This is a genomic window from Microbulbifer thermotolerans (assembly GCF_900112305.1).
Taxonomy (GTDB): Bacteria; Pseudomonadota; Gammaproteobacteria; order Pseudomonadales; family Cellvibrionaceae; genus Microbulbifer; species Microbulbifer thermotolerans.
On the sequence record NZ_FOKT01000003.1, the window covers coordinates 1 to 114,413 of the forward strand.

At 56.6% G+C, this 114,413-nt stretch carries 116 protein-coding genes, 1 tRNA gene and 1 pseudogene (1 of these 118 running past the window's edge); 59 read left to right on the forward strand and 59 right to left on the reverse strand.

Annotated elements, in window-relative coordinates:
• Window positions 1-161: 161 nt before the first annotated feature.
• From BM155_RS04925 to BM155_RS04980, 14 genes and pseudogenes are all read right to left on the reverse strand, one after another.
• A complete protein-coding gene (locus BM155_RS04925) occupies window positions 162-881 on the reverse strand; it encodes a hypothetical protein (protein ID WP_217641433.1) in 720 nt (239 codons plus the stop codon).
• A 427-nt stretch (window positions 882-1,308) separates the two neighbouring features.
• Window positions 1,309-1,656 carry a hypothetical protein gene (locus BM155_RS16940; RefSeq protein WP_139223147.1) on the reverse strand — a complete coding sequence of 116 codons (348 nt, stop codon included), beginning with the start codon at window positions 1,654-1,656 and terminating at the stop codon, window positions 1,309-1,311.
• Between the two features lie 36 nt (window positions 1,657-1,692).
• Window positions 1,693-2,139 carry a hypothetical protein gene (locus BM155_RS04930; protein ID WP_074901454.1) on the reverse strand — a complete coding sequence of 149 codons (447 nt, stop codon included), beginning with the start codon at window positions 2,137-2,139 and terminating at the stop codon, window positions 1,693-1,695.
• Between the two features lie 89 nt (window positions 2,140-2,228).
• Window positions 2,229-2,321: pseudogene (locus tag BM155_RS17760) on the reverse strand (hypothetical protein); the annotation flags it as partial.
• Between the two features lie 184 nt (window positions 2,322-2,505).
• Entirely contained in the window at window positions 2,506-2,883 is a 378-nt protein-coding gene (locus BM155_RS04940) for a hypothetical protein (RefSeq protein ID WP_074901456.1), read from the reverse strand.
• 267 nt (window positions 2,884-3,150) lie between these two features.
• A complete protein-coding gene (locus BM155_RS16950) occupies window positions 3,151-3,429 on the reverse strand; it encodes a hypothetical protein (RefSeq protein ID WP_139223148.1) in 279 nt (92 codons plus the stop codon).
• A gap of 519 nt (window positions 3,430-3,948) precedes the next feature.
• Window positions 3,949-4,449 (reverse strand): DUF3592 domain-containing protein, encoded by a 501-nt coding sequence (locus BM155_RS04945; protein WP_074901459.1) that lies wholly within the window; start codon window positions 4,447-4,449, stop codon window positions 3,949-3,951.
• A 444-nt stretch (window positions 4,450-4,893) separates the two neighbouring features.
• Entirely contained in the window at window positions 4,894-5,205 is a 312-nt protein-coding gene (locus BM155_RS04950; protein ID WP_074901462.1) for a hypothetical protein, read from the reverse strand.
• Between the two features lie 94 nt (window positions 5,206-5,299).
• On the reverse strand, window positions 5,300-5,674 hold the full coding sequence (locus BM155_RS04955; protein ID WP_139223149.1) for a hypothetical protein: 375 nt from the start codon (window positions 5,672-5,674) through the stop codon (window positions 5,300-5,302).
• Window positions 5,675-5,765: 91 nt separating this feature from the next.
• Window positions 5,766-6,176: a hypothetical protein gene (locus BM155_RS04960; protein ID WP_139223150.1), complete on the reverse strand. Its 411-nt coding sequence runs from the start codon at window positions 6,174-6,176 to the stop codon at window positions 5,766-5,768.
• Window positions 6,177-6,727: 551 nt separating this feature from the next.
• Window positions 6,728-7,189, reverse strand: coding sequence for a hypothetical protein (locus tag BM155_RS16955; protein WP_139223151.1), 462 nt, complete (start codon window positions 7,187-7,189; stop codon window positions 6,728-6,730).
• A gap of 726 nt (window positions 7,190-7,915) precedes the next feature.
• Window positions 7,916-8,851 (reverse strand): alpha/beta hydrolase, encoded by a 936-nt coding sequence (locus BM155_RS04970; protein WP_074901470.1) that lies wholly within the window; start codon window positions 8,849-8,851, stop codon window positions 7,916-7,918.
• Window positions 8,838-10,037: an MFS transporter gene (locus BM155_RS04975; protein WP_074901472.1), complete on the reverse strand. Its 1,200-nt coding sequence runs from the start codon at window positions 10,035-10,037 to the stop codon at window positions 8,838-8,840. The genes BM155_RS04970 and BM155_RS04975 overlap by 14 nt, the downstream gene beginning before the upstream one ends.
• A 148-nt stretch (window positions 10,038-10,185) precedes the next feature.
• Entirely contained in the window at window positions 10,186-13,515 is a 3,330-nt protein-coding gene (locus tag BM155_RS04980; protein ID WP_074901475.1) for a hybrid sensor histidine kinase/response regulator, read from the reverse strand.
• 180 nt (window positions 13,516-13,695) lie between these two features.
• On the opposite strand from BM155_RS04980, the gene BM155_RS04985 reads away from it, so the two are divergent.
• The 4 genes from BM155_RS04985 to BM155_RS04995 all read left to right on the forward strand — a co-directional run bounded on the left by BM155_RS04985 (window position 13,696) and on the right by BM155_RS04995 (window position 17,988).
• Window positions 13,696-15,879: a TonB-dependent receptor gene (locus tag BM155_RS04985; protein ID WP_067156400.1), complete on the forward strand. Its 2,184-nt coding sequence runs from the start codon at window positions 13,696-13,698 to the stop codon at window positions 15,877-15,879.
• A gap of 266 nt (window positions 15,880-16,145) precedes the next feature.
• Window positions 16,146-16,322 carry a hypothetical protein gene (locus BM155_RS17280; protein ID WP_156481510.1) on the forward strand — a complete coding sequence of 59 codons (177 nt, stop codon included), beginning with the start codon at window positions 16,146-16,148 and terminating at the stop codon, window positions 16,320-16,322.
• 639 nt (window positions 16,323-16,961) lie between these two features.
• The gene (locus BM155_RS04990; protein WP_067156403.1) at window positions 16,962-17,435 is read left to right on the forward strand and encodes an META domain-containing protein; all 474 of its coding nucleotides are present in this window, start codon (window positions 16,962-16,964) and stop codon (window positions 17,433-17,435) included.
• Window positions 17,436-17,499: 64 nt separating this feature from the next.
• Window positions 17,500-17,988, forward strand: a complete 489-nt coding sequence (locus tag BM155_RS04995; protein ID WP_074901477.1) for an META domain-containing protein — start codon at window positions 17,500-17,502, stop codon at window positions 17,986-17,988.
• 352 nt (window positions 17,989-18,340) lie between these two features.
• Here BM155_RS04995 and smrA read toward each other — a convergent pair whose 3' ends face one another.
• From smrA to BM155_RS05025, 6 genes are all read right to left on the reverse strand, one after another.
• Window positions 18,341-18,928, reverse strand: coding sequence for a DNA endonuclease SmrA (gene smrA, locus BM155_RS05000; RefSeq protein ID WP_083421091.1), 588 nt, complete (start codon window positions 18,926-18,928; stop codon window positions 18,341-18,343).
• Window positions 18,929-18,952: 24 nt separating this feature from the next.
• The gene (locus tag BM155_RS05005; protein WP_082817564.1) at window positions 18,953-19,816 is read right to left on the reverse strand and encodes an SDR family oxidoreductase; all 864 of its coding nucleotides are present in this window, start codon (window positions 19,814-19,816) and stop codon (window positions 18,953-18,955) included.
• Complete coding sequence (locus BM155_RS05010; protein WP_067156414.1) at window positions 19,770-20,258, reverse strand: acyl-CoA thioesterase; 489 nt, start codon at window positions 20,256-20,258, stop codon at window positions 19,770-19,772. Before BM155_RS05010 ends, BM155_RS05005 begins: the two co-directional genes overlap by 47 nt.
• 450 nt (window positions 20,259-20,708) lie before the next feature.
• Window positions 20,709-21,209 carry a protein-export chaperone SecB gene (gene secB, locus BM155_RS05015; protein WP_067156417.1) on the reverse strand — a complete coding sequence of 167 codons (501 nt, stop codon included), beginning with the start codon at window positions 21,207-21,209 and terminating at the stop codon, window positions 20,709-20,711.
• Between the two features lie 141 nt (window positions 21,210-21,350).
• Window positions 21,351-21,602 carry a glutaredoxin 3 gene (gene grxC, locus BM155_RS05020; RefSeq protein WP_067156421.1) on the reverse strand — a complete coding sequence of 84 codons (252 nt, stop codon included), beginning with the start codon at window positions 21,600-21,602 and terminating at the stop codon, window positions 21,351-21,353.
• 17 nt (window positions 21,603-21,619) lie between these two features.
• Window positions 21,620-22,030, reverse strand: coding sequence for a rhodanese-like domain-containing protein (locus BM155_RS05025; RefSeq protein ID WP_074901480.1), 411 nt, complete (start codon window positions 22,028-22,030; stop codon window positions 21,620-21,622).
• A gap of 204 nt (window positions 22,031-22,234) precedes the next feature.
• Here BM155_RS05025 and gpmI point away from each other — a divergent pair, with 204 nt between their 5' ends.
• The 5 genes from gpmI (at window position 22,235) to BM155_RS05050 (ending at window position 27,174) form a co-directional block, all read left to right on the forward strand.
• Window positions 22,235-23,788, forward strand: a complete 1,554-nt coding sequence (gpmI, locus tag BM155_RS05030) for a 2,3-bisphosphoglycerate-independent phosphoglycerate mutase (RefSeq protein WP_067156429.1) — start codon at window positions 22,235-22,237, stop codon at window positions 23,786-23,788.
• Between the two features lie 2 nt (window positions 23,789-23,790).
• Window positions 23,791-24,993 carry a murein hydrolase activator EnvC family protein gene (locus tag BM155_RS05035; protein WP_082817634.1) on the forward strand — a complete coding sequence of 401 codons (1,203 nt, stop codon included), beginning with the start codon at window positions 23,791-23,793 and terminating at the stop codon, window positions 24,991-24,993.
• 67 nt (window positions 24,994-25,060) lie between these two features.
• On the forward strand, window positions 25,061-25,426 hold the full coding sequence (locus BM155_RS05040) for a DUF488 domain-containing protein (protein ID WP_074901482.1): 366 nt from the start codon (window positions 25,061-25,063) through the stop codon (window positions 25,424-25,426).
• Between the two features lie 122 nt (window positions 25,427-25,548).
• Window positions 25,549-26,898 carry a S41 family peptidase gene (locus BM155_RS05045; protein WP_067156431.1) on the forward strand — a complete coding sequence of 450 codons (1,350 nt, stop codon included), beginning with the start codon at window positions 25,549-25,551 and terminating at the stop codon, window positions 26,896-26,898.
• 45 nt (window positions 26,899-26,943) lie between these two features.
• On the forward strand, window positions 26,944-27,174 hold the full coding sequence (locus tag BM155_RS05050) for a DUF6316 family protein (RefSeq protein ID WP_067156433.1): 231 nt from the start codon (window positions 26,944-26,946) through the stop codon (window positions 27,172-27,174).
• A 16-nt stretch (window positions 27,175-27,190) separates the two neighbouring features.
• On the opposite strand, the gene hisF is transcribed toward BM155_RS05050, so the two are convergent.
• The 4 genes from hisF to hisB are packed head-to-tail and all read right to left on the reverse strand — an operon-like array spanning window position 27,191 to window position 29,963.
• Window positions 27,191-27,952 carry an imidazole glycerol phosphate synthase subunit HisF gene (gene hisF, locus BM155_RS05055; protein ID WP_067156436.1) on the reverse strand — a complete coding sequence of 254 codons (762 nt, stop codon included), beginning with the start codon at window positions 27,950-27,952 and terminating at the stop codon, window positions 27,191-27,193.
• Between the two features lies 1 nt (window position 27,953).
• On the reverse strand, window positions 27,954-28,685 hold the full coding sequence (gene hisA / locus BM155_RS05060) for a 1-(5-phosphoribosyl)-5-[(5-phosphoribosylamino)methylideneamino]imidazole-4-carboxamide isomerase (RefSeq protein WP_074901956.1): 732 nt from the start codon (window positions 28,683-28,685) through the stop codon (window positions 27,954-27,956).
• Between the two features lie 46 nt (window positions 28,686-28,731).
• Entirely contained in the window at window positions 28,732-29,376 is a 645-nt protein-coding gene (gene hisH / locus BM155_RS05065; RefSeq protein ID WP_067156439.1) for an imidazole glycerol phosphate synthase subunit HisH, read from the reverse strand.
• Entirely contained in the window at window positions 29,376-29,963 is a 588-nt protein-coding gene (gene hisB, locus BM155_RS05070) for an imidazoleglycerol-phosphate dehydratase HisB (RefSeq protein WP_074901484.1), read from the reverse strand. The genes hisH and hisB overlap by 1 nt, the downstream gene beginning before the upstream one ends.
• Before the next feature lie 128 nt (window positions 29,964-30,091).
• Between hisB and BM155_RS05075 the strand changes: the two genes are divergently transcribed.
• The 9 genes from BM155_RS05075 to BM155_RS05115 all read left to right on the forward strand — a co-directional run bounded on the left by BM155_RS05075 (window position 30,092) and on the right by BM155_RS05115 (window position 38,825).
• The gene (locus tag BM155_RS05075; protein WP_074901487.1) at window positions 30,092-30,382 is read left to right on the forward strand and encodes a hypothetical protein; all 291 of its coding nucleotides are present in this window, start codon (window positions 30,092-30,094) and stop codon (window positions 30,380-30,382) included.
• 213 nt (window positions 30,383-30,595) lie between these two features.
• Window positions 30,596-32,707 carry a TonB-dependent receptor gene (locus BM155_RS05080; protein WP_074901489.1) on the forward strand — a complete coding sequence of 704 codons (2,112 nt, stop codon included), beginning with the start codon at window positions 30,596-30,598 and terminating at the stop codon, window positions 32,705-32,707.
• A gap of 188 nt (window positions 32,708-32,895) precedes the next feature.
• The gene (locus BM155_RS05085) at window positions 32,896-34,938 is read left to right on the forward strand and encodes an AsmA family protein (protein WP_074901491.1); all 2,043 of its coding nucleotides are present in this window, start codon (window positions 32,896-32,898) and stop codon (window positions 34,936-34,938) included.
• A 73-nt stretch (window positions 34,939-35,011) separates the two neighbouring features.
• Entirely contained in the window at window positions 35,012-36,118 is a 1,107-nt protein-coding gene (mutY, locus tag BM155_RS05090) for an A/G-specific adenine glycosylase (protein WP_074901493.1), read from the forward strand.
• A gap of 14 nt (window positions 36,119-36,132) precedes the next feature.
• On the forward strand, window positions 36,133-36,417 hold the full coding sequence (locus BM155_RS05095) for an oxidative damage protection protein (RefSeq protein WP_074901496.1): 285 nt from the start codon (window positions 36,133-36,135) through the stop codon (window positions 36,415-36,417).
• A 114-nt stretch (window positions 36,418-36,531) separates the two neighbouring features.
• Window positions 36,532-36,607 (forward strand) — tRNA-Phe (locus BM155_RS05100).
• A 156-nt stretch (window positions 36,608-36,763) separates the two neighbouring features.
• The gene (locus BM155_RS05105; protein ID WP_074901499.1) at window positions 36,764-36,970 is read left to right on the forward strand and encodes a hypothetical protein; all 207 of its coding nucleotides are present in this window, start codon (window positions 36,764-36,766) and stop codon (window positions 36,968-36,970) included.
• Between the two features lie 9 nt (window positions 36,971-36,979).
• Window positions 36,980-37,750, forward strand: a complete 771-nt coding sequence (locus BM155_RS05110; RefSeq protein WP_074901502.1) for a hypothetical protein — start codon at window positions 36,980-36,982, stop codon at window positions 37,748-37,750.
• A 166-nt stretch (window positions 37,751-37,916) separates the two neighbouring features.
• Window positions 37,917-38,825 (forward strand): tyrosine-type recombinase/integrase, encoded by a 909-nt coding sequence (locus BM155_RS05115; protein ID WP_074901504.1) that lies wholly within the window; start codon window positions 37,917-37,919, stop codon window positions 38,823-38,825.
• Window positions 38,826-39,323: 498 nt separating this feature from the next.
• On the opposite strand, the gene BM155_RS05120 is transcribed toward BM155_RS05115, so the two are convergent.
• Window positions 39,324-39,995 (reverse strand): hypothetical protein, encoded by a 672-nt coding sequence (locus BM155_RS05120; protein WP_074901507.1) that lies wholly within the window; start codon window positions 39,993-39,995, stop codon window positions 39,324-39,326.
• A gap of 522 nt (window positions 39,996-40,517) precedes the next feature.
• Here BM155_RS05120 and BM155_RS17520 point away from each other — a divergent pair.
• Together BM155_RS17520 and BM155_RS17525 are read left to right on the forward strand one after the other, a co-directional pair.
• Window positions 40,518-40,904: a transposase gene (locus tag BM155_RS17520; RefSeq protein WP_074901509.1), complete on the forward strand. Its 387-nt coding sequence runs from the start codon at window positions 40,518-40,520 to the stop codon at window positions 40,902-40,904.
• Window positions 40,840-41,127 carry a hypothetical protein gene (locus tag BM155_RS17525; RefSeq protein WP_254773123.1) on the forward strand — a complete coding sequence of 96 codons (288 nt, stop codon included), beginning with the start codon at window positions 40,840-40,842 and terminating at the stop codon, window positions 41,125-41,127. The genes BM155_RS17520 and BM155_RS17525 overlap by 65 nt, the downstream gene beginning before the upstream one ends.
• 431 nt (window positions 41,128-41,558) lie before the next feature.
• On the opposite strand, the gene tnpA is transcribed toward BM155_RS17525, so the two are convergent.
• Window positions 41,559-41,684, reverse strand: a complete 126-nt coding sequence (gene tnpA, locus BM155_RS17685; protein ID WP_302848365.1) for an IS66 family insertion sequence element accessory protein TnpA — start codon at window positions 41,682-41,684, stop codon at window positions 41,559-41,561.
• On the opposite strand from tnpA, the gene BM155_RS16960 reads away from it, so the two are divergent.
• The 3 genes from BM155_RS16960 to BM155_RS17770 all read left to right on the forward strand — a co-directional run bounded on the left by BM155_RS16960 (window position 41,678) and on the right by BM155_RS17770 (window position 43,375).
• Window positions 41,678-41,902, forward strand: a complete 225-nt coding sequence (locus tag BM155_RS16960; protein WP_139223152.1) for a hypothetical protein — start codon at window positions 41,678-41,680, stop codon at window positions 41,900-41,902. The genes tnpA and BM155_RS16960 overlap by 7 nt on opposite strands.
• Window positions 41,903-42,386: 484 nt before the next feature.
• Window positions 42,387-42,785 carry a hypothetical protein gene (locus tag BM155_RS17765; RefSeq protein ID WP_367888678.1) on the forward strand — a complete coding sequence of 133 codons (399 nt, stop codon included), beginning with the start codon at window positions 42,387-42,389 and terminating at the stop codon, window positions 42,783-42,785.
• The gene (locus BM155_RS17770) at window positions 42,785-43,375 is read left to right on the forward strand and encodes a hypothetical protein (protein ID WP_323054259.1); all 591 of its coding nucleotides are present in this window, start codon (window positions 42,785-42,787) and stop codon (window positions 43,373-43,375) included. Before BM155_RS17765 ends, BM155_RS17770 begins: the two co-directional genes overlap by 1 nt.
• 280 nt (window positions 43,376-43,655) lie before the next feature.
• On the opposite strand, the gene BM155_RS05140 is transcribed toward BM155_RS17770, so the two are convergent.
• From BM155_RS05140 to BM155_RS05175, 8 genes are all read right to left on the reverse strand, one after another.
• A complete protein-coding gene (locus tag BM155_RS05140) occupies window positions 43,656-43,964 on the reverse strand; it encodes a hypothetical protein (RefSeq protein ID WP_139223153.1) in 309 nt (102 codons plus the stop codon).
• A 73-nt stretch (window positions 43,965-44,037) separates the two neighbouring features.
• On the reverse strand, window positions 44,038-45,927 hold the full coding sequence (locus BM155_RS05145) for an RHS repeat domain-containing protein (RefSeq protein WP_496559458.1): 1,890 nt from the start codon (window positions 45,925-45,927) through the stop codon (window positions 44,038-44,040).
• A 193-nt stretch (window positions 45,928-46,120) separates the two neighbouring features.
• Entirely contained in the window at window positions 46,121-47,284 is a 1,164-nt protein-coding gene (locus BM155_RS05150; RefSeq protein ID WP_074901959.1) for a DUF3570 domain-containing protein, read from the reverse strand.
• Window positions 47,271-47,489 carry a DUF4266 domain-containing protein gene (locus BM155_RS05155; protein ID WP_067156470.1) on the reverse strand — a complete coding sequence of 73 codons (219 nt, stop codon included), beginning with the start codon at window positions 47,487-47,489 and terminating at the stop codon, window positions 47,271-47,273. Before BM155_RS05155 ends, BM155_RS05150 begins: the two co-directional genes overlap by 14 nt.
• Before the next feature lie 2 nt (window positions 47,490-47,491).
• The gene (locus BM155_RS05160; protein ID WP_067156473.1) at window positions 47,492-47,968 is read right to left on the reverse strand and encodes a TlpA disulfide reductase family protein; all 477 of its coding nucleotides are present in this window, start codon (window positions 47,966-47,968) and stop codon (window positions 47,492-47,494) included.
• A 30-nt stretch (window positions 47,969-47,998) separates the two neighbouring features.
• Window positions 47,999-48,649, reverse strand: coding sequence for an outer membrane beta-barrel domain-containing protein (locus tag BM155_RS05165; RefSeq protein ID WP_067156476.1), 651 nt, complete (start codon window positions 48,647-48,649; stop codon window positions 47,999-48,001).
• Window positions 48,619-49,392 (reverse strand): outer membrane beta-barrel protein, encoded by a 774-nt coding sequence (locus BM155_RS05170; RefSeq protein WP_074901522.1) that lies wholly within the window; start codon window positions 49,390-49,392, stop codon window positions 48,619-48,621. The genes BM155_RS05165 and BM155_RS05170 overlap by 31 nt, the downstream gene beginning before the upstream one ends.
• A 3-nt stretch (window positions 49,393-49,395) precedes the next feature.
• Entirely contained in the window at window positions 49,396-52,026 is a 2,631-nt protein-coding gene (locus tag BM155_RS05175; RefSeq protein ID WP_074901525.1) for an HzsA-related protein, read from the reverse strand.
• Window positions 52,027-52,244: 218 nt separating this feature from the next.
• Between BM155_RS05175 and BM155_RS05180 the strand changes: the two genes are divergently transcribed.
• The 13 genes from BM155_RS05180 to BM155_RS16965 all read left to right on the forward strand — a co-directional run bounded on the left by BM155_RS05180 (window position 52,245) and on the right by BM155_RS16965 (window position 68,078).
• Window positions 52,245-53,459: a hypothetical protein gene (locus BM155_RS05180; RefSeq protein WP_067156482.1), complete on the forward strand. Its 1,215-nt coding sequence runs from the start codon at window positions 52,245-52,247 to the stop codon at window positions 53,457-53,459.
• A gap of 3 nt (window positions 53,460-53,462) precedes the next feature.
• Window positions 53,463-55,976 carry a LamG domain-containing protein gene (locus tag BM155_RS05185; protein WP_074901962.1) on the forward strand — a complete coding sequence of 838 codons (2,514 nt, stop codon included), beginning with the start codon at window positions 53,463-53,465 and terminating at the stop codon, window positions 55,974-55,976.
• A gap of 102 nt (window positions 55,977-56,078) precedes the next feature.
• Window positions 56,079-57,638: a general secretion pathway protein GspF gene (locus tag BM155_RS05190; protein WP_067156488.1), complete on the forward strand. Its 1,560-nt coding sequence runs from the start codon at window positions 56,079-56,081 to the stop codon at window positions 57,636-57,638.
• Window positions 57,638-58,660: an FAD:protein FMN transferase gene (locus tag BM155_RS05195; RefSeq protein WP_067156491.1), complete on the forward strand. Its 1,023-nt coding sequence runs from the start codon at window positions 57,638-57,640 to the stop codon at window positions 58,658-58,660. Before BM155_RS05190 ends, BM155_RS05195 begins: the two co-directional genes overlap by 1 nt.
• Window positions 58,661-59,046: 386 nt before the next feature.
• A complete protein-coding gene (locus BM155_RS05200; RefSeq protein WP_074901527.1) occupies window positions 59,047-59,580 on the forward strand; it encodes an AraC family transcriptional regulator in 534 nt (177 codons plus the stop codon).
• A 6-nt stretch (window positions 59,581-59,586) separates the two neighbouring features.
• Window positions 59,587-61,485: a tetratricopeptide repeat protein gene (locus tag BM155_RS05205; RefSeq protein WP_074901530.1), complete on the forward strand. Its 1,899-nt coding sequence runs from the start codon at window positions 59,587-59,589 to the stop codon at window positions 61,483-61,485.
• Entirely contained in the window at window positions 61,478-64,312 is a 2,835-nt protein-coding gene (locus BM155_RS05210; RefSeq protein WP_067156500.1) for a tetratricopeptide repeat protein, read from the forward strand. Before BM155_RS05205 ends, BM155_RS05210 begins: the two co-directional genes overlap by 8 nt.
• A gap of 1 nt (window position 64,313) precedes the next feature.
• Window positions 64,314-64,940: a tetratricopeptide repeat protein gene (locus tag BM155_RS05215; RefSeq protein ID WP_067156503.1), complete on the forward strand. Its 627-nt coding sequence runs from the start codon at window positions 64,314-64,316 to the stop codon at window positions 64,938-64,940.
• The gene (locus BM155_RS05220) at window positions 64,940-65,215 is read left to right on the forward strand and encodes a hypothetical protein (protein ID WP_067156505.1); all 276 of its coding nucleotides are present in this window, start codon (window positions 64,940-64,942) and stop codon (window positions 65,213-65,215) included. Before BM155_RS05215 ends, BM155_RS05220 begins: the two co-directional genes overlap by 1 nt.
• Before the next feature lie 154 nt (window positions 65,216-65,369).
• Window positions 65,370-66,032 (forward strand): MotA/TolQ/ExbB proton channel family protein, encoded by a 663-nt coding sequence (locus BM155_RS05225; protein ID WP_067156508.1) that lies wholly within the window; start codon window positions 65,370-65,372, stop codon window positions 66,030-66,032.
• A gap of 19 nt (window positions 66,033-66,051) precedes the next feature.
• Window positions 66,052-66,576: an ExbD/TolR family protein gene (locus BM155_RS05230; protein WP_067158121.1), complete on the forward strand. Its 525-nt coding sequence runs from the start codon at window positions 66,052-66,054 to the stop codon at window positions 66,574-66,576.
• A gap of 1 nt (window position 66,577) precedes the next feature.
• The gene (locus tag BM155_RS05235; RefSeq protein ID WP_067156511.1) at window positions 66,578-67,102 is read left to right on the forward strand and encodes an ExbD/TolR family protein; all 525 of its coding nucleotides are present in this window, start codon (window positions 66,578-66,580) and stop codon (window positions 67,100-67,102) included.
• A 1-nt stretch (window position 67,103) separates the two neighbouring features.
• Window positions 67,104-68,078: an AgmX/PglI C-terminal domain-containing protein gene (locus tag BM155_RS16965; protein WP_074901536.1), complete on the forward strand. Its 975-nt coding sequence runs from the start codon at window positions 67,104-67,106 to the stop codon at window positions 68,076-68,078.
• Between the two features lie 48 nt (window positions 68,079-68,126).
• Here BM155_RS16965 and BM155_RS05245 read toward each other — a convergent pair whose 3' ends face one another.
• Together BM155_RS05245 and BM155_RS05250 are read right to left on the reverse strand one after the other, a co-directional pair.
• Window positions 68,127-68,510, reverse strand: a complete 384-nt coding sequence (locus BM155_RS05245; RefSeq protein ID WP_074901539.1) for a DUF2237 family protein — start codon at window positions 68,508-68,510, stop codon at window positions 68,127-68,129.
• A complete protein-coding gene (locus BM155_RS05250) occupies window positions 68,503-69,075 on the reverse strand; it encodes a DUF2939 domain-containing protein (RefSeq protein ID WP_074901541.1) in 573 nt (190 codons plus the stop codon). The genes BM155_RS05245 and BM155_RS05250 overlap by 8 nt, the downstream gene beginning before the upstream one ends.
• Window positions 69,076-69,257: 182 nt before the next feature.
• Between BM155_RS05250 and BM155_RS05255 the strand changes: the two genes are divergently transcribed.
• The 12 genes from BM155_RS05255 to BM155_RS05310 all read left to right on the forward strand — a co-directional run bounded on the left by BM155_RS05255 (window position 69,258) and on the right by BM155_RS05310 (window position 83,078).
• Window positions 69,258-70,001 carry a DUF2189 domain-containing protein gene (locus BM155_RS05255; RefSeq protein WP_074901966.1) on the forward strand — a complete coding sequence of 248 codons (744 nt, stop codon included), beginning with the start codon at window positions 69,258-69,260 and terminating at the stop codon, window positions 69,999-70,001.
• A gap of 24 nt (window positions 70,002-70,025) precedes the next feature.
• Window positions 70,026-70,718: an RDD family protein gene (locus tag BM155_RS05260; protein ID WP_067156526.1), complete on the forward strand. Its 693-nt coding sequence runs from the start codon at window positions 70,026-70,028 to the stop codon at window positions 70,716-70,718.
• Window positions 70,715-71,680, forward strand: a complete 966-nt coding sequence (locus tag BM155_RS05265) for a stage II sporulation protein M (RefSeq protein WP_067156529.1) — start codon at window positions 70,715-70,717, stop codon at window positions 71,678-71,680. The genes BM155_RS05260 and BM155_RS05265 overlap by 4 nt, the downstream gene beginning before the upstream one ends.
• A complete protein-coding gene (locus BM155_RS05270) occupies window positions 71,670-73,247 on the forward strand; it encodes a DUF4129 domain-containing protein (RefSeq protein ID WP_074901544.1) in 1,578 nt (525 codons plus the stop codon). The genes BM155_RS05265 and BM155_RS05270 overlap by 11 nt, the downstream gene beginning before the upstream one ends.
• Window positions 73,237-74,541, forward strand: coding sequence for a DUF4350 domain-containing protein (locus BM155_RS05275; RefSeq protein WP_067156535.1), 1,305 nt, complete (start codon window positions 73,237-73,239; stop codon window positions 74,539-74,541). Before BM155_RS05270 ends, BM155_RS05275 begins: the two co-directional genes overlap by 11 nt.
• Entirely contained in the window at window positions 74,538-75,551 is a 1,014-nt protein-coding gene (locus BM155_RS05280) for an AAA family ATPase (protein ID WP_067156537.1), read from the forward strand. Before BM155_RS05275 ends, BM155_RS05280 begins: the two co-directional genes overlap by 4 nt.
• Entirely contained in the window at window positions 75,548-76,954 is a 1,407-nt protein-coding gene (locus BM155_RS05285; protein ID WP_067156540.1) for a DUF58 domain-containing protein, read from the forward strand. The genes BM155_RS05280 and BM155_RS05285 overlap by 4 nt, the downstream gene beginning before the upstream one ends.
• Before the next feature lie 716 nt (window positions 76,955-77,670).
• On the forward strand, window positions 77,671-78,327 hold the full coding sequence (locus BM155_RS05290) for a 2OG-Fe(II) oxygenase (RefSeq protein WP_254773125.1): 657 nt from the start codon (window positions 77,671-77,673) through the stop codon (window positions 78,325-78,327).
• A gap of 486 nt (window positions 78,328-78,813) precedes the next feature.
• The gene (locus BM155_RS05295; protein ID WP_067156546.1) at window positions 78,814-79,263 is read left to right on the forward strand and encodes a hypothetical protein; all 450 of its coding nucleotides are present in this window, start codon (window positions 78,814-78,816) and stop codon (window positions 79,261-79,263) included.
• 101 nt (window positions 79,264-79,364) lie between these two features.
• Window positions 79,365-80,396, forward strand: coding sequence for a transporter (locus BM155_RS05300; protein WP_074901547.1), 1,032 nt, complete (start codon window positions 79,365-79,367; stop codon window positions 80,394-80,396).
• A 34-nt stretch (window positions 80,397-80,430) separates the two neighbouring features.
• A complete protein-coding gene (locus tag BM155_RS05305; protein WP_074901549.1) occupies window positions 80,431-80,871 on the forward strand; it encodes a hypothetical protein in 441 nt (146 codons plus the stop codon).
• Window positions 80,872-80,951: 80 nt separating this feature from the next.
• The gene (locus tag BM155_RS05310) at window positions 80,952-83,078 is read left to right on the forward strand and encodes a TonB-dependent copper receptor (protein ID WP_074901551.1); all 2,127 of its coding nucleotides are present in this window, start codon (window positions 80,952-80,954) and stop codon (window positions 83,076-83,078) included.
• A gap of 57 nt (window positions 83,079-83,135) precedes the next feature.
• On the opposite strand, the gene BM155_RS05315 is transcribed toward BM155_RS05310, so the two are convergent.
• The 5 genes from BM155_RS05315 to cysK form a co-directional block, all read right to left on the reverse strand.
• On the reverse strand, window positions 83,136-83,702 hold the full coding sequence (locus tag BM155_RS05315; RefSeq protein WP_067156558.1) for an outer membrane protein: 567 nt from the start codon (window positions 83,700-83,702) through the stop codon (window positions 83,136-83,138).
• A 31-nt stretch (window positions 83,703-83,733) separates the two neighbouring features.
• Complete coding sequence (locus BM155_RS05320) at window positions 83,734-84,015, reverse strand: type II toxin-antitoxin system HicB family antitoxin (RefSeq protein ID WP_067156561.1); 282 nt, start codon at window positions 84,013-84,015, stop codon at window positions 83,734-83,736.
• A gap of 121 nt (window positions 84,016-84,136) precedes the next feature.
• Window positions 84,137-84,343, reverse strand: coding sequence for a hypothetical protein (locus BM155_RS05325; protein WP_074901562.1), 207 nt, complete (start codon window positions 84,341-84,343; stop codon window positions 84,137-84,139).
• 138 nt (window positions 84,344-84,481) lie between these two features.
• A complete protein-coding gene (cysQ, locus tag BM155_RS05330; protein WP_074901564.1) occupies window positions 84,482-85,330 on the reverse strand; it encodes a 3'(2'),5'-bisphosphate nucleotidase CysQ in 849 nt (282 codons plus the stop codon).
• Between the two features lie 120 nt (window positions 85,331-85,450).
• The gene (gene cysK, locus BM155_RS05335; protein ID WP_067156567.1) at window positions 85,451-86,368 is read right to left on the reverse strand and encodes a cysteine synthase A; all 918 of its coding nucleotides are present in this window, start codon (window positions 86,366-86,368) and stop codon (window positions 85,451-85,453) included.
• A 108-nt stretch (window positions 86,369-86,476) separates the two neighbouring features.
• On the opposite strand from cysK, the gene BM155_RS05340 reads away from it, so the two are divergent.
• The 9 genes from BM155_RS05340 to BM155_RS05380 all read left to right on the forward strand — a co-directional run bounded on the left by BM155_RS05340 (window position 86,477) and on the right by BM155_RS05380 (window position 95,110).
• Window positions 86,477-87,142, forward strand: a complete 666-nt coding sequence (locus BM155_RS05340) for a lysoplasmalogenase (RefSeq protein WP_074901566.1) — start codon at window positions 86,477-86,479, stop codon at window positions 87,140-87,142.
• Between the two features lie 62 nt (window positions 87,143-87,204).
• Window positions 87,205-87,873 (forward strand): GMP/IMP nucleotidase, encoded by a 669-nt coding sequence (gene yrfG / locus BM155_RS05345; protein ID WP_074901569.1) that lies wholly within the window; start codon window positions 87,205-87,207, stop codon window positions 87,871-87,873.
• A gap of 117 nt (window positions 87,874-87,990) precedes the next feature.
• Window positions 87,991-88,368, forward strand: a complete 378-nt coding sequence (locus BM155_RS05350; RefSeq protein ID WP_074901573.1) for an RNA-binding S4 domain-containing protein — start codon at window positions 87,991-87,993, stop codon at window positions 88,366-88,368.
• A gap of 58 nt (window positions 88,369-88,426) precedes the next feature.
• Window positions 88,427-89,920 carry a S1C family serine protease gene (locus BM155_RS05355; RefSeq protein ID WP_074901973.1) on the forward strand — a complete coding sequence of 498 codons (1,494 nt, stop codon included), beginning with the start codon at window positions 88,427-88,429 and terminating at the stop codon, window positions 89,918-89,920.
• On the forward strand, window positions 89,913-90,362 hold the full coding sequence (locus BM155_RS05360) for a DUF4124 domain-containing protein (RefSeq protein WP_074901576.1): 450 nt from the start codon (window positions 89,913-89,915) through the stop codon (window positions 90,360-90,362). Before BM155_RS05355 ends, BM155_RS05360 begins: the two co-directional genes overlap by 8 nt.
• 100 nt (window positions 90,363-90,462) lie before the next feature.
• Complete coding sequence (gene hslO / locus BM155_RS05365) at window positions 90,463-91,341, forward strand: Hsp33 family molecular chaperone HslO (RefSeq protein WP_067156580.1); 879 nt, start codon at window positions 90,463-90,465, stop codon at window positions 91,339-91,341.
• A 261-nt stretch (window positions 91,342-91,602) separates the two neighbouring features.
• The gene (locus BM155_RS05370; RefSeq protein ID WP_074901579.1) at window positions 91,603-93,150 is read left to right on the forward strand and encodes a phosphoenolpyruvate carboxykinase; all 1,548 of its coding nucleotides are present in this window, start codon (window positions 91,603-91,605) and stop codon (window positions 93,148-93,150) included.
• A 151-nt stretch (window positions 93,151-93,301) separates the two neighbouring features.
• Entirely contained in the window at window positions 93,302-93,970 is a 669-nt protein-coding gene (locus BM155_RS05375; RefSeq protein WP_067156585.1) for a D-Ala-D-Ala carboxypeptidase family metallohydrolase, read from the forward strand.
• 78 nt (window positions 93,971-94,048) lie between these two features.
• Window positions 94,049-95,110: an AI-2E family transporter gene (locus BM155_RS05380; protein WP_067156588.1), complete on the forward strand. Its 1,062-nt coding sequence runs from the start codon at window positions 94,049-94,051 to the stop codon at window positions 95,108-95,110.
• 10 nt (window positions 95,111-95,120) lie between these two features.
• Here the strand turns inward: BM155_RS05380 and BM155_RS05385 are convergent, their stop codons facing one another.
• Window positions 95,121-95,417, reverse strand: coding sequence for a hypothetical protein (locus tag BM155_RS05385; RefSeq protein ID WP_139223156.1), 297 nt, complete (start codon window positions 95,415-95,417; stop codon window positions 95,121-95,123).
• Between the two features lie 135 nt (window positions 95,418-95,552).
• On the opposite strand from BM155_RS05385, the gene BM155_RS05390 reads away from it, so the two are divergent.
• On the forward strand, window positions 95,553-96,071 hold the full coding sequence (locus BM155_RS05390) for a peroxiredoxin family protein (protein WP_254773126.1): 519 nt from the start codon (window positions 95,553-95,555) through the stop codon (window positions 96,069-96,071).
• 190 nt (window positions 96,072-96,261) lie between these two features.
• On the opposite strand, the gene BM155_RS05395 is transcribed toward BM155_RS05390, so the two are convergent.
• The 8 genes from BM155_RS05395 to glnA form a co-directional block, all read right to left on the reverse strand.
• On the reverse strand, window positions 96,262-97,173 hold the full coding sequence (locus BM155_RS05395; RefSeq protein WP_067156593.1) for a Csu type fimbrial protein: 912 nt from the start codon (window positions 97,171-97,173) through the stop codon (window positions 96,262-96,264).
• Window positions 97,173-99,605: a fimbria/pilus outer membrane usher protein gene (locus BM155_RS05400; protein ID WP_074901581.1), complete on the reverse strand. Its 2,433-nt coding sequence runs from the start codon at window positions 99,603-99,605 to the stop codon at window positions 97,173-97,175. Before BM155_RS05400 ends, BM155_RS05395 begins: the two co-directional genes overlap by 1 nt.
• Complete coding sequence (locus BM155_RS05405) at window positions 99,571-100,299, reverse strand: fimbrial biogenesis chaperone (protein WP_074901583.1); 729 nt, start codon at window positions 100,297-100,299, stop codon at window positions 99,571-99,573. Before BM155_RS05405 ends, BM155_RS05400 begins: the two co-directional genes overlap by 35 nt.
• Before the next feature lies 1 nt (window position 100,300).
• A complete protein-coding gene (locus BM155_RS05410; RefSeq protein WP_074901586.1) occupies window positions 100,301-100,786 on the reverse strand; it encodes a Csu type fimbrial protein in 486 nt (161 codons plus the stop codon).
• A 333-nt stretch (window positions 100,787-101,119) separates the two neighbouring features.
• Entirely contained in the window at window positions 101,120-102,529 is a 1,410-nt protein-coding gene (ntrC, locus tag BM155_RS05415) for a nitrogen regulation protein NR(I) (RefSeq protein WP_067156602.1), read from the reverse strand.
• Window positions 102,530-102,550: 21 nt separating this feature from the next.
• Window positions 102,551-103,612, reverse strand: a complete 1,062-nt coding sequence (gene glnL, locus BM155_RS05420; RefSeq protein ID WP_067156604.1) for a nitrogen regulation protein NR(II) — start codon at window positions 103,610-103,612, stop codon at window positions 102,551-102,553.
• 347 nt (window positions 103,613-103,959) lie between these two features.
• Window positions 103,960-104,616 (reverse strand): DUF4124 domain-containing protein, encoded by a 657-nt coding sequence (locus BM155_RS05430; protein ID WP_074901588.1) that lies wholly within the window; start codon window positions 104,614-104,616, stop codon window positions 103,960-103,962.
• 152 nt (window positions 104,617-104,768) lie between these two features.
• On the reverse strand, window positions 104,769-106,175 hold the full coding sequence (glnA, locus tag BM155_RS05435) for a glutamate--ammonia ligase (RefSeq protein ID WP_067156610.1): 1,407 nt from the start codon (window positions 106,173-106,175) through the stop codon (window positions 104,769-104,771).
• A gap of 308 nt (window positions 106,176-106,483) precedes the next feature.
• On the opposite strand from glnA, the gene thiI reads away from it, so the two are divergent.
• Window positions 106,484-107,956: a tRNA uracil 4-sulfurtransferase ThiI gene (thiI, locus tag BM155_RS05440; RefSeq protein ID WP_074901978.1), complete on the forward strand. Its 1,473-nt coding sequence runs from the start codon at window positions 106,484-106,486 to the stop codon at window positions 107,954-107,956.
• 118 nt (window positions 107,957-108,074) lie between these two features.
• Here thiI and nrtS read toward each other — a convergent pair whose 3' ends face one another.
• The 9 genes from nrtS to BM155_RS05485 all read right to left on the reverse strand — a co-directional run.
• Entirely contained in the window at window positions 108,075-108,404 is a 330-nt protein-coding gene (nrtS, locus tag BM155_RS05445) for a nitrate/nitrite transporter NrtS (protein WP_323054396.1), read from the reverse strand.
• Entirely contained in the window at window positions 108,401-108,853 is a 453-nt protein-coding gene (locus tag BM155_RS05450; protein ID WP_067156611.1) for a hypothetical protein, read from the reverse strand. Before BM155_RS05450 ends, nrtS begins: the two co-directional genes overlap by 4 nt.
• A 361-nt stretch (window positions 108,854-109,214) precedes the next feature.
• Window positions 109,215-109,967, reverse strand: a complete 753-nt coding sequence (locus BM155_RS05455) for a phosphate ABC transporter ATP-binding protein (RefSeq protein ID WP_083421094.1) — start codon at window positions 109,965-109,967, stop codon at window positions 109,215-109,217.
• Between the two features lie 74 nt (window positions 109,968-110,041).
• A complete protein-coding gene (pstA, locus tag BM155_RS05460; protein ID WP_254773127.1) occupies window positions 110,042-110,896 on the reverse strand; it encodes a phosphate ABC transporter permease PstA in 855 nt (284 codons plus the stop codon).
• The gene (gene pstC / locus BM155_RS05465) at window positions 110,868-111,764 is read right to left on the reverse strand and encodes a phosphate ABC transporter permease subunit PstC (protein ID WP_067156624.1); all 897 of its coding nucleotides are present in this window, start codon (window positions 111,762-111,764) and stop codon (window positions 110,868-110,870) included. Before pstC ends, pstA begins: the two co-directional genes overlap by 29 nt.
• Window positions 111,765-111,780: 16 nt before the next feature.
• The gene (locus BM155_RS05470; RefSeq protein ID WP_067156625.1) at window positions 111,781-112,590 is read right to left on the reverse strand and encodes a phosphate ABC transporter substrate-binding protein; all 810 of its coding nucleotides are present in this window, start codon (window positions 112,588-112,590) and stop codon (window positions 111,781-111,783) included.
• A gap of 158 nt (window positions 112,591-112,748) precedes the next feature.
• Window positions 112,749-113,789: a methyltransferase domain-containing protein gene (locus BM155_RS05475; protein ID WP_067156627.1), complete on the reverse strand. Its 1,041-nt coding sequence runs from the start codon at window positions 113,787-113,789 to the stop codon at window positions 112,749-112,751.
• Window positions 113,790-113,823: 34 nt separating this feature from the next.
• Window positions 113,824-114,255: a hypothetical protein gene (locus BM155_RS05480; RefSeq protein WP_074901593.1), complete on the reverse strand. Its 432-nt coding sequence runs from the start codon at window positions 114,253-114,255 to the stop codon at window positions 113,824-113,826.
• Window positions 114,256-114,276: 21 nt separating this feature from the next.
• Window positions 114,277-114,413: the end of a TIGR04282 family arsenosugar biosynthesis glycosyltransferase gene (locus BM155_RS05485; RefSeq protein WP_254773129.1), read on the reverse strand. 526 nt of this gene lie beyond the right edge of the window; only the last 137 of its 663 coding nucleotides appear in the window; the start codon falls outside the window, past its right edge — the gene reads right to left on this strand; it ends in the stop codon at window positions 114,277-114,279.

Sequence of the window (114,413 nt, forward strand, 5' to 3'; positions counted from 1 at the left end):
AACCTGACGCTGTCACAGCTGGCGATCCACTTCCCGGAACGCTTGGAGAAATACATCAGTCTATGAGGCTATTTGGCTGACACAGAATTTTGAACACCCTCTGGCATAAGGAATTGAGCAGGAGGCGCGCGTTTGGCGCGCCCAGGCTTAAATTTGTTATATTATTTTTTATTGTTAGCCCAATATTCTGCAGCTTCTCTTTCCTTTTCTTCCTCATACAGCTTCCTTGCTAGCGCTTTATCTTCTTCCGACATAAATTCTGGCTCAATAGAGCCACTATCAATACTTAGATATCTATTCTCATTGGCTATGCGAACAAACTCATCGGGAAGAATAAATAGAACATCATTCTCAAGCCTATAATGAATTCCACGATCCCTCAACAAAGCGAACACTTCATCCAAAAAGTCATCACATACTGGACCGCCGGTGAAAACGAAGGGGATCGATTTTTCATCTCCATCAATCGTAAAATTAACTCTTGAATTTTCAATATCACATTCAATATTTTCAGGATTAAACCTATTGCGGGAAATATTACTTATTTTTCTAATCAATTCAGAAAAACACTCCGGATCTAGAAACCCTTCAAACCAGTCCTCTATTATTCTTTCGGACTCGCGTAAAGAATGCTCAATAAAAATGTACCCACTCCAATAGTTACTCTCAACAGACTTGAAAATATAATTTCTACCATTTTCAATACTTTCATCGTCTGCAAGATCAAATTCTCTAAGTAAAACCTCTAAACCGTCACAAAGCTTTTTAACTTCTTCTCGATAAAAACTCTTCTGACCTTCCAAATCTCTTTCATAGAGCACTTTAATATATTCTTTATTACTTTTTAGTTGAGGCAATTCCATAATTATTACTAATCCCACGAACCATTTGTATATAACACCCATACAATATGAGCAAAAAGCCTTTTAATAGGCTGCATTTTAAGGCCACTGATGCCTGTTTCAGATTACTGCGCTCGTTAGTGCGTAAGTTCAACTGAAAAACAATAATTTGCCCGCTATGATAAATCTATCTCCTTTAAAACATTCAGACAGTATAAGATATCATAAGAATCAGATTTTTAAACAAATATTTTGCCTGACGAATATGGTAGCAGTATCACTCCTCTGATTTATTTTTGCTCATCTAATGGTAAAAAATAATTGTAATAGATCACTTGTAGATCTCTATTCTATGGATAGTCAATAGATTCTCCAGGAAAAATAACGCCTAGGATAAATGGCCGATCTTTGCAGAAGCTAATGTATTTACGGCGCAGCAACTTTGTTTAATTGTGTTGTTATCCATTTATACGACCACTTCTAAGATCTTATCGAATGCTATTTTCTTGATTACTTCACCATCAGCTAAATTAACACCTAAATCATGTAGCTTCTCAATTTTAGGGTCTTCTATTATGATTTCCTCTATCACTTCATATCCGATATTCACACGCAATATTTCTTTGTTTTTATTCTTACGTATAAGTGCAAATTCAGAAGTAGAAAACTTCCTTGGTTGATTTACCTCTGAATCATCAGATATCTCTATGTAATCGTATAAATATTGCCCATACAGACCAATTGAATAACGTTTTGTGGGTGTCCATGAATTTAGCGGACTGAATATGCGGCAGCTTTCCCACCAATTTTTCAATTAGTGAGTGTCCAATTTTGTTCCTCCGTTTTGTTATTACTCATATACAGCTCTGGTCAACACAAAACCAATCACATTACCCGCTCTAAAAAGAAAATATCCATTTTCTTCCACACCGTTATTTCCCGTGGTAAACGCCCTAATTTGATCCCCCTCAGAATATAGAGAAAGAATACAGCCCGCTTGTTTCACATAGGGTAGAGAATTAATTTCCTCTAATTTTTCAACATGAGCTTCCGCCACCATATCGTCTGGCAACCTGTAATCAAGAATTCTTCGTCTCGCTGCTACATCCATCTCAAGCAACTCCAGAACCACTTGTTTAACCTCTACAACATCATTGGATATGACATACGATTTTATATCCACATCATCCAACTTAATCGATTTTGACCAAAGACAATGCTCAACCTCGCTGCCAACAGCAAACGGAACAACTAGCGAAAAAACCAAACCAATAAATAAATTCTTTAGTATACACATATGCACGCCCTATCATCTCGCACCATTCCAATCCCGCAGGAAGCCCTGATAAGTATATATGTAAGCGGTAAATCTACCGTCCCTTGCCATTACTCTCCTGATGTGCAGGCAAGATTCCACGGCAGCAGCCGCTCTATCTCCTCCACACTCTGCGCCTTGGGCAGTTCTGTAAACACCTGCCTGAGATAGCGGTACTAATAGTAGTCTCATTCTTTTATTTGCTATCGGACGAAACAGGGGCCACCGATGCTATGCAAATTTTGTGCGAAGCTGGGAGCGCAGCGGCCCACAAAAAACGTGCATAGCATTGGGCTTCCTGAAAAGGTAGGCGGGGCCGGAGTATTCTGCTTGCGTTTGTTAGAGTAATCAGAGTTGAGTTTCACGAGCCATTTGCCGTAGTTGATCTAGGCGTTCTTGCAAATTAATCGAGCTAGCTGGTTTTTTATCGGTTTGCTTAAACGCATTTATAATTTTCGTAGCTTGAGCGTAGTACGGACTATCTGTTGCGGTGCTTGGGTATATTTCTCTATATTTTTTAACACGGCCTAAAAAGATCTCAGCTCGCTCTCTTTCTAGATCGGAAATTGGCTCCTTTAAAATACGGTTTAAATCTACTACAAAGTAGCCAATTCTTCGATCTAAGAATTTTATCAGGCCATCCTGTCCTTCATTTTTTAACACTTCAGAAGACTCTAGAATCGCAAAGCCAGGATTCAATGTATCGATCACAAGTCCATCAAGCATGGACTACGCATTCTCTATACATATTTCACCAAGCATCTGTAATTTTTCTTCACAAGAATCTTGGGCACTTAGATTCGTCGAAAATTGCAAAAATACGGCAAGTAAACAATAGGCTCTAATTTTCATGGATTACTCTAACTCCTGTATAAATGACGCCCAATTAGGACGTCCGATAGAGGCACATCGGGCCGGAACGAATTTAGTGTATTGGTGAGGCCCGAGCCAGCTTGCTGGAGGGCGGGCGTTGATTGTTCTGTTAGGTTTATCCTACTCATTCAATAAATACACTTTTGAGCCGATTGGAACCTTCGATTTTTCAATATCTCTGGGCAACAGAATTGGATTAAACTTTACAGGCGTTTGTACAGAACGGATTATTTCGATTCCGTTAATTTTGGTTTCCAGCTCAGACCCATCAGGGCGAACAATGACGATTTTTGATCCAACTAATACTGGGCATTCCGCATTACTTGAAACACCAGGAGCTAATACGCAACCTCTATTTGTCAGATTAAACACATCTTCAACTTCGAAAATATATTTCATCGCTTATTTAAAACATAATGCCGTCAGCAGGTGGAAGGTCCGAATCATACTTCCTGGCTTTATTAAGAATTTTATCTGCCATGCTTACCATTAACCAAACAATCATGTGACCATTCAAAATTTTTGACATTGAGAGCACTTACAATTCTTTTTTTACCGACTCCATTTCACTATCCGGTATAAAGTTGTCAGATAAGTATAATGTATCAATATTATTATATCTGCTAACTTTTGTGATTAATTCATCTATAGGATACGCCTGATAACACTTGGCACAAATATCTAGATGCGTTACTAGTGATGGGTCAACCTTTGATTCAGCCGCCAGCAATTCTTCTTTATCTCAAAGACTCAATCTTCCTTTTGTAAAATTCTCTGGTTTCATACTTACTCTTAATACTGCGATTAGCCACGGCTACGTCTGTGCACTTTATGCGCGCTAATGGGAGCTAAGCGACCGCACATAAAGTGTGCAAAGTTAGACGTCTGCCTGCAGCGCATTATTATATTTTTTGGGGTTTACTCAAACGTCCAATCCCCAAAGTTGGAATCATGCCCCATTACCTCAGCTATGAACCAACCATAACCGAATATAGAAGCAATATATAGCAATATAAGTATCGGAATAGCGATTGCAGAAAGCCTACTGAATGGCTCCACCTCAATAAATGCAACTTCAGGTGTTCGAGGTAAAACCTTGACATCAACGTGATCACCCACTTTGTATTTTTTGAGAAGCTCATGCTCCAAGTTATGATCCTTGAACAATTGAGGTGATCTTAGGAGGGGAGTGTCGGAACAATATCTCTGCCCTTCAAATTCATACTCAAATTTTATACTTGCCTCGTAAACACGCTGGCCTTCTATATTTGTAAAGTTTTCCAGTTTGGACTCGATGATTTTTCCACGCACTACAGGAAAAGACCTCCATTTACCTTGGATTCGCCGATATATGTAGGTTTGTCCCACTCCAATAAACGCTAAAATCAAAAAACCAACGTACTTTAAAATACCAAACATAATTTTTTACCTCCGAAACGTCACACCTTTGTAGCGGTCCAGCTCTAAGTGCTATTACGAATCGAATCGTGACGAATCCTGGAAACCCATCAAAAAGCTTTCAGCGCCAGCTATATTGCTACATTCTCTACCTCATAGAAAATACTGTTCATCCGCGGGCTTCTGCGAAGGACTGCTGCGTCACAACAAAACTGTTTGACCCAATTCCACACAGGGTGCAGGCTCTACTTACCCGAATAGCAAGCTATGGCAACAATAGTCTGAATATGCAGCAGTCTTCTCACCAAGTTTTTCAATTGGTGGTGTCCAATTTTGCAGAACTCTGACGGCTACAATGAGGAAGTTTTTGACGATTCTTAATGCAATGGTACGGGATAGCCAGGAGTGGGCGTATTAAATATTTTCGCTAGCGCTTGATCCACAGTCGTTTGTTATGTTTTTTCCTCACACGTACTCCCACATTAGGATTTCTTCTGCTTTACGCTTTTCGCTAGACTCACTTACAACGAACCCTTCTGCAAACATGTTTCCATAACCCAGAAATCTAGTATTCTTACATTGAACGATTACTAAAATTTCACCGTTTGGCAATTCATCTTTGTATGTGCAAATAGTTAACCTCTTACTTCCAATTTTAATATCTTCAACTGACTCAGGTGGCAGATTTTTTATCTCTTCCAAGTTGAAACTCATGAGCGATTTCGATCTAAGGATTACTTCTTCTGAAATAGCTTTATCAATTTCACTATTTTTCATGGCTTATACATAACGCCGCCAGCACAGGCCGAAGCACGCAGTGCGGAGGTCCAGCCCACGAAGTGGGCGATTGTGCCTGGCCTTGTTATGCATTTTACTCTGCGACCTCGATTAAACTGCTTACATTGCTCTCAACGTCTTTTTCAGTACCGAAACCATACTGCCAAACAGGAAATGGCGACATTAAAAGGGTAACCCAGCCCTGCATAGACGTGACTTTAACAGTGCCTAGCTCGTTGCTCTCTGCTGTAACAGTATAGGTATCTACACAGTGCGTTGGAATAATGCCTAGAGAAAGCACATAAAAGAGTGGCTCGAAACAATGAGCCCCTTCTGGCCATTCATTTTGTTTCTTGATAGAAATCTTTTCGCCTTCTGGCAATTTCTTCAATTCTCCTTCTGGAACAACTTTGTATGATGCGCAGCTCGACAGAAAGAGAGTTAAAATTATCGCAATATATCTATTCATAGTGCATAACGTTGCCAGCAAGGGCAGCCGAAGCGGAGCGTAGGCTGTCCAGCCCAGCCCCGAAGGGGGTGGGCGAGCTTGACTGGCCTGGTTAATTTTCGGGGCTGGCCGAGGAGTTCTTGCCCGCCTCAATGTATGTTTCTATGTAATATTCCGTTGTACTGTATGGATATGAGTTGACCATTAGATCAAGCACATCATAGAGCCTTGTACCTTTTATTGCCGCAGACTCTGTAGCGAGCACACTTTGAAGACTGTTGTATGTATCCATGTTCTGAACAATGAACTTTTCACCCCATTCATACATTTTTTCTTCTTCCCCCCGCCTCGCATATCCGAGAAGAAGAGCAATCATGTTTGCTTCATCTGCTGACCTTCCCGATGAAGCAAAAACTGCAGAAATTTCTACACCCCGCTTGAACCCCCGCTGCTCGCCAACATAGTAAGCAGCAACGACTAAAAAAATCACTACACCAGATCTAATAATACTCTTGTAAGGCATGGCTACTCTTAGAAAATTAACGCCCACAGCAGGGGCGACCGAAGCGAAGCGTAGGGCGTCCCGCGCAGGCCAGACGGGCCGGAGCATTCTGCCTGTGTTTGTTAAGTGAGCGGGCTTGTATCCTATTGAGTCCCCAACCACATGATAAACACAGCAAAAATAATCACTAAAGACTGCAGTACGGTACCCACCTTGACTAAAACACGCAGAGCAACGCCAGGAATCAATAAGCTTAAGGACCCTAGCAATGATAGTGAGGGGATGATCCTACCAATACTATGCGGCTCTTGGTAGATTGGATCCAGAGCAGTATTTAGGAACAGCCACATGGAAATCAGCGCAAGTATAAAACCAAGGCCAATTTCGACGTTCGATATCTGCTTTAAAGTATTTGAACTTTGCATCACAAGGTCACATAACGCCGCCAGCGGGGGAAGCTTACTTTGTGCACGATTTGCGCGAAAATGAGAGCACAGCAACCCGCGTAAAACGTGCATAAAGTAAGCTGTCCCGCGGAGGGCCGAAGGCCCGTAGCATACTGCCTGGCTTTGTTATGCGTGTCGAAGATGGTGGAGATCACGGAAGCCTACAAAGATTAAAAATAGGCTGAGCAAACCACCTACACTTGGAAATACAATCCTACCAGATAAAGATTGAAACTTACTCAATACAATAACGTTACCGATGCTTAGAGAAACCAATTTGTTGCCACCGTCAAATGCTTGGTAGTAGCTAATTGCAACCTCCGAGCCCTTCACTATGGCCTTAGAAACATCTTCACTCCAGAACCCCGAATAGCAGAATTGCTTACCGTCTACAGATACCAACAAAGTGTCGCTACCCTTACCTCCAGGCCTCAGCCGAACTCTCTCCACTACTCCACGAGTTGATTCTATATCTTCAGATAACGGAAAGTTTGCTAGTAAAAAAATACTCAATAATAGAAACACTCCGCCAACGAGAATTGCAGCCCATCCAATAAAAGTTGAAGGATTATCTAGTCGTTCAATCATTCTTACGCATAACATTTATATCATAGCCCCAAAGACCAATCCCCCCACGCCCCATATCCCAAAGCGCAATTAACCCCAGAATGCCCCGAACCCCTTGATACGTCAATCCTCAGCCATAATTGGCTCGATGGTGCCAATTATAAAAAACGGCCTTCACGACTCATATCCACATTCTCAACGCCCATTGTAACTACTTGATTTAGCTCGGCCTTTCTGCCATTTCTAACCGCACTTCATTAATATCGGCCCCGGCGAATGAAATCTCTTCCGCAGAATGGTCACGATCAGGTAATACCTCCTTCTTTCAACAAGCAGTTTCTAAACATAAGGTCCAAAAATGTGGAGTTTGATAAGACCACTAAGGAGGGATTCTTATCAGTAGTATTTACGCCGAAGCGGCCGTGGCTGTACTCGCTCAACAAAAATTCAGAATAAGTTGGCGGTGTTGCTGGCGTAAGTGCTGTCCTCGGGTAATGGAGGCAGAGCAGCTGTGGACTCTGGAATCAGGTTTTAGCAGTGCTTTTTGTAAGGAGGGCGAAAGAGAAAAGTGAATTCGATCTGTCACACGTTCAGCATTCTATTGCCATTAGTTTGCTGGCTGCCGAAAGGGATATCTGCAATATTCTGAATCGGTCGGGCTACAAGGCTGTGCGCCATATAATGATTTACACCCGGCATCGGAGCGCGGGGAGGCGAGCCCTCCGGCTAGCGAGGGCTCTTCGGCAGTTATTCAATACCCCGCACAAATTCCCCCACATTGCGGTAAAAGGTTTCACAGGCTTCCGGCACCAGAGATTCCAGATTCAAGAAGGCGTGAATCATATCGTCGAAGTGCAGTGATTCACAGGCGATGCCCGCCTTCTGCAATTTTTCAAGATACTGGTCTCCCTCGTCCCGCAGTGGACAGAACTCGGCGGTAATCACGAGGGTCTTCGGCAGGTTACCGGTAAATTCACCGTGCAGGGGAGAGGCATCGCGGCGGTTTTCCGCCCCTTGGAAATAATTGTCGAAGTACCAGCCAATTTTTTCTTTTTCCAGAAGATAACCGCTGCCGTTTTCGTCGATTGACGGTTTCTGCATGGTGTAGTCGAGGCTTGGGTAAATCAGTACCTGGGCGGCGATGTTGTGACACTGGTGTTGCAGCAGACGGCTGGCCGAGGCGCACAGGGCACCGCCACCGGAGTCGCCCATCAGAATCCAGCGGTTGTTGTGGGGGATGGATTTTTTCTCCAGAGCCGGGCCCAGGTTGTTTACAACGGAAAGCAGGTCCTGCAGCCCGGCCGGGTAGGGGTTTTCCGGCGCGAGGCGGTAATCGAGCGATACCAGGGGCCGCTGGCAGGACTCGGCGATACGGCGGCAAATGGGATCGTAGACGGTGACGCTGCCGGCCATATGGCCGCCGCCGTGGCTGTAGATAATGACCGGACCCGGCACGATATCTCGGGGCGAGTAGATACGCACCGGCACACGGTATTGCCCCCCGCAGACCAAAGTTTCACACACTGCCATCTCTGGGCCCGGCTCCACATAGGTGCGGGTCAGATTGGCGAGACTCTCCCGCGCGCTGATCGGCGTGGCCTCAAAGCCCGCCGCTTTCAGTTGTGCCACCTGTGCGTTGACGCCGGCGAGCCACTCCGCCAGTTTGGGATCAAGCTGTCGCATTTTCTGCTCCCTTTTCTCTCACCTCGTTTTTTTTGCCGCTCTCTGGCAGCAGGAAGGAAAACACAAACAGGGAAGCCGAACAGGCCACGGCAAAATAAGCCGCATATGCCGGCTCGCCCGTGCTATCTGCCAACAGGCCGGCGCCGTACATCAGCGCCGTCTCCACTCCGTAGGAGACAGACCAGAACATGCCAAAGGTCACGGTGATGCGCGCCGGCGTCATGCCAGGCAGCTCCTGCGGCAGTGTTACCAGCGCGGTCATCGGCAGGAACATAAAGAAACCCGCCAGGGCTGCGGCGGCGTAGGCGACGATGGGGTTGCGGCTCACCAGCATCAGGGCGGCAAAGAGCACCAGTGCCAGGCCTGAGTAGCGCAGTACCGGCAGGCGTAGGGGGTAACGCTTGGTCACCAGAATACCGGCAGCGGTCCCCACCATGCCGGCGAATATCATCACCGCCGACAGGTCTTTGCTGGCCACGGCAAAACCGTCGATCAAGGGAAACAAAGCAAAGACGGCGATATAGCAAAAGAGTACTCCGCAATAGGCCAGGGGCAGCCACCAGTTAAAGGGTTCACGCACCCCCTGCGCCAGGCCGTAGTTTTCTTCAGGCTGATCGCCGCCACCGGACAGGGGGAAGTTCTCCGCCGCCAGCCACCAGAGCAGCGCCAGCGCCACCACCATCACGCCGTAGAGGGCAATTACCGACTGCCAGCCGCCCATCCAGGCGGCCAGTGCCGCGGTTGTGAGCAGTGCGAGCAGGTTGCCGGTATTGAAGGCAGCGGCGTTGATGCCGTTGATCAACGGCCGCTCGCGGGTGGAAAAATAGTGCAGCACCACCGGGTTGAAATACACAATCGCCAGGGCGCCGCCGAGCCCCAGTGCCAGTCGCGACAGCAGCCAGCCGCCGTAACTGCCGGCGAGGGCACCCAGTCCGCCAGTGGCAATGAGCAACATCGCCAGCGCGAAGGCGCGCTTCGCGCCCAGACGCATCAGCAAGGCAGCTGCAACCAGGTTGCCGACAATTTTTGCCAGGGTGATGACATTGCTGCCCCAGGTGGCATTGGCGAAGCCCGCTTCGCCGAAGGATGCCTGTATCGCCGGTGTCAGCATGGCCCCGGAAACCCAGGAGGCGGCGAACAGGGCGTAGGCGGTAAACATCAGGCCTTCGAGCAGGTATTTTTTCATTTGCCGATTCTTTTTCTCGTTTTCTCTATCAGAGGTGGCATCGCGGTGCCCGGAGCACCGGAAAAAGCTTTATAAAACCGCAGGCAGGTGTATAGGTGTATTCAACAACCCCCAGGGAGGCTAGATTGCGCCGCGCGCGCCGGCACCGCTATACGACCTTGGTCGCAGGGCTTTCCGACAATAGCTTTTGCCGCGCAAGCAGCAGCGCGCGCAGTGCCGCCGGGCGCAGTGGTTTTTGCAAAAACTGCCAGCCCAGATCCCGGGCGCGGTTCTTAACCAGATCGGTGTTTTCCGCAGAGATAAGGACACAGGGCACAGGCCGCCCCCAGACTTCCATCAACTCCCCGGCAAGGGCGATACCGTCTATGCAGTCGTCCAGGTGAAAATCCATCAGCAGCAGGTCCGGGCACGCCAACCGCAGCGCCTGCTCGCGGTTGCGCGCACAGTGGACACTGCAGCCCCAGCCGCCGAGCAGCGCCTGCATGGCCTCGAGAATCGCGGGTTCATTGTCAACGCAGACCACTTGCAAGCGCAGCGCCGCTGGCGATTTCGGCAGTTGTGCCGGCACCGGGACCGCGCGCGCGGCCCGCCGCGCCGGTGGCAACAGTACGCGGAAGACACTGCCGCGGCCCGGTTTTGAGCCGAGACTGATGGGCGACTCCAGCACCCGGCACAGACGCTCCACCGTGGCCAGCCCCAGGCCGTAACCCTGTTCACGCTCCTCGCCGCCAGATACTTTCAACCGATAAAACTCGCGGAAAATATTTTTCTGCTGGGACACGTCTATGCCGCAGCCGGTATCCCAGATTTCCAGTGCAATACCGCCACCACGTCGGCGCGCCCCCACCAACACACCGCCGCGGCGGGTGTATTTGATCGCGTTGTCGAGGAGATTCTGCACCACCCGGCGCAGCATTTTTTCATCGCTCATTACCCAAAAACCGGACGGGCGGTAGCGCAGGCGGATATTGCGGCCATCGGCGGCGAGGCGAGACTGCTCGACCGCATCCGAAAGTACCCGATCCAGTTCGATGGGGCGGATATCGGGGTGAATATCGCCGGCATCCATGCGCGCTATCTGCAGCATATCGGTGATCAATTGCTCCGCCGAGGCCAGGGCGCTGTCGGCGCGGCGGAGCAGACCGCGACTTTCCCCGTCGAGACGACGCTCGCCGAGGGCGTCGAGGAAGAGGCGACTGGCGTTTAACGGCTGCACCAGATCGTGGCTGGCGGCGGCGAGAAAGCGGGTCTTGCCGCGGCTGGCGGCTTCCAGCTCGCGGTTCAATTTCTCCAGTTCGGCGGTGCGCTCAGCCACCTTCTGCTCGAGGGAATCTTTTACCTCAGTCAATTCCCCCAGGGCGCGCTGATAATCGGATACGTCGGTATAGGTGGTCACGAAACCGCCCCCGGGCAGGGGGTTGCCGCGAATTTCCAGCACAGTGCCGTCGGTGCGGTGGCGCTGTACCCGGTAAGCTGTACCGGCCCGAAGGTGCTCCACCCTTTTGCGCACGTGTTCCTCCACCGTACCGGGACCACACTCCCCACGGCTGGCGTTGTAACGCACCAGTTCCGCCACTGGCTGGCCGACATAAATCATCGACGGCGGATAGCGGAACAGTTCCACATAGCGCCGGTTCCAGGCCACCAAGTTCAAATTGGCATCCACCACCGAGATACCCTGGTCGATATTATCGATGCTGCTCTGCAACAGCCCGCGGCCAAAGCGGTAGATGGCCGAGGCCTGCTCCAGGTTCTGGGCGCTCCCCAGTTGGGACACCAAGCGACGGGCACTGGTGGAACCGACAATACCGGCGAGGATCTTTTCCACAGTGTCGCGGTAATCGCCGCCGTTTTCTCCTTCCAGCCCGGCAAAAGTCCGCTCCGCCGCATCGGCGCCGACAAAGCGCGCTAACAGTTCGCGCAACTGCACCTTGTCAACCGGCGCTTCTTTCGCCCCCTGGGCCATAGGCCTCCAGCGGTGCAGCCCCCCGGATGTCAACAGCAGAACCGCGCAATTCACCCCCAGGCCGAACACGCAAGTGACCGACAGCGGGCTCCACCCCAGCCCCAGCCAGCGCGCCAGTAGGTCTCCGCTCCCCAATCCAGCCGGCAGTGCCGACAGTGCCCAGACAGCGCTGCCCGCCACCAATCCCGCGATCACCCCCGCCGGGCGCAGGCGCGGCCAGCGCTTCGGCCAATAGACGGCGGCCACCATCGCGGGCGCCAACTGCACCACCAGCGCCAGCGACAGCAGGCCAAAGGTGCCGAGACGGACACTGGCGCCGATGGCTTCGCTCACCGCGAAGGCGGCGAGCATAATCAACGCAATGATGCCCCGCCGCACCCGGCGAAGATCCGAGCCCAAAGCGCCGCCGGCGGGGCGCCGGTGCAAGCGCTGCAGCCACAGGGGTACCACCACGGCATTGGAGATCATGGTGGACAGGGCGATGGTGGCGATAATCACCATACCCGAACCAGCGGAAAGACCGCCGATAAAGGCCAGCAGGGACAGCCACTCAGAACCACCGTGCAGGGGTATACCGAGGACAAAGCGCTCCGGGTTGTTGTAGGTGTCCGGCAGCCACAGCAAACCGCCGTAGCCCACTACCAGAATCGCCACCGCCAGAATTCCCAGGTAGATGGGAATCAGTTTGCGCACCGGGCCTATGTCTTCCTCGCTATCGCTCTCGACCATCAGCACATGGAACTGCCGCGGCAGGCAAAATATCGCCGCCATCCCCAATACCACCACGGCAAAAAACCCGGTGTCCGCCGGACGCGCTTCACTTAACCGCGCCACCTTGTCGCTCGCCAGTGCCGCCCGCGCCAGATCGGCAGCACCGTCAAAAGCACCGGTCACAACAAACCAGGCCACGGCGACGAATGCACCTATCTTCACCAGTGCCTCGAAAGCCACCGCCAGCAGCATGCCGTTGCGGTGCGCGCCGCTGTCGATATGGCGGGTGCCGAACAGCAATGCGAACAGACCGATGGTGGCACTGACAAAGGCCGTTACCGCGGAAGCGCTGATATCGCCGCTGTCGGCCAAAAACAAAAAACCGTCCGCAACCGCGCGCAACTGCAGCGCCAGATAGGGCAGTATCGCCACCACCGCGAGCAGCGCCACCGCCGCCGCCAACCACTGGGAGCCGGCGAACTGGGCACTGATGAAGTCTGCAATGGAAGTGGAACCCTGCTGCTTGGACAGGCGCACAAAGCGGATCAACAGGGGCGCACCGAAGATCAGTATCAGACTGGAGCCGACAAAGGTCGGCGGCAGCAGCCACCCCTCCTCCACCGCCTGGGCCGGAGTGCCGAAAAACATCCAGGCACTGGTATAGGTACCGGCCAGCGCTAGCAGAAAGGGTTTAATGGGGCGGATGCGCGAAGCCGCCAGCCGGTCCCCCCAAAAGGCAATGGCGAACAGCAGCAACAGATAGGCCAGGGCGACAACGGCCAGGGTGGTCAGGCTAAACAAGCGGGCACACCTTCGTTATTCTTGTCTGTACACAAACCATACCCCAGCGGCTGTTTTTTGTCCCCCATCCCCATCGTTCCCACCGTCATACCTTGGTCTAGCAGGCAAATGGACCCGGGGCCGATAGAGTGACAGCTCCGAGACTTATAACAACCATAAATTTGGTGATTGGAGAGAGTCATGAACAAAACGATAAAGAGCGCAGCAAAATTTCATCCCCTCGCCGCCGCCGTGATGCTCGCCTGCGGCGCGGGACTCGCCCACGCCGATGCCGGCCTCGAAGAAGTGACCGTAACCGCCCAGAAACGCGAACAGTCCCTGCAGGAAGTGCCAGTGGCAGTTACGGCCTTTAACGAAGATTCACTGATTGAAAACGGTGTCGCCGACCTGAGCGACATTCAGAAACTCACCCCCAACACCACACTGCAGGTCAGCCGCGGCACCAACTCCACACTGACCGCCTACATTCGCGGTATCGGTCAGCAGGATCCACTGTGGGGGTTTGAGCCGGGCGTGGGTATTTATGTCGATGATATCTATGTGGCCCGGCCCCAGGGGGCAGTGATGGATGTCTTCGATGTGGAACGCATTGAGGTTCTGCGCGGCCCGCAGGGTACCCTGTACGGAAAAAATACCATCGGCGGCGCGGTCAAATATGTGACCAAGCGGCTCACCGGTGATACGGAATTCCGCATCCGCGGCGCCATCGGCTCCTACAACCAACGCGACATTGTGCTCAGCGGCCAGACAGGCCTGACCGACACTGCCGCCATCGGTTTTGCTGTGGCCAGTTACCAGCGCGACGGCTATGGAGAAAACCTCCTGACCGGAGCCGACAACTACAACAAAGACATTCTCTCCGGACGCGTTTCTCTGGAACTCAACCCCACCGACACGCTTTGGATCCGACTCGCCGCGGATAGCACCAAAGACGATTCCAATGCTCGCTTCGGCTTCCTCATGGAGGACGCACCCACAGGCAGTGAAACATCGCCGGGCAGCGTCTACGACCATGAGTCGAATATGCCTTCCGACAACTCAGTAGAAACCAGCGGTGTTTCCCTGACCGCTGAGTGGCAGCTGTCCGAAAACCTGACCGTAAAATCCATTACCGCGAGCCGCTCCGGTGAGACTGAAACCAATATCGACTTCGACAGTATCAGCCGACCGGATTTCGATGTGCCGGCCTATTACGAAGACGACCAATTTACCCAGGAATTCCAGCTGAGCTGGAGCGGCGAAAAAAGCAACTTGGTTTCCGGTATTTACTATTACGAGGGAACCGCGAAGGGCAGTTTCGACGCGGTACTGGGCATGTACGGCATCACCCAAAACGTCAGCGGCTCGGTGGACACGGAAAGCATCGCTGTCTATGCCAACTATGAGCTGGCTCTGACTGATGCCTTAAATCTCACGCTCGGCGGCCGCTACACCGTCGATGAAAAATCCGCGGATGTGTTTAAAGGAAACTATCTTGGCCTCTACTCACCGGAGTTCGCCGACCGCTACGACGGAGAACCTGCAGTTGCAACCCCCTACGCGATACTGACCGACTACAGCAACAGCGATGAGTGGGGACAGTTTTCACCGAAAGTCGGCTTCAACTATCAGCTCGATGAAGACACCATGGTCTACGCCAGCTACAGCTCTGGCTTCAAAAGCGGTGGCTTCGATATGCGCGGCGATGCCAGCGTAATGCCGGAAACGGAAGACGGTTATGACCCGGAAACCGCGGACACCTATGAGCTAGGCGTAAAAGCGGAACTCTTTAACAACCGTATCCGTTTGAATGCCGCGGCTTTCCACACCAACTATGACGACATGCAGGTCACGGTACAAACCTTTTCTGAAGCAACTCAAAACTTTTCCAGTGCTGTGATCAACGCGGGTAAATCGGAAATCCAAGGTCTCGAACTGGAAATGATGGCCAGTATCACCGACCGCCTGACTTCCAATATCGTGCTCGGCTACACCGATACCGATTACCTGGAGGTGATCGATGGCGGTGTCGACGTCTCGGATCAATGGGGCGCATTCCAGTACAGCCCCGCGAAAACGGCGCTCGGTCAATTAAGCTACAACATCGACGCCTTCGAAGGCAGCTTGGTTCTGAACGGCTCTGTCTCCTATCGCAGCGAAATGCAGATTTACGCCGCCCCGAGTCAACTGGACGTAGGTTCCGTCACACTGTTCGATGCCGGAGTGACTTACTTCAGCGGCGACGACAAATGGCAGCTGAGCCTGCAGGGCAAAAACCTGACCGACGAGGAATACCGCAATGCAGGTTACACAGCCTTCGGCTGGATAACCGGCTACTACGGTGCGCCGCGCACCGTCGCGCTGACCGGCAGCTACAACTTCTAAACCGCACACGGTGCAAATGACGACCGGGGCCCGCGCCCCGGGGCACTCCTCACCCCGGCTCACCGAGCTGAACCTTGCCGCCGCGACTCCTCGGCGGCTTTTTTGTTTTCAGCACCACCGCCTTTGCTGCGGTGAGATCAGCACTATCTGTCGTTGCTTTGTACAAATTGGCGGCAAATAACACACTATGGCAGCAGTTTCCTCTAGGCTGGAAAGAGGCGTGGAATAATTGCGCGCCGTTCCAAAGAACCCATGAGGTACCTGCAGTGCAGAAGTTGTGTTGTATTCTGCTGGCAGTGGCCATGGCGACAGGAGTTGCCGGTTGTTCCACAACCGCGCCCAAGGGAGCCCCCAAAGCCCTGACCGTGAACGGCCAGAAATTCCACTGTATCGAACAGGAGCTGGACTCCAAGATTCTCGTGCGCTGCGTCCCGAGTCCCTAGGGAGCCTCTGATTCATTCATTTCCTGGTGGCAGAGGCTCTTCGGGGGCGGATGTGAAGCTCAGGTGACAGGACGGATATTTCGAAACCGTCGGATACAAGGTGGTATCTGGCGTAACTACAGGGAAGTACTCGTGCGTTTTCGAAATATCCATCCTATTGTCTGAGCGCCCCGGAACCTACCATTAATTCACTTCCTGACGTAAAAACGCTTTGGAGCCAGATGAGAAGCTCAGGTGATCGGCTGGCCATTTCGAAACCGTCGGATACAAGGATGTATCCGTCGGAGCTACAGGGAAGTACTCGTGCGTTTTCGAAATATCCATCCTATTGCCTGAGCGCCCCGGAACCTACCATTAATTCACTTCCTGACGTAAAAACGCTTTGGAGCCAGATGAGAAGCTCAGGTGATAGGCTGGCCATTTCGAAACCGTCGGATACAAGGATGTATCCGTCGGAGCTACAGGGAAGTACTCGTGCGTTTTCGAAATGGCCAGCCTATTACCTGAGCGCCCCGGAACCTACCGCAGTGTTCACGCGAATTAATCAGAGGTTCCTTAGGGGTAGATTGACGTGCCAATCCCCCTCTCTGCTCTGGCCAGCAACTAAGCTATTCAGAAGAGCCAGGGAGCGACGCAACGATGAGCAAGTTAGTACAGTTGTGGCTGCTGGGTGCGGCACTGGTGGTGAGCGGTTGCCTGGGTGTCGGCACCGAAGAGGCGCCGGTGGTGCAGTCGGCCGGCAACATCAATACCGTCTGCGGCAGCAAGTGGGAACTGAAGCGGCTCAGAATCAACGGAGAAGCGGTTCCGATCGACGATACCAAGCGCTTCACCTTCCTGTGCAGCCGCGACGGCAACGTCATGGGTAAAAGCGGTATCAACACCTATCGCGGCGCTCTGCAGATTACCGCCAATGGACAACTGCTCTGGGACACTTCCAGCTTCGCCTCGACAAAAATGGCTGGTCCGGAAGACCAAGTGCAACAGGAAAACAGTTACTTGCGCGCGCTGGCTGGCACCCGTCAATCCTTTACCAAAGCGGGCGGTAAACGCCTGATTTTGCGCGATCCCTCAGGGAATATCTATATAGAATATGTCAAGGTTGGGCCATGAACGCGGCCGCAGACTCGGCGGCTATTTTGGTGTTAAATAGCACAAAAATAACGAGAGCCACTCTATGCCGCACCTCCGCAACCTGTTTCCCCCGCTCTTGCCACTAGTACTGCTGCTGGCGCTTTCGGGCTGTGGACACCTGAGTGAAAGCGGGCCGGCTGAGCGCGCGGAGGAATTTTCGGCCTGCGAAAATCACTGGCTGCTGGAGAGTCTGTCGGTCAACGGGCGCAAACACCGCTCCCGCCTGCTGTGGCAGAAACTCTTGCGCGACCGCCCCTATTTCACTTGTGACAAACTCGGCTATGTCCGCGGCAGCACCGGCAGCAATCCCTACCTGGGGCGCTTTGCGTTATCCGACAGCGGGAAAATATCCTGGCTGCAGGCCCCGGTAATTTCACGCGTGAGTGACGTCCGTGACAGTGGCGACCTGGAAAAAGATTACCTCAAGGCACTGCCGCAGATCGACAGCCTCACGGTAGAGGGCGACACACTAATACTGCAGGGCCCAGCCATCCGCATGGAATTCACCCGAGTGGAAAACGGCATCCGCTGACCCCTGGAATTATCCGATTGAGTCACTCGCTGACGGTAGAGATACGGCGCTTGTGGAAATCAATCAGAGGCCTCTTACTGAGGCTCCCATTAGAAAAATGGCGGCCAGTTGGCCGCCAAAAAACAATCAAGAAGGGTTAAAATTCCGCTAAGCGGAGCGATGAGAGAAGACCAACGACACCTCGCATCTACTGCATGAACCTGCGCGAGGAAGACAAGCGTGTCGTTGTGATTGCATCGTAGCTATCTTCTGTGACAAACAGATGACACAGCCTTCCCAAACGCGACTCCGCGGCCCTTACCCGTACAGCAATCCGCACCCAAGGCCTTTTTTTTCCGGGAACCAGTGCGACTTAACGATTGCGCCGCTGGTGCTGTTCCAGGTTTTCCTGCCGCTTGCGCTCGCTTTTGCGCAAGAGCACATAGGTGGCGCCGAGGCCGCCGTGCTGCTTCTGCGCACTGTGGAAGGCCAGCACCTCATGGAGTTGTGGCAGCCAGGTGTTGACACAACTCTTTAGCAACGCGGGCTGCTTGCGGCCCTCGCCCTTGCCGTGAGTGATCAGGGCGCAGCGAATATCCGCCTCTACACAGTCGCGCACGAATTCCAGCACTGCGCGGCGCGCCATTTCCACTGTGTGGCGGTGCAGGTCCAGACGCGCGTCCACCGGGTACTTGCCCAGGCGCAGGTTGCGGTAGACACCGTGTTGCACACCATCTCGCTTGAATTCCAGCAGATCCCACGGCTGCACCGGTTCAACAAACTCTCCGGCAAGGGGATTCAGCTCCTGCGCCGTCTCCCGCTCCGCGGCTTCGCGGCGCGCGCGCTGATTGAGGTCCGCGTGCCGGCGGTCCTTTTTCAAAGCCACGCGACGCTCCTGCGCCAGGGGCTCAACACCGCCGAGCTGGCACAAGGCATCCTGAAAAAGATCGCTATCGTTCACGCTGGCTCTCCACTTCCCCCTCGATTAATCCAAGAACAAGTCCACGGCCAGCTGGTGCGCCCTGGCCGGATTGTGGGCGTAGTCGGTAAAGTCGCTGACACCGCGCTCGGCCAGCAGTACTTCGTCGATCAACTGGCGGCCGCTCAGCACATTGTCCTGGGTGATCAGAATTTCGTAGGCGGCATCGGCCATTACCGCCGGTTTCCGGCTCTGCTCGAACAATTTGCGGTTACCCACGGCAAACTCTATTGCCGCCGTAGCTATCAAGGTCCGCGGCCACAGCGTGGTGACGCTGATACCCGCCTCGCGCAGCTCTTCCGCGAGCCCCATGCTCAAAATGGTCATACCGAACTTCGAGAGCGCATAGGGTCCGTAAGGCCCCAGCCATTTCGCCTGTAAATTGACCGGCGGGGACAGGCTGAGTATGTGGGCGCAATCCGACGCTTTTAGGTAAGGTATCGCCAAGTGCGCAGTGAGGTACACGGCGCGACTGTTGATACTTTGCATCAGGTCGTAACGCTTGGGCTCAGTGGACTCGACATTGGTCAGGTTGATGGCACCGGCGTTGTTCACCACTGCATCGATACCGCCGAAGGTTTCCGCCGTCTGCGCCATCGCCTCCTCGACCCGCTGCTCATCGCGCACATCCACCTGCAGCGGCAGAGCCCGGCCCCCAACGGCCTCCACTTCGGCCGCCACCGAGTGAATGGTACCGGAAAGCTTCGGGTGCGGCTCGGCGGACTTGGCGGCAATTGCGATATTGGCGCCGTCGGCGGCACACTTGAGCGCTATGGCGCGCCCTATGCCTCGGCTGGCTCCGGTAACAAAAATGGTTCTGCCCTTAAGGGCGCCGGTATTCGGGGTCAGGCTGACAAATTCTTCGCTCACTTTCGGCCTCCGGGGCAATCACTGCCGGGCTGTAGACCTCCTTGAAAATGTCGGGCATGCGCCTGGGTTTGCCGCTGGACAGCTCAATGCACACCATCTGCCACTGGGCGCGCAGTATCAGCGCTTCATCTCCAGCGCGGAGCACCTGGAAACGGCGGGTCATATTGATGCGGCCATCCACCCTGGTCAGCCAGGTGCCGAACAGCAGTTCGTCGCCCTCCCTGGCTGCCAGTATATAGTCGTACTCCGCATGGCGAATGGCCATACCGCGATCCAGCCCCTGGTAATTTGTGACATCCAGCCCCAGCGCTGCACTGTGGGCCCAGCCAGCGCTTTCACACCAGCGCACATATTCGGCGTTATTGGCGTGGTGCAGGCCGTCCACATGCTCGGCACGTACGGTAACGCGCCACACAAACGGGTGCGGTAATTCCCAGTTCATCAAGAAATTGTGCCCTTCGGTTTAAAGCGATCCGCCCACAGTGGCGGCTTCCCCGCAGTTGCAAAGAATTTTCCAGTTACGGACGCCGCCCGAGCTTAGGGAAGCTCTGGCGAATTCGCAAACCTGCTGTAGCTGGTTTCGGCTCACCGGACTCTTTAGGCCGGAAGGCTAGGGAACCTCTGATTAAACCACTTTCTGGTGACAGAGGCTCTTCGCGGGCGAATGTGAAGCCCAGGTGATAGGACGGATATTTCGAAACCGTCGGATACAGGGAAGTATCCGTCGGAGCTACAGGGAAGTACTCGTGCGTTTTCGAAATATCCGTCCTATTGTCTGAGCGCCCCGGAAGCCACCATAGTGTTCACGCGAATTAATCAGAGGTTCCCTAGGCCCCAAAACGAGAAAAGGCCCCGACTGGGGCCTTTCCGCGCAATGGGTTCAGATCGTCGATCAGGCCTCGGCCTGCTCTTCCTTGGTGCCTTCCGCCTGCTTCTGAGCCTGCGCCATGGCCGCGGCAAAGAGCGCGTCGAAATTGATCGGCGGCAGCATCAGGGCGGGGAAGGAGCCCTTGGTCACCACGTTGTCCACAACTTCGCGGGCGTAGGGGAAGAGAATCTGCGGACAGGCGGTATTCAGTGCCTGTGCCAGCTGTTGTCCCTCCAGGCCGGAGATGAGGAACAGGCCCGCTTGTTTCACTTCCACCAGAAACGCGGTTTCCTCTTCCAATTTGACGGTGATGGTCAGAGTCAGCGCCACTTCGTACAGGTTTTCATCGACCTTGGCGGTCTGGGTATTCAGCTCCTGATTGACCTGCGGCTTCCACTGTTTTTTAAAGACCTCGGGCCCCAGAGGCGTCTCAAAGGAGAGATCTTTCAGATAGATGCGCTGCATCGCGAATTGTACTTTCGGGGCCTCTGAATTTGCCGCCGCGCCGTTGTGTTCTTCAGCCATGTTAGTGTCTGTCTCGATGTGAGTGGTTTATTGATGCCTTCCGTGAGAAAGACTCCCTCTAAGAGCCTTTCAGATGGGGCCGTTGAAGCATGTTTCAAGAGCGGGCGTGGAATTTAATTGTGACCCCGCCCACAACTTCGCTCAGAACAGCAGCTTATCCAGCTCCCCGCTGCGCGAGAGTGCGATCAAATCGTCGCATCCGCCCACGTGGCGCTCGCCGATCCAAATCTGCGGCACTGTGCGGCGCCCGGCCTTTTCCGCCATTTCGGCGCGCAGTTGCGGATTTCCGTCCACTGAAATTTCGCGGTACTTCACCCCCTTGCCATCCAATAAACGTTTGGCGGCGATACAGTAGGGGCAGAAACGGGTAGTGTAGATAACAACGTCTTGCATGGGCGAAAGCCTCTGAATTAAGCCTTGACCAGCGGCAGGTTCTGGCTGGCCCATTCGGTCATCCCGCCCTGCAGGCGCCGCACCTGGAATCCCCTCTGCTTCAGCAACCGGCCCACGGCGCCGGCGTGCTGGCCGAGCTTGTCCGCCACGATCAGCGGCTTGTCCTTGAACGGTGTGAGTTCAGCGATGCGCTCTGCCACCTCGCTGTGGGGGATGTGAATAGCATCGACGATGTGACCCGCGCTGTATTCATTGCGGTCGCGCACGTCCAACACCCGCGCGCCCTCGCTGTTAATCAAGCGGGTCACTTCGTGCACCGAGGCCGGAGTGCCCGCCTTGTAGCGCTCGTTCAACGCGAATGCGTAAAGCAAAACCACCAGCAGGCTGACCAGCAGCCACTGTTCGCTTATGAAGACAAAAAAGTCCACTTCGCCCCCAAAATCCTGCTTGTTCTTGTAAACGGCACCACCCGGCGCCCAACGCGGCGGGAGTATACACGATCCTGGCGAAATCTTAACCAGCGATTTTGCGCACAAATTCCCTACGGCGTGCCCGCCCGCGTGGTTGAAGGGCACACAAACAGGTTAAAATCAGCGTCCGCGTTCAATTCACCAGCAAAGGAATCATCCCGCATGGCCGCTGCGCATTCCCAATCCAAACGCCCTCTGGTACTGCTGATCCTGGACGGCTTCGGTCACAGCGACAAATCCGAGTACAACGCCATCCACGCCGCCAACTCACCGGTCTGGGACAAGATCTGGGCCTCCAGGCCCAAGACACTGATCCAGACCTCCGGCATGGCCGTGGGCCTGCCTGAAGGACAGATGGGTAATTCGGAAGTGGGACATATGACCCTGGGCGCCGGCCGGGTGGTCTACCAGAACTACACCCGCATCAACAAGGCCATAGAGGACGGCGACTTCTTCCGCAACCCGGCCTATACCGCCGCGGTGGACAAAGCCATCGCCAACAACGGCGCTGTGCATGTCATGGGGCTGCTGTCCGAGGGCGGAGTGCACAGCCACGAGGACCATATCATCGCGATGGTGACCCTGGCGGCGCAACGCGGTGCCGAAAAAATCTATGTGCACGCCTTTCTCGACGGCCGCGACACGCCACCGCGCAGTGCCGAACCATCCCTGGCGCGCCTCGCACAAGTCTGCGACTCACTGGGCAATGCGCGCATTGCCAGCCTCGCCGGGCGCTATTTCGCCATGGACCGTGACCAGCGCTGGGACAGAACCCAGGCTGTCTACGATCTGCTGACAGAGGGCAAGGCGGAACACCAGGCCGACGACGCCCTGGCGGGCCTGGCCGCCGCCTACGAGCGCGGCGAAAACGACGAATTTGTGGCACCGACACGGATCGGCGCCCCGGCCCCGATTGCGGACGGTGACGCCCTTATCTATATGAACTTCCGCCCGGACCGCGCCCGCCAGCTGACCCGCGCCTTCACCGAGAGCGATTTCGACGGCTTCGAGCGCACTTCCACACCCAAGCTGGCGGATTTTGTGATGACCACCGAGTACGCTGCGGATATCCACGCCAGCTGCGCCTTCCCGCCGGAAAACCTGGTCAACTCTTTCGGTGAATACTTGGCGGCGCAGGGCAAAACCCAACTGCGCATCGCGGAAACCGAGAAGTACGCCCACGTGACCTTCTTCTTCAGTGGCGGCCGCGAGGAGCCCTACCCCGGCGAGACCCGCGAACTGATCAATTCACCCAAGGTGGCCACCTACGACCTGCAGCCCGAAATGAGCGCTCCGGAAGTCACGGACAAACTGGTTGCGGCCATTGAAAGCGGCGCCTACGATGCCATCATCTGCAACTACGCCAACGGTGACATGGTCGGCCACACCGGTGTTTTCGAGGCCGCGGTAAAAGCGGTGGAAGCTCTGGATCAGTGCGTAGGGCGAGTAGTGGACGCGGCACTTACCGCCGGTGGCGAAGTGCTGATCACTGCCGACCACGGCAATGTCGAAGAAATGTATGACACCGCATCTGGCCAGGTCAGCACCCAACACTCGACGCTGCCGGTACCTTTCGTATACGTTGGTGAACGCAAGCTCAGCCTGCGCGACGGCGGCAGCCTTGCGGATGTGGCGCCGACCATGCTGGCGCTGATGGGCCTGCAACAGCCGGCTGAAATGACCGGCCAAAGCTTGGTGCAATTCGACGAGTCATGAACATGCTCACCATCACTTGCCATGGAACGAAGGCTCGCGGCGGAGTCAGCTCCGCCGCGCACCGCCTCGCGGGCGTGCTCGCGGGGCTCATCATCCCCATTCTGTTGCTGGCATCCCTGCCAGCGGCGGCACAGACGGATGACAAGCAGCAGGCGCGGCTTGCGGAAATCAAGCAACGTATCGAGTCGCTGCAGCGGGAACTCAGCCAAGTGCGCAACGAGCGCGATCAGCTGCTGAAAGAGCTGGAGAACAACGAAAAAAATATCTCCGAACTGCACCAGCGCATCGATAAGATCAAGCGCGATATGCAGAGCCGCGGAGAAAAACTGCGCGAGCTGCGGGAGGAGCAGCAACAGCTGGAAGAGTCGCGACGAAGTATGCAGCGGCGGGTCGAACAGGAGGTCGCCGCCGCTTACCGACTCGGCAGACAGGAGCAGATCAAGCTGCTCCTCAACCAGCAGAACCCACAGCACATCGCCCGTCACCTCCGCTACCACCAATACTTCCTTCAAGCTCGCAGCCAGGTTATCGACTCTTACCTCACCACCCTCAGCGCCCTGCAGACTGTCAGCAGCAGTATCCAGCGCGAGCGCGATACCCTGGACACGGAGAGGCGCAGGCTGCATGAGCAGAAGCAGCAGTTGCTCACCCGCCAGCGTGCGCGCAAATCCACGCTGGACAAACTGGCGGCGCAACTGGCGGACAAAAGTGGCGAGCTGCAGCAACTGCAGAGCGACAGGTCCCGCCTGCAAAAACTCGTGGATGAAGTGAGCCGCACCATCGCCGCGCTCATAAGTCCCGGGGATCAGCAGCCGTTTGCCAAACAGCGCGGGCGCATGCAGTGGCCGGTCAAAGGGCGCCGCGCCAACGCCTTCGGTGCCACGCGTGCCAGCGGTATCCGCTGGAAAGGCATCACCATCCGCGCCGCCGAAGGGGAGCCCGTGCACGCGATACACCGCGGTCGCGTGGTCTTCTCCGATTACCTCCGCGGCCAGGGCATGTTGCTGATCCTCGACCACGGTGACGGCTATATGAGCCTCTATGCTCACAACCAGTCTCTGACCCGCAGCCTCGGCGAGTGGGTCGAGCGCGGCGATGTCATCGCCCGGGTCGGCAACACCGGCGGACTGGAACACAGCGGTCTCTACTTTGAAATACGCCACCGCGGCATACCGCAGGATCCCACCATCTGGTGCCGCCGCTAGCGGCACTCTCCTCCCCTCCCCGCCCCCGTCAGCTACGCTGTTGGAGAGCCACTGCACTACTTACCCCGTGAAAGGTCCAACATCCATACACTGCAAACGCGCCTACGAACCACCGCAGCAGAGGGATGGCTGCCGCGTCCTGGTGGACCGTCTGTGGCCGCGCGGCCTGAAGCGGGAAGACCTACATCTGGACATGTGGTGTAAAGAACTGGCGCCGTCCGATGAACTGCGCCGCTGGTTCAATCACGACTCCCGCCTTTGGGCTGCTTTTTACCAGCGCTACCACAAAGAACTGCGCGGCAAGCAAGAGGAACTCCAGGCCCTCCTGGAAGCGGCTGACGGGCGTCCCCTGACATTGCTCTACGCCGCGCGGGACTCCGAGCACAACAACGCAGTGGCACTGGCAATGTTCCTGCGGAAAGTCATGGGTTAAAGCGCTGACAGTGACAGCGGCCTTCCACGTTGTGGCTTTGTCCGTCAACTTAAAAACCCGGCAGCGCCCGCGGTCTACACTTTTGCGAAGAACCGAAGAAATAACTTAGAGGTTTCAACGACATGTTCATCCCCAAGGCGCTAACCACGTTGATCGGCGCGGCAGCCCTCACCGCCCTGCCTCTGATGGGGCTCAGCGAAGGCAACACCACCGCAGCCCCCACCGCCGAGACAAGAACGCGCCTGCCGCTGGAGGACCTGCGTAACTTCGCCAAGGTCTTCGAACAGATCCGCCAGGGATATATAGAGGAAGTGGACGACAGCACCCTGCTGGAATACGCCATCAAAGGCATGCTGCAGGGATTGGACCCGCACTCTTCCTACCTGGACCGGCAATCTTTTGACGATTTACAGGCAAATACCACCGGGGAATTCGCGGGCCTGGGTATAGAGGTGGGTATAGAAAACGACTACATCACCGTTGTCACCCCCATGGACGATACCCCCGCCGCCCGCGCCGGCTTGAAAGCGGGCGACGTCATCTTGCGCCTGTCCGGCAAATCCATGAAGGGCGTCAGTCTGGAGGAAGCCGTAGAGCGCATGCGCGGCCCCAAGGGCAGTACTGTCACCCTCACCATCGCGCGCAAGGGCTATAAGGAACCCATCGACATCACCCTGAAACGCGATACCGTGCGGGTACGCAGCGTACGCAGCAGGCTGCTCGACGAAGGCTACGGCTACCTGCGTATCAGTCAGTTCCAGTTGGATACCGGCGACGATGTGGCGGAAGCCATCGTCAAACTTCAGAAAAAAGGCGAGCTCAAAGGCCTGATTCTGGACCTGCGCAACAATCCCGGCGGCGTGCTGCAGTCATCAGTGGAAGTGGCCGACGCCTTTCTTGAAGAGGGTCTGGTGGTCTACACAGAGGGCCGCACCGAATCCGCCAATCTCAGTTATTCCGCCAAACCCGGCGACCTGACCATGGGCGCCCCCATGGTGGTCCTAATCAATGAAGGCTCCGCCTCCGCCGCGGAAATTGTCGCCGGCGCTCTGCAAGATCACCGCCGCGCGGTGGTCATGGGCACTGAAAGCTTTGGCAAGGGCTCGGTACAGACAGTTATTCCGATCAACGACGAGCGGGCTATCAAGCTGACAACGGCGCTCTACTACACTCCCAACGGCCGCTCCATTCAGGCCCAGGGCATCACCCCCGACATCGTGGTCGATCGGGTCAAAGTCACCCGCCTGGAATCCTCACCGCGCACCACCGAGGCGGACCTGGCCGGCCACCTGGGCAATGGTAACGGCGGCAGAGAGCGCGGTGCCGCAGATCGCGAACAGGAGAAAGAAAATCGCGATGACTGGATGGGCCGCGACAATCAGATTTTCGAAGCCCTCAATGTACTCAAGGGCCTGAATCTGTACTCGCAGAGAGAAAAAGGGTTGCGCGAGCGGATCGCCCGCAGCGACTGACCCGGCGCAAGTCCGGAAAACTTCAGGGGATTTTGATTCATCGATATGCAGCGACATCGCGCTGGCGAGGAGCGCCGGCCCCTTCCCCCGCGCTCCGACCGCTTTTACAAACTGGGGGACGACTGGTACTTCCAGGTGCGCGGCGGCGCCTGTTTCGGACCCTACCCCTGCCGCGAAGAGGCCCGGCGCGCCGTTGAGCAGTTCTTCAAGCGGGAGAAAGACGGCAGCGGGCGCAAAATCGCCCTGATCCACCCATTGATCAACAGGCGGGCTTGAGCCTGTTCTCCTCCGGCTACAGCCGCATTTCTATACCGGCTTCCCGCATAAAAGCCTTGGCCTCGGCGATGCTGTATTCGCCAAAGTGAAAAATACTGGCCGCCAGCACCGCGTCAGCGCCACCTTGCAAAACTCCATCTGCCAAGTGCTGCAGATTGCCCACACCGCCGGAGGCGATGACCGGCACCGGCACCGCATCGGATACCGCCCGTGTCAGCGCCAGGTCGAAGCCATTTTTAGTGCCATCTCTATCCATACTGGTGAGCAGGATTTCGCCGGCGCCCAGCTCTGCCATCTTTTCGGCCCATGCTACGGCGTCGATTCCGGTGGGTTTGCGCCCGCCGTGGGTAAAGATCTCCCACTTGTTCTCACCCACCTGCTTGGCGTCAATCGCGACAACAATGCACTGGCTGCCGAAGCGCTCGGCGGCCTCGCGCACAAAATCGGGATTTTTCACCGCGGCGGAGTTGATCGCCGTCTTGTCCGCGCCGGCGTTTAACAGGTTGCGGATATCCTGCAGACTGCGCACTCCACCGCCGACGGTGAGCGGAATAAACACCTGCGAGGCCATCTTCTCCACTGTGTGCAGTGTGGTGTCGCGCCCCTCGTGGGTAGCGGTAATGTCCAGGAAGGTAATCTCGTCCGCGCCCGCTTCGTTGTAGCGAGCCGCAATTTCCACCGGGTCTCCGGCATCGCGGATATCGACGAAATTGACCCCCTTAACCACGCGGCCAGCGTCCACGTCCAGACAGGGGATAATACGTTTCGCGAGGCCCATACTATTTATTCCATTGATCGCAGAGCTGCTGCGCCTCGCGCAGATTCAATTTGTCCTCGTAGATGGCGCGCCCGGTGATAGCGCCGGCGATTTCGCCCGCTTTCAGCAACTGTTCGATATCCTCGATACTGCTGACACCGCCGGAGGCGATTATCGGAATCTGCACCGCGCGTGCCATTTCCAGCGTCGCCGGAATATTCACACCCTGCATCATGCCGTCGCGGGCGATATCGGTGTAGACAATCGCACTCACACCACAATCGGCGAACTGCTTGGCCAGTTCCGTGGCCTGCAGCTCGGACACTTCAGCCCAACCCTCGGTGGCCACCAGACCGTCCTTCGCATCCAGGCCGACGATAATATGGCCCTCGAACTCGCGGCAGGCCTCTTTCACCAGCTGGGGATTTTTGACCGCTGCGGTACCGATAATGGTCCAGGTGACACCCGCATCCAGGTACTTTTCGATGGTGTGCAGATCGCGAATGCCGCCGCCAATCTGCACTGGCAGATCGGGAAACTGTTTCACAATGGCGGTGACCGCTTCGTGGTTGACCGGGTTGCCAGCAAAGGCTCCGTTCAAATCCACCAGGTGCAGCCGCCTGGCCCCCTGCTCAACCCAGTGCCCGGCAGTGGCCAGAGGGTCGTCGGAAAATACAGTGGCATCGCTCATCTCGCCCTGTCGCAGGCGCACGCACTGGCCGTCTTTCAGATCTATGGCGGGTATAACAATCATGTTCGTTTCCAAGAAAGTGGTAGGTGCAGCAAGATGCTCCACCGGGTCAGACATGGCCGTTCCAGCCGACAAAATTTTTCAGCAGTTGCAGGCCGCTTCTGGCACTTTTTTCCGGGTGAAATTGGGTAGCGAAAATATTTTGTCGCGCAACCGCTGCCGCCAGAGAGACGCCGTACTCTGTTTGTCCGGCGATTTCGCCATTGCCATCAGCGGGCACATAGTAACTGTGGACAAAATAGAATCGGTCGCCGTCATCGATATCTCGCCACAGCGGGTGGGGACGCTTCTGCGCAACGCGATTCCAGCCCATATGGGGGACCTTCAGACGCTCGCCGTTTTCCTCCAGGCAGCTGCCGAAAAATTTTACTGGCTGCGGAAAAATATCCAGACAATCGACACCGCCATTCTCCTCCGAATGGTGCATCATGATCTGCATACCGACACAGATGCCCAATACGGGCAGGCCTGAGTCGATGGCATCCTTTAGCAACGGGGTAAACCCAGCGTCAGTAAATCCCGCCATGCAATCGCGAATGGCTCCCACGCCGGGGACCAGCAAGCGATCGGCGCCCTGCGCCTCTTCCGGTTTTCCGGCGAGCACCACTTCCTCATCCGGAGCGACTCTCTGCAAGGCGCTGGCAACCGAGTGCAGGTTACCCATACCGTAGTCGAGGACTGCGATCTTCTGCATCAGAGAACACCCTTGGTCGAAGGCGTGGTACCGGCCATGCGCGGGTCCAGCGCCAGCGCCATGCGCAGGGCGCGCCCGAAGGCCTTGAACACTGTCTCTACCTGATGGTGGGCATTGTGGCCGCGCAGGCAATCGATATGCAGGGTGACGAGGGCGTGGTTGACGAAGCCCTGGAAGAATTCATACACCAGCTCGGTATCGAAACTGCCAATCCGCTTCTGGGTAAATGGCACCTCCATGATCAACCCCGGGCGACCGGAGAAGTCCACCACCACCCGGGAAAGCGCCTCGTCCAGCGGCACATAGGCGTGGCCGTAACGGGTGATGCCCTTTTTGTCGCCCACCGCCTCGGCGATCGCCTTACCCAGAGTGATGCCGATATCCTCCACTGTGTGGTGGTCGTCAATATGGATATCGCCATCACAGGTAATATCCAGATCCATCATGCCGTGGCGGGCTATCTGATCGAGCATATGTTCGAGGAAGGGCACCCCGGTATCGAATTTGCCGCAGCCGTCACCATCCAAATTGACGGATACGGCGATTTTGGTTTCCAGAGTGTCGCGTTTGACGCAGGCCTTGCGCATGAATGGGGAACCCCTGTTTCTGGCGAGTAAGACGAAGGGGGCGAATTATAGGACGAATGCCCGCGCCTGTGGCCAATTGGTGACAGATGAAACTTGAATAGTAACAAAGAGCGCCTATTATTGGCGCCATGGTCAATCGCTCCCCCAACAATTCCCGCTTCTGGGCCTGCCTGTTGCTGCTGCTCGCACTGCTTGCGGCGCAGCCGCTGTGGGCGGAGCATATCCACCTGAAAAACGGCCAGGTGGAACTGTGCGACCTTTGCTTCAACCATATGCCGGCGGCCTTCGGCAGCGACTTTAAGCTCGACCAACCGGCCCCCGCCGTTCTCTACAACATCCAGTCCGCGCCGGTCCCGCGCGACTGCCAGCCCGAACGCCAGCGCGCCCGCGCGCCCCCCGCGCACCTGTCACTCCGTTAAACGGTATCGAGCGGGACACAAAAAACCGCAACCAGGGGATTTTCGGGATTCCGGCGAAATGCATTTCACCGGCATAGCCACGGATCGTCGATCCCCCTAAGTGCCGTGTCCGCTCGCCCTTTGCAGACCACAACCCCGATAAATGATTGAACGGCGGCAGCGGCCTGCGCGCAAGCGCAGGTCCGTCACCGCCTGTGACAGGAATAAAATTCGATGAACAAGACCAGCAAACTGGCCCTGGCAATCGCCGGCGCCCTGACCGTGCCCGCCGCTTACGCTGCCGAGACCCTGGAAGAAATCAGTGTCACCGTTTCACCGCTGGACAAGCCCGCCGACGCTGTTGCCGCGCCGGTAAGCGTGCTCTCCGGCAACGCCCTGCGAGAAGCCGCCTCCGCCACCCTGGGGCAGACTCTGGAGAACCAGCCCGGTGTGGCCAACGCCTCCTTCGGCAGCGGTGTGGGCCTGCCAGTGATCCGCGGACAGAGCGCCAACCGCGTCAAGGTACTCAGTGACAACCTGGATGTGTCAGACGCCTCCAACACCAGCTCTGACCACGCCATCGGCATCGAACCCCTGCTGGCCGACCGCATCGAAATACTGCGCGGTCCCGCCACGCTGCGCTACGGCAGCGGCGCCATCGGCGGCGTGGTAAATGTCATCGACAGCCGCATTCCGACGGAAGTGCCTGAGGAACTGGAGGGTGCGCTGGAAATGCGTCACAACAGCGGCAACAGTCAGGATGCCGGAGTCCTCCGCCTGTCCGGCGGCGCCGGTCAATTCGCCTGGTATCTGGACGGCGTGTACCGCGAAAACGACGATACGGAAATTCCCGGTCTCGCCATCATCCACCACGAAGAAGAACACGATCACGAAGAAGAACACGATCACGAAGAGGAAGAATTCAACACCGACGGCTACGTCGCCAACACCGATGCCCGCGCCGACAGCGAGAGCTTCGGTGTCTCCTGGATCACCGACAGCGGCTATATCGGCCTGTCGGTCAACCACTTGGATAACAACTACGGCATCCCTCTCGGCGCCCATGAGCACAGCCACGATGAGGAACACGAAGACGAAGAGCTCGCCGACGAGGAACACGAAGACCACGAGGAAACACCGGAAGCCGTGCGCATCGATCTGGTACAGACCCGCTACGACCTCAAGGGCGAACACCGCTTCGAGAGTAGCTACTGGGACAAATTGCTCGTGCGCCTCGGCTACAACGACTACGAACACACAGAGCTGGAAGCCCACGAAGATCACTTCCACGAGGGCACCCGCTTTACCAACAAGGCCTGGGAGGGCCGCGTAGAGCTGACCCACGACAACGGCGGTCAGTGGCGCGGCGCCTACGGCCTACAGTTATCCGACAAGGATTTTGAGGCCATTGGCGAGGAAGCATTTGTGCAGCCATCCCGTACCCGCAGCGCCGGGTTCTTCGTTATGAAAGAGCGCGAGTGGGACGGCTGGCACCTGGATCTGGGCGGCCGTCTGGAGCAGGTCAGCATCGACCCGGAAACCGGCGCCAAGGAAGACTACAGCCTTGTCAGTGCCAGTGCCGCACTGCAGTACTTCCTCTCCGAGCACCAGCATGTCAGCCTGGGGCTGACCCACGCCGAGCGCGCGCCGGTGGCCGAAGAGCTGTTCGCCGACGGCGCCCATGTGGCTGAAGCCCGCTACCTGATCGGCAACAGCGATCTGGACAAAGAAAACTCCATGAACCTCGAGCTGGGTTACCACCACCACAACCAGGACGCCAGCGGCTGGCATGCGGCGCGCGTTGAGGTGAACCTTTTCTACAACCGCGTCGGCGATTACATCTACGCCCAGAACACCGGACTCGAAGATGCGGAGAGCGAATACCCGATCTACGCTTACTTCAACCGCGACGCCGTCTTCTACGGCGCCGAGGCCTCGGTGAAAATCCCGCTGGCAAACGCCTTCTATCTGACCCTGTTCGGAGACACGGTGCACGCGCAATTCGACGACAGTGTGGCTGGAGAAAGCCGCGACGTACCGCTGATGCCGCCAGTGCGGGTCGGCCTCGCTGTCGGCGGCGATCACGGCCCCTGGAGCTGGGAGTGGCGTACAACCCAGGCCGCCGATCAGGACCGTGCCGGCGCCTACGAGGAGCCCACCGACGGTTATACGCGTATGGACCTCACCGCAAACTACAACCTGAAACTGGGTGACACCGACATGGTTCTGTTCGCCAGTGGCCGCAACCTGCTGGACGAAGAGATCCGCAACTCCACCTCCCTGCTGCGCGACTACGCTCCGGAAATGGGCCGCAGCATCGAAGCCGGCGTGCGGTTTATTTTCTAAACCGCACCTGCTTCAATTAACACACCTGAGACAAGAAAGGCCCCGCCCGCACCGGGCGGGGCCGAATCTCCTACAATACGCGAACAACCTCCACACGCGGGTAACTGCCGGGAATACCGGCCCGGTTCGGTGTCTCAGGTTCATCCGTCCCGGCAAGCCTCCCGCGAACAACAGGGATATTGCTCTCCATGGCCTGGATCAAGCGCACGCTTATCGCCCTTCTTATCGTCTTCCTGCTGCTCGCCGGCGCCGCCGCCTGGCTGTTAGCTGGCCTCGACGTCAACCGCTACAAGCCGCAACTGGAACAACTGGCGGCCAAGCAGGGGGTGGCCCTGAAGCTGGACGGCGATATCGGCTGGCAGCTGTGGCCGACCATTGCCCTAAAGCTGGAAGGCGTGCAGCTCGCCCCCCTGCCGCAACCGGACCAGCCCCTGCTGCGCGCGGAAAAAGTCGCCGTGGGCGTGGCCCTGATGCCCCTGTTGAAGAAGCGCATAGAAGCGCAGGAAATCCTGCTGACTAGCCCTCGCATTGATCTGGCGCTCGACGAGCAGGGCCGCGGCAACTGGGAACTGCTGACCGATGCCATGGAAGAAAAGCAAAAAGAAGAGGCCCAGCAACCGCCGCAACTGGACGTCGCAGAGGACAAAACGGGCAAGGATCTGAACCTGACACTGCAAAAGCTGCGCATCGAAGACGGTGTTATCACCTACAAAGACGCAGCCAGCGACACCGAGTACACCGTGGAACAGTTGCGCGTGTCCGTCGACAACCTCTCTCCCGGCGGCGAACCTGGACAGCTGGAGGCGGGTGCCAGTCTCCGTGGCAGTGGCCTCAAACAACCGCTGGAACTCGCGCTCTCCAGCACTCTGGCGCTGGATGAAGGGTTCAACGGCCTGCGCATGCAGCCGCTCACGCTGGCCCTCTCCAGCGGCGAGGCCAAGGCCCAGATCCACCTGCGCGGGCACCTGCGCCGCAGTGGCGCCGACCAGCCCTGGCAAATACAGATGAAGCTCAATGCCGACATCAATCCCCTGCGCCCCTGGCTGGCGGTCACCGGCACCGAGCTCGTCACCCAGAACAGTGCCGCCCTGCAGAAGCTCAGCCTGGAAACCAGCCTTGAAGGCACCGACAAGAAACTCGATCTGACCCCTTTACAGCTGCAGCTGGATAACACCACCTTCACCGGCAGTGCCCAGTTGCGCAACGCCGATATGCCCGGTGTCGATTTAACCCTGCGCGGCGGTACCCTGGTGCTGGATGACTACCTGCCACCCCCGGCGCCCGAAAGCGAACAGCCACAAACCGAAACCGCGGCGGCACCGGCTGCTCCGACACCGCTGCCGCTGACCGCAATGCGCGGCTTCAACGCCAACCTGGACTTGTCTCTGGAACAGCTGCAAGCGGTAGACCTGCAACTGGACAACCTCCAACTGCAACTCACGGTGGACAACGGTCTCTACCAGCTGCAAAAACTCTCCGCCGACCTCTACGGCGGCACGCTTTCCAGCAACGGCCAGTTCAACGCCCGCGGCCAATCCGCCGAAGCCGCCGTCAACGGCGGCCTGGCCGATGTGGAAATCGCCAAAGTACAAGAGGCCTTTTTCCCCGCCGACAAAGTGCAACTGTCCGGCCGCACCAGTGTCAGCTGGAACGCGCAAACCCGCGGCGCCGACACCCAACAGCTGCAAAAACAACTGCGCGCCTCTGTGCAACTGTCCAGCGACCAACTATCCGTGGCCCCCTTTAACCTGGAAAAAGGCATGTGCCAGCTGATCAGCTACGCGGAAAAAACCTCGCTGCCGGAACGGGACTGGCCCGAAAGCACCCGCCTACAGGACCTGCGCGCCGATATCACCATTGAGGGAGACAAGGCCAAAGTCCAGGAACTGCTCGCGGGCGTGGAAAATATCGCGATGACTGGCGACGGCGAGATAGACCTGGAAAAACAGGAATTCGACTTCGCCCTCGGCCTCGCCCTGGTGGGTGAACGCACCTCCGCCGACGGCTGCACCGTCAAAAACGACCGCTGGCGCAACCGCCCGCTGCCCCTGCGCTGCAAGGACAGCTTTGCCGACGCCGGCGCCGGCAGCTGCAAACCTGACAGCCGCCGCCTCGATGACCTGCTGCGCGAAGAGCTCAAATACAAAGCCGAAAAGAAATACGGCGAAAAAGTGGAAGAAAAAGTCGACGAACTCAAGGAAAAGCTCAAAGGCTGGTTCAAACGCGACTGATTCACAACCCCCGACCAACACACCGCTGAAAAAGGCCGCACCCGGCCTTTTTCAGGCCCCGCGAAGTGATTCAATGACACCACAGCAGTTCCAACACGCCGTACTCGCCTGGTACGACCGCCACGGCCGCAAAGACCTCCCCTGGCAACGGGACATCACCCCCTACCGCGTGTGGGTATCGGAAATCATGTTGCAGCAGACCCAGGTCAATGCCGTCATCCCCTACTACGAACGCTTTATGGCCAGCTTCCCCACCCTGGAGCATCTCGCCACAGCGCCCCTCGACGACGTTCTGGCCCACTGGAGCGGCCTCGGCTACTACGCCCGCGCACGCAACCTGCACAAGTGCGCGCAGACCCTGGTCAATGACTACGCCGGCGAATTCCCCCGAGATGTGAACGCTCTCGCCGAGCTGCCGGGCATCGGCCGCTCTACCGCCGGTGCCATTGCCAGTATCAGCATGGGGCTCAAGGCGCCAATCCTGGACGGCAACGTCAAACGGGTGCTGGCCCGCTTCCGCGCAATCGACGGCTGGCCCGGCCGCACCGCCGTCGCCAACCAACTCTGGCAACTGGCCGAGACCTACACCCCCGATCAACGCGGAAACCACTACACCCAAGCGATGATGGACCTGGGCGCAACCATCTGCACCAGAAGCAGGCCCCGCTGCGGTGAATGCCCCCTGGCGGAAAACTGCTCCGCCCACGCCCAGGGCAACCCCCAGAACTATCCGGGCAAAAAGCCGAGCCGGGATAAACCCGTGCGCAGCACCACCCTGCTGTTCCTCGAACACAATGGCGAAATCTACCTGGAACAGCGCCCGCCCAGCGGCATCTGGGGCGGCCTCTGGAGCCCGCCGCAACTGGATAAAAACGGCGACGCCGAAGCGAGCGCACAGCAATGGCTGGAAGCGCGAAATCTACGCCCCCAAGAAATACAGGCACTGCCGCCACTGCGCCACACCTTCACCCACTTCCACCTGGATATCACCCCCCTGTGGATTCAACTGGCAAAAGTCCCCCAGCTGGTGGCGGAGAGCGGCGGGGGCTGGTATAAACTGCGCCAACTCAACCGCCCCCGCGCGGCACAGGAACTGGGGCTGCCGGCGCCCGTCGTCAAGCTGGCCAAACAATTGCTGGCGCTGCAGGCACCACTACTGGCCCCCTGCACCGCCGACTGACCGAGGAAACGTCCATGTCCAGAACCGTATTCTGCCGCAAGTACCAACAGGAACTGGAAGGTCTGGATGCGCCCCCCTTCCCCGGCCCCAAGGGCCAGGACATCTTTGAAAACGTCTCCAAGAAAGCCTGGCAGGAATGGCTGGCGCACCAGACCATGCTCATCAACGAAAAACGCCTCAACATGATGGAACCCTCCACCCGCGCCTACCTGAGCGAACAGATGCAGAAATTCCTAAGTGGGGAAGGCTACGACGAAGCCGAGGGCTATGTGCCGCCCAGCGAGGGAGAAAGCGACTAAATTAGTAAGCACTTACACCGAGAAAACTATTTATCAATCAAAGGCTTGACTCTACCACCACGAGCAGGTTTAATACGCGCCTCGCGGCACCGGACACACCCGGAAAGCTGCAAAGCCCAGATAGCTCAGTTGGTAGAGCAGGGGATTGAAAATCCCCGTGTCGGTGGTTCGATTCCGCCTCTGGGCACCATACAAATCAAGGCCTGCAAGCAATTGCGGGCCTTTTTTATTTTTGCCATGTCACACTCATGTCACACCGCGCTTCAACAGGCGCCAACATATTGCATAACAGCCCCCCCACAGTGGAAAATCGGCTCCACAAGGATAAAATAAAAGGGTGGTAAAAATGGAAACTAAAAAGGTGACTATGCGTAAGCCTTCTGAGCGGGACATGAAACTGCTTGAGAAGTATTACGACGTTTATGGCGACGGAGTGTCTGCTCTGCGTCTCGAAAAGGCCTTGAGCTTCCCAAGATTCAAAATTGCCGTGCGAAAGCTGTACGATGCCAACTTGGTTGAGACATCCAAGACTCATAATAAGCGCAAAAAATAAGAACTAGAAATGTCCGGCAGTTCAGGCATCCTCATCATTGCGATAGCTGCCGCAGGCTATCTGTATTCCACGTATTGCTACGCCCTAAAATACCGGGTAAGTAGGGAATCGGGACACCGGCTTTATCTAACATCGGTAACAGTTGGCTTATTATTCGTAATTCCTGCTTGGCTGCTCTTACGAGTGACCGATGCAGTTTGCCAAAACACCAACCTGCCCTGTCTTCGCATTTCAGAGCTTGAGTACACAGTCTTCCTCTCTCTATGGACGATCGTATTTAGCTATTTGACGGCCTACATTTACAATCGGCGAGACCACGCCAAAACCAAGAACATTATCCGAGAGTGGCAGAAAAACGACTTTGACGCTTTGTATTTGCGAGCGCAACTGGAGTTCAAGCCTATAGCCATATCCCTGGATACAGGCAAAGTCTATGTAGGCATGCCCGTGTTATCGCAAGAGCCCAACGATCAAAATAGCCATATCACGATACTTCCCGTATATAGCGGCTACCGCAAAGAGAAGAACTTAAAGTTTGTCATCGCTACTCGTTACGACATGGTGGCAGAACTTGTAGAAACCGGGGTAGAGAGACAGGAAGATATTGAAGACTTCTACATGACGATACCGAGAGACCACATTGTTAGTGCCCACGTGTTTAATCACCGGTTATATCGACAAGTAGACTCGACATACACTCCGGAGAAATCCAACCACCTGAAAGATATAATGCGCCGTATTAGTGACACGAGCGACACTCCGTCAGGAACCCTATCCTAACACACTGATTTTTAAGAATTTTTATCCCGCCAACCTTTCTGCACAGGGATTATTAGTCCCTTGTTGTGATTTGCGGCCAATATATGTACCTTGCCGTTAGAGATTGAGCTTACCGGCAAGGAAGCAAATGGCATCCATAAGAGAAAGAAAGACCAGCTAAGGGGAAGTGCGCTATCAGGCACAAGTGCGCCTCAAAGGCTTTCCACCTCAAAACGCGACCTTCAACCGCAAGACCGATGCAAAGCGCTGGATTCAGCAGACCGAGGCTGCAATCAGGGAAGGCCGCCACTTTAAAACTACTGAATCCAAACGCCGCACTCTCGCAAAGTTAATCGATCGTTACTTACGAGACGTCTTGCCGACCAAGCCCAAAGGCATGAATGCACAGGGACGCCAGCTAACTTGGTGGAAAAAGGAACTCGGCTGCCGCTCACTTGCAGACGTCACCCCATCATTACTCGCTGAAACACGGGACAAACTACATCAAGGCCGCCAGCCCGCTACAGTAGTTCGCTACATGGCCGCCCTGTCTCACGCTTTTACAGTGGCTGTAAACGAGTGGGAATGGCTGGAAGACAATCCGATGAGGAAAGTTCGCAAGCCAAAGGAGCCGAGGGGAAGAGTCCGGTTCCTCGGCGATGATGAGCGGCATAGCCTCCTTAGTGCCTGCAAGGCTTCTGACTGCAAACAGCCATACCCCGTCGTAGTGCTGGCCCTGTCTACGGGAATGCGCCAATCGGAGATTATGGGCCTTAAGCGGAATGACATAGACCTAAAGCGAGGCTATATCACCTTACATGAAACAAAGAATGGTGAGCGCCGCGCCGTACCTCTAGTCGGCCATGCGAAGCAGTTAATCCAGCAGCTCGCCAAGGTTCGCCGACTCGATACTGATTTACTGTTTTTCAGTGAAGCCAAGCCTTCTGCCCCTATTTTTATTCGCTCGCCTTGGGGCAAGGCGCTAAGAGAAGCAGGGATAGAAGATTTCAAATTCCACGATTTGCGCCATACCGCAGCAAGTAGAACTAAACGTGACAATCAACCGCGCCTATATACTCTCGCTGACAACATCTAATTCCGCAGTAGTTGTCCTTAGTGTCGCTCACGCAGGCTCTGACAGCCCGACTATTTACCGGGGGCGCTCTGTAGGTGTCAATTGGTGGGGAACTCTGCGTGAATATGAGGCAGATATAAAGCAGGCGCTGAAAGAGGCATTGAAGCCGCTGAAGGCCGAGCTGCAACAGGTCTGTTCCACCCCCTTGCAGAGCTAACGCAACCTAAGAAGCATAAACCCGGTTTTAAGCCGGGTTTATGCAGGTATGCCTGTCATTTACCCGATACCAACCCCGCCATAGGTATCGCCACTTCTTTTTCCACGTCAAGACAGGCGCAAAATTTTTTCGACACCAGGAGGCATGAAGCCCGCAATGTTCGAAATATAACCGATGAGGTGTGGCGCCAGATAGAATTCTTGGTTTCAAGCATCCTTTGGCCCGATTTATGACCAGAAACAAAATCGAGCCTAAAAGATCTGTACTACTAATAAAAAATAGACTTACCGGATCACCATCTGCTACACAAAAAGGAAATTAATATTTACAATAAATTCCAAAAAATCAGTTATAATTTGAGCAGCCCAGGATCCCAGACTCTCATTAATCCAGTTTAGTACAAATCGATTAAACCCAACATATATAGATATAACCACTAGAGCCATATAAAAACTAAATGCTATCCAGCTAGAGCGCACCCATATTTGCCTTTTCTGTGCCGAAATATATTTATTTATCTGAATCCTGAATACAGTAATAACAGAATTGACAATAAAATAGACAGCAAAAAATATTATCATTCTGTACATACCATAAAGAATTTTATCATAAATATTAGGTATAAAATTTTCTGCCACTGCCGCAGCTAAAATTATTGTAGGTACAGCCGTAAAAGCCGACGCTTGCTGGCCAGGCTTATTGAAGAATGATACTAGATCACGGATAAATGGTGAGAGATAAAATATTGCACCAACAGTAAAGAAGGTCAGCCAAGTCAGTAACGAATCATGTTGTCCGGAATACCTGCTAAGTATATTTACAGACCACGAAATAAAAAATATCAGCATTACAAGTAAAAAAGGGACTCTCCAGTATTCCCTTTTGTCAATCCTATTTCCGGAAACCGAGTTATAAAATAATGCCGAAATAAAAACCGTAGCAATAAAGATAACTGCCAGATATACACTGATCATAGAGAAAGCCTCGTTGCGATATAAAACAGCTGATCGCTGTGAAGACATGAAAGAAATGATGACAAGCCGACGCAGTCAGACAAGGTAAACAGAAAGGTGGTTTAAGTCGATCGCCGGACACAAAATTGGCTAAAAAAACGCTCTAATTAAAAATAATTTTCATATACTACATAATTTAAACAGATAGTGTAAATGATTTTTGTATCTATCTTCGAAGACACCTATAGATGATCGGCTAAACTTTCAGAGACTGTAATTTAAATTGCGTAGCCGCTAGTGTACCGTATCCACCTGAAGGAAAGCTGAACAATCAAGATGTTTACAACAGCTTAAGGAGTAAATCACCGGGCTGGCTAAAGGCAGTCCAGGGCCAATCTGAACGCCCTTCCCCAGATCCATTCAAGATCAAATTCATGGACATGGACACCCACAAAACAAAAAGCTTTCAATGCCAGCCATATTGCAACATTCTCTACCTTATAGAAAATACTGTTTATCCATACATATGAATGGATAACCAAAATGGGGCACCCGCGCAAAACACTGATCTCTCTTAAATCCACGCCCTATTATCATTGCGTCTCCCGCTGCGTGCGTCGCGCTTTCCTGTGCGGCAAGGACGAGCGCACCGGGCGCTGTTTCGAACACCGGAGGCAGTGGATCGAAGATCGGTTATTGGAGCTGGCCGGGGTATTTGCATTGGATATCTGTGCTTATGCAGTCATGAGCAACCACTACCATGTGGTATTGCATATCAATGCCGCACAGGCTGAAGCCTGGACGCTGCGCGAGGTGGTGGATCGCTGGCATCAACTCTGTAAAGGTTCTCCTCTTTCCCAACGTTTTGCCCGCAACGAAGCCTTGCACGCTGCGGAAATGGCTCGACTGGAGTGGCCGTTGCTTTCGTGAAGACAAGCGCGGCGCTATCGACGAACAACTACCGCCAATTCTCGAGCGGCTGCAGATCGACCCACGACACTGGCTCTACCTGAACCGCAATTTCGAAAGTCGCTTCAAGTCTCTGGTTGGCGCTGCGCACTCGGTGCGCAATGCCTGCCAGCAGCTCGGCAAACGCTGGTCTCACGGTATCCGTGACTGCGAGCGCTACCTATCCCCGCCGATCACTTCCTAAAGTTTTTCCTTTCCTTGAAAAATAACATCGCGGGCTTCTGCGAAGGACTGCTGCGCCACAACAAAACTGTTTGGCGCAATTCCACACGGAACGTCAGTTCTACTTACTCGAATAGCAAGCTCTGGCAATAGTGGACTAAGAATGCGTCAGATTTCCCACCAATTTTTCAATTGGTGGGTGTCCAATTTTGTTGTGTCCAATTTTGTTGTGGTGCTTTGATGGCCGGATCACGATGTCATCTCCAGAGCCAGCAAGTCAGATAGCAGCGCTTTGCTGAGTGTTGAAACCCGAAGAGATATGCTGTTGGGCAATACAATTTCTGCAGGTGTAGACGCAACAGCCGTCCCGACAGGCTTAACGCGGACGAAGCGACCACTGGACTTTTCGGACTCTGATTCCGGAATCAGCCCGCGTTTTCGCAGCAGGTATACTCAGTTGTGGAAGCGCTTGGCATCCAGTTGGTGCTCGCGTGCATAGGCCGCCAGGGATATTCCGGAGGCTTTAGCGGTCTGGAAGTGTTCCAGCCAGTATTTTTGCTTTTTGGTGATTTTTGGCATTGCTGATCCTGCTTTTTGTGGGTTTGAAGGCAGGATGGCATTTGGGAGGCTGGGTGTTAAGGTGTGGAAGAATTACCGCTTACTTTTGTTTACGCTCGGTGATCAAGCCGCTGATTACCACCATCGAGCAAAGCCGCATTGTCAAAAGCATGGGGCAGTTGTCAGCGGCTGACCGGGAAAGCCTGGGTAAAGTGATTCAGACGATTTTGGGAAGCTGATAACGACAAAGCCCGCCGAAGCGGGCTTTGTCTTAACTTAGCTCTTTGAACAGAGCTGGATCAGTGGGATTTGGCCAATCAGCCCCTCCCAAAGTTACAGCCTCTAACTCCAATTCACTCTCACTAACTACTGTACACATAAACGAGCCCCCGTGAGGAAAGTCAGGGTGGCTAAAGTTATATTCCCACATTCGTATATCAGGCAATTCAGCTAACGGAGACTTCAACTTTATTGTCGAACAAAAGCCAACTCCGGTTGCTTCCCAGTCGATACTCTCCGCCTCCTTTATACGCTCTCTGACTGCTTCACTAAACTTGTCTTCACCGCGAAAAACAAGTCCAAGCGCAAGCGTCTCTTGCTGACTCAACATCATCAAATTCATGGACACCCACAAAACAAAAAGCTTTCAACGCCAGCCATATTGCAACATTCTCTGCCTCATAGAAAATACTGTTCATCCATACATATGAATGGATAATCAAAATGGGACTCCCGCGCAAATCCCTGATTTCTCTCGAAGCCACGCCCTATTATCATTGCGTCTCCCGCTGCGTGCGCCGCGCATTCCTATGTGGCCGGGATAAGCGCACCGGGCGCTGCTTCGAACACCGAAGGCAGTGGATCGAAGATCGGCTGTTGGAATTGGCCGAGGTATTTGCGCTGGATATCTGTGCTTATGCAGTAATGAGCAACCACTATCATGTGGTACTGCATATCAATGCTGCGCAGGCTGAAGCCTGGACGCTGCGTGAGGTGGTGGACCGCTGGCATCAACTCTGTAAAGGGTCTTCGCTATCCCAACGTTTTGCCCGCAACGAAGCCTTGAACGGTGCGGAACTTACGCGGTTGGAGGAGATGGCTGCGGAAGGCGAGCAAGGCTAATGGATATCAGCTGGTTTATGCGGATGCTCAATGAATCCATTGCCCGGCAAGCCAATCGGGAGGATGGCTGCACCGGTCGCTTTTGGGAAGGTAGATTCAAATCCCAAGCACTGCTCGACGAACGGGCCTTGGCGGCCTGTATGGCCTATGTGGACCTGAATCCAGTTCGGGCCAAGATGGCTGATACGCCCGAAACCTCAGACCACACTTCCATACAACGGCGTATATCAGCAGCTCGGGATGGCAAACAGCCACAAGAACTCTTCCCCTTCGCTGGTAACCCACGAGAACCGATGCCAATAGGACCGCCGTTTCAGTTACAGGGCTATCTGGAGCTGGTCGACTGGAGTGGCCGTTGCCTTCGTGAAGACAAGCGCGGCGCGATCGATGAACAACTGCCGCCGATTCTCGAACGGCTACAGATCGACCCGCGGTATTGGCTCTATCTGAACCGTAACTTCGAAAGCCGCTTCAAGTCTCTGGTTGGAGCTGCGCACTTGGTGCGCAGCGCCTGTGAGCAACTCGGAAAACGCTGGTCTCACGGTATCCGCGACTGCGCGCGCTATCTCTCCCCGCCGATCACTTCCTAAAATTTTGCCTTTCCTTGAAAAATACCATCGCAGGATTCTGCGAAGGACTGCTGCGCCACAACAAAACGGTTTGGCGCAATTTCACACGGAACGTCAGCGCTACTTACTCGAATAGCAAGCTATGGCAATAGCGGACTGAATATGCAGCAACTTTCCCACCAATTTTTCAATTGATGGGTGTCCAATTTTGTGGCACCCAATTTTTCAATTGGTGGGTGTCCAATTTTGTGTTCCTTTCCCACGATTTTTTCAATTGGTGGGTGTCCAATTTTGTTTCAGTTTACTGGTCAACCAGTCGATAATATTCTTCCTCCCAAAACGTTTTTGCAGCTTCATTTCTTTGTATATCCAAAGCCCCGTGATCAGCGAATATTGACATAGCTTCCACTGCGGGAGGATATCCAAGATAGGCTGATATAAATAGCCGGTGCAGAGATTGGCTTTTGTCTACCGCCACCCCCTTACCATATTCATATGCAACATACAGGATAAATTGTGCCTCTCCATTACGAATAAGCTCCGGACTCTCAAGGGTTTTTACTGCCTCAACGTATTTTTTTTCCTCTATTAATCTATTTGCCTTATCCATGATAGATTCTGTGCCCGCCTGCACTGGCAGGCAGGCGAGAAAAAGGAACAGAAAAAACGACAATGGGAAAAGCCTATTTAGGTCCATACTTCAAACCCTCCAAATATAAATCTTGTATTGCTTTTGAGGACTCGGGAATTGGCCGTCCGTTAAAATCCCGGATAAGTGAATCCCCGTATGGATTACCGTAAGAGTTCCGATAAAATTGATGCTCAAAAATTGTTGCCTGCTGCTCAATATTGTACGACTTAAACTCACCGCCAAGACTATAGTGATAATTTTCTTTGTAGCTTTTTCCATTCATGCTCAGCTTTGTCGCCGCCCATTTCAACGAGACACCATTTTGGTATTGCCAAACATGCGTCAACTCATGAATCAAGTGCCCCATCATCTTTAACTCTTCACTTGAAAAATCAGATCGGTAATTTTTACCTAGCCAAATAGTATTACTCGGTGTTACCGAAACCTTTTCCCCAGAGAATGGGAAGTTTCGATTTGTTAGGCGCACTTTAGTTAAATCTATTTCGTCACCGAAGACAGTTTTAGCTAGAGACATTTCTCCTTCGGTAAGCTTCCTTGTAATAGGCTCTGAACTTTCATTACCAACTGCTCTCGAAGTCTCCCCAAGCGCACCGCCAACACTCTGCCCATCCACCTCAAGATGCACCAACGACTCTACTGCCAGCTCAGAATCAAATCCTCCACCGTTCTCACTAGTTCCCTGGATAGTAATCTTATCCCAGATACTTTCCTCTTCTTTTTTACTCTCACCAAATGCACCGGGCACAGTACCTTCTGGAGTCGAAGCTCCACCGGTGCCAGTTTCGGCCCAAAAGCTTGCGCCACCCCATCCAGCACCATTACCCGTTCCACCTGGCCCACCATAGGTGATCCCTATCTCAAAAGACCCACCATTGTCACCAATATACTTATCCAAAAACTTATTAACATCATCAAAAAAGTCATCCAAACTGTAGTAACCTGTCGGATCCGTCAACGTCAAAGGATTTCCCTTCACATAGCTATAGCGATTATAGCCCTGGGTATCACCCACACCATCGATAAACGGATCCGCCTGTAGGAAACGGCCCAGCTCTGGGTCATATATGCGACCATTCATATGGATAACCCCCAGAGCATCCACCATTTCGTGGCCGGTAAAGCCCTTGGTTGTGGTATCCGTCAGACTTTCGAGTAGGCTGTAGTTATTTGCGACCAAATCGCTGATATCGATCGCCTGCCAATCAGCATCCCGGCGTTTACCCCAGGGGTCGAAGGCCATAGTCTCCAGAATATTGCCATTGGCATCCAGCACCACGTCGGTGGAGCCGATATGATCCTTCAGCAGATACTGCTCCGTAAAAGACTGCTGGTTGAAGTCTGCGTCCGTCGTATAGGTAAAGACGCCGCCGCCCGGAAGGTAACGCTTCCAGCGGTATTTTCCGTCTGAACTTCTATGAATACGTTCCACATTGCCAAGGTATAAGGTTGTAATCACCTCACCGTTAGCACGAGTATCTATCCGCTTATAGCGGGATCTGTCCGGCCCATAGAAAAAGGCAGTTTGATCGTTGCTGCCGGTATTCTTAATCAGCGACGGCTTATCGAAACTGGTATAGAAAAATTCTCTACCTGTACTGTCAGATGTGAGGTTGCCATTGTTGTCATCGTACTCATAAGAAACTGTACCAACTTTGGTCACCGCGTGGGGCTTAGCGCCCTGGTACAAATAGGATATGCCGTCCTTACTCTTGATATTGCCAATACTGTCGTACTGATACTGGGTATTGCTCGCATTGGGATTACAAGCCCCAGTACTGGTGGTGCCCGTATTTACCGCCAGCAGCCGGTTCAGGTTGTCATAGCAAAAGGACTCCTTTTTCGCGGTACGCAGATTATGTCTACTCGTGAGATTGCCAATGGTATCCCAGGTATAGGAAAGCTGCTGAACCGTACCGCCAATCGCTCTACTGGCTTGCTATGACAGCAGACGGCCAGTCGATCAATAACAACACCTCGGGATATGGTGATACGCCGCCTCGGCATCACTGAGACCAGAAAGACTTAGGCCCGAGCGCGGCGTAGTAGATGGACGGTGGGTTTCTTCTACATCGTCCGCGATGAGTCCCAGCACTCAGGACATGTCGCCGACTTCATCACAACCATACAGACCAGAAAAAGCGTATGACATTGGCCCCAAAACTGTAGGTCGGTTCTTCGCCCGGAGCTATGGCAGTGCCGCTGCCGTGTACGGTGACATCGCGGAAATTCTCGTAATCGAAGTATATGTAGTCCCAGTAGAGACTGAGCGTGTTCTTGCGGTTGAACAGAGACCAACGGTCCGGCAGTACATAGGAGACACCTACGCCAATTGAGGCATTGCTATAATCGCTCAGTTCTTTATCTCGGGCACGGAAGTTGGTGGCATTCAGATAAGGGAAAAGGTCGCTGTAGAAATCCGCCCCTGTCTGTTTATAAACGCGTGCCTTGCCTTCGAGTATCCACTGATCTTTTTCCTCCAGTGGATGGGTGTAGCGGAACTCGATATTGTCGGCAACGATGCCCCAGCTGTCGGCGTAGCGGCGGTATTCACCTTTAATCGCCGCTCGGTAAGGCAGGTAGTATTTGAAGCGGATTGCAGCCGCATCACTGTTGCGAGTTGACGGGTAGAGTTCCGGTTGGTAACTGAAGCCGCTACCGGAGGTTGGGTCCAAATAACGCACACTGCGGTAGGGGTTATTGAGGAAGCCCTCGTCAGATACAGTTTCCACACTCAACTCGGCGATGAGCTTCTGCGTTAGTATCTGGTTCCAGCTCAGAGCGTAACGGCGGTGCTCCGCCTCGGCGGCAAAGTTATCGTCGCCGTTGCGGTAAACATCGTCACTGCCGTAACTGACGCGCAGATCCAGTGTGCTGAGATCGCCGAAGAAAGCCTGGCTGACACCGAAGGAAAATGTATTCGCCTCGTAGTCGTTTTCGGAACTATTGGTGTAGGCGACACTGAGTGTGGTCTTATCCACCAGGTAGTCGGCACCGAGGGAATACTCATCGCGCTGTTCGGTATAACGGCTGGCGGTGGCTTGAACATCGATGGATGCGCCGGAAATCATGTCCACATAGTAGTTGGCAGACAGGGACAAGCTGTTGCCCACATTTTTGCGCACCAGGAGTGAAGGCCCGTCAATGGTAACGCCGCCACCACTGTAGGAATGATACATGATGTCGGCACGCTCTTCGGGCAGTACCGCTGCCCAGCCTGCCAAAGGGAAAAAACACAGCAGCGCGCCAGCGAAGTGGCGCAGTGTTTTAGTTACAGCCACAGCCGCCTCCACTTCCGCCTTCCGCGCCGCGGGCCGATTCACGGGCCTCGTACACGTGGTTCATGTATCGCGCCGCGACCGGGTCCCGCTCGAAGCCCATGATTGGATCGGCCAAATAATGGCGCTCGTAGGGCGCCACCCAGGGAGTTACCGAGCAGCCGCTAATCAGCAGTGCACTACAGAGCAGGATCAGTGCGCGAACCATGGTTACTCCCGGATCAGTTCCTTAATGATTTTTTTGTAGGCGGCCAAGTCACCGTCGCGGTAGCCGCGGTGTATATGGCGCACATTGCCGTCGCGATCGATAAACACCGAGCTGGGCATTGCGTCTATGCCGTACTTCTTGCTGACTTCACCGGCGCTGTCGAACAGGATGGGGAAATCCACCGGGATTTTCGCCAGCATTTTATTGGCATCGGCCCGGTCGGAATCCACATTCACGCCCCAAACCTGAAAACCGGCCGCTTCATAGCGGGCATGCAGCTCGTCCAAGAGCGGCATTTCCTGACGACAGGGGCCGCACCATGAGGCCCAGAAGTTCAGCATGATCACTTCCCCGCGCTGCTCTGCCAAACGCAGGTTTTTGCCTTTGTTGGAGGCGAGGGTAAAGTCAAACGAGGGCTCGGCGGCCAAAGCAAATTGAGAGGAGATAATCAGAGCCAAAGCAGCTAATAATCTAAGCATTGTTATCACCTTTTTATTGGTCGTATCAAGTCAGAAAAAAATAGAAAATCCGAGCTGCGCGGATAGGTTGTTGGTTGTCTGCAGCTCGCCGAAAATCTCGTGTTCAAAAACGTGATCGCGGAAGTCGAGACGCAGCGCCAACCAATCGCTCATCAGTACCCGCGCACCTACGCCGAAGTTGTAAGTAAAGTGCTCCTCATCAGCGAAGGAGGTATTACCCACGCCGCCGATCAAATAGAGGCTGCTATTGAGCGCCCAGTCGTCAAAAATAAAATACTCTCCCGGAAACAGGTTCCAGCCCAGGGACAGGTTGTAATAGCTGAGTGTACGCTGCTCTTCTGTCAAAAGCGGTGCCGAGCCGCTCAAACGTTCGAAACTGGACTCGCCCAATTCTGTTTCGCCATAAGCGGCCTCCATAAAGAGGTCTTCATTGATATGGTAGGCGAGGGCTGCACCGGTGAGGCTGTTAGAGCCGAAGTCCTCCACATTGATGATGCCGCCGAATGCGGACAACTCGATATTTTCAGTATCGAGTTTTGCCTCACGGATTTCACGACGCTCTAAGTCTGGTGAGATAATTTCACCGAGAACATCGTCGCCTTCCTGCGCTTTGGCACCGGCGGAAATGGACAGAGCGGCAGCCGCTGCGGCTACAAATATACGTCGAATCCGAGCTTCCACTCGACTATCTCCTGATTTTCGTCCCGCGATGTAAGCAGGTAGTGATTGGCATACTCCGCGCGCAAGGCAAAGCGGCGGAACAGATAGGCTTTCACCCCCAGCCCGGTCAGCATGGCGGTATCCTGGCGATCTTCTGTGGCAACAATAGTCGCGTTGGGGGAAGTGATGTTAACGCCAGCACCGAGCATAAAATAGGGGGACAATTTCCAGCGCGGGAATGGTTGGTGCAGTACCGCCACCTGATACGTCTGGCTGTCGGAGAAGTTGCCGACCGCCTGGGTTGCCCGCAGTTCGGCAGAGAGGTTGGCGGTAAAGCGGTAACCGAGATTGACCCCCATGGAGTCGGCACCGGCAAAGTCTCCGTAGGTAAAGCCCAGATGGAAATTCTGCGCGTTTACGTCGCGGAAATCCGGCAAGTGAACCCGCACCAGCTCCCCGTCCGCACCGTAAATTTCATCCAGGTCGGCAACGCGTACCCAACCGGTCTTGTTTCTGTGAAGGTAAACCTTGATCCAATCGGTCCGGCGTTTCAGCAGCCACATCTCCTGGCCGTACTCGGCCACGTGAAAAATGGGGTAGCCGCGCCCCGGTCCGGTGTAAATATTCACGTAGGGAGAACCGACAGTGACCCGCTCGGCGTCGTCCGGCACCCCCTCCGGCGGTGAAACCTCGGCCGCCGCCCTGTTGCCAATCAGCAATAGGGCGGCACACAACAAATAGATACAGAAACGAAAACTCACCATGAATCAATTTTCCGGTGCGGCAAAAGGATCGTTATAGTATTGCGCACCGATATCCAGCCACTCGGAGATCAGTTTCAGCTCCGCGGGGTCGAGATAATCGGCGTGGGCCGCGCCCGGTGCAAAAATATCAAAGAAACGGCTGTTACGGGCGGAGCCGCCCATCAGCCTATCAACCTCAACGGTAACCATAACCGGAATCGGATTGCCATCGCTATCCAAAACTAAATTTCCATCCTCGTCTGTTTCGAATACCGGGTTACCGTTGCCGTCAACTTCCTGCACCTGCCTTGGCAACAGGGCACCATCCACCAGATCCAACACCGGGCTATCGAACAGTAATTCCGAGTAGGAAGCCAGCCAGTCGGCATTGACGGAGGAAACCGCCGCGCTCAGATCCAACTGCCCGGCGGGGACCTGCAGCATACCGGCGGCATCGCGGGTGGAGTGGCAAGTCACACAGGTGCGGTCTTCAATCACCGCCCCACCCGCGTCGGTAATCTGACGCGCCCGTTCCCAGATCGGCTGAATATGCTCCGGGTAGTGGATGACGGTACGGCAGTGGCCGCCCCAATCGGTCAGGCATGTGAGGGGAATGGGCACCGGGGTCTCCAGATCCTGATAGGAAATCAGGGTGCTCGGGTCCTTGGCACGCACAGCGGGATCTGTCCACAGATCGCTGAAGTTGAGATCCCCCTCCAGTTGCGCTTCGCCGGAAATGCGCGCCAGCACTTGGGCCATGGTCTCGCCCATTTCCGCCAGTAGCGCAGGCTCAGTATTCGGGAAGGGCGCGGCGGAGGTGGAAGCACCCGGCCAGGCGGATTCCGGTTCCTTGTCTGGGCGGCCGTGGGGGACCTCACTGTCGGCGGTGTGGCAGCCGTTGCATTTGCGCACTTCACCAGCGCGCAGTTGCAGCCAGCTGCGGTGGCGGCCGCCGATACGGCGGCCGTCCGCATCCACAACGGAAATCGCCAGCGGCATATCCGCCGGCAGTTGCACCCGCACGGAGCCATCCGGCTGTATCGGCGTGTAGCCGAGGATTTCGCGCATACCAGTGGCGCGACTGCGACCAAAGGCAGAGCGGTCAAACTCCAGTGTATCGTCATCCGGAATACCCACCGCCTTGACCACACGCAAAAAGCGCGCGGGGCGCTCTTCGGCTGAGGTAATCGCCGGATCGGCCACATCGGCGATGCCGACAACATCCTCGCCGTCAAAATCATAGACGCTGCGGATATCGAGAATGCCGACACCGGCATCCACAAGGTCGCCGTCGATATCGATCCCCGGCACCGGCTCGGGAATATAGGCGGGCTCGGTGCGCGGTTCCAGAATCGCGCCCTCGGAAATCATTTCCCCCTCTTCCGCGACGACAATCGGCAGTTGGGTACCCTCGCTATAGTCGTAAATCCACAGCCCATAGAGCGGGTCCGCCGGTACCACTTCTTCCTGGCTCAGCCACTCCTCGGTGCAGGGGCGCGGCAGTTCCGTGTCCATCTCCAGTACCCGGCACTCGCTCCAGCTGACCAGCAGACGGCTGGTGCCGTCGTAAAAAGGCCATACGGAAGCGAAAAGGCCGTTTGCCGACAGGCCGCCGTGGGTGATGATTTCCTTCAGGGAAATGGAAGATTGCCCCACCAGCTCACCTTCTCCCTCTGGCTCGCTGAAGGCTTCTGTGTAGTTAACGCTGTCGATCGCCACCAGATCGCCGCCATAGCTGGTGCCTTCCGGCGCGCGCAGGGTGATCAACAGGCGCCCATCGGGCAATTCCCGAGGCCTGACAAAAGCTGCTTCGGTGCGCTCGCCCTCCTCGTTTTCACTACCGGTTTCCTGGCTGTGATAACCGTAGTGAAAGGCCAGGTCAGTGCCGTCTGGTTCGATGGTATAGAGACTGTGTCGATTGACACCGCCCATATTGTCCCAGCGGTTGAACAAGATACGACCGTCGTTCAGCACCGTTGGAAAAAGGTCGTGGCTCTGATTAAAGGAGATTTGCTGTATATCGCTGCCGTCTGCTTCCATCACGTGCAGCACAAACGCCTCGCTGTCGAGATCTTCCCGCAGGGAGGAAAACTGCGGCTTGTTGTCGTCCAGTAGCAAAGCGCGGGAGCGGCGCTGGCGGGTGGATGAGAAAACAATGCGGCCGTCGGGTAAAAATGCCGGTGCTACGTCCTGCCCTTCCTCCGCGACCAGATCCGATTCGATCACTCGTCTCAGTTCATCGGCTTCCCGGTCGTAGAGCCAGATATTCCAGGTAGGCTGCTCATCTTCATCGGCATCCTCAATTTCCGGTGCGCGCATCGCGAATACCAGGCGCTGGCCATCGGCGGAAATGTTCAGATCCTTGACGTCGTAGCTGCCATCGAATATCCCGGCGGTCAGCACCGTCTCCGGTGCACTCGGCGTCGCCCGGTCTTTCAGCACCAGTTCGGCGCCGGGGCTGAAGTCGGCTGGCGAGTAGATATCCTCTTCCACCAGCGCGCCCTCATCATCCTGGGGAAGCTGGCGACGCACAAAAACGATGGGGTAGTCGATCACAACCGGATCTTCGGCCTGTTCGCCACCGGAAGAATCCCCCCCTCCGCCACTGCAGGCGGCCAGCAACAGCAGAGCCGGCAGTGTACGCAAATGTTTCATCTCTGTTTCTACCCGCTATGATTAATTCCGGCACGGTGAATCGCCGGCACATGATAATCTCTGCGCATTACCTTTCCGCGCCGCGCCATTTTCTCAAGGCGTACACAAAAAGTTTGCCAACTGGGACGCACTTTTCGGAAGTGGGTCTGACAATAGACTGTTCACCTCTTAGTATTCAGTGCTCATACCTTATGTGGTCACACTAGATTAATAAATCGATGAATACTCAACCACTTCGACCGCACACAGCCCGGTCTCTTGTCACAGGTATCCTGTTCGGCGCCAGCCTGCTCAGCGCCGCCGCCAGCGCAGCACCCCAAGATCAGGCGCTGCAGGTTTACAGCCGCATTGCCGGCGTCAAGCCATCCGCGGAAACGCTCGTCGAACTGGCGGACGAGGATCTCGCCACCGTCGCCTACGCGGCGATGGAGGACGACGCCTTCTACAATGTCACCTTGAAAAATCTCGCCACTCCCTGGACCAACCGCGAACAGGATGTCTTTGCGCCTCTGAACGACTACACGGCGACGGTCATCGGCATGGTGCGCGATGATGTGGATTTCCGCGAGGTTCTCTACGGAGACATCCTCTACACCGGCAACGTATCCGGCCTGCCGCCCTACAGCAACAGTAACAACGACCATTACGAGGCACTGGAAAACGGGGGCTACTCGCTAAAGGACAATCTGGTGCGCAACACCCAGTCATCGGTTACCGGCCTGCCGGCCGAGGCCACCGCGGGCGTTATCACCAGCCGCGCCGCGGCAAAGTCTTTTTTTATCGCCGGCACAAACAGAGCCATGTTCCGCTTTACCCTGGTAAACCACCTGTGCCGCGACCTGGAACAGGTGCACGATACGTCGCGGCCATCGGACCGCATCCGCCAGGATGTGAGCCGCAGCCCCGGTGGTGACAGCCGGGTATTTCAGAACAACTGTATCGGCTGCCACAGCGGCATGGACCCAATGACTCAGGCTTTTGCCTACTACGATTTCACCTACGACGCGGATACCGATCCGGAAGGGGAAAACGGCCAACTGGATTACAACTCGGCTGGTGAAACGGACCCCATCACCGGCAGTCGTGTAAAGGCAAAAAACCATATCAACAGCGCCAACTTCCCCTACGGTTATATCGTGCCCGACGACCGCTGGGACAATTACTGGCGCGAGGGGCCAAATATGTACCTGGGCTGGAGCAGCTCTCTGCCCGGCGGCGGCTACGGAGCAAAATCCCTCGGCGAAGAGCTGGCCAACAGCCGCGCCTTTGCCGAGTGTCAGGTCACCAAAGTATTCCGTCAGGTGTGCCTGAGGGAACCGGAAGATGCAACCGACCGCACACTGATCGATACCGTTGCGGATGATTTCAGCAGCAACGGCTACAGCCTCAAACAAGTCTATGCGGATACCGCTGTTTACTGTGCGGGGGAATAAGTGATGGCTTTCAGAAAAACCTCCGGTAGTTACCGCGCTTTTTTTCGCGCTTCGTCCTCTCTGGGTATATTCCTCGCCGCCACAATACTCAGCGCCTGTAGCGGCGGCAGCGGCCAGGAAACCGAAGAACAACCCAACACCAATCCCGGCAGCGGCGGCGCCAGCTATTCCGGCCCGGCTCCGGAAACGGAAGATGTACAGCAGTATAAGTTTTACATCTGGGACAATCTGGCAGCGGACAACCGCTGCGGCGGCTGTCATATTGAGAATAACCAGAGCCCGCGCTTCGTGCGCGGCGACGATATCAATATCGCCTACAACGAAGGCCGTGAACTGATAAACCTGTCGCAACCGGCGGAGTCGCGCCTGGTGACGAAAGTTGCCAGTGGGCACAACTGCTGGCTGGCCAGTGCCAGCGCCTGTGCGGAGATTATCACCAACTATATCGAGGACTGGGCGCAGGCCAGTGGTAGTTTAAAAAATACCATACAGCTAACTGAGCCCGTGGAACGCACGGTAGGCGAGAGCAAAAGTTTTCCCGCAGACGGCGGCAACTTTTCCACCACCGTCTACCCTCTGCTGCGGAATTACTGTGCCAGCTGCCACAGTGAAGATGCCGGCACGGCGCAACAGCCCTATTTTGCCAGTGAAGACATCAACCAGGCCTACGAAGCGGCCAAGAGCCGCATGAACCTGGACAACCCGGCGGCATCCCGCTTCACCGTGCGCCTAGGAGAAGAGTTCCACAACTGCTGGAGCGACTGTGAAGACGATGCAGTTGAGATGACAGCGGCTATCCAGGCTTTCGCCGACGCCATACCACTGACCGCAGTGGACCCCGACTGGGTGATCAGTAAGGCACTGCTGATGACCGACGGCGTTGTTGCCAGCAGCGGTGGCCGCATTGAGAACAACGCAATCGCCCTCTACGAGTTTAAAACCGGTAGCGGCACCACCGCCTTCGACACCTCCGGTGTCAATCCCGCCATCGACCTGACCCTGACCGGTGATTACGAATGGTTGGATTCCTGGGGCGTTCAGCTCAAGGGCGGCAAGGCCCAGGGCGCCACTGCCACCAGCCGCAAGCTGTACGACACACTGACCGCCACCGGCGAATACACCATCGAGGCCTGGGTGGCCCCGGCGAATGTTTCCCAGGAGGGTCCGGCGCGCATCGTCAGCTACTCTGGCGGCAACGATATTCGCAATTTCACCCTCGGCCAGGTGGAATACAGCTACACCTTCCAAAACCGCAGTGACAGCACCGATGCAGACGGTATGCCGATGCTGGCTACGGAAGATGCGGCCCAGCGCGTGCAGGCAACCCTGCAACACGTGGTCGCCACCTACGACCCCATCGACGGCCGCAAACTGTATGTCAACGGCGAGTACACCGGAGACGCAGACCCAGCCGAAGCGGACCTCCTCAGCACCTGGGACGACACTTTCGCACTGGTTCTGGGCAGCGAGGTGTCCGGAGACAATGTGTGGGAAGGCTCGGTTCGCCTGCTGGCGATCCACTCCCGCGCTCTTTCCCCGGAGGATATCCTCACTAACTACGAAGTGGGCGTGGGCCAGAAATACCTGCTGCTGTTCAAGGTGGAGGAGCACACCGACATACCGAAAAGCTACGTGATGTTCACCGTGCAGCAGTTCGACAACTACGGCTACCTGTTCAGCGAACCCACCTTTATCAGCCTGGACGAAAACGCCGATCCCACCGGTATTGCCATCGAAGGCATGCGCATCGGCATCAACGGGCGCGAGGCGGAAGTGGGCCAGGTGTGGGCGAAGCTCTCCACAACGATCGACGACAGCTATGTGCCGGGCGCCGGGCAGAAACTGTCCCGACTCGGCACCATCGTCACCCTGGATAAAGGGCCCGACTACGACGAATTCTTCCTCACTTTCGAGCGCCTTGGCAGCGCGACCTTTAGCCGCGTGGAACCCACACCGACGCCGCCCGCCGAGCCGGCGGATCTGGACCCGCAACCCAGGATCGGTCTGCGCCGCTTTGAACAGATACACGCAACCCTGTCCAAAGCCACCGGGGTATCCAGAGCTCATCCCGATGTCCTCGACACCTGGGAGACCATCAAGCGCCAGCTGCCGGTGGAGAGCGATATCCGCGGTTTCCTGGCCGCGCAGCAGATGGGTATCACCCAGCTGGCGGTGAAATACTGCAGCGTGCTGGTGGATTCAAGCAGCCTGCGCAGCAGCTACTTCCCCGGCTTCGACTTCAGCGCGCCCATCGGCAGCGCCTTCGATACCGCCGCCAAGCGCGCGCAAATTATCGACCCATTGATCGAGCACCTGCTCGGCCACGAGATGACCTGGCCCGACGGAAACCACTCGCAGTTGGCGGTTGCACCGGACCTGACCGAAGTGGAAACCGAGCTGAATAACCTGATCGACAAGATGGAAAACTGCAGCGGTGACTGCGGCAACCGCACTGAAACCACGGTCAAGGCGGTGTGCGCCGCGGCCATGGGCAGTGCGATGACACTGATTCATTAATTGCGATCGGATACCGATCCCAAAGCAGAGAGGGCCTGTCACAACAGGCCCGCGCAATACCCAATCACCGCCACCGCGGATGCAAAAATCCGGACAGCAACTATGAGCAAGAAAAAACACTTTGATCTGGACCAGCCCCTGCGCCATCCTGACCACCGCCGACCGACAACCCGACGCGAATTTATCGCCCAGGGCTTTCGCGCCGGCTTTGCTACCGTACTCGGCGGTTCGGTTTTCAGCCTGTTCGCCAACCCACGGCAAGCGCAGGCTGCGCTTTCCGATGACCTTCAGGATATGCGCAACGTATGTGGCCTCGATGGCAACGGCGAGTCCAAAATACCCTTTATTTGCTTCGATCTAGCTGGCGGTGCCAATATCGCTGGCTCCAATGTGTTGGTAGGCAAACAGGGGGGGCAACTGGATTTCCTCAGTACCGCAGGCTACGTCAAGCAAGGGCTGCCCGGTGACATGGCGCCTTCGGTAAGCAACACTCTGATCAATACCGATCTGGGCCTCGCTTTCCACAGTGACAGCGCCATGCTGCGCGGTATCCTCGACAAAATCGCCGCCGGTACCGCCGCGGCCACCAACGGCGCCGTAATTCCAGCGCGCTCAGAAAACGACACCGGCAACAACCCCCACAACCCCATGTACGGCATCAACAAAGCCGGCGCCAACGGTGAACTGCTTGCCCTGATCGGCTCCAGCAGCAGTGAATCCGGCGGCAACTCCCAGGCACCGGCATCGATGATTGATCCACAGGTGCGCCCCACCAAAGTGGACCGCCCCTCCGATGCCACCGGTCTTGTGGACGTGGGGGACCTGGTCGGCCTGCTGAGCCAGGAAGATACGGTGGCGGTTATGGAGTCCATGTACCGCATCTCCGACTCCAAGCTCAAGCGGGTCAACACCCAGGTCACCGCCGATGCCACTATCAAAGAAATGGTGCGCTGCGGCTACCTGAAAAGCGCCGATATGGCCGACCGCTTCGGCAACCCCAATATTCTCAACCCGGAAGCAGACCCGGATATCGTTGGACCCGCGGGGATATTTACCAGTGCCGAGTTCAACAACGACCGAGAATTCCGCAAGACCGCTTCGGTCATGAAGCTGGTAATCGACGGTTACGCCGGCGCCGGCACTATCACCATGGGCGGCTACGACTACCACACCGGTGACCGCGCCACCGGCGAAATCCGCGACCTGCGCGCCGGCCGCTGTATCGGCGCCTGCCTGGAATATGCCGCGCGCAAATCAAAACCGTTAATGATCTACATCTTCAGCGACGGCTCGGTATCCTCCAACGGCATGATCGACGACTCCCCCGACGGCCGCGGCAAAGGTGTCTGGACCGGTGACAACCAGCAAACTGCGGCTTCATTCTTCCTGGTCTACAACCCAACAGGCCGACCGCAACTGCTCGGCGGTTCCGCCGACGAACAAGCGATTCACCAGCAACTCGGCTACATGCGTGCCTCCGGAGATGTAGAAACGGCGTCCAGCCCGGCGGCAAACAATGTTAACCTGCTGGTGGAGACGGTGGTGTTGAACTATATGGCGCTGCACGGTGAGCAAGGCAATTTTGCCAGTCTCTTCCCCAGCCACGGCCTCGGTAACGCCACCCTGATGGACGCCATGACCGCTTTTGAACCGATTGTTTAATGACCAGAGTTTTTCAATATTTATTGCTGTGCTGTGCCCTCTTGCCCTATGCGACGCCGTCGCTGGCGGAATGGCACTATGAAAAACAGGCCATTATGGGCACCGAGGTGTCGGTGCAGCTATGGCACGAAGACAGCCAACAGGCTGAGCAATTGATCGACCAGGTCATGGCGGAATTCCGCCGCCTGGACGACGAGCTGTCCCCTTTCAAACCTACAAGCGAGCTTTCGCGGGTCAACCGCGAAGCCGCTAAGGGACCGGTAAAAATCTCCGCGGAACTCACAGCGCTGATCGACAAATCCCTCTGGTACAGCGACCTCACCGGCGGCGCCTTTGATATCAGCTTTGCCACCCTTGGCAAACACTACGATTTCCGCAACAAACAACGGGCCGACGAGCAGCTGACCGAGTCACTGCTGGAAGCGCTGAACTACCGCCACCTGCACCTCGATAAAAACACGCACACTCTGCGATTTGGTCACGAAAAGACAAAAATCGATCTGGGGGGCATTGCCAAGGGCTACGCGGTGGACAGAGCCGTTGCCATTCTGAAAGCGGCCGGCGTCTGCTGTGCCAGCGTCAGCGCTGGTGGCGACTCGCGCATGATCGGCGACAAACGCGGCCGACCCTGGCTGGTGGGCATACGTCACCCCCGCGACAAAAGCAAGAATGCGGCGGTGATTCCCCTGACGGATACCGCCATTTCCACCTCCGGTGACTACGAACGCTATTTTATCGACGACAGCAACACCCGCGTGCACCACATATTCAACCCGGCCACCGGAAAACCCGCGGACACCACTGCCGGTAGCAGCGATAAGCTAATCAGTGTCAGTATTATCGGTCCGCGCGGTTTCGACACCGACCCCCTGTCCACCAGCGTCTTTGTACTGGGCAAAGAAAAAGGTCTGGCACTGATCGACCGGCTGCCGGGTTTCGAGGCAGTAGTCATCGACAGTAACAGGCGCCTCTACTTCAGCCGCGGCCTGGACAACCCGCAATCGGCCAACGCAAATCCATAACCCATTGTCATCATAAGAAAATTGCCAACCGGATCACGCCAGTTACATGATCCCCTGAGATAATTTACATCGTGCACTCCCGTATCAGGATTGGGCGCAACGGATTGGCTGCTGATACTCTCCTGCTGGCGTAGGGCCTGTCTCCCGGCCCTGATAACACAATGCGACAAGACAGGCCAAAAAGATGAAGTATTCAATCAGTGACAGCGACGCCGTCAACAGTGCCGAGAGCGCACCATACGCAAGAGGGCAAGACCCTTGCGCTGCAAAACAACCCGCGCTGGACCTGTAAAGTTATAGAGACTGGGCACCAACATAAAAACACAACGGATTTCCACGATAATTGCCTGCCAACAGGCCGTAAAACATTCTTGAGAAGACCGCACATGCGACGCTGTATCCAATTTCTGTTTTCTTGCCTCACTCTTTGCTCGGGTATTGCGGGCGCTCCAGTAGTCGCCGAGGAGGACACCTTTCCCGCCGATAAGCTGGAAGATCTCAAACAAAATGTGCTGAAACTGAACCGGGACCTGCTGATCCTCGAAGAAGACCTGCTCTACCCGGCACAGAGCCAAGTGGCCTTTTACGTTTCCGTCGACGTGGGAGAGTATTTCAAGCTGGATGCGGTCAAACTGCATATTGATAACAAACTCGTCGCCAGCCACTTGTACACCGACCACCAACGCAGTGCGCTGATCCGCGGCGGCATACAGCCCCTCTACAAAGGCAATCTGAAATCCGGCGACTACACCATCTCCGCCTTTTTTACCGGCATAGGCCCGCAAGGGCGCGAATACAAGCGCGCGGCCACGCTGGAACTGGAGAAAACGGATGAGCCGGCAGTGATAGAACTGCGCATCGCCGATGCCAGCGGCAAGCAGCAGCCGGAATTCGAACTGGTGCAGTGGCCGGCCCCCTGATTCACCATGCTGTACCGACCTCTCTCCCGCGTTTTTTCCCTGACAGCGGCCCTGCTCGCCGCTGCGGCCCCGCTCGCCGCCGAGGCGCCGAAAAAGTACTCGCAGGCGCAAGACATGGCCTACGGAGCCGTCCTCTACGAATATTTTCAGGGCAACTATTTCGACGCGCTCAGCACACTGCTGGTGGCCCGCGAGCGCGACGCCATCAAAGTGCACAGTGACAACGCCGCCTTAATCGAAGGCGGTATCAGCCTCGGCTTCGGCCTGCGCCAACGCGCGGCGACGCTGTTTGAGCAGCAGTTGCAAAACAGTGACGGCGACAGCGAGACCGATGCGCGCCTCCGCCGCGTGGCCTGGCAGAAGCTGGCGGAACTCAATTACCTGCAAGGCGATTGGCCGCTGGCCGCCGAGCAGTTGCAAAAATCCGGCGCCGCATCCGAGTCCGGGCTGGAATTGAATCTGGCCCTGCGGCGGGGCGATTTTGCCGCGGCGGAAGTAGCGCTAAAGGCGAAATCACTATCTCTCGAACAGCGGGTGCTGGGTAATATCAACCTGGCGGCGGCCCTGGCGAGGGAGGGACAACTGTCCGCCGCCGCGGCGCGCTACACCCAGGCAGCCAAATTGGCGCGGCGCGGTGACGACTCCGAGGAAATGCGCGTACTGGCCGACAAGGCGTACACCGGTGCCGGCTACGCCTATGCATTGCAAGAGCAACACAGCGAAGCGATGGAAGCCTTCCGCCAAGTGCGCCTGCAAACCCCCTGGGCCCGCCGGGCTTTGCTGGGACTGGGTTGGTCGGCCATCAACAGCGGGCAATACAAAGCCGCGGTCGACGCACTGCAATACCTGGTAGACAACCACGGCGACTCCGCAGCCGCGCGCGAGGCCATGGTGGCCCTGCCCTACAGCTACGAGCAGCTCCAGCGCCCGGGTAATGCCCTGGCCGCTTACCACAGCGCCGAGCAGCATTACCACGCGGTGCTGACCGAACTCGAGCAACTGCAAAACAGCATAGCGTCGACAGAGTTCGCCGCCGCAGACGGTGTCGCGCAGCGCTATGGCTGGCTACAGCTGGCGGAAGCGCCGCCGCTGGTACAAGACAACCGCCGCTACCTGCGCCCGATACTGCAAAGTGACAAGTTTCAATTGCGCCTGTCGGAACTGCGAGACCTGCGCCAGCTTTCACAGGTGATTGAAGCTTGGCAGGAAAAACTGCCGCATTTCGCACACCTGATCGACGCGCGTGCGCAGCGCCACCAGACCATTGTCGAGAACTACCACAGCGCCCAGTTCGACCAACAAATGCAAATCGCTGAACAGCAGTATCACCAGCTGGACGAGTTCCTGGGCCGCATCGAAAAAGACCGCGACGGCCTGGCCCTTCTGGCCGCGCAAGAGAGCGAAGACAGCGAAATGCTGTCACTGCTCAGGCGCGCCGAAGAAAATTACAAAGTATTGGAAAGGGCCGGTAGAGCGCGGGAAAGTCAGGGAAAAACGCTCGCCCGCGCGCGCGGCATCCTGCTCTGGCAGGCGAGTGAAGACTACCACCACAACCTGTGGCAACAGCGCAAACAGCTGCTCAAACTGGACGAACAACTGCACCAGGCGGAGCGCCAGCGCCGCAACACCGACCTCGTCGCCCGGCGCGCGCCCCAATTGAACCGACTGCATGCGCAGGTCTCCGAAGCGGGGCCACAGCTGAGCGCACAGCGCGCGGCTATCACCAGAGCCGCCGATCTGATTGAAGCCTCCATCCGCAAAGACGTGATCGCCGAACTGCAGCGGGAACGCTCCCAGGTTCAGCAGTACATGGCCCACAGCCGGTTGGCCATTGCGCGCCTGCAGGACGCGGCCATGCAGGCCGGGCCCGCGGCCGAGACACAGGAGGGCGGCGAAGATGAATAGATTGCGCTGGCGCGAAAAATTCGTGCGCAAAAAACTGCTGGCGCTGGCCGTCTGTTGCAGCGCCGCCTCCTGTAGCAACAACGCCGTGCAGACACTCGCTGACCTGCCGGGTGCCGAGTTGCCACCGGCGCAAAGCGTCGAAGTGCCGCAGGTGGATATCGCCGCGCTGCAACAGAGCTACCGCCAGGCCCTGGAGAGCAACCGCGACCCACAAACCCAGCGCCGCATCCGCCTGCGCCTGGCGGATCTGGAAATGGAGCGCCTGGAACAGCAACAGGCAGAAAACCCTGATGTTGCCGTTTCCTATAGCAGTGCAGTGCGCCACTACGAACAGCTGGCACAGGAAATGCCCGGCGACGACTATATCCTCTACCGGTTGGCACGGGCACGGGCACTGGATGGCCAACCGCAGGATTCGCTGCGCGCGCTGGAAAAAATCGCTGCAACAGCACCGGAATCGCCGTTTATCACTGAAGTACTGTTCCGCCGTGGCGAAGCCGCCTTCAACCGCCAGGATTACACCGCAGCCGCGCGGGATTTCCGCACACTGTTGGAGCGGGGCGACAGTCCCTTCGAAGACAATGCGCGCTACATGCTCGCCTGGTCCGAGTTCAAATCGGCAAATTACCGCACATCCACATACACCTTCCTGGAACTGCTGGACGTATTGCACCAGCGGGCGCCGTTTGAAGAACTTCCCCAGGGACAAAAGCGTCTCGCGGAAGACAGCCTGCGCGGACTCGCCCTCAACTTCAGCTACCAGGGCGGCGCCGAGGTCATCGAATCCTACAGCGGCGAAGGGGAGCCGCGCCCCTATCAGCACCATCTGTACCGCGCCCTGGGGGACTGGTACCGGGAAAAAGAAAGGTTCCGGGACAGCGCCGACACCTACCTGACCTACGTCGAACAGTATCCACAAAGCGCGGAGGCACCGGCGCTGCACCTGTCCGCGGTGGAGACACTGCAAAGCGCCGGTCTGGACGGCGAAGTGTTGCCGGCCAAGCGGGAATTTGTGCAGCGCTACGGCATCCGCAGCCAATACTGGCAATCGGCGGACGAAGCGCAAAGGGAAAAACTGCGCGGCTGGCTGCAGCCGTGGCTGGAAGAGCTGGCCAAATACGACCACGCCCGCGCCCAGGCTCTCACCGCCCAGGCGGAAAAAATCCCTGCGCGCAAGGCGCGGGAAAAACAGCAGCTTGAAGAAGACGCGCGCGGCGCTTACATGGCCGCGGCGGAGCTCTACCGCCAATACGCGGATACCTTTCCCGAAGACCCGAGCACACCGCCGCTGGTATTCCTGATGGCGGAGTGTCTGGAACAGGCCGGCGACTACGCCGGCGCCTGGCTCGCCTACAGCCAGGTGGCCTGGACCTACGGCGACAAAACCCACGGCGCCGAAGCCGGCTACGCCGCGATTCTCACTTCCGCCCAGGTACAACAGCAACTGGACGGCAATGAAGACCCGGAAGTGGTCAACTTGTGGCGCGACCGCAATATCGAATCCGGCCTCAAATTTGCCGACAGCTGGCCGCAAGATCCCCGCGCTCTGCCGGCGCTGCTGGTGGCCGCCGACAAACTGCTGCAACAGTCCCGCTATCAGGAAGCCATCGCCGCCGCGGGCAAAGCCGCCCAATGGCAGCCGCCGCCCAACGGCCAGCAGCAACTGAATATCGCCATGATTCTCGGCCACAGCCAGTTTGAACTCGGCAACTTTGCCGAGGCGGAACAAGCCTACAGCCGCGCCCTGCAACTGGCCGGAACAGATACCGCCATTCGCAATAACGCACAGGAACGGCTCCAGGCGGCGATATACCGCCAGGCGGAGTTGGCAATGGCCGAAGGACCCAGCGAAGAAGGGCTCGCGCACCTGCTGCGCATCCGCGACAGCGGCCGCACCGAGATCGCCGCAACCGCCCAGTACGATGCCATCAACCATCTCATTGAGCTGAAGCGGTGGCAGCAGGCCAGTGCCGAACTGGCGGACTTCCGCAAATACTACCCGGGACACCGGCTGACACCGACCCTGGCCGCCAAGGCCGTGGTCATCTTCCGCGCCTTGGAAATGCCCAGCGCCGCCGCTGGCGAGCTGCTGCAACTGGCGCAGAGCGATCCGGACGGCGCCGTGCGCCGCCAGTCGCTGTACATGGCCGCAGAAAGTTTCCAGGAGGCCGGTGATCAGCGCCAAGCTATCGATGCCTATCAGCGCTACATCAAGCAATGGCCGCAACCGGCGGAAGAGAATCTCGAGGCCCAATACCAGCTGGTGCAACTTTTCGCCGCGAGCGGACAAGCGCGCGAGCGCAACGCCTGGCTGCAAAATCTGGCCGGCAACAAAGTTGAGTCGCCGCGCGGTCGCTACCTGGCCGCCTACGCGCAGAGCGAACTGGCGGATCAAAGCTATCAATCCTTTGCCGCCATGCGGCTGCAACTGCCGCTGAAGAAAAGCCTCGCGGCCAAGAAACGCGCGATGGATACCACAGTCGCGGATTACCGCAAAGTGCTGCAATTCAATATCGCGGAGTTCACAACCCTCGCTAACTTCCGCCTGGCAGAAGTCTACCGCCAGCTGAGCCGCGATCTAATGGAGTCACAACGCCCGACCAATTTGAATGAATTGGAGTTGGAGCAGTATGAAATTCTGCTCGAGGAACAGGCCTACCCCTTTGAAGAAAAGGCAATCGAACTGCATGAGGCCAATATCCGCCGCACTGGTGAAGGCATCTATGACGACTGGGTAAAACGCAGTTTCGAATCCCTCGGCAACCTGCTGCCGGCACGCTACAAGAAACAGGAAACAACCCTCGCCTGGAGCGAGGCATTGCACTGACATGCAAATAAAAAAAGTGACAAAAAGAGGCATTAACTATCCGCTGCTCGCGGCGATAACAGTATTACTTGCCGCTTGTGCCTCCGGCCCGCAACAAACCGCGGAAATTTCCGCGGGCGGGCCCAGTGCCAACCCCTATCTGTCCCAGGCCCGAAAAGCGCCGGCGGCAGCGCGGGAAGGAATGGAAATTGCAAGGCGAGCTTACGAGGCCGGCGATATGGCGGCGGCGGAAACCCAGCTGATGCAAATTACCGAACGCTGGCCCGAGCTGTCCGGTCCCTGGCTCAATCTCGGCATAGTGCAGAGCCGCGCTGGCAACGCGGAGGCGGCGGAGGCCAGCTTGCGCCAGGCCATCAGCGTCAATGACCTGAATGTCTTTGCCTGGAATCAGCTGGCCGCGCTGCTGCGCGACGCTGGCCGCTTTGACGAAGCCTTGCAGTGTTATCAAGAAGCATTGGCGCGCTGGCCGGATTACAGCGATGCGCACCGCAACCTGGGCATACTGTTCGATCTCTATCTGCAGCAGCCGCAGAAGGCACTCGAACACTACCGCGCGGCTCAGGCGCTGCGCGAAGAACCGGACAAACAGCTGGCCGGCTGGATAGTGGATCTGGAGCGCAGACTGTGATGAAAAAAATATTTCCACTCTTGGCGGCACTACTGCACCTCAGCGCCCCGGCGGTGGCAGACGACGTGATAGAACTGGAATCCTCGGTGATCGGCAGCCAGGAACAGCCCAAGGTGCTGTACATCATTCCCTGGAAACAGGCCGACAGCCTGCAGCGGCTGGACAGCGTATTGCCGCAAACGGTGGGCTATGTCTTCAGCCACCAGGAGTATTCAGAGTTGCAGCGGGAAATGAAACTGCTGCAAAACGACCAGGAAAAACAAAAGAATCCGTAGGGTTGGCAAACTGCCGGTGGAAAATCGCTTTCGCGCTTTTTCCACATGTCCCCATCCACGCGGGCTGACACCCATCCCGGTACCGGCGGTGGGCGCACTGGGCTTTGCCCATCTTACAACACGAAAAACTGTCTAAATTTGCGGAGATTGCATTATGGAATTTACCCAGGCGCTGCTGCGCTTCTTTCAAAACGGCGGCCCCTTTATGTACCCGATCGCCCTGGTGCTGGTTATCGGCCTGGCGATGGTGGTGGAACGCTGGATCTTTTTAACCCACGCCAAGGCCGCCAACCGCCGCGCCTATATGCAACTGCTGCCGATGTTACAGAAACGCAATTACCAGGGGGTGCTGCAACTGGCCCGCGACAGCAAGGCAGCCATGGGCCGTATCGCCGCCGCCGGTATCGGTACCATGCAGTACGCAAAACGCGATGAAAATATCGCACTGGCGATCGAGGAGGGCATTCTCGAGGCGGTGCCGCGGCTGGAAAAGCGCACTAGCTACCTGGCTACCCTGGCCAATATTGCCACTCTGCTTGGACTGCTCGGCACCATCATGGGCCTGATCTCCGCCTTTACCGCGGTTGCCAACGCGGACCCCTCGGAAAAAGCCTCAATGCTGTCTTCGAGTATTTCCGTGGCCATGAACACCACCGCTTTCGGCCTTATCTCAGCAATTCCGCTGTTGCTCTTCTACTCCATGCTGCAAAACAAAACCAACGAAATTGTCGACAGCCTGCAAATGGCCGGCGTCAAATTTCTGAACCTGATCACTATGGGCCGCGGCGCGGCGGAACAGAAAGCGACCAAAAACTGACGGTAGCGCCATGCTCAAACTGAATATCCCCCGGCGCACGCACGGGGACACGGAGCTGGACATCACCTCCTTTATGAGCCTGATGATCATCCTGGTCCCGGTGCTGCTGCTCAACATGGTCTTCTCGCACATCTCGGTGCTGAAGCTGAACCTGCCCGGTCTCAGTGATGGAAGCGCGGCCAGTGCGGAGGAGAACCGGCAACTGGAGATGGTGCTGCGACAGTCCTATATCGACATCAACTATCCGGCCGGGATGCGGGTCAAGCGCATCCCCCATGTACAGGGCGAACCGGATTTCGCCATGGTGTCGACAGTACTGCAGGAAGTGAAACGGCAACTGCAGGAAAAATCCATCGATAAAAAAGACCTGGTGATCCTGTCCGAGAGAGGCACACCCTACAAAACGCTGGTACGCGCCATGGACACAGCGCGCAGTTACCGCGCAGTAGTGGCCGCCTCGGTGGTGGACGCGGAGCTATTCCCACAAATCTCTCTCGGCGACGCACCGCAGGAACAGACACTGCAGACAGCAGCGGGGCAATAGCATGAATCTGAATGTAGCCGCCAAACTGCAGGAGCGTAAGCAGCGGCAGCAAAAACAGCAGACAAAACTGAACCTGGTGTCTCTGATGGACATCTTTACCATCCTGGTGTTTTTTCTGCTGGTAAACTCCTCCGATGTGGAAGTATTGCAGAGTGACAAAACCATCAAACTGCCAGACTCCACATCGCAACAAAAACCGGAAGTCACCACAGTGGTGCGGGTCAACAACGAACAGCTGTTCGTCGGCGATCGACTGATCGCCAAGGTCTCGGAAATCGACACTGAGGCGGAAAATATCGAACCGCTGCTGAAGGAACTGAAGTACCTCGCCAACCGAGCCGGCGCACTGCCGGAAGACAAAAAAGAGGCGGGGCGACCGGTGACCATTATGGGCGATGAGCAGGTGCCCTACAGGCTGCTGAAACAAATTATGCAGACCTGTGCCGCAGCGGATTTCCGCGATATGGCCTTCGCGGTAAATCAGACTTCCCCGGACGCAGTTACGGAAGCGGGGGTCAGCGGCTGATATGGCAAATTTTATTTACGCACCCTGGCAAATTCAGGAGACGGTTCTGCCCTGGTCCTCTTCTGAGGAAGAAGACCGCCGCTTTACAAAATTTGTCCGCGGTGGGCTGATCGCCTTCGCCGTTCTCGGTATCGCGGTGGCTTTGATTCCGGTACCGGAACTCACCCGGGAGCAAGCGGAGCGGATTCCGCCACAGCTGGCCAAGGTAATTTTGGAAAAGAAAGAACTTCCAAAACCGAAGCCCAAGCCGAAACCGAAGCCAAAGCCAAAACCGGCGGAAAAGAAAAAACCGGAAAAAAAGCCGCCTGAACCAAAGAAGAAAAAGCCCGAGCCCAAGCCACAGGTGAAGGAAAAAGCGCCGGCGGCCAAGGTGAAACTGGCGCGCGAGAAGGCCGCCAATAGCGGTCTTCTGCAAATGCAGGATGATCTGCTGGCGATGCGCGAAAGTATTGATGTAGCCGAGGTCAACACCGGCCAGCTGGCCGCTGGTGCCGCGCGGGCAAAGACCGTTGACCGCAGTCTGATCAGCGATCGCTCCAAAACCACCAGTGGTGGCGTCAACACCGGCAATCTGAGCAGGGATACCGGTGGTATCGCCCTGGCCGCGCGTGAAACCACCAAAGTCAAAAGCGTTCAGGCCAGTGGCGCCGCACGGGAAGTCGCCAAGAAAGTGCAGCGGGAAAAAACCGCACGCGCGGAGGAATCCATCCGCAGTATTATGGAGGCTAACAAGGGCGCCATTTATGCGATCTATAACCGCGCTCTGCGCCGCGACCCAACGCTGCAAGGTAAAGTCACAGTACAGCTGGTGATTGAAGCCAACGGCACGGTGTCGGGAATCAAGCTGATCGGCAGTGACCTGAATGATCCGGATCTGGAACGCAAGTTGCTGGCGCGGATACGCCTGATCAACTTCGGCGCGGCCAATGTGGAGAGAACCACACTGAACTACTCCATCGACTTCCTGCCATCCTGATCGCTCACACAGCCGCGACCGGCCTCCGGCTGACAGCCCCGGTCGCGGCTAATTCAGATCGATTGCATAGCGGCGCAACAGTGTCATGGGCACAATTTCCAGCGCCCTGATATGTGTGCTCAGCAGATAGACCCGCGGTGCCATATTGTGTTTCTGTGCCTCCAACCAGCGGGCTGCGCACAGGCACCAGCGGTCTCCCGGATTCAACCCGGGGAACCCGAATTCCTCCAGCGGGGTACTGAGATCGTTACCGCGGGCGCGAGAAAACGCCAGAAACGCCTCTGTCACTTCTACGCAAACCGTATGGGAACCCAAATCCTCCTCGCAAGTGTTACAGCAGCCATCGCGGAAAAAACCCGTCACCGGGTCCAGGCCACACGGCAACAGGGGGTCCCCAAATACATTTACCGACTCTTGCATGACGCTATTCATTTTCTTTCTCCCCTCCCAGCAGGTGCAAGTCCACCAGTTGCCAGCGTAACCCGCGGCGCTCCAAAATCAGGCGCAGGCGCGCTGTGGTGTCGCCGCCATAGTCAGCACTTACCAAGTTGACACCAACAAAGCGCCAGCGCCTCAATTGCCAAGTGTTTTCCTCATTTTCTGGCACATCCACGACATCTCCCGATACGGACGAAGACATGCGGTACAGTTCGAGTTCGAACTCACGCAAATCCTTGCCGCCGCGCAACAGTTCGCCGATTCCCTCCGGTGTCACCAATTGCTGCAGCAGCGGGCTCACAAACAGATTGACACCGGCGGCCAAGAACTCGCGAAATTCCTCGGGCACATCGCCATTCACCGATTCACGCAATTTCCGCTGCAACCGCAGCCTCAGATTGTCACGCAAGGCGGGAAAGTCTATATAACGCTGCAACTGTTCTTCATTTTCATCACGTGCCGCCATTTCCAGCTGCTCGATAGCATAACGCGGCAAGGCAATATAGCCCGCAGCCAAAAGTGCAAATGAAACCAGAGCAATGGTTAACCATTTTTTCATCAAACTTTAATCTCTCGACTTACGTGCTATAGATCTCAGAATTTTATCCCCGGGCCGGATCATCGCCTAATTTTTTCCAATTCACCCTATGGCGCGGGATTGTCCGCCAGCGGTTGCTGTGCGATAGTCCCATGGCCGGGTTCTATACCCAATCCAACAAAGACAACAAAGGACATTTGGAGATGAGCGATATTTATAAAGCTCCAGAAGCACAATTAACCGAGGGGGGCGAAAGCGGCAGTTACGGTTCTCTGGAGAAAGGACTTGCCGGAGACTACTCCATTGCCATCGAAGATACTCTCAAAGAAGCCTGGAACCGTAGCAAAGGTAAAAAGCTTACCATCTGGCTGGCTCTTATCCTGTATTTCGTCTGCTATGTCGCGATCACCCTGGTGGCCAGTGTCATTACAGGCTACTCCGCTTTCAATTTCGGTGCTTCCGCTAACGGCGCCTTAACGTCTATGTTCCTATATCAGGTGATTGTCGCCCTGGCCACTGCACCCCTGATAGCAGGATTATGGATGGTCGGCATCAAAATAGCGCGCGAAGAGCAAACCTCAGCTACGGAAATATTTTCCCACTTCGACAAATTGCTGCCTCTGGCAATTGCCAATATCCTCATCTCAATATTCACTCTTGTGGGCTTTTTCCTGTTCGTCATCCCTGGTATCTACTTGTCTGTAGCCTATTTGCTCGCGATACCGCTGATTGCCGATAAAAACATGGGCCCCTGGCAGGCAATGGAGACTTCCCGCAAGGCCATTACCAAACACTGGTTCTCCTTCTTTGGCTTTCTGATTGTCTGCTTGCTGCTGTACTTTGCGGGCGCCCTGGCGTTGCTGATCGGTCTGATCTGGGCACTGCCCCTGATCGCCATCGCCATCGGTGTTGTCTACCGCAATATCTTCGGCGGACCCGAAGACTGATCGAGTTAGCCAGGGAGCGGTAGTTTGCTGGACACAACCTACAGTGTCGAAACGCCCGAGGGCGTTGATCTGCGTGCACAGGCCGCCGGGCCCGTGCCACGCATTCTCGCTTACGGCGTCGATATCTTTTACCGCAGCCTTATTCTGATCGCCCTAGCCATCGCACTGGCCTTTGCCGAAAATGCTGGCTTGGGCATTTGGCTGCTGTGCTCCTTCCTGCTGGAGTGGTTTTATCCGGTCTACTTCGAGGTGATGCACGGCGGCCAGACCCCAGGTAAAAAGGCCTTCGGCCTTGTGGTGGTCAACGATAACCTGACGCCGATTTCCTGGAGCGCCTCCCTGCTGCGCAATCTGCTGCGTTTTGCCGACTTTCTCCCCTTTGCCTATGCCGCGGGTGTCGTCAGCATGACACTTGGCCGGCACTTCCAGCGCCTCGGCGATCTCGCTGCGGGTACGCTGGTAGTCTACCGGCGGGAGAGCAAGGCCCCCCAAACCCTGCCCGATGTCACCCCGCTGCCGCCGCCCCGAGGTCTACAACTACAGGATCAACAGGCACTGATCAGTCTGATCGAGCGCAGCGGAGAGCTGAGCGAGGCCCGCCAGCGGGAGTTGGCTGAACTGCTGGAGCCGCTCACCGGCAAAAAAGAACGGGCGGCGCTCGACTATCTGCGCGCCGTGGGCACATGGCTGCTCGGCGGTCAGACGGGTGGAAAATGAAACAGAGGGATTTCGAACAACGCTACCGCGCAAGTTGGGAGCGGTTGGAAAAGTGGCTCAAAACCGGCGCAGACGGCGATACCACCCTGGACCTGCCCGTCGCCTACCGCAGTGTGTGCCAGCAGCTGGCGGTGGCCAAAGAGCGCCAGTACACCAACCAGCTGATCGAGCGGCTCAATCAGCTGGTGATGGCCGCCCACCACCGGCTCTACCGGCAGCAGACACTGCGGCGCAATACCTGGCTCCGGTATCTGCTGAGCGGCTTCCCCCAGGCAGTGCGCGCGCAAATCCGCACTGTTTGGCTGGCGGCGGCCCTTTTTGTATTACCGGCGTTGGTACTCGGTATCGGCAGTTATCACAATGATGCGCTCGTTTACGCGGTCCTGGACCCGATCCAGGTGCGGCAAATGGAAGCCATGTACGATCCCGGCAACCGCGTGCTGGGGCGCGAACGGGGCTCGGACTCGGATCTGATGATGTTCGGCTTCTACATCAAGAACAACATTGGCATTGCCTTTCGCACCTTTGCCGGCGGCCTGCTGTTGGGGCTCGGTTCTATTTTCTTCCTTGTCTACAACGGCATTTTTCTCGGTGCCATCTGCGGTCATATCACCCGCATCGGCTTTGTCTCCACCTTTTACCCCTTTGTGATTGGGCACGGCGCTTTTGAGCTGACCGCCATCGTACTGGCCGGTGCCGCCGGTCTGATGTTGGGGCAGGCACTGGTGGATCCGGGCCGCCACCGCCGCCTGGTGGCGCTGCGGCTGGCCGGCACTGAAGCGATGAAAATCATGTACGGTACCTTTTTGATGCTGGTCATCGCCGCCTTTATCGAGGCTTTCTGGTCCTCCAGCACGGAGATTGCGATCAGTGTAAAACTGGCCGTCGGCGCTCTTCTGTGGCTGCTGGTTTTCGCCTATTTCACTCTGGCTGGCAGAGAGGGGACACAGCGTGGAGCTTGAGCGCCTGGCAATACGCGCACGGCTGCGCTCTCCATGGGAGTCCATCGACCTGGGCATCGCCCTGGCGCGCCAGCACTGGTGGCCACTGTTTATTGTGTGGCTGCTGCCGGCATCCGTGGTGTTTGCCTGCAGTTTCTGGCTACTGCACGACTCCCCCAGCTGGGCCTTGTTATTGGTCTGGTGGCTGAAACCGGTCTACGACCGCTTGCCGCTCTTTATCGCCAGCCGCGCCCTGTTCGGTGAGCAGGTCTCCGTCAGTGGCGCGCTCAAGCAGTTCTTTTCCCTGAACCGCCGCGACTGGTTTGCCTGGCTTACCTGGCGCCGCCTCAGTGCCACCCGCTCGTACGATATGCCGGTGACCCTGCTCGAGCAGACCAGCGGCAGCGCCCGTGCCGCGCGTATCGGTGTGTTGCACCGCAAGCATTCCAACGCCGCCACCTGGCTGACCCTCACCGGGTTCCATCTGGAATTTTTTCTGTTTCTCGCCCTGCTGGCTTTTATGTACCTGTTGATTCCCGAGCAGGTACAGATCGACTGGCTGCCTATGCTCACAAACAGTGCACTGTGGCTGGAATGGGCTTCCAATGTACTCTATCTGCTGGTAATGGCCGCAGTGGCGCCTTTTTATGTCGTCAGCGGTTTCTGTCTCTACATCGGCCGGAGGATTGAGTTGGAGGCCTGGGACATAGAGATACAGTTCCGCAGTCTGCGCGACAGACATCTGCGCGCACAAAAGGACCGGCAGAAGCGCGCGGCCCACGCCACCACCGCCGCATCTCTGTTACTGCTCTGTGTTTTGAGCATATCCACGCTGCTGCCGGCGGAAGACGCCAGTGCCGAGGCAGCGCTCACACCGGAACAATCCCGCGAAACCATCGACCAGGTCCTCGCAGGCGAAGACTTCCACCAACAAGAGGAAGTGAGCGGCTGGCGATTGAAAGAACTCGACATGGATAGCGAGATCCCCGAGTGGCTGATCGACTTTGTGCAATGGCTGGAGAACCGCCAGTTAGCCAGTGATAAAGAACGGGAGGTCGATTGGGCCGCCCACATCGGCCTGCTGGCAGAGTTACTGCTTTGGGCGGCCTTTATAGGCCTGGTAGCCTATCTGCTGCTCCGTCATCGCGAACAGATTTTGCAAAGTCTGCGCTGGCAGCGAAAAAAACCTGAGACGCGGCTACGACCGGAAACCCTCTTTGGTCTAGACGTGCGCCAATCGAGCCTGCCCGATGATGTCTGCGCGGAAGTCCTGCGCCTGTGGCGAAGTGGTGATAAGCGCGGCGGCCTGGGGCTTTTATACCGCGCCACCCTGGCCCACCTGATCGAAAGCTATCAGTTTGAATTCGGCGACCACCTGACCGAAAGCGAGTGCGCGCAGCTGGTGCGCCAGCGGCAGGCGCACCCGCAGCCGGAGGCGCAGCGGCCGGTCAGCGCCGCTCTGTGCGAACTGGTGCAGCAACTGACCGTCGCCTGGCAGCAACTGGCTTACGCTCACCGGGCGCCGCAATTGGCGCAGGTGGAAACCCTGTGCAATCAGTGGCAGGAGGCTTTCGGCAATGAAGATTAGTCGCCTGCTGATCGGGCTTGTGCTGCTGCTGGCTGCGGCTTTGGCGGCCCTGTTTTTCCTCCTGTTTGAGCGCTATACGGAAAAGGCCGACCGCGGCTGGAGCGCGGCGGCCTGGCGCAATCCCTATCTGGCCGCGGAACAGTTCCTCGCCGCCGCCGGTGTGCGCCACCGCCGCGCGGACAATATCTCAGAGCTCGCCAGACTCGCGCCGGATGACACCCTTTTCCTGGCCAGCTCCACCCAGGTATACAACCCCCGCCGCGCCAGCGAACTGCTCGAGTGGGTGGCACGGGGCGGCCACGCCATCGTCATTGCCCATGCCCTCGACAGTACCGAACGCGACTGGCTGCTGGAAGAATTGGGCGTCACGCTGGAAGAGGGCCGGGAGAAATTCTTTATGGAACACCCTTTCCGCGACCTGCTCGGCGAGGATGTGGAAAAGTATGAGGGAAAAACTGCCAGTGAAATCCTGCGCGAGCACAACCGCAAGCTCAAGGATGGAAAGCGCGATACAGAGGCAGACGGAGAGGAAGAAACCCAAGAGGAACAAGCGCCGCGCAATCCGGAGGTAGACCCGGAAGACCTAGTTGAACTCACTGGCGACAACGGCAGTTACCAATTGCATTTCAACCCGAGCCAACTGCTCCACCACCCGGCACTCGAAGATGAAACGGTGGTCGACGGGCCGGTCTTCTGGGCGAAAATCCGCCGCGGTGACAGCGGCGTGCCCTTTATGCAATTCCAGCGCGGCGACGGCCGCATCACTTTATTGACGGATGGCGGCATCTGGCAAAACCGGCGTATCGGTCATTTCGATCACGCCTATTTCCTCGCGCTGCTGGCATCCAGCGGTGAATTTATCTTTCTGACCCAGCCGCACTTCGAATCTCTCTTCGTCCTCGCCCGCCGCTACGCAGGCGAATTTTTCCTCGCCGGAGGCCTGGCGCTGCTGGCGTGGCTGCTACTCCGCTCACGCCGCTTTGGGCCCCTGGCGGTCGAGCCGGAAAGGGCACGCCGTTCTCTGCTGGAACATATCTCCGCCTGTGGCCACTACTACTGGCGCGCCGATCGATGCGAAGGTCTGCTCGACGAACACCGCCGCGCCCTGCTGCGCCGCCTCGGTGCCGAAGGGGCCGGCCAGGCCACCCGGCGCCAGGTGTGCGAGCGACTTAGCGCCGAAACCGGCCTGGACGAAACCACCATTGCCGCCTGCCTGTGGGGCGATCCCCCCCGCAGCGAAGAGGCGTTTACCGAACGAATGCGCAACCTGCAGCAAATCGAGGCAGTCCTATGAGCGACACCACTTACCAACCCGAACAACAACATCCTCTGGCCGGGTCCGACAGCCCGGACTGGAAAACAGCATCGGCACAACTGACGCTGCTGCGCAGCGCCATCAACCGCTTGCTGATCGGACAGGAAGCCGTGGTGGACCAGGTGTTGATCGCACTGCTGGCCTCGGGCCACGTGCTGCTGGAGGGGGTGCCCGGCCTGGGCAAAACGCTGCTGGTACGCGCCCTCGCCAACTGTTTTGGCGGCAGTTTCCGGCGCATTCAATTCACCCCGGACCTAATGCCGGCGGACGTCACCGGTCACGCGATCTTCGATATGGCCAAGAGCCGTTTCGAGGTGCGGCGCGGCCCGGTGTTTACCAACCTGCTGCTGGCAGATGAAATCAACCGCGCCCCCGCCAAAACCCAGGCGGCACTACTGGAAGTGATGCAGGAGAAACAGGTCACCATCGACGGCGAAGCACTGCCGGTGCCCAAACCCTTTATGGTACTGGCCACCCAGAACCCGATTGAACAGGAGGGCACCTATCCCCTGCCGGAGGCAGAACTGGACCGCTTTCTGCTCAAGGTAGTGATCGACTTCCCCAGCCTGGACGCGGAGTTGAAACTGGCAGCCGCCGCCAGTGGCGGGCGTATCGAAAAACAACTGCAACAGCCGCCGGCGGGCCAGATGACTCTGGAACAACTACAGCAGCTGCAAGACACAATCCCGCAGATCGCCTTGGACCAGCAGGTGCTGGACTACGCCGTGCGGCTGGTGCGCGCCACCCGTGAGGCCTCCCAGCTGCGCCGCGCCGCCGGCCCCCGTGCCAGCATCGGCCTGCTGCAGGCCGCCCGCGCCCAGGCACTGCTTGCCGGGCGCGAATTCGTACTGCCCGACGACGTCAAGGCAATGGCAATTCCGGTGATGCGGCACAGGGTGGGCCTTTCCCCGGACATGGAAATCGACGGCGAGACCCCGGACTCCGTGCTGGCGCAGATTATCGATACCGTCGAGGCCCCGCGGCTATGAGCAAAGACACCGCGGCACTGACCGGTAGTGCCGCAGAAACGGTCGGGAACAGAACCGCCGGCACGCGCCCCAGCCGCCGTCTGGTGACGCTGTTGGGCTACTGGAGCCTGGCGGCGCTGGCAGTCACCGCCGCGCGCATCTGGTCTCCGCCAAGCGCAACCGCACTGGCCAACCTCTGGTGGTGCGCCGGCGCCCTGCTCTTCGGCGCCGCGCTGCTGGACTTTCTCACCGGTCGCCGCGTCGCAGGTCTGGAGGGCAGCCGGCGGCCACCCGGAAACCTGGCCCTGGGCGTGCCCAATCAGGTGCGCCTAACCCTGCGCAATCTAGGCCCGCGCCGCCTGTGCCTAAACGTCTGCGACGCACTCCCGGCCCAACTCCACACCGATGGCCTTCCGCGCCGCGCCCTGCTGGAACCGCAACAGGAAGTAACCATCGACTACCCACTGGTTCCCCACCGCCGCGGCCGCGCGGACTTCGGCTGTATCGAGGTATTGGCGGACTCCCCCTGGGGGCTGTGGCAGACAAAGGCGACGTTGGGCCGCCCCGAGTCGGTCAAGGTCTACCCAAATTTTCTTGGCATTTCCTCGTTGCAGGCACTGTCCACCGAGCAGAGCCTGCGCTTTCTCGGTCTGCACCAGCGTCAGCGGCGCGGCGAAGGGATGGATTTCCGCCAGCTGCGCGAATACCGGGAGGGCGACAGCCAGCGTCAGGTTGACTGGCGCGCCAGCGCGCGGCTGCGCAAGCTGGTAAGCCGCGAGTACCAGGATGAACGCGACCAGGAAATCGTCTACATGCTCGACTGTGGGCGCCGCATGCATGCCAAGGACGGGGAACTCAGCCATTTCGACCACGCGCTGAACGCGCTCTTACTGTCCGCCTATGTCGCCATCAAACAAGGGGACGCAGTGGGCCTGGAAGCCTTTGCCGCCGACAACACGAGCACCGGCGGCCGATTGCCGCCAGTGAAAGGCGAAGGGGGCATCAACCTGCTGCTAAATCACGTCTACGACTTGCATTCGGGCACCGCCAACCCGGATTACATCAGCAGCGCCGAGCAATTGCTGGCCGCACATCCGCGCCGCGCCCTGGTGATCCTGATCACCAACCTGCGCGATGAAGACAGCGATGAATTACTGGCTGCAGTGCGACTGCTGTCCCGCCGTCACCTGGTAATGGTGGCCAGCCTGCGCGAAACCGCGGTGGACGAATTACTGCGGCGGCCAGTGCGCACCTTTGGCGAAGCCGTAAACACCGCCGCTGCCCGGGACTTTTTACAGCGCCGCGTACAATTGCTGCAGCAACTGCGGGCGCGCAACGTGCTGGTTGTGGATTCTGAGCCACGCCATCTGCATATGGCCCTGGTGCAAACCTACTGGGAGCTGAAGCGCTGCGGCAGAATCTGAAAAAGCCTCGAATACTCTCCCATTACCGCGACTAAGGGACTTCTGAAGAATTTACACGAGCCCTTTTGTGGGCCTCGCGGCGCGCAAGTAATGACGGGCATTGCGCAAATGCCCGACTACACCCCAGTGGCCCGCCCCTATATCTTACGGCTTCGAAATGCCCGGCCACCGCCTCCGCTTTCCACCTAAGTCAAAAGGCCCCTTACCGTCACATACCGACTGCATCAGGGGCTTTCTTGAGAGTCCGCACTCGAATAATACGGATTGAGGGAAAATATGAAGATGTGCGGTGGGACGGGGAATGCATGGGGCTGACTTATCTGTCATTTCGTTTCAAATACCGGATGAAAGCGCAATCACCCCCCCATAGCTGCCAGTTAACCGAGGTTGCAGATAAGTGCCAAAATTTAATGGCATCCCCCATCCCCTGGGTTTTGATGCGCTTACCGCTATCGTACTTTTTTCGTATAGCAGGTGCTTAAGTTATCCAGAAGGCAACGGTCCATATCCCTTTTCAACTAAGTAAAAAAATGTCAAAAGGTCTTTGATAATTTCTCCCTCTGCTGTGCAATTACTGCAAGATTGTTTCGCAATAAAATAAGCCTTGCAAAAATTGCGAATTGAAAAGTCACCTGAACCGGCACAGATAAGCAGCGGCACACTGCCCTGTTGTTCTCTTATATGGTATAACCTCTTCCCGCTTTGCCCAGGGGGAAATGACCCAGTGGCCACCGATCAACGTCACCAAGTCTTATAAAAACATGCTCAATTTCACAGAAATCAAAGCAACAACGGTAAAAGCCGACCCATTCCCCTACTTGTACGTAAAAAATTCGGTTAGCGCCGATCACATTCAGTCGCTGATAGCCGATTTCCCACCGCTTGAGAAGGGTGGCAGCTTTAATATCGACGATGTGAGCACATCCGAGCGCTTCCGCCGCTTTATCGAGCTGTTCGACAGCGAGGACTTCCGCCGCATTATTTGTGACAAATTTGCGGTCGATGTGATGGATAAACCCATGCTTGCAACCCTGCGCGGTTTTTCCCGCGCCAAGGATGGCCGCATCCACACGGACTCCAAAACCAAACTGATTACGGTACTGGTCTACCTGAACGAAGACTGGCAGGCGGAGACCGGGCGACTGCGCATATTGCGCAGCGGTACCGATATGGACGATTTCGTGGAGGAACTGTTCCCGGGACCCGGTGCAATGGCCGCTTTCAAGGTGACCGATAATTGCTGGCACGGCTATCCCAGCTTCGAGGGCAAGCGTCAATCGATACAGATCAACTACCTTACCGACAGCGGTGCCAAAACCAAACATCGCTTCTTCCACCGGCTGAGTGCCAAAATGAAGTCCCTGCTGCGGTAACAAAACTTCGGTGCTAGGGAACCTCTGATTAATTCACTTTCTGGTGGCAGAGGTTCTTCGGGAGCGGATGAGAAGCTCAGGGGATAGGAAAGATATTTCGAAACCGTCGGATACAGGGATGTATCCGACGGAGCTACAGGGAAGTACTCGTGCGTTTTCGAAATGTCCGTCCTATTGCCTGAGCGCCCCGGAAGCCACCATAGTGTTCACGCGAATTAATCAGAGGTTCCTTAATCAGGGGGTCTCTAGATAAAACCTCGGTTGATGAGACCGGCATTTCCAGACCTCTGGAGACAAGATGTACCCAGCAGAACACATAGAGAAGTGCTCCAACCTTGTCGCAAGGTCCGTCCCATCGTCCGAGTGCCCGCCGTCCACTACCGCGCGCACGTACTTTGACCGGAGCTTTTCCCCATCACTTGCAAAGTGGCCGACGCGCTTTATCCTGGGCACTTCTTCCGGGCAGGCAATCCACCGATAACAGACATGGCACAGCGCAACCGACACAGACATCTGCTCGGCGCCCGACTGTCCCAGTGGCAGGCGGTGCTGTTGCTGTGCCTGTTCCTCTCAGTGCGCGGCCTGATGCCGGCCGGCTATATGCCCGCCCCCATGGCTACCGGCTCGCTCTTTGGGCTGTGTCACGGCGACAGCCGCAGTACCGCGCTACTGCAGTCGCTGGCCCGGCTGCATGCTCAACACGGCCACCACCCCCACAATGGCCATCAACACGATGCCCTGACGGCACATACCTTCGCCGACAACCACTGTAACTTTTCCACCGGTGCCAACTTGGCCACGGCACAGGCACTGGACCTCAGCGCGATTGCAACCGGTGCCCAGCCAGTACCGGGCGCCCGTTACACCCGTTTTCCGGTCAAGCTCGAACACCTGCTGCCGCCGCCGCGCGGCCCACCCGCTTCCCGTTCCGCCTAAAGCTCCCAGGAGTTTCTCGGCAAGCATGGCTTTGCCACAAAATGGATTGACAGCAACCGCCCCCATCGGGTGGCGGTCGCTGCTGCACGGGAAAAAAAACGATGAACGCATTTAAGAAAACGCTGCTCGCGGCCGCTGTCGGCTGCTGCACACCGCTCGCTAACGCGCATACGGAATCCCCTGTCTACCTGCCCGCAAGCCACGCCCCCGCTGGTGTGATGGCAGATCACCTGCACGCCGAGGGTGAGTGGATGTTTGGCTACCGGGTTATGCGCGAGGAATACAGTGATATCTACCACGGCTCGGATGAGGTCGGTGCCATGGAAGTCGCTATGGCCGGCTATTCGATGATGCCGACCAGCATGACCATGGAAATGCATATGCTCGACATCATGTACGCGGTGTCCGACGACCTGACACTGATGCTGATGCCTCAGTACATGACCATGGACATGGCCATGGAAATGGTCGGCAGTGGCCACGGCCATATGGACAGCATGCACGAAGGCGGCCACGATCACAGTGTTTCTGGCGTCGGCGACACCATCCTCGGCGGCCTTTTCCGCATCGCGGATACCCAGGGTTACCGGCTGCACGCGACTCTGGCGATAAGCGCTCCCACCGGTTCTGTGGAAGAAAAAAATGCCGACGGCACCTTCACCCACTACGGTATGCAACTGGGTACCGGTACCTGGGATCTGCTCCCGTCGCTCACCTATACGAGCCGCCTTGAGCGGCTGAGCTGGGGCGCTCAAGTATCTGCCCGCCTGCCGCTGGAAGACGAAAACGACTCCGGTTTCGCCTTTGGCGAGCGCTACGGCGCCACCGCCTGGAGCGCCTATCGGATCGCTGACTGGGCCAGTCTATCGGCGCGGCTTGAGTATGCGAAGGAAGGCGATATCAACGGCCACTACAACGGTCCCCACAACCACTCCAGCCCACCGGATCTGCAGGAAAACTACGGCGGAGAATTTGTTGACTGCGGCATTGGAGTCAACTTTGTCGCCCAGCGGGGTGCGCTGGCCGGTGTGCGCCTGGGACTCGAATGGGTCGGCAGCATTTCCGCCAACTACAACGGCTATCAGCTGGCGCGGGAGGATGGGCTCAATATGAGCCTGAGCTATGCCTTCTAAGACGCGTTAACCCAGAATCGATTCCGGTAAAACGTTGACACGGCGGAAGCGGCACAACAGCCCAGACCACCCGCTCCTGCCCCAGTGGCGGGCGGCGCTGCTGTTGTGCCTGTTTCTCGCCGTGCGCGGCCTGGTGCCGGCGGGTTTTATGCCCGCACCACTGGCCGCCGGTGCGCCCTACACACTCTGCCACGGCGACAGCCGCAGCACCCTGTTGCTCCATGCGCTGGCACATTGGCAACGGGACGATCACGGCGCCGGCCACCATCACGACGCGCTGACCGCGCAAACCTTTGCCGACAATCACTGCAGTTTTTCCGCGGGCGCCGCCCTCGCTGGAACGCCAGCGGTAGATATCCATTTTTTCACTGTCGGGGGTCTTGTACCGGCGCCACCAGTCCTGCAAGGCGCTGCCCGCTCTCGGGCCTACGCCCGTCCCCCTGCCCGCGCGCCACCCGTTCCCCCTTACACCTGACCCACAACCAACCAATAACGAATTTGCGTATGCGCAACAGCCGCGTGCGGCCTGCGTATACGCCCCTATGGGGAATCACGATGAATAACAATCGCAACATTTACGTGCCGCTGCGATCGGCACTCAGCGTCGCGGTGATTACCTACTGCGGCCATAGTGCGGGGGCCCTTGCCGACAGTGGGAAAAGCGACGCGAATCTCGAACAGATGGTGGTTACCGGTGTAAAGACGGAGCTGCCTCTGAGCCCGGTCACCGACCCGAAAAAACCCCGCCAACCGCTGCCCGCCAACGACGGCGCCGATTACTTGAAAACCATCGCCGGCTTCTCAGTAATCCGCAAAGGCGGCACCGACGGCGACCCAGTGCTGCGGGGTATGGCCGGCTCGCGCCTGAATATGGTGCTCGACGGCGATACGATCCTCGGCGGCTGCAGCAACCGCATGGACCCGCCCACCGCCTACATCTTTCCGGAGACACTCGACACCATCAAAGTGATCAAAGGCCCGCAGACAGTGAAATATGGTCCGGGCAATTCCGCTGGTGTTGTGCTGTTTGAACGGGACCGCGAGCGCCCCACAGAGGCCGGCTGGCACCTGTACACTAGCCTGCTGGCCGGCACGGCCGGCCGCGAGGACGGCACTGTCGACGCCAGCTACGCCTCGCCGGAGTTTTCTCTGCGCGGCACCGCCACACAGGCTTCCGCCGATAATTACGAGGACGGCGACGGTGTCGAAGTACACTCCCAGTACCAGCGTTGGAAAGGCCAGCTCACGGCCGCCTGGACACCGGATGCGGACACCCGCTTTGAACTCAACGCCAGCCGCAGCGACGGCGAAGCGGCCTATGCGGACCGCGGCGTCGACGGCGCGAAATTTGCGCGTGAAAGCTACGGCGCGAAATTCTCGCGGGAAAATATCAGCGAGCTGGTCCAGTCCATCGAATTCCACGCCTATTACAACTACGTCGACCATGTGATGGACAACTTCAGCCTGCGCGAGCCCAGCGGTATGATGGCGACACAGATGGCGATGAATCCCGACCGCAAGACCACCGGCGGCAAACTGGCGCTGGAACTGGCCCCAACGGAAGCCGTCCAGTGGAGTCTGGGGCTGGATGTCCGCGATGACCGCCACAGCAACCGCAGCACTATGCATCAACAGCTGATGGACTACCGGGACATGAAGCGCGAGGCCGATGCGGAATTTCAGCAAGTGGGCCTGTATTCCGAAATCAGTTGGGAAGTATTGCCCGGCCGACGCTGGATCACCGGAGTGCGGGTGGATGAATGGGAAGTACGGGATCTGCGCGACACAGTGAAGCTGTCGATGATGCAGTCCGTCGCCAACCCCACCGCTGGCGACAGCCGCAAGGAACAGTTGCACAGCGGATTTCTGCGCTACGAATTCGCCCTCGACAGCGCGCCGGCGGCGTCCGCCACTGTCTACGCCGGTCTCGGCTACAGCGAGCGCTTCCCCGATTACTGGGAAATATTCGCCAAGGAAACAGAGGACTCTATCAGTGCCCTGGGCATTGCGCCGGAAAAAACGACGCAGCTGGATATGGGCTACCTCTACAGCGGCGAACGGCTGTCCGCCAGTGTGTCCACCTTCGCCAATACCGTCGATGACTATCTGATGATCCAGACTGGTTATATGAAATCCGCCGTCTCCACGGACACAGGAATGAGCGGTATGGACGGCGCGAGTGCCATGCGCAGCACCAGTATCGTGCGCAATATCGACGCCCGTACCTGGGGCCTGGAAATGGAATTGAACTACCGCTTGCAGGATAACTTACGCACAGAGTTAACCGTGTCATCGGTGCGCGGCGCCAATGAAAGTGACGGCACCACCCTGGCACAGCTGCCACCATGGGAAGCACGCCTGGGGCTCTACTACGAGTTGCCGCGGTGGTCCGCCGGTGTTCTCTGGCGCAGTATCGCCAGCCAGGAGCGCGTGGACATCGGCAAGGGCAATATCGCCGGACAGGATTTCGGCCCCACAGACGCCGCCAATATCTTGTCCGTCAACGCCGGCTGGCGCCTCACTAATGAGCTGCTGCTGACCGCGGGCATCGACAACCTGCTCGATGAAACCTACGCGGAACACATCAGCCGCGCCGGTGCCACTATTCCCGGATTCGATCAGCTGACGCGGATCAACGAGCCGGGACGGACCCTGTGGTTGAAGGGAGTTTACAGCTTCTAGAAAAGCGCCGAATATTTCGCTTCCGGAATCCGGTCGCGGCCATTGCCGCGATCGGATTCAGAAGCGATAGCCGATATTCAGCGTCAGCGAACGCAAATGCCCCAGATCGAAGTCGTAGGATACCGGCTTGCCGACATCGTAATAGTTATACTCGATTGAGGTATCCAGCGAGTCGGTCCAGTTGTAGCGGTAACCGACACCAGCATTCCAATAGTTGTCGTCACCCCTTTCATCCACAAAAACGAACTCTCCCCCCCGCTTCACTTTGTCGACATCGAAGTCGCCGTAATTCCACCCCGCCATCCAGTAAAGGCATTGCACATCACAGTTGAAAGTGAAATCCACCTTAAAATTCAGCCCGTATTGATCGACGGAAACACTGCCATCGTCAAAATTCGAATAGCGTAATTCTACCTGCCAAACACCCACTGTCGGGGTAATACCAACACTGGCCTGAACAAAAGTGTCATCGTCGTGGTTAATCTGCTGTTGACCGCTGCCGGCGCCGAAATTGGTCACCACGCGGTACTCCCCTCTGCAGATTCCGACGAACGGGTTATTCCACATCTGGGCACTGACCGCGGAGGAATAGACCAGGGCAAAAACAAACAGAACTTTTTTCATAGCGACCTTCCTTGGACTTTGGTTGCCTACATCACGATTGTTTGTCGGAGGAATCCAGAGGAGGGGCGACGTCAATAATCGCCCAGATTCCGCCATCGAAAGCGGGGTTTTTGCGCAGCAATTCCAGATCTCCCGGCGCCGGCAGCGGATAGCCGTCGGCGAGCAGTTCCTCAATGCGCTCTACGATGGTCTCCGCCATTTTCTGCAGTGTGGCGTCCAACGTGTCGGCCTGGCAGTGGCAATGGGGCAGGTCCGGCGCTATGGCACCGAAACCGGCGTATTCGATATTGTGAACCACAACCGGATAACGCATAGAGCATGTCTCTTATGGAATTAACTCATCAAGCGTAGACAGGATTTATTTTTTATGGCGAGTTTGCGCGGGAAATTCACGCGCTAATGCACGTGCGCGCTTTTTTGTCGGGGTAAGGTCGTCAGCGGGGGATGCGGCCCAACAAAGCACGGCGGCAAAACAGCATTTCTTTGTAAGTCTGCCGCAGAGAGATATCCACGTCAGAACTGGAACCGCTCATCTCTTCCATCTGCCGTTGCAGCCAAGTGATTTCGATTTCCAGCTGCCGACGCAACCTGCGGATCTCGCTTTCACTCATATTGACGGGCGCACTGTGGACGTTGGACATGGCTTCAGCTCTAACACAAATCGCACGCAAAGCGCGGAGGAATTCAGGGTCCTGCGCGTGACTCCAGTTCGCGCGGACCCGGGCACCACACAATATGCGTACGCCAGTGTGGAAGGCCTCTGGCTAGAGCTTAGACGATCAGGCGTGATCTGTGAGCAATTCGCGCCAGCCGAAAGCCGGATCGCCGATGACATAAAAGAAGGGGTTCAACAGCGAATCCTTGGTGTTGTAGCGCAGCAGACGGAAATCTTCACTCACTACCCGGCCGCCGGCAGCCTCCACCACCGCTTGCGCCGCCGCCGTATCCCACTCGCAGGTGGGCGCCAGGCGGGGGTACAGATCGGCGGCGCCCTCGGCCACCAGACACAGCTTCAGAGAGCTGCCCATACTTTTGCAGGCCACCGGACCGAGGTGCGACTCGATGCGCTCCACCAGTTGCTCCACTTTGCCGGCGCCATGGCTGCGGCTGGCCACCAGTTCCACCGGCTCACCGGCCTCCAGGCGCGGCTTGAGAGCGCGCACACGGATCGTCTTTTCTCCCTCGGCGGTGCGTTTGAACGCAATAGTTTGTCCGCCAGCGGCATTGCCCCTGGCGCCGGCATAGGTGATACCCAATACCGGCACGTACACCACCCCCAGTACCGGCTCACCGTTTTCGATCAGGGCCACATTGACGGTGAACTCACCGTTGCGGCGGATAAATTCCTTGGTGCCGTCGAGCGGATCAACGATCCAATAGCGCTGCCAGCGGCTGCGCTCGGCGAAAGGGGGCATTTCCTGCTCCTCCGACAGGACGGGAACGCCGTCGATCAAATCCGCCAGCGCCGGTGCCAGCACTGCGTGCGCGGCCAGGTCGGCGGCGGTTACCGGCGAATCGTCCGCCTTGGTTTCCACGGCCAGCTCCGCACTGCTGTTGTAGACCTCGAGGATCGCCTCGCCCGCGCGGGCACATATCTCAATTACCCGCTCCAGTAATGTATTTTCCATTGATTTCCCCCTGATTGCAGCGCGGCATTATACGCGCCCACCGAAAACCGGCCACGGCGTCTACGCCGCGGGTGAGATGTGCGATCGCGGCATCTTATCCGCGACCGCCAGTCTGTCGCGCTAGGCTGAGAAGAGATCGTCGATGGAAAGGTAGCGCTCACCGGTGTCGTAGCTGAACACCAGTACTCGGCTGCCAGGCGCCAGCTCAGCCTCGCGCTTTTTCACCGCCGCCAGGGAAGCGCCGGAAGAAATGCCGACAAAAATGCCCTCCTTGAGCGCACATTGGCGGGCCATCTCAAAGCTCTCCACCTCATCGACCAAGATAGTGCCGTCGAGTATCCCGGTATTGAGCACCTCTGGCACAAAGCCGGCGCCGATGCCCTGCAGTCGGTGCAGCCCCTTCTCGCCGCCGCTGATCACCGGGGAGCTTTCCGGCTCTACAGCAAACACTTTCAACTGCGAAAACTGTTCCTTTAAAACTTCGGCACAACCGGTGATATGGCCGCCGGTACCCACGCCGGTGACCAGCCAATCCAACCCCTCCGGGAAGTCGGCGGCAATCTCCCGCGCCGTGGTTTCCCGGTGTACCTTTACGTTGGCCGGATTGCGGAACTGCTGCGGCATCCAGCTGTTTTCATGCTCTCGCAGCAGCTCTTCAGCCCTGGCGATGGCGCCGCCCATACCGCGCTCCTTGGGCGTGAGCACCAGCTCCGCACCCAGCGCCTTCATCACCTTGCGCCGCTCTACCGACATGGATTCCGGCATGGTCAGAATCAGCCGGTAGCCTTTCACCGCCGCTACCATCGCCAGGCCGATGCCGGTATTGCCGGAAGTGGGTTCAATAATCACACCACCGGGCTTCAGCTCGCCGCTGGCCTCTGCCGCCTCGATCATGGACAAGGCGATACGGTCCTTGATGCTGCTGCCGGGATTGAACCGCTCGACCTTCATCCACACCTCGATATCCGGGCGAAACAAGCGGTTGATCCGCACGTGCGGCGTATTGCCGATGGTTTCGAGAATATTGGCTGCCTTCATGGGTAACGCTCTCCTTTTGTAAACCGCCGGCGATCAATTGCGCCGCTGCGGACTTTGCCGAATACTCGGCCCAGCAAATCATAAAAGCATAAAAATCGCGAGAAAATCATGACCGCCACACCCAGCAATCTCTCAATCCGTGTCCCCACACACCTGCCGACCACCTTTATCGCCGCCGCGCTGACCTATTTGATCCTGGACGCTGCCGGCTTGCGCGGCCCCTGGATGGCTCTCTTGAAAACATTGCCCATCATCCTGTTGGCACTGATTGCGCGGCACAGGCTCAGCGGAAGTACGCGCGGCCTGACTCTGGCCGCCTTGGCGTTGTCGGCGCTCGGCGACCTGCTGCTGGCGCTGGATTTTCCCGGTCAGTTTGTCTACGGCCTCAGCGCCTTCCTACTGGCGCAGCTCGCCTACGCCTTCAACTTCCTGCGCGGGGCGGATTTCCGCTGCAGGCGCAGTGTCCTGCGCGGCGCACCGGTGTTGCTGGCGGCGTTCCTGCTGGCACAACTGCTGCTCCCAGCGGCGGGAGAGCTGGCACCGGCGGTGGCCGTCTATTTCCTGGCGATTGTCACCATGGCCCTCGGCGCAGCCGCGCACCGCGGAAACTCGACCTTGCTATTTGTCGGCGCGGTGACCTTTATGGCCTCCGACACCCTGATCGCGATTCACAAATTTGTGACCCCGCTGCCAATGGCGGGCACGGCTATCATGGTCACCTATTACAGCGCGCAGATGGCGCTGCTGTACGGTATAGGGCGCGCACGGGCATAATGGGCCTATTGATGTGACGGAGAACGGCCGCGATTCTCCCCGACTGCAAGGTACCCTCAGGCATGCTCGACTGGCGAGAGATAGACACGGTGCTGCTGGATATGGACGGCACCCTGCTCGATCTGCACTACGACAATCACTTCTGGCTGGACCACCTGCCCAAGCGCTACGCGGAGATCCACAGTCTGCCACTGGACAGGGCGCAGTGGCAGCTGCACGAGGAAATTGAAGCTCTGCGGGGCACCCTGGAGTGGTACTGCCTCGACTATTGGGAGCACAAACTCCAGCTCGATGTGACCGAAATGCTGCGGGAAACCGAGGACCGCATCGCCCTGCGCCCGCAAACGGAATCTTTTCTGGAGGGCCTGCAAAAGCTGAACAAAAATGTGTATTTGGTCACCAACTCTCACCCCCGCGGCCTGGAACACAAGCTGGAGATTTCCGGTATCGACCGCTGGCTCGATGGCGTCGTTTCTTCCCACGACCTGGGGCACGCCAAAGAGCACCCCGACTTCTGGGCGGCACTCAGTAAAACCATTGTATTCGACGCCGACCGCACTCTGTTTGTGGACGACAACGAGAGCGTACTCGCCGCGGCCCGCGACTACGGCATCGGGCAGCTGCTGTGCATCCGCCAGCCGGACAGCCGCGGTCCCCTGCGCGAAATCACCGATTTCCCAGCGATTCACCAGTTTGACGAAATCATGACAATCCAAGAAACCTCTGATTAACTCGCTTCGTGACAAAACGATATTTTGAAACCGGATGAGAAGCACAGGTAACGGGATGGACATACAGCGCAGGGGCCGCTAATACCGCTCCGGCGCAATATCCGCAGCGCATAGGAAATGGATAAAGTACGCATCGACAAGTGGCTCTGGGCCGCACGCTTTTTCAAAACCCGCAGCCTCGCCAAGCAGGCCATTGAGGGAGGCAAGGTGCACGCTGACGGCCAGCGTCTTAAACCCAGCAAAGAGATCACCCCCGGCATCACCCTGAGCATCCGCCAGGGCTGGGATCTGGTGGAGGTGGAAGTACTGGCGCTGTCCGACCAGCGCCGCGGTGCCGATATCGCCCGCACCCTCTACCGGGAAACCGAAGACAGTATCGCCAGACGGGAACAGGCCCGCGCCGAGCGCCAAGCCAGCAATGCCGGTATCCGCACAGAGCGCCCCAACAAGAAACAGCGTCGGCAGATTCACCGCTTTCTGCGCGAACATGACTGAATCCCCGCCGCGCCTGCTACACTGGCCCCACATTGATCGACAGGACAGCCGTAAAAAGATGAAAAAATTTTTCGCCTTCGCCACCTTCCTCTTACTGCTGTGCACCCAGTCTGCCGCCGCCGACAGCCGCGAACACGAGCGGCTCAAGCGCTCTATCGTCAAGATTTACACCACCGCCGCGGCGCCAGACTACTTCAACCCCTGGGCGCTGTTGAACGCCAAACAACTATCCGGCTCCGGCGCGGTGATCAAAGGTAAGCGAATACTTACAAATGCCCATGTGGTCGCCAACGGCAGCTTTATTCAGGTGCAGCGCCACGGAGACGCGCAAAAGTTCCGCGCCCAAGTGCAGTTCATATCCCACGATGCGGACCTGGCGCTACTCACAGTCGATGACAACAGCTTCTTCGAGGACACCCACCCGCTTACCCTGGGTGAACTGCCAGACCTGCAAGAGGAAGTTACGGTGTACGGCTACCCGATCGGCGGCAAATCCCTGTCGATCACCCGCGGCGTGCTCTCCCGTGTTGAACACCAATACTACGCCCACGCGGAAAGTTACCTGATGGCGGGGCAGATTGACGCCGCCATCAACCCCGGTAACAGTGGTGGCCCGGTGATTTCCAACGGCCGTATTGTCGGCGTGGCCATGCAAGCCAACCACGGCGCCGAGAACCTGGGTTACTTCGTCCCCCCGAGCGTTATCCGGCATGTACTGGAAGACGCCAAGGACGGCGTGCATCAGGGCTTCCCAGAGCTGGGCGCGGTAACCCAAAGCCTGGAGAGCCCGGCGATGAAAAAGGCCGCCGGCATCGGCGAAAACCAGGAGGGCGCACTGATCGTCAAGGTCTTCAGTGACACTCCCGCCGCCGACGTATTCAAGCCCGGCGACGTACTGCTGGAAGTGGACGGCTACCCGGTCGCCGCCGACCGCACGGTGGAATGGCGCGAGAATCAGCGCACCAACTACCACTACGTCGTCGACCAGTACCACGTCGGCGACAAGCTGCCGGTGCGCTTCGCCCGCGATGGCAAAGTGCACAGCGCCGAGATCACTCTGGCCGCGGCACCACCTTCCCGCTCCCTGGTAGTGCGGGAACAATTCGACCAGCGCCCGCGCTACTACATCTACGGTGGTGTGGTATTCGTGCCCCTGAACATGAACCTGATCAAGCGCTGGGGCAACAACTGGCACACCAAAGCGCCGATCGACTACCTCTACGCCCGCAACCAATGGAACAGTGAGGAGCGCCGCGAACTGGTGGTGGCTCTGAAAGTACTGCCCGCCGACGTCAACCTCGGCTACCACGACTGGAAGAACTGGATTATCGACTCAGTCAACGGCCACCGCATTTCCGACTTCGACGAATTTGCGCAGCTGATGGAAAACAACACCGAGCCCTTTGTAGAGTTGCGCGACCAATCCGGCTACCGGATGGTGTTGGACGCCTTGGCGGCACGCGAGCAGGAGCCGCTCATCCTGCAGACTTACCAGATACCGCACCGGCACTCCCAGGGCCTGTTCAGTACCCTGGCCAACAAGGATGAATAACCTGCATCTCACCTGGCTGCTCTCCGGCCTGCTGCTCGCGGGTCCGGCCGCACTCGCCAGTGAGATGTATCGGTGGGTGGACGAACAGGGCAAAGTACACTTTAGCGACAGGCCGCCGGTGGAAGCGAAGGCTGAAAACATCGAGCACAAGCTGCGCCCGATCAATACCGCCGACGCGCCCCAGCCGAAAGACACCGCCCGCCATGGCGGCGACGCCGACCCCGAGCAGGAGTACGAAAGCCGCCAGCAACAGCGGCAGTTGGCGCAGCAGCAGAAAATGCTCAACGCCTGCAATGCCGCGAAGAAAAAGCTGCGGATATTGCAGGGGCCAGTGGCGCTTATCGATGAAAACGGCAAGGAAATCAAAATAAGCGAGCGCGAACGCCAACAGATGGCCGCGCAGCTGCAAAGCGAGATCCGCGGCAAGTGCGGCCAGCTGTAAGGCGCGGCCGTCTGTTTTGCACTCCCGCCGCAACACGCGGCTACCATTTAGGAAAATCCGCCTCTAAAATCCCGCGGTTTTTCTATCGAGGCATTGATCCATGTCCGATCAGCTGGAACGCTTTATCTTTTCGGGGCACGACATTCGCGGACAAGTTGTGACCCTCACCGAGTCCTACCGCGCCGTGCTGGAAAACAATCAACTGCCGCCGCCGGTTGCCCGCGTACTGGGAGAATTTCTCGCCGCCGCCTGCCTGCTCTCCACCACCCTCAAGTTCGAGGGCCTTCTGAGCCTGCAGGCGCGGGGAAACGGCGATGTCCCCCTGATCCTCGCCGAGTGCACACACCATAGCGATCTGCGCGGCATAGCCCGGGTGGCCGAGGGCGCGCAAATAGACGACGGCGCCAGCCTGCGCCAACTGATGGGCTCCCAGGGCGCCCTGGCGATCACCATCGAACCGCAGGATGGCGAGCGCTATCAAGGCATAGTGCCGCTGGAAAAAGACACCCTGGCCGAATGCCTCGAGGATTATTTCGCCCAATCCGAGCAGCTGGCCACCCGCTTTTGGATCGAATCCAGCCCGCATACGGTGGGCGGCATCATGCTGCAGATACTGCCCGGCAACAACGCCGCCTCCGAGGCGGAAAACCGCGATGCCTGGGAAACGGCACAGCACCTGGCGGAGACAGTCACCGCCGAAGAGCTGCATTCCCTCCCGCACGATCAATTGTTGCACCGGCTGTTCCACGAGCTGCGACCCAGCTCCCTGGGAACTGCCAACATCCGTTTCAAATGCAGCTGTTCGAGGGAGCGCAGCGCGCGCGCGCTGATCGCATTGGGTCCGGAGGAAGTCTATACACTGCTGGAAGAACAGGGCGGCGAGATCACCGCCGACTGCCAGTTCTGCAATACCCGTTACCAGTTCGACCGGGAGCAGATAGAGACACTCTTCAACGCCCCGCCGCCGACATTGCACTGAACACTGCCCACACCCGCGCTTGGCAATGACGCAGACGAAAAATATTCATCTGATTTATTGCCAAGCAAATACAGATAAACGGGGGAAATTTGGAAGCGTAAAAATTTCTGAGACAACGCTGTCATTGAGCAAAGAATAGCCAGGTTTGCTACCGGGGCAAATTGAAGTTTGCCATAATGCGCGCCCGGATATCGTCTGGCCTCCGCATACCGCGGCGGCCCTATTATTTTTACTGATACAACTTTCACGGGTAATCGACGAATGGCACAGATCGACGACACTGCGCAGGTTTTCCGTAACCTGGCGCCGGCGCAATTGGTAGAACAGGCGCTGGCGCGCGGTGAGGGCAAGTTGTCCAACACCGGTGCGCTGGTCACCGAAACCGGCGCCCGCACCGGTCGCTCCCCGGCGGACCGCTTCCTGGTGGAAGAGCCCTCTACCGCCGACAGTATCGACTGGGGTAGCGTCAACCGCCCCTTCCCACAGGATAAGTTCGACGCCCTGTGGAACCGCGTTGAGGAGTTCCTCGCCAATTCCGACCGCTTCGTGCAGCAGCTGCACGTCGGCCAGGATGAAGACCACTACCTGCCGGTCGTCGTCACCACCCAGACCGCCTGGCACAACCTGTTCGCGCGCAATATGTTTATCCGCGCGGAAAAGTACAACCCCAAAGGCAAAGAGGAGTGGCGCATACTGCACGCCGCCAACTTCGTCTGTAACCCCGAGCGCGATGGCACCAACTCGGATGGCTGCGTAATCATTAATTTCAGCGCGCGCAAAGTGCTGCTGGCGGGTATGCGCTACGCGGGCGAGATGAAAAAAGCCATGTTCTCGGTACAGAACTTCCTGCTACCGGAAAAGGATGTCATGCCCATGCACTGCGCCGCCAACGTGGGTAAAGACGGCGACACTTGCCTCTTCTTCGGCCTGTCTGGAACCGGCAAGACCACCTTGTCCGCGGACCCGGAGCGCTATCTGATTGGCGACGACGAGCACGGCTGGGCCAAGGGTGCGGTATTCAATATCGAAGGCGGCTGCTACGCCAAGACCATCAATCTCAGCCGCAAGAACGAACCGGTGATCTGGGATGCTATCCGCTTCGGTGCCATCGTCGAGAATGTAGTCACCGACGAAACCGGTGTGCCCGACTACAGCGACACCAGCCTGACTGAGAACGGCCGCTGCTCCTATCCTCTGGAGCACGTGGAAATGCGCACACAGGAAAATCGCGCCGGCGAACCCAAGAATGTGATCTTCCTGACCTGCGACGTGTCCGGTGTGCTGCCGCCGGTGGCGATCCTGTCCAAAGAGGCCGCCGCCTATCACTTCCTGTCCGGCTACACCGCGCGCGTAGGCTCTACCGAACTGGGCGCCGAGGCGGGCATTCACCCCACCTTTTCCACCTGCTTCGGAGCGCCCTTTATGCCGCGCGCGCCCCGCGAGTACGCAGACCTGCTGATGAAGCGCATCGAGGACTTCGGCTCCAAGGTCTACCTGGTCAACACCGGCTGGACCGGCGGCTCCGGTGACGCGGGCAAACGCTTCCCCATCCCGGTAACCCGCGCGGTGGTTTCCGCCATCCAAAGCGGCGCCCTGGAAGGTGTGCAAACCGAGCATCTGGATATCCTCAACCTGGACATCCCGCTGGAAGTGCCGGGCGTGGACAAAGCCTATCTGAATCCGCGCGAAGCCTGGGCCGACAAAGCGGCCTACGACGAACAAGCCACCAAGCTGGCGCAACTCTTCGCCGAGAATATCGAGAAGTTCGAGGTCAGCGACGCGGTCAAGGCCGCTGGCCCCCGGACCTGATCGCGGGTTCATCACACCGCGCTGATACGGCCTCCAAAGCCCCCGCAGCACCCGTTGCGGGGGCTTTGATTTTTGCGACTATAGTGAATAAAGAGGCGCCGCGGCGCCCGCTGTATCACCGGGCCACGGCCCAGCAGTTGCAAAGGCAAGCATGTCCGGAGGCACTCCCCTTTCCAACCATTCGCCCCGCCCCCCGGGGCAGCCTGTTCACCGCTTGGTGGTGGTGGGAATAGCGCTGGCGCTGTTACTGGTGCTGGCCACCCTGTGGCTACATCTGTACCTGAAATCTCTGGAGAAGCCCTACGTCGAGTTCAAGGGTTACCGCATCGCCACCGCGGAGCGCTTCAACAGCTTCCTGCGCCAGGGCGATAACCGCGCGCGCTTTATGCGGCTGTCCGATTTTCTGCGCGAGCGCGGCGTCGGCGATGTGGTACCATCGTATAAGTTGGTGCGACAGGGGACCGACTGGCAGGATATCGGCGAACCCCCCTTTGCGATACCGCCGGCCGGACAGTGGCACAACATGGTGCGCACCCTGACGCTACTGCGCGACGAAGTGGAACCGGCAATTGGCCCGGTGGAAATCCTCTCCGCCTACCGCACCGAAAACTACAACCGCAAAGCCGGCGGTGCCACCGGCAGCAAACACCGCGAGTTTTGCGGGCTGGACGTGATTCCCAAATCCAATATCAGCCGCAAGGAATTGGTGGAGGAACTGCGCAGCCTGCACGCGCGCCTGGGGCCGGAGAGCAACTTCGGGCTCGGCATTTACCGCGGACTGCGCTTTCATATCGATACCTGCGGCTACCGGCGCTGGTAAAAAACATCCGCTTTTGCTTACATAGGCGCCTTCCAGGCGCTGCGCCTGCCGTATGACAAAAAGAAGAGGAAAAACCCGGTGCACGAAAAACTGGAAAGGCGCTCCTTTATACTGGCGCTGTTGCTGGTAACACTGGCCTTTACACTGCTATTAAAACCCTTCTTCACCCCCATTTTCTGGGCCTGCGCCATCGCGCTGATCTTTTTTCCTGTCTACCGCTATCTGATCGGACGCTTCCCCCGCTGGCCCAATCTGATGGCGCTGCTGACACTGCTGCTGTGCATCGTACTGGTAGTGATACCAGTTCTGGCGGTAGCCAGCTCTTTTATCAACCAGGCGGCGACTTTCTATCAAAAAATACAAAGCGGCCAGATAGACCTGTCGCAACAGATTGAGCAGGTGCGCAATGCCTTTCCCGGTATCAACGCCGCGCTCGAACGCACCGGCCTTGATCTGGAACAGGTCAAGCAGCGCCTGCTCGGCGGGCTGATGAATGCCGGCAGTTTTCTGGCCAAAAACGCCCTGGCCCTGGGGCAGAACACCTTGAATTTCTTTGTCATGCTCGGCCTGATGACCTACCTGACCTTTTTCCTGCTGCGCGACGGCGAAAAGTTGGTGGACCTGCTGATCCGCGCCCTGCCGCTCGGCGACGAGCGGGAGCATCTGCTGCTGGCCAAGTTCGCCGAAGTGACCCGGGCCACCATCAAAGGCAACCTGGTGGTCGCCGTTACTCAGGGCACGCTGGGTGGTCTTATTTTCTGGATACTCGGCCTACCTGCACCGCTGCTTTGGGGCGTGCTTATGACTCTGCTGTCACTGTTACCGGCAATCGGCGCAGCGCTGATCTGGTTCCCGGCGGCTATCTATCTCTATGCGATCGGGGATATCGTCAAGGCGTCGATATTGATGCTGTTCGGCTTTGTCGTCATCAGCCTGGTGGACAATCTACTGCGACCGATATTGGTAGGGCGCGACACCAAGCTGCCAGACTATATAGTGCTCTTTTCCACTGTCGGCGGCTTGATGATGTTCGGCATCAGCGGCTTCGCCATCGGACCGCTGCTAGCGGCACTGTTTATGGCGTTTTGGGAAATCTTTATGCGGGAGTTTGTCAGTACATCCGGCGGGGCCGCCACCTGATCTCGCGGTTTCAATTGGCTGAGCCGCGCTCCGTCTCAAAGCGCCGGCTCAGCTCAACCATCGGAGTCTGATCCACGATCAAAAATCCCTCGTAGCTTCGGTCCAAATCCACGATAAGCAAAATCACCAGGGAAAATGCCAGCGCCAAGGCCACCGCGCTCCCGAGAGACGACTCAACGCTCTTGTCCCGGCGCGCTGCGCGGCGACCAAAGAAGCGTCCAACAGCCAGCAACACCAATACCAGCAGCACCGAAAAGATATAAATCTGGGGAAGCGAAAAGGTTCCGAGGATATCTTCTGCGGGCATGCGAAAATCCGACACTGATTAGAAGGTGTGGCCGATACAAGACGCCGCCGCCAGGTGCCGCGCCATATAGCTTCCAGCCGCCACCCCGGTTAGCATAGCCCAGCCCTCACAAATAGCCCCAAAAGGAGCCACGCTGTGAAACGCTTGATCGCTTTTTTACTCGCTGCCACCGCCAGTCTGCCACTAATGGCCCTGGAAGTCGGCGACCCCGCACCCAACTTCTCCCTGCAGGCCTCCGATGGCAAAAACTATTCGCTAGCGGACTTCAAAGACAAAAAAGCGGTTGTCATCGCCTGGTACCCCAAGGCCTTTACCAAGGGTTGCACTATCGAGTGCAAATCCCTGGCTGAGAACGGGCACCTGATACGCAATTACAATGTCGCCTACTTTATGGCGAGCACCGATGAAGTGGAGGTAAACACCAAGTTTGCCACCGAACAGGACGCTGATTTTCCACTGCTCAGCGACCCCAAGGGCGAAACGGCCAAGGCCTATGGCGTACTGATGCCAGTTATGAATATAGCCCGCCGTGTCACTATCTATATCGGCAAGGACGGCCGTGTTCTCAAGATCGACAAGGAAATCCATCCAGCCACAAGTGCCGAAGATATTGCGCGAACACTGGGTGAACTTGGTATTGAACGAAGCAACTGATAAATCGCAATAAGCACCCAGCTTGCCCGCAGCCTTTGTCCCCGCGAGTCCCCCCTGTAACCTCGTCGGATACCTCCCTGTATCCGACGGTTTCAAAATATCCATCCCATCACCTGAGCTTCTCATCAGGGGGCAAGGTATCTTTATTGTCTGGGAGCGAATGAATCAGAGACCACTTTTTACGAGAGGATTAAAAAGTCACCGTGGCGGTAATCGTATCCTGATAGATACCGGGCGGTTTTGCTCCTTGCGCTGGCACTCTCCCATATACGGTGATCGATTGGGCTGCACCACTGCCCGTACCACTCACTACTGTGCCCACAGTGTCGCCCCAGACCTGGGTTCGCGCCGCATCCTGGTACAGTTGGTAGTCGATACTGTCCCCTCCCAACAGCATTCTGCGATTGTTGATATCGCCACTGCCACCGCCGTCAAGCGCCACACTATAGGCGCCATTCAATGTACAGGTCACTGAGAGGTTACTGCTGGCGTCCGTCTGCACAAGGTTGGTGACGGTGCCGAAATCGAGTGGGCTGGCCGAGATAGTGCAGTCGGGTTCAACTTGCAGTTGCGCAGTCATGCTTTCGGCTAGGTTGAAGGGAGTCAGCGAGCTGCAATTCGGTGCAAGTACCGCATAAGTGCCTTCACGCACTTCGATAGTATTAAACACCGATTGGTAGAAACCCGCTGCACTTCCGCCACCTGCAAATACCCGACCGTAAACGGTGGCGGTCATGGTCCCGCCAAACAGCACCGGAAAGTCCAGTTGTACCTGCTGCCCACTGGCTACTGTGCCCCACACCTGAGTGCGGGCGGCATCCCGGTACACATTAAACGGCACATCGAATGCACCGCTTGTCAGGCGGCGGTCTGCCAGCGAAACACCGCCGCTACCCACAGGTAAGCTGATACAGATCCGCCGTTGAAGTAAATCCAGCACAGGACACTGAACAGTGATATCTGCCGTTGCGTCTATCTGTGGGGTGGGCAGCCCGGTAACAGAACCGAAATTCAATGTCGGCGTCACGGTATAAGTACAGTCCTGCCCCCATGACACACCTGTCAGTAACATTGTGAATACCAGCAGAATCCGTTGCGCCATCACGGTAACTCCTCACAAATATCCGGCGACAGGCGCAGACGCGTAAGCGGTGCGCTCTGTCCGTCGCCTGGGTCAATGTGGTAATGGCAGATCAACCTGCCCTGCTGCACTTCAATGCGCGCGCCGCCGGAGATATCTTCCAGGTACAATTCCCCATCAAATCCCACCGGCAGAGTCTGGCCTTCACCGCCCGGAAGCAGGGTGGCGATACTGCCAGCGGCAATCGCGTCGCCGGACTGATCGAGCAGAGTGATAATTGCCGGTCGCAACTGCACGATTGGAAACACAATCAGCTGGCCCGCGTGATCGGCGGGCACAGCGAATTGCTCCAACTCAGCCACAGCGAGATTTGCTCCCAGCTGGTCTGGATTTATGCCAATACGGTTCCTCTGCCAGCCGCGCAGATCCGGTATCAGCAAATACCCCTCGTGGTCGGTGTAGCCGTAAAGACGGTTCTCGCTCAGAACGGGCACATCTCCGATTCCGGTGTACACCAGTGCAAAGGCGTCTTGAATACGTCGACTGGCGATTACCCGGCCATCCATAACGGCAAGACTGCCGCCCATCTCCAGGAAATATCCGCGCTTGCCACTGTCCCAGTCGATCCCCGCGCGTGCCTCGAAGTAGCGCCCGCGGGTTTCCAGCGCTGCCTGTCCATAGTCTCCGTCACTGTTGCCTCCCTGCAGCCACCACCCCCAGCCGCCCTCATAGGGGACTGTGTGCCGCAACATGGCTCTCGGCTGATTATTCCCGCCACTTTGGCGCTGCACACCGACGGATGCATAGGCCAGATGTTGCAGCGGTATGCTAAAGGTGACGCTGCCGCCAGAGCCATTTTCGTCGTCCTTGAACAGGGTGGCGGAAAACGACAGGCGCCGGCCAATATTCTGCGTCCAGCTGAGGCTGTGGCTACTGAAGATCTCTCGCGGCAGCAGTCTGTCGCGATGATCGCGCCAGCGCAGATAGCTATAAGCCAGACTGCCGCGCCCCGTCTGTAGCCAGAGGGTGGCCCGATCCTGTGCATTGAGCCAGCGCTCGATCAAAGTCCGGTCCGTATCCAGATCCGCCAGGTCCCGATAGCCGCGCGAGCGGCGCAAGCTCTGCAAATCAAAACCGAAAATGGGCCCAACCCACTGATAACCAAGGCTGTACTGATGCCCCGACTTATCGCGTTCGTTCCGGTTCTGCCCGTCACTGAAGGCGAGGGAGCCGGACAGCAGCCCCCAACGCCCCTCCGGCGACCAGACGCCACCGATACCAGCAAGCCTCAACTCCTCTGCCAATTCCCCATGCGCCTCGAAAGTGAAGGTATCAGTAATACCCTGCAGCCAGCTGGCACTGGCCACCGGGTGTTCACCGTAATCGTCCCAACCACCTTCGAAATTCGTGCGCAGTACACCTGCCTCGATACTGAAATCGCTTAACCCCCGCGCCAGGCGGCGGTGGTCCACATATAGGGGCACGCTGGTTTCAGTGGCGCGCCCCAGCGCGTCGGTTACTACCAGCGTGGCCATTCCTGCCCCGCCGATTCTTGGCAGAGCGTCGAGCACAAAGGGCCCACCATCCACATTCGCGCCGTATTGCAGAATATTATTTACATACAACTCCACAGTGGAGGGAAGGGAGGCACTGCCATCGAAACGGGGCACCGGCAGGGTGATCAGGTCCGGGCGCACCTCGAAGTTGCGCCGCCACTGTACACCGCCCATGCGAACCGGGCGGTTCCAGCTGTGGCCACCACTGATCAGATCACCTGCTGTCCAGGTCCACAATTGCTGCGGGTCACTGTAGGTCCAGAAACTATCCAGGCGGCGATAGCCGATGTTTTCATCGCCACTGCGGCTGACACCGGAAATTTTTACACTCCCGTAACGTCCAAACCAATTGAGAGAAGTACCAAGGGAGGCGTTGCTGCTGTCCTGCCACTCGCGGCCGTAAAAGTCATAACTGAACAGCAGCCCGTGATCGCGGCGCACTTCCACCGGTGGGGGTGGCTGATACCCCAAGTGCTGCGCCCGACGTAGATTGGGCGGCGCGTGCAATATCAGAGACTGGGTGGGAATGTCGTAGCGGTAGCTGAGCCCCGGCACCGAGTCCAGCGCTACCCATTGATCGGGGTCCTGCATCGGTAATTGCAGTCCGATTTCCCACAGGTCGCCCGCAATTACATAGAGCTTTTCCCTGCTCAGACGTGCATGCACAATCAGTCCGGTGGTTATTTCACCGTAGAAGGCCTCCAGGTACAGATCCTGTTCCAAGCGTGCGGAGTGCAGGAAATGCTCAGCACTGTTGGCAACCAACAGCGGACTATCGGAAAGGACGTCAGCTCTAACAGAGACGGTGACTACACTGATAAACAGGCTGACGTAAAGAAATTTTGCGAAGCGTCCACAAATATTATTGTTGAAGTGAAAGCTGGGTTGGCTGGCCATTTAAAATTGTTTCCAGTCGCACCTCTCTCATATTATTCGCGCTGGACACACCGGAGTTTTCCGGCAAGGCCCAGACCTTACGGCTACCGGGCAGCACGTAACCGAGTAGACCCGCACTCAACTGTACTTCCCACCCGGAACTATCGATCAGAAAACTGGCCCCCAATTGGGCCGCACGCCCACCCGAATTGATACATTCCAGCACCACGGCGTTATCACGCACAGCACAGGAGATCTTTGCTTCGGGCGCATCCTGCGCACGCACAAACAGGGGCAGCACATAGCGCATACGTACGCTTACCTGGTTTGGCGCAGCCCCCCCGTTCAGCGGTAGCTCATCTACCACCAGGCGAAAACTTTGGTCCGCGCCAGACGGTGATTCCCCCAGACGTACCAGGCGCACAATCTGCTCCATCCCCGGCATCAGCTCCACAATGGGCGGGCTGGCCACCACCGCATCACTTGCAGTGAGTTGGTCCTCACCATTTTCCTGGCTCCAGGCGAACACCCGCACCTGGGCCACCAGACGCTCGTCTCCGGTATTGGAAAGCCGCAGGCGCGAAGCCTTCTGACCAGCGCCGATCTGCAACAGTATCGGCCCCGCCTGCAGCTGCCCCTTGGCATGGGCGAAGTTGCAAAACAGCAGGGCGATCAGAAGCACCCGCGACAGCGGGATGCACTGCGCGAGACGCATATCAGAAGGTTGCCGTGGCGGTGATCGTCGAGTTGTAAGTTCCGGCCGGCTTGGGGTTCTGCCCCGGATCAGTCAGACCATAAACATCAAAGGCATCGGCACCACCGGTACTGGTGAAGTCGATAGTGAAGGTGCCGCCACTGCCGTCCCCCAGGATCTCCGTATTCGCCGCGTCGCGGTAGAGGTTGTAGTCGATCGTGTTGACACCATCATCCATCTGCCGGGTGGCAAAAGTACTGGCGCCGCCAGTTCCCGCGTCAAAAGATACGCTTACCGGTGCCAAGCCAGTACAGGTCACCGTGCCGGTGGTGGACGCAGATATAGAGGGAGTTAAATCATTGACCGTACCGAAATTCAGATCGTTGACAGAAATAGTACAACTGTTCTCAACCGTGATAGAGACGAGGAAGGTAGTATCCTCGGTGGCGGAGAATGCCGCAGCGGAGAGCAATAGTGCGGACAGGGAAAGCGCGAATCTTTTATACATAATCACCTCGGCCGATTTATGTTGCCGGAATGTTTTTATCCGCATAAATCTAGGCCAATACCGCGCATTCCCCAAACCAAAAGTCAATAAATGGCGTGCAAATTTCGTTATTGCAGCCAAGAACCTCCGATTAATTTTTTTCTTGGCGGCAAAACTAACTTTGAGGGCAGATGAGAAGCTCAGGTGATGGGATGGATACTTCTAAACCGTCGGATACAGGGAGGTATCCGACGGAGCTACAGGGAAGTACTTGTGCGTTTTCGAGATGTCCATCCCATTGCCTGAGCGCCCCGAAACCAACTACAGCGTTCCTAGGAATTGATCAAAGGCTCCCTAATCCTCGTCGCCATTCATACCCAGCTCCTTGAGCTTCCGCGTCAACGTATTGCGCCCCCAGCCCAACAGCTCCGCAGCGTCGCGCTTGCGTCCAGCGGTGTGCTTGAGGGCGATTTCTATCAGCGCGCGCTCAAAAGCGGGCACCGCCTCACTGAGGATTTCCCGACGACCATTGGCCAGTGCCTGATCGGCCCAGAGGCGCAAAGCTTTCTGCCAGTCCTGCGACGCATCACTATTCGCTGTCTGCTGATGTAGTTCCTGCGGTAAGTCTTCGATGTGCACTTCGCGGCCGGAAGCCATCACGGTAATCCAGCGGCAGGTATTTTCCAACTGGCGCACATTGCCGGGCCAGTCGAGGCTCGACAGATACTCTTCGGCTTCTTTTGTGAGAATTTTCGGCTCCACCCCCAAATCCTTGGCGGCGGCATTGAAAAAGTGGCGTACCAGCCTGGGAATATCCTCGCGGCGGTCTGCCAGGCGCGGGATATGGATGCGAATCACATTTAGGCGGTGGAACAAATCCTCGCGGAATTTATGCTCCTCCACCAGCTTTTCCAAATCCTGATGCGTTGCCGCGATAATACGTACATCCACTTTTACCGGGGTGTGGCCGCCGACGCGATAGAATTCCCCGTCCGCGAGTACACGCAGCAGGCGCGTCTGTGTCTCCGCCGGCATATCGCCGATTTCATCCAGGAACAGAGTGCCGCCATTGGCCTGCTCGAAACGACCAGCGCGGCTGGCACTGGCACCGGTGAAGGCGCCCTTCTCGTGGCCGAACAACTCCGACTCCATCAGATCTTTCGGAATCGCGGCCATATTCAGGGCGATAAAAGGTTTGTCTTTACGGGGGCTGTGATTGTGCAGCGCCTGTGCCACCAGCTCCTTGCCGGTGCCGGATTCACCGTTAATCAGCACGGTGATATTGGAGTGAGACAGGCGGCCTATGGCCCGGAATACCTCTTGCATCGCCGGTGCCTCGCCGATAATCTCCTTGCGGTTCGTACCATTTTCCACCGCTACGGGTTCAATCTGCTGCTCGCTGGCATGGGCGAGGGCGCGGCGGGTGACCGCCACCGCCTCATCCACGTCGAAAGGTTTGGGCAGGTATTCGAAAGCGCCACCCTGATAGGCGGCGACGGCACTGTCCAGATCTGAATGCGCCGTCATGATGATAATCGGCAGTGCGGGGCGTTCCGCCTGAAAGCGCTGCAACAATTTAAAGCCGTCGGACCCCGGCATACGGATATCGCTGATCACAACATCCGGCGAATCGCTGTAAAAATCATCCAGGGCGCGATCACCACTCTCGTAGCACTTGGTTTCTATTCCGGCACGACTCAGGGCACGCTCCAGTACCCAGCGGATTGACCGGTCGTCGTCAATGATCCAAACGCGATTGCTCATACTCACACTTCCGCTACTCAATTATTCGTTCATCAGGGGCAGAAAAATTTGAAAAACACTCTGCCCAGGGCGACTGTCGCACTGAATCAAGCCGCGGTGCTGATTGATGATGTTCTGTGAGATGGACAGGCCCAGTCCCGACCCCTCGGCACGCCCGGAAATCATCGGGTAGAAGATGCGCTCGCGGATATCCTCGGGAATGCCGGGGCCGTTGTCTTCGATTTCTATACGGCACACCAGAGGGCATTGGCGCCGGCCAATGGTGAACTGGCGCTGGATACGGGTGCGCAAAGTGATTTGTCCGGCGGCCAGCCCGATACTCTCGTCCAGTGCCTGCATTGCGTTGCGGGCGATATTGAGCAGGGCCTGGATCAGCTGTTCTCTATCGGCGGGGACATCCGGAATAGAGGGGTCATAGTCGCGGCGGATTTTCAGTTCGCCATCGCACTCGGCATCGATCAACTGTGCCACCCGTTCGAGTATCTCGTGCACGTTGGTGGGCGTAAGCCGCACCGGTACTCGTGGCCCCAGCAGGCGATCGACCAGATTCCGCAGGCGATCCGCCTCTTCAATAATAATCCTCGTGTACTCGGTCAGCTCCTCGTCCGCCAACTCGCGCTGCAGCAGTTGTGCTGCGCCGCGGATGCCACCGAGCGGATTCTTCACTTCATGTGCCATACCGCGCACCAAATTGCGGGTGGTCTCTTGGGCGCTGATCAGCGCATCCTCGCGGGCGATGCGCAACAAACGGTCCATGGGCTGCACTTCCAGCAACAGCCCGAGTTCCGGCACCGGACAAACTGTATAGTCTACGGTGCACGTCTCCAGATTGTGCAGCCGCCACACAGCGCGCCGTACCGTGTACTTCTCGCCGCTTTCGAGTGCATTGCGCATTGCCTCCTCGGCAGTTTGCGACTCCCAAACCACTTCCGCCAGGGGCACACCGCCGATCCGCGCACTGGAGGCCGCCAACAGATCCTCGGCAGCGGAATTCAGATAGCGCAGCTGCAGGTGGTCATCCAGCACCAGCACTGCGGAGTTGAGGCTGTCGAGGAGCTGGCGAAACTGGCGGTCGTTGAGCATGCGAGTCTTTCCGGTTAAATCGCTGCCGGCGGCGCCCCGGCATTTACCGCGCTTTGCCAGCGACCGGCGAAAACGCGTTGTTTTCAGTCAGTGCAAAAAGCACACCAAAATAGCGCACCAGACTACTGCTGGGGCCTTTCGGGCTATTAATACTGACCTTCGGAAGGGCGGTAACTGTCTCCGTAAGCCCGCTAACGGGCATCCGGGCGAGGTTGATGCAGTCGATCGGGAACATTAGCGCCACTGATGCACCATTATGGTGCTCTGTCTATAAAAACACCAGTGCGCTCCTTCGGCGGGCAGAAACAGAGAAGGGGCTCCGGCGGTGCCGGGGCCCGGGAAAGGAGTCAGTCGGCGCTGGGAGGCTTGGCCCGAGGCAGGCCGGGAGCCACCGGAGCCTTGGGGGCCTGAGACGCCTGGGCGGCGGGGTTGTCCGGCAGTACACCACCCGGGCGTTTGACATAGAGGGTAATGATCTGGGAGCGAGCCAGCTCGTTACCGGCCGCGTCAACGAGTACCGCCTGCACACTGTGGGTGCCGCGTTCCAGGGCGGAGATATCCAGGCTGGTGCCGGAGGAAGCTCCCGCCCAGGGCCGGCCGTCCACTACCGCGAAGAACTGGTAGTCACCGGACGGCACCGGGTCCATCGCCACTTCCAGAACAATGGAGCGCTGCCCCGGCGGAATAGTGGCGCCGTCCATGGGACTGACAATGGCGAAACGCACCGAGCCAGCATAGTCATCACCTCCCTGGTCCCGCGGCGAAAGCTTGCGCGTGGGCAGAGTGCGCGGCAGAGCGATAGGCTGGACGTTAGTGGGCGCCAACTCAACTTTTTCCGTCGGCTCACCGGGCAGTGGCTTGTCGCTGAAAACAACACTGCCATCCGGAGCCACCGTTTTGTAGATGGAACCACCGGACTGTGCATTATCAGTTTCATTGCCGCCGGCCAGGGAAATGAGAGGGCTGGCGAGCAGCAGGGTCAAAATCACTTTGCTGGGATTCATCGGTCCTTATTGCGGCCTTGCCGCTCCTTTTGGCTAGCAAATTCCAGTTGCAACAATACACCCAAGGCTAGCGTACCCGCTATCAAAAAAAAGCCCGCACCAGAGCGGCGCGGGCTTTTCGGAGGGGCGAGCCCCATTGGTTTACCGGTATTTTACACCGAGTAGTACATATCAAACTCGACCGGGTGAGTGGTCATCGCCAGGCGCTCCACCTCTTCCTTCTTGAGCTCGATGTAGGCGTCAATAGCGTCGTCGGTAAAGACGCCACCTTCGGTCAAGAAAGCGCGATCCTTATCCAGGGCATCCAGCGCCATTTCCAGGCTGGAAGCCACGGTCGGGAACTCAGCCACTTCTTCCGGCGGCAGGTCATACAGATCCTTGTCCGCAGCATCGCCGGGGTGAATCTTGTTCTTGATGCCGTCGAGACCGGCCATCAGCAGAGCGGCAAACGCCAGGTAAGGGTTCGCGGTGGGATCCGGGAAACGGGTCTCGATACGCTTGCCCTTGGGGCTGGTCACAAAGGGAATACGGATGGACGCGGAGCGGTTGCGTGCGGAGTAGGCCAGAATCACTGGCGCCTCGAAACCTGGCACCAGGCGCTTGTAAGAGTTGGTGGAGGCGTTACAGATAGCGTTCAAGGCGCGGGCGTGCTTGATAATACCGCCGATATAGTAGAGCGCGGTTTCGGACAGACCGGCGTAGGCATCACCGGCAAACTGGTTGACACCGTCTTTACTGAAAGACTGATGCACGTGCATACCGGAGCCGTTGTCACCCACCAGCGGTTTGGGCATAAAGGTAGCGGTCTTGCCGTAGGCGTGAGCCACATTGTGGACCGCGTACTTGAGGATTTGCACCTCGTCTGCCTTCTTAGTCAGAGTATTGGCGGCGACGCCGATCTCACATTGGCCAGCGGTGCCCACTTCGTGGTGGTGCACTTCCACCTGCAGGCCCATTTGCTCCATAGCGGAACACATGGCCGCGCGAATGTCGTGCAGGGAGTCCACCGGCGGAACCGGGAAGTAACCGCCTTTTACGCGCGGACGGTGACCGATATTGCCGTCGGCGAAGCTCTGACCGGAGGACCAGGCAGCCTCTTCGGAGTTGATCTTGTAGAAGGCGCCGCCCATTTCCGCGCCCCAGGTGATGTCGTCAAAGACAAAGAACTCGGGCTCCGGTCCGAACATGGCAGTGTCGCCGTAGCCGGTAGACTTGAGATATTCCTCGGCGCGCAACGCGATGGAGCGCGGGTCGCGCTCATAGCCCTGGCCGGTGATCGGATCGACGATGTTACAGCGCACGATAACAGTGGCTTCATCGGTGAACGGATCCAGGAAGGCTGTATCGTCCACCGGCATCAGAATCATGTCGGACTCGTTGATGCCTTTCCATCCGGCGATGGAAGAGCCATCAAACATCTTGCCCTCTTCGAAGAACTCGCCGTCAACTTCCGACGCCGGAATCGATACATGCTGTTCTTTGCCCTTGGTATCGGTGAAGCGCAGGTCTACCCACTTGGCTTCACTCTCTTTGATCAAACCGAGCGTTTTCGCTGACATTGCTGTCCTCCAGGTCTCAAAAAATGGAATGTGTCGCTGTAACCCTTCTGTGGCATTCAATAAAGCAAAGAGTGTGCCAAATTGGGGCGCCGGCCGTGCCCTGGGCACCACCAGCGTGTTCGCGCTCCATACAGGGCTAATCGCAGGCAGAATAGATGCAAAGTGGCCACCCGGCCACAGGTGTGTGCACCATAGTGGCACACATCATCGCGCAAGTGCACCAAATACGGGCACAAACAACTTTCCGGCGGCTGGTTTATAATGCCCGGCTCTTATCCAACCCCCAACGCGGTGCCCAACGAATCCCCATGCACTTTGTCGTCAAGTTCTTTCCCGAGATCACCATCAAGAGCAACCCGGTTCGCAAGCGGATGTCGAACCAACTCAAGGACAACCTGCAGCGTCTTCTCAAGTCACTGGATGAGCGCATCCAAGTGCGCAAAGACTGGGAGAAGATTGATGTCATCGTGCCCGACGAGCTGGCCCATTTGAGCGGGCGCATTGAGGAGACGCTCGCCCACACCCCGGGGATCGCCAACTTCTCGCGAGTGCAGCAATTCCCCTTGGGCACACTGCAAGATATTTATGAGAAGACGATGTCCGTCTGGGGCGACAAGCTCGCCGGCAAGACTTTCTGTGTGCGCGTCAAACGCACTGGTGATCACGATTTCAAATCCCTGGATGTAGAGCAGTATGTGGGCGGCGGCCTGAACCAGAACACCGACGCCGCCGGAGTTAAGTTGAAGAACCCGGACATCACCGTAAAGCTTGAAATACGTCACGACAAACTGAACGTGGTAGAAGAGCAGACACCGGGCCTGGGCGGCTTCCCCCTCGGTACCCAAGACCCGGTGTTGTCGCTGGTGTCCGGCGGCTTCGATTCCACAGTGGCCAGCTACCTCACGATGAAGCGCGGTATCCGCACGCATTTCCTTTTCTTCAATCTGGGGGGCCGCCAACATGAGTTAGGGGTCAAAGAAGTGGCCTTTTACCTCTGGAACAAATACGGTGCTTCCCACCGGGTGCGTTTTATCACCGTACCATTCGATGAAGTAGTGGCGGAGATTCTGGAAAACGTCGACGACTCTTATATGGGCGTGATCTTAAAGCGCATGATGCTGCGCGCCGGTTCCGCGATAGCCAAAGAGCTGGAAGTAGACGCACTGGTAACCGGCGAGGCCATAGCCCAGGTATCCAGCCAAACACTGAAAAACCTGTCGGTGATCGACAGTGTCACAGACACGATGGTACTGCGCCCGCTGATCACCAGCGATAAAACCGATATCATCAAACTGTCGCGGGAAATCGGCACCGAGGACTTTGCCGCAAATATGCCGGAGTACTGCGGTGTAATTTCGGTGAAGCCCACCACGCGGGCAAAAATAGAAAAGGTTCAGAAGGAAGAAGACCGCTTCGACTTCTCGGTTCTCGAACGCGCCATTAGCAGCCGCGTAATGCAGAACATCGATGAAGTGATGGAGGATGTGCGCGGCGAGATCCCCGCAGTTGAAATTGTCAGTGAGCCTCACGGTCAAGTGGTCATCGATATTCGCCATCCGGATGAGGAGGAGCTGGACCCACTGGAGTTGCCCGGAACCGATGTGGAGACCATCCCCTTCTACCGCCTGAGTAATGCTTTCAAGAAGCTAGATAAAAACCGCGACTACCTCCTTTACTGCAAACGCGGTGTTATGAGTAAACTGCACGCCTCCCATCTGCTCGACGAAGGCTACCGCAACGTCGGTGTCTTCCGGCCAGAGAAGCCGGACACCGATCAATAAAGCGGGCTACCGGAACCAACGGATACAGGGATGTATCCGATAGAGTGCCAGGGACGCTTCCTAAATACCTACCCCATTGCTTGAACGGTCCCGAGCCGACTACAGCTGGGTTTAGCCATTAATTTTCCGACTCGTTTCTGCTCATCCATTCGATTTGATTCCTTGCTGCACTGTAAGACGCCACACAGTATGGCACTACGAAGTTCAGTAAAACCTTCAACCAATCGATTTCCTGACCAGTAGTCAATGCGGGCCCCTGGTTGATCGCATTCAACAGAGCGCCCACTACTAACGATACACGAAACGCATTGCGAACAACGTGCTGCTGTATAAGAATTAACCCTATCCTGCTCAAAGCAAAGATCCCCATATGTATCAAGCGCATACAAATCCAGGCAAAGTTGATTCTGGGCGCTCTTGAGCCAGTCCGAATACGACCGCCGATCATCCAATATGGCGCAACAACAACTGCTTTGTGATCTCTCGTCTTTTTTGATCAGTTAAATCACTCTTGCTCAAATAGAGAACAGGTGTGTCCACCTGTTCAAGAGAACCGTATTGATCAGAATTTGAAACCCCAACTATCTGAGCGTTAATTCCTTTCTTATCCAACAGGTCGGCAATGGTTGTGGCTGCCACATCAAAAGGCAATAGAGCCGCGAAAATAATCGGCAACTTTGGATTGATGTCGAGAACACTGTCCACCACCTTCTCTACTGAAGCATCTATGCTGGAGACCACTGCTAAGGATATGAGTGCTGCGCCTGAGCGCTTGGCTTGCGCACCTATATCGGCAAAACAGTCCGGCTTCAATACACTATAATGACACTGCTCAAGTAGCGGCTTCATCTCCTGAACAATAAAAGGGTGGGGCCTGGCAAGTAGTACATTTTTCATCACTGCTTACTCCTGATCTTTGAAACGAACTTTTTCTCCTTAGTCGTTCAAGCTTCAGGGTTATTACAGGCACGATAGAAAATTAATCCAGCTTCTCACCGAAAACTCTAGGGAACCTCTGATTAAGTCGCTTCCTGACGGTAAAAATTCTTTGGAGCCAGATGAGAAGCTCAGGTGATAGGATGGCCATTTCGAAACCGTCGGATACAGGGATGTATCCGTCGGAGCTACAGGGAAGTACTCGTGCGTTTTCGAAATGGCCATCCTATTGCCTGAGCGCACCGGAACCTACCTTAGCGTTCACGCGAATTAATCGGAGGTTCCCTAGATCCAAAACTTACGCAAGTTGATATCCTGCCTATCAACCTCGCGCGCCGGACACATAAGCCGCAGTCAATGCATGGCGTGGTGCTTCAAACAAATGTCGACACAGGCCAAATTCGATCAGTTTCCCAACCCGCTCAGTCATCCAGAAAAAGCCTGCATAGTTGGCAACCCGACGGGCCTGCGCCAAGTTGTGCGTTACAATCACTACCGTGTAGCGCCCTCGCAAGCGCAAAATCAACTCCTCCACGATGCCGGATGAAATGGGATCAAGAGCGCTGCACGGCTCGTCCATCAACAGCACTTCTGGCTCTAGGACCAGCGCACGAGCGATACATAACCGCTGTTGCTGTCCACCGGAAAGCGCCAGAGCGGATGCGTCCAATCGATCCGATACTTCCTCCCAGAGCCCGACATCTTTGAGCACTTTTTCGATCTTCCTGTATCGCACTTGGCGGTCTCGAATACCGTGCTCTTTTAAAGGCAGTTCCAGGTTTCGCCGAATAGACAGGGGAAAAGGGTTGGGCCGCTGGAATATCATTCCTATACGGCGTCTGAGGCCCAGCGTATCCACCGAATCGCGCAACAGATCCTGACCATCAAATAAAATCTGCCCGGCAACGCGCGCATCGCTGTGGTCGGTAAGCCGATTCAAAGTGGAAAGGAAACTGGTCTTGCCGCACCCTGAGGGTCCGATCAATGCGGTGATACAACCCTTGTAAATATCCAGCGATACCTGGGACAAAACTGTCTTATCGCCGTAGCCAACCTCCAGGTCACGCACACGCATCAAGGGCTCGGGAGCACAACAGGGAGGCCTTTGTTCGATACATCCCAACGTATAGTGGTTCACTTCACTCAGGTTCACGATACAAACACCCTCCGTTTGAACCAGTCTTCCAGCAGGCTCTGCGCCAGCGTGTTGAGTAAGACAATCAGAACCACCAGTACCAACGCCGAAGCATAAGCCGCACTGTCGCCACCGGTGACATTCATGGACAAATCGTAAATATGTACTGCGAGAGCGCGCCCTGAATCCAGCGGCGACTCCGGCATACGATCGACATAGCCACTGGTGAACACCAATGCTGCCGTTTCTGCGGTGGCACGACCGATTCCCAGCACTAACCCGGCTCCTATCGCGGGACGCGCCGCCGGTAACAGGATATGCCAAATCGCAGCACTGCGGGCCATACCAAGCGCTAACGCCCCCCGGCGCCACTCGTCGTTTACCGCTCGCAACCCAGATTCACAGGTACGCACAAACACCGGCAAAATCATAAGTGCCAGAGTTAACCCGCCAGATAACAGAGAAAAGCCGAGACCGAGATAAATACTGAAAAATGCATTGCCAAAAAGCCCATATACGATCGAGGGAACCCCGGCCAAAATATCCAAAGTGACGCGCGCGATATCGGAAAACCGACGGCGTCCTGCGGCAAACTCTGACAACCAAACGGCAACGCCCAGCCCCAGTGGCAGTGCAGTAACCAGCGCAATAGAGAGTATCCACAAAGTGGAAACCAAAATGGGGGCGATACCACCGGATCGTCCGGAATCCTCAGGCTCAGTAAATAAAAAAGACCAGGAAAAGTGGGCAACTCCCTCAATCAATACATCGCCCAGCACCCACAACAACAAAGAAACCACCAAGGCGGCGCAACCTGACATAAGCCAACCGAACAGGCGATCAACCATATTGGCCGGCCTCGCGTCCATTGCGGGTAACTCTATAGCTGCCCCATGACAGCAACCACACCATAGCGGTCAACAGCAATCCGGACGCAAACAAGCTGGCTCGGTGGTCACCCATGGCATAGGACATTTCCAGGGCAATATTGGCAGTGAGAACACGCACTGGATCAAACAGCCCCGCAGGAAACTGAACCACATTTCCCGCAACCATAAGCACCGCCATGGTTTCCCCTAGAGCTCTTGCAGTAGCCAGCAATACACCTCCGAAAATATTGGAGCGGGCAGCCGGAAGCATGATATGGAGAATTTGTGTTTTCCGACGCATCCCTAAGGCTATACCGCCATGGAGCAATTCTCCGGACACACTGGCAAGGGCGGCGGCGCTGGTCAGAGCAATCGTAGGCAATACCATTAATGACAGCACTAGTATTGCCGCCAATAATGACGCCCCAGGAGGCTGCCAAAGGGCGATTAACGGAACTATCCGCGTTAACCCCCACAGTCCAAATACTACCGAGGGAACACCTGCCAGTAGGGTGAGCAGTAAACGGAAAGTTCTCGCCACTTTGGGATTCGCGTAAAACTGCAGATAAATTGCACTTGCCAAGCCCACAGGAAGCGCCACGATAAGAGCGCCCAAAGTTACAGCGAGCGATGCCAGTAACATCGGCGCCATGCCAAAGCGGTTTTCCTGTGGATACCACCCCTGATACTGTAGCCAATCGAACCAGCTTCCACTGTGCCAACGGCTGGAGAGAAAAGGCCAGGATTCCTTGATTAAAAATAAAACAATAAGAGTTAGCAGTAATGCAGCCCCGGCAGACAGCACAGCAAGCATCATACTCAGGCGGTGATCGGTGCGATTGACGATCCCCTTAGCGATCCAGCTCATCACCTATGGTTATCCATCAGGGTGCAACAAAAAATTGTGCTTCTATAATGTCCTTTACGGCATCTGATTGCGCAAAGGCTATAAATTCTTTAGCTAATCCAACAGGTGTATTTCTCACAACCAAATTCAACTGGCGAGAAAACTGATAACGACCTTTTGCCACATTCTCCGAGGTAGGGATTTCACCCTCCATAGAAATTAATTTGATAGGAGTTCCGTGGTTCTCTTCATATTCTGCAGTGCCGATGGATACATAGCCAATCGCACCGGCAATCGCCGACACACTTTTGATGCCCTGTTGATTATCTCCAATTACAACTTGTGCATTTATCTGACTATTTCTGAGGGAAAAATGTTGTAAAAATAATTCCAAAGTCGAACGTCCTTCCGCCTTATTGATTACAGTTATTGGCAAATTCGAACCACCGACTTCTTCCCAGTTGCGAATCTTTCCGGAGTAAATACCAACTATCTGATCACCAGTGAGGTTTCTTACCGGATTATTCTTATGCGTAATTATGCCGATACCGTCTCTGGCAATAAGGTATGCGGAAAGATCTTTTTCCGAGGCTTTCAACGCACGTGACACCATTCCGATGTCTGCCAGCCCAAGACGAACATCATTGATTCCTCTTGAGGAACCACCTGTCTGCACATTGATACGCACTCCTGGATGTTGAGATTCGAAGCGCTTAGCCACTTCCAAAATCAAAGGAGCAATAGTGCTTGACCCCGTTAAAGTGAGACGACCTCCACTGGCCTGGACAACTGAGGCACTGGCCAATACATACATTAATAACAACAACCTAATAAAAATTCTTAACATGCCAGTCTCATGAACATTTGTGGATTATTTATCGCAATAAACTCTGATTAAGGAGCAAGTAAAACTTCACATTTCATAAATTGGAAATAAAGTTTTCTGCATCACCATGGCCTTATAAGACGGCAGATAGACATAAGTCCATCCGCCGTCGCGAAAATTCAGCAGCAAGCCCCGCTTTGTGTAGCGAATACGTCAATATCAAAAGGGATATTAGAGCCACAGCCCTCAAATACACCAAAATGCCGGCTGAAGTCTCCGATGTATTGAAAATGTTCTGAAAACCGGGTATCGCGCAACATCCTCCAGGTATTTCCACACACAGGAAACACTCGCCCTGTCTCGATTACATGGTGTTTATCCAAAACAAACCTGTGTTCGCAGTTAGGGATAGAGCCCCGATATATCACTGCCTGGCCGTAATCTTCACAGGCGCTTTCCAGATCTTCCAGTTTGAACAGGCGATAAGTCGCGGAAAAGAACTGCAGGTTACCGGTTCTATGTGCCAGGTTATTGTCGGTGATTTCTAGACGTCGGTCTTCCAGCAAACGGGGATCTATAAAGCCAGCAGCCTGTGCCAGACGGAGAAAATCATTCCAATACAAGGCTCCGCCAAGACACTCTCCGTACAATACAGCATCCGTCCTCACTTCATCTGGAACTCTGCGGTCGGAGTAAACGTCGGAAAAATAGAATTCACCACCGGGTTTTAATAGGCGGTAGACACCGGACAGCACCGCAGCCTTATCCGGTGACAAGTTCACCACGCAATTGGAAACAATAACATCAAATGAGCCAGGCTCCAGATCGAGCTCATCGAGCTTCTCGATATACCCTTTAATAAACCTTACGTTGTCATAACCAAACGCCTGCGCATGCCATTCTCGATGGTTTTGAGCCACAGCAAGCTGTTCTTCAGTCATATCAACGCCGACAACCTCTCCCTCGGGTCCGACCAACTGTGCCAGGGCATAGACATCGCGCCCCGTTCCACACCCGAGATCCAGCACCCGGCACCCCGATAACAGGGGTGGGCACACAAGGCCACACCCATAGTAACGGGACAGAATTTCCGGATGGATTTTGGCCAGCAACGGCTTCAGCCACTCGGGCACAGCACTGGCATCACAACAGGCAGTTGTTTTGAGATCATCGGAACTCTGCAACTGTTTTCCATAATAATCTTGGACGAATTCATGCATGGTGAAAAACTCCTCTCGAACTCACTTGAACAGATCAGGAGCTCTTCTTTGACAAAGTAAACAAGTTATCCCAATCCCTTAACCAATACAGCGCCAGGCAGGCCGCCAACATTGGCCAAGCGGCAAAAAACAGAAGGTGATCAAAAGGTGCCATGTACTGCTTATAGGATGAAAACGTGGAAATTGCGTGCAGTATTAACACCAACCCATAAGTCCAGCGCCGCCAGAGCCCGGCAACAAATGCCAGAACCAATAATAATTCCAAGCTACCGAAGATGTAGGACATATGGCTTGTCAGCCATTCGATACCGTAAAATTTTTCAAAAACTTTTCCGGTGTGCGCGGGGTTTACAAATTTATCCAGTGTCCACATCAACATCACAATAAAAACGCCCAGACGCAGTGCTAGCAGAGATCGTGACAAAGGCTTTTCTAGTGAATCGGGAAGTGCGGTTTTTACGTCCATAGGTATATTCTCCTTTCTGGTTTAACTTTGGTTATATTTAAATCCGCGATGTAAATTGACAGGCCAGTCTTCAGGCAAGTACTGCAAGTCTTGCGGTTCATCAATGTCGTGTAACGGTGTCATTTCCACGAGTGTCCAACCAGCCTCCACTATTCTCT

What these genes read in the sequence shown, in the direction of transcription:
- BM155_RS05280 (WP_067156537.1), top strand. Translation starts at nt 74,538, where the DNA reads ATGAGCGACACCACTTACCAACCCGAACAACAACATCCTCTGGCCGGG.
- hisF (WP_067156436.1), bottom strand. Translation starts at nt 27,952, where the DNA reads ATGGGCCTCGCGAAACGTATTATCCCCTGTCTGGACGTGGACGCTGGC.
- BM155_RS17520 (WP_074901509.1), top strand. Translation starts at nt 40,518, where the DNA reads ATGGGGCACCCGCGCAAAACACTGATCTCTCTTAAATCCACGCCCTAT.
- BM155_RS05170 (WP_074901522.1), bottom strand. Translation starts at nt 49,392, where the DNA reads ATGGTGAGTTTTCGTTTCTGTATCTATTTGTTGTGTGCCGCCCTATTG.
- BM155_RS05215 (WP_067156503.1), top strand. Translation starts at nt 64,314, where the DNA reads ATGCAAATAAAAAAAGTGACAAAAAGAGGCATTAACTATCCGCTGCTC.
- BM155_RS05085 (WP_074901491.1), top strand. Translation starts at nt 32,896, where the DNA reads ATGGCCTGGATCAAGCGCACGCTTATCGCCCTTCTTATCGTCTTCCTG.
- secB (WP_067156417.1), bottom strand. Translation starts at nt 21,209, where the DNA reads ATGGCTGAAGAACACAACGGCGCGGCGGCAAATTCAGAGGCCCCGAAA.
- cysK (WP_067156567.1), bottom strand. Translation starts at nt 86,368, where the DNA reads ATGAAGGCAGCCAATATTCTCGAAACCATCGGCAATACGCCGCACGTG.
- BM155_RS04970 (WP_074901470.1), bottom strand. Translation starts at nt 8,851, where the DNA reads ATGCGACAGCTTGATCCCAAACTGGCGGAGTGGCTCGCCGGCGTCAAC.
- BM155_RS05255 (WP_074901966.1), top strand. Translation starts at nt 69,258, where the DNA reads ATGAGCGATATTTATAAAGCTCCAGAAGCACAATTAACCGAGGGGGGC.
- BM155_RS04990 (WP_067156403.1), top strand. Translation starts at nt 16,962, where the DNA reads ATGAGCAAGTTAGTACAGTTGTGGCTGCTGGGTGCGGCACTGGTGGTG.
- BM155_RS05310 (WP_074901551.1), top strand. Translation starts at nt 80,952, where the DNA reads ATGAATAACAATCGCAACATTTACGTGCCGCTGCGATCGGCACTCAGC.
- BM155_RS05285 (WP_067156540.1), top strand. Translation starts at nt 75,548, where the DNA reads ATGAGCAAAGACACCGCGGCACTGACCGGTAGTGCCGCAGAAACGGTC.
- hisH (WP_067156439.1), bottom strand. Translation starts at nt 29,376, where the DNA reads ATGCAGAAGATCGCAGTCCTCGACTACGGTATGGGTAACCTGCACTCG.
- BM155_RS05120 (WP_074901507.1), bottom strand. Translation starts at nt 39,995, where the DNA reads ATGATCAGTGTATATCTGGCAGTTATCTTTATTGCTACGGTTTTTATT.
- BM155_RS05035 (WP_082817634.1), top strand. Translation starts at nt 23,791, where the DNA reads ATGCTCACCATCACTTGCCATGGAACGAAGGCTCGCGGCGGAGTCAGC.
- pstA (WP_254773127.1), bottom strand. Translation starts at nt 110,896, where the DNA reads ATGGACGCGAGGCCGGCCAATATGGTTGATCGCCTGTTCGGTTGGCTT.
- BM155_RS05430 (WP_074901588.1), bottom strand. Translation starts at nt 104,616, where the DNA reads ATGAATCCCAGCAAAGTGATTTTGACCCTGCTGCTCGCCAGCCCTCTC.
- BM155_RS05455 (WP_083421094.1), bottom strand. Translation starts at nt 109,967, where the DNA reads ATGCGTGTGCGTGACCTGGAGGTTGGCTACGGCGATAAGACAGTTTTG.
- glnL (WP_067156604.1), bottom strand. Translation starts at nt 103,612, where the DNA reads ATGCTCAACGACCGCCAGTTTCGCCAGCTCCTCGACAGCCTCAACTCC.
- BM155_RS05235 (WP_067156511.1), top strand. Translation starts at nt 66,578, where the DNA reads ATGAATCTGAATGTAGCCGCCAAACTGCAGGAGCGTAAGCAGCGGCAG.
- BM155_RS05325 (WP_074901562.1), bottom strand. Translation starts at nt 84,343, where the DNA reads ATGTCCAACGTCCACAGTGCGCCCGTCAATATGAGTGAAAGCGAGATC.
- BM155_RS05175 (WP_074901525.1), bottom strand. Translation starts at nt 52,026, where the DNA reads ATGAAACATTTGCGTACACTGCCGGCTCTGCTGTTGCTGGCCGCCTGC.
- BM155_RS05370 (WP_074901579.1), top strand. Translation starts at nt 91,603, where the DNA reads ATGGCACAGATCGACGACACTGCGCAGGTTTTCCGTAACCTGGCGCCG.
- BM155_RS04945 (WP_074901459.1), bottom strand. Translation starts at nt 4,449, where the DNA reads ATGTTTGGTATTTTAAAGTACGTTGGTTTTTTGATTTTAGCGTTTATT.
- BM155_RS16950 (WP_139223148.1), bottom strand. Translation starts at nt 3,429, where the DNA reads ATGAAATATATTTTCGAAGTTGAAGATGTGTTTAATCTGACAAATAGA.
- BM155_RS05300 (WP_074901547.1), top strand. Translation starts at nt 79,365, where the DNA reads ATGAACGCATTTAAGAAAACGCTGCTCGCGGCCGCTGTCGGCTGCTGC.
- BM155_RS05080 (WP_074901489.1), top strand. Translation starts at nt 30,596, where the DNA reads ATGAACAAGACCAGCAAACTGGCCCTGGCAATCGCCGGCGCCCTGACC.
- BM155_RS05155 (WP_067156470.1), bottom strand. Translation starts at nt 47,489, where the DNA reads ATGGTTCGCGCACTGATCCTGCTCTGTAGTGCACTGCTGATTAGCGGC.
- BM155_RS16965 (WP_074901536.1), top strand. Translation starts at nt 67,104, where the DNA reads ATGGCAAATTTTATTTACGCACCCTGGCAAATTCAGGAGACGGTTCTG.
- BM155_RS05075 (WP_074901487.1), top strand. Translation starts at nt 30,092, where the DNA reads ATGGTCAATCGCTCCCCCAACAATTCCCGCTTCTGGGCCTGCCTGTTG.
- BM155_RS04960 (WP_139223150.1), bottom strand. Translation starts at nt 6,176, where the DNA reads ATGCCTTACAAGAGTATTATTAGATCTGGTGTAGTGATTTTTTTAGTC.
- BM155_RS05185 (WP_074901962.1), top strand. Translation starts at nt 53,463, where the DNA reads ATGGCTTTCAGAAAAACCTCCGGTAGTTACCGCGCTTTTTTTCGCGCT.
- BM155_RS16955 (WP_139223151.1), bottom strand. Translation starts at nt 7,189, where the DNA reads ATGATTGAACGACTAGATAATCCTTCAACTTTTATTGGATGGGCTGCA.
- BM155_RS04930 (WP_074901454.1), bottom strand. Translation starts at nt 2,139, where the DNA reads ATGTGTATACTAAAGAATTTATTTATTGGTTTGGTTTTTTCGCTAGTT.
- hisB (WP_074901484.1), bottom strand. Translation starts at nt 29,963, where the DNA reads ATGCGCAAGGCCTGCGTCAAACGCGACACTCTGGAAACCAAAATCGCC.
- BM155_RS05470 (WP_067156625.1), bottom strand. Translation starts at nt 112,590, where the DNA reads ATGTTAAGAATTTTTATTAGGTTGTTGTTATTAATGTATGTATTGGCC.
- BM155_RS05275 (WP_067156535.1), top strand. Translation starts at nt 73,237, where the DNA reads ATGAAGATTAGTCGCCTGCTGATCGGGCTTGTGCTGCTGCTGGCTGCG.
- BM155_RS04940 (WP_074901456.1), bottom strand. Translation starts at nt 2,883, where the DNA reads ATGCTTGATGGACTTGTGATCGATACATTGAATCCTGGCTTTGCGATT.
- gpmI (WP_067156429.1), top strand. Translation starts at nt 22,235, where the DNA reads ATGGCCGCTGCGCATTCCCAATCCAAACGCCCTCTGGTACTGCTGATC.
- BM155_RS05375 (WP_067156585.1), top strand. Translation starts at nt 93,302, where the DNA reads ATGTCCGGAGGCACTCCCCTTTCCAACCATTCGCCCCGCCCCCCGGGG.
- thiI (WP_074901978.1), top strand. Translation starts at nt 106,484, where the DNA reads ATGCACTTTGTCGTCAAGTTCTTTCCCGAGATCACCATCAAGAGCAAC.
- grxC (WP_067156421.1), bottom strand. Translation starts at nt 21,602, where the DNA reads ATGCAAGACGTTGTTATCTACACTACCCGTTTCTGCCCCTACTGTATC.
- BM155_RS05010 (WP_067156414.1), bottom strand. Translation starts at nt 20,258, where the DNA reads ATGAACTGGGAATTACCGCACCCGTTTGTGTGGCGCGTTACCGTACGT.
- BM155_RS05110 (WP_074901502.1), top strand. Translation starts at nt 36,980, where the DNA reads ATGTCCGGCAGTTCAGGCATCCTCATCATTGCGATAGCTGCCGCAGGC.
- BM155_RS05245 (WP_074901539.1), bottom strand. Translation starts at nt 68,510, where the DNA reads ATGAATAGCGTCATGCAAGAGTCGGTAAATGTATTTGGGGACCCCCTG.
- BM155_RS05290 (WP_254773125.1), top strand. Translation starts at nt 77,671, where the DNA reads ATGACCCAGTGGCCACCGATCAACGTCACCAAGTCTTATAAAAACATG.
- hslO (WP_067156580.1), top strand. Translation starts at nt 90,463, where the DNA reads ATGTCCGATCAGCTGGAACGCTTTATCTTTTCGGGGCACGACATTCGC.
- BM155_RS05265 (WP_067156529.1), top strand. Translation starts at nt 70,715, where the DNA reads ATGAAACAGAGGGATTTCGAACAACGCTACCGCGCAAGTTGGGAGCGG.
- BM155_RS05350 (WP_074901573.1), top strand. Translation starts at nt 87,991, where the DNA reads ATGGATAAAGTACGCATCGACAAGTGGCTCTGGGCCGCACGCTTTTTC.
- cysQ (WP_074901564.1), bottom strand. Translation starts at nt 85,330, where the DNA reads ATGGAAAATACATTACTGGAGCGGGTAATTGAGATATGTGCCCGCGCG.
- hisA (WP_074901956.1), bottom strand. Translation starts at nt 28,685, where the DNA reads ATGATTGTTATACCCGCCATAGATCTGAAAGACGGCCAGTGCGTGCGC.
- BM155_RS05095 (WP_074901496.1), top strand. Translation starts at nt 36,133, where the DNA reads ATGTCCAGAACCGTATTCTGCCGCAAGTACCAACAGGAACTGGAAGGT.
- BM155_RS05395 (WP_067156593.1), bottom strand. Translation starts at nt 97,173, where the DNA reads ATGGCGCAACGGATTCTGCTGGTATTCACAATGTTACTGACAGGTGTG.
- BM155_RS05195 (WP_067156491.1), top strand. Translation starts at nt 57,638, where the DNA reads ATGACCAGAGTTTTTCAATATTTATTGCTGTGCTGTGCCCTCTTGCCC.
- BM155_RS04975 (WP_074901472.1), bottom strand. Translation starts at nt 10,037, where the DNA reads ATGAAAAAATACCTGCTCGAAGGCCTGATGTTTACCGCCTACGCCCTG.
- BM155_RS05205 (WP_074901530.1), top strand. Translation starts at nt 59,587, where the DNA reads ATGCTGTACCGACCTCTCTCCCGCGTTTTTTCCCTGACAGCGGCCCTG.
- BM155_RS05355 (WP_074901973.1), top strand. Translation starts at nt 88,427, where the DNA reads ATGAAAAAATTTTTCGCCTTCGCCACCTTCCTCTTACTGCTGTGCACC.
- BM155_RS04950 (WP_074901462.1), bottom strand. Translation starts at nt 5,205, where the DNA reads ATGAAAAATAGTGAAATTGATAAAGCTATTTCAGAAGAAGTAATCCTT.
- BM155_RS05295 (WP_067156546.1), top strand. Translation starts at nt 78,814, where the DNA reads ATGGCACAGCGCAACCGACACAGACATCTGCTCGGCGCCCGACTGTCC.
- BM155_RS05250 (WP_074901541.1), bottom strand. Translation starts at nt 69,075, where the DNA reads ATGAAAAAATGGTTAACCATTGCTCTGGTTTCATTTGCACTTTTGGCT.
- ntrC (WP_067156602.1), bottom strand. Translation starts at nt 102,529, where the DNA reads ATGAGCAATCGCGTTTGGATCATTGACGACGACCGGTCAATCCGCTGG.
- BM155_RS05220 (WP_067156505.1), top strand. Translation starts at nt 64,940, where the DNA reads ATGAAAAAAATATTTCCACTCTTGGCGGCACTACTGCACCTCAGCGCC.
- BM155_RS05450 (WP_067156611.1), bottom strand. Translation starts at nt 108,853, where the DNA reads ATGAAAAATGTACTACTTGCCAGGCCCCACCCTTTTATTGTTCAGGAG.
- BM155_RS05050 (WP_067156433.1), top strand. Translation starts at nt 26,944, where the DNA reads ATGCAGCGACATCGCGCTGGCGAGGAGCGCCGGCCCCTTCCCCCGCGC.
- BM155_RS05160 (WP_067156473.1), bottom strand. Translation starts at nt 47,968, where the DNA reads ATGCTTAGATTATTAGCTGCTTTGGCTCTGATTATCTCCTCTCAATTT.
- BM155_RS05315 (WP_067156558.1), bottom strand. Translation starts at nt 83,702, where the DNA reads ATGAAAAAAGTTCTGTTTGTTTTTGCCCTGGTCTATTCCTCCGCGGTC.
- BM155_RS05340 (WP_074901566.1), top strand. Translation starts at nt 86,477, where the DNA reads ATGACCGCCACACCCAGCAATCTCTCAATCCGTGTCCCCACACACCTG.
- BM155_RS05105 (WP_074901499.1), top strand. Translation starts at nt 36,764, where the DNA reads ATGGAAACTAAAAAGGTGACTATGCGTAAGCCTTCTGAGCGGGACATG.
- BM155_RS05190 (WP_067156488.1), top strand. Translation starts at nt 56,079, where the DNA reads ATGAGCAAGAAAAAACACTTTGATCTGGACCAGCCCCTGCGCCATCCT.
- BM155_RS04985 (WP_067156400.1), top strand. Translation starts at nt 13,696, where the DNA reads ATGAACAAAACGATAAAGAGCGCAGCAAAATTTCATCCCCTCGCCGCC.
- glnA (WP_067156610.1), bottom strand. Translation starts at nt 106,175, where the DNA reads ATGTCAGCGAAAACGCTCGGTTTGATCAAAGAGAGTGAAGCCAAGTGG.
- BM155_RS05225 (WP_067156508.1), top strand. Translation starts at nt 65,370, where the DNA reads ATGGAATTTACCCAGGCGCTGCTGCGCTTCTTTCAAAACGGCGGCCCC.
- BM155_RS04955 (WP_139223149.1), bottom strand. Translation starts at nt 5,674, where the DNA reads ATGAATAGATATATTGCGATAATTTTAACTCTCTTTCTGTCGAGCTGC.
- BM155_RS05410 (WP_074901586.1), bottom strand. Translation starts at nt 100,786, where the DNA reads ATGTATAAAAGATTCGCGCTTTCCCTGTCCGCACTATTGCTCTCCGCT.
- BM155_RS05400 (WP_074901581.1), bottom strand. Translation starts at nt 99,605, where the DNA reads ATGGCCAGCCAACCCAGCTTTCACTTCAACAATAATATTTGTGGACGC.
- nrtS (WP_323054396.1), bottom strand. Translation starts at nt 108,404, where the DNA reads ATGATCGGCGGTCGTATTCGGACTGGCTCAAGAGCGCCCAGAATCAAC.
- BM155_RS05405 (WP_074901583.1), bottom strand. Translation starts at nt 100,299, where the DNA reads ATGCGTCTCGCGCAGTGCATCCCGCTGTCGCGGGTGCTTCTGATCGCC.
- BM155_RS04995 (WP_074901477.1), top strand. Translation starts at nt 17,500, where the DNA reads ATGCCGCACCTCCGCAACCTGTTTCCCCCGCTCTTGCCACTAGTACTG.
- tnpA (WP_302848365.1), bottom strand. Translation starts at nt 41,684, where the DNA reads ATGCCAAAAATCACCAAAAAGCAAAAATACTGGCTGGAACACTTCCAG.
- BM155_RS17765 (WP_367888678.1), top strand. Translation starts at nt 42,387, where the DNA reads ATGGGACTCCCGCGCAAATCCCTGATTTCTCTCGAAGCCACGCCCTAT.
- BM155_RS05320 (WP_067156561.1), bottom strand. Translation starts at nt 84,015, where the DNA reads ATGCGTTATCCGGTTGTGGTTCACAATATCGAATACGCCGGTTTCGGT.
- BM155_RS05210 (WP_067156500.1), top strand. Translation starts at nt 61,478, where the DNA reads ATGAATAGATTGCGCTGGCGCGAAAAATTCGTGCGCAAAAAACTGCTG.
- BM155_RS05140 (WP_139223153.1), bottom strand. Translation starts at nt 43,964, where the DNA reads ATGGATAAGGCAAATAGATTAATAGAGGAAAAAAAATACGTTGAGGCA.
- BM155_RS05360 (WP_074901576.1), top strand. Translation starts at nt 89,913, where the DNA reads ATGAATAACCTGCATCTCACCTGGCTGCTCTCCGGCCTGCTGCTCGCG.
- pstC (WP_067156624.1), bottom strand. Translation starts at nt 111,764, where the DNA reads ATGAGCTGGATCGCTAAGGGGATCGTCAATCGCACCGATCACCGCCTG.
- BM155_RS05180 (WP_067156482.1), top strand. Translation starts at nt 52,245, where the DNA reads ATGAATACTCAACCACTTCGACCGCACACAGCCCGGTCTCTTGTCACA.
- yrfG (WP_074901569.1), top strand. Translation starts at nt 87,205, where the DNA reads ATGCTCGACTGGCGAGAGATAGACACGGTGCTGCTGGATATGGACGGC.
- BM155_RS05385 (WP_139223156.1), bottom strand. Translation starts at nt 95,417, where the DNA reads ATGCCCGCAGAAGATATCCTCGGAACCTTTTCGCTTCCCCAGATTTAT.
- BM155_RS05045 (WP_067156431.1), top strand. Translation starts at nt 25,549, where the DNA reads ATGTTCATCCCCAAGGCGCTAACCACGTTGATCGGCGCGGCAGCCCTC.
- BM155_RS05480 (WP_074901593.1), bottom strand. Translation starts at nt 114,255, where the DNA reads ATGGACGTAAAAACCGCACTTCCCGATTCACTAGAAAAGCCTTTGTCA.
- BM155_RS05475 (WP_067156627.1), bottom strand. Translation starts at nt 113,789, where the DNA reads ATGCATGAATTCGTCCAAGATTATTATGGAAAACAGTTGCAGAGTTCC.
- BM155_RS05200 (WP_074901527.1), top strand. Translation starts at nt 59,047, where the DNA reads ATGCGACGCTGTATCCAATTTCTGTTTTCTTGCCTCACTCTTTGCTCG.
- mutY (WP_074901493.1), top strand. Translation starts at nt 35,012, where the DNA reads ATGACACCACAGCAGTTCCAACACGCCGTACTCGCCTGGTACGACCGC.
- BM155_RS17770 (WP_323054259.1), top strand. Translation starts at nt 42,785, where the DNA reads ATGGATATCAGCTGGTTTATGCGGATGCTCAATGAATCCATTGCCCGG.